A 113,824-nucleotide genomic window follows, 5' to 3' on the forward strand; every position below is an offset into this window, starting at 1 on the left:
CACCGCGCCTGCGCCCACCACCGCGCCTGCGCCCACCACCGCGCCTGCGCCCACCACCGCGCCTGCGCCCACCACCGCGCCTGCGCCCACCACCGCGCCTGCGCCCACCACCGCATCCATGGCCGCGCACCACCAGGCCCACAGCCGCACGCCCGCGCCATCGCGGTGCCCAGCCCGCGCGCCACCCGCGACATGGCCCGCGCGTCCCGCTACTCCGTCTCCTGCCGCGCCAGGCCCCCACCGCAGTCCATTGCACGCCGCGACCTTCTGCCCCGCCGAGCCCACCGCGCGTCGTACACACAGACCCCCTCGGCCCGTCCCTTGGCCCGCCCTGCGGCACGCGCATCGTGGCGCACAGCCCCAGCACCGCGCGTCGCGCTTTCGGAGCAGCACTGGCAATCGCGAGGTACGCCCCTTCAACCCGACCCCACCAGCGCACCTTGACCCCTCAAACGCTGCCAACGCAACCCGCAAGTCATCCACCACCTCGCACTCGCGCCCATCAGTCAGCCTTGCGAGCTTCCCCACCCGCCGGTTCAGGCGCCAGCCCACCCCGACCGGCCCCCGTGGCCCAACGCGCCGCACTCGCCGGCCTTCGGCACCACCGGCCCTCATCCGCAAAGAACCGAGGCTCGCGACCACCCACATCAGCGGCCCCCGACCGGATCCCACCCGCAAACCCGCGCCCATCCCCAAAAACCCATCCGACAGAGCCGTTCGCCACAGACTCACGTTCACCATTCCACCAGCCGAGCCGCCTACAGACCCGTGCCCATGACCCCATGGGCCGGGTCGCCGACCCGCAAATCCACGCCCATGACCCCACGGGCCGAGCCGCCCGCCCGCAGGCCCGCGCTCCCGCCACCGCTCCGCATCCACGGACTGGGCCACCCGCCTACAGACCAGCAGAGCCGAGCCCCATACCCCGCCCCAGCCCTGGATCCACAACTACAACTGCACTATCAACAACCGCGTTTTCCACAACTCGGCCCAGGCCTGCCCCATCATCCCCAGAACCCCGTTCGGTCCCACCCCCACCACCCCTCATCCGCGAAAGTCGGTGCCCAGACCCACACCAGGCCGACGACGGAGGTGGCACATGGCCGCGAAACACGACCAAGACCTCGGCAAACAAGGCGAACAGGTAGCGGTGACCTACCTGGAGGCGAAAGGGATGAAGATAATCGACCGCAACTGGCGCTGCCGCCACGGCGAGATCGACATCATCGCCGAGGACGGCCCCACCCTGGTCGTCATCGAGGTCAAAACCCGATCGGGCAGATCCCACGGCACAGCCCTGGAGTCCGTGAGCTCGGTCAAGCTGGCCAGGCTGAGGATGCTCGCGGCCAAGTGGCTGGCCGCGCAGCCGCGCACGTTCGGCGCCGTACGGGTGGACGTGATCGCCCTCGAACGCTTCGCCGGCGACTTCGCCCTGAACCACGTACGGGGGGCGATCTAGATGGCCGTGGCCCGCACGCGCAGCGTTGCCGTGATCGGCGTCGCAGGCCGCACCGTCGAGGTCGAGGCCGATGTGGGAAACGGCCTGGCCGGCATCCACCTCATCGGCCTCCCCGATACGGCGCTCAGCGAGGCCCGAGACCGGGTCAGGTCCGCGATGGTCAACAGTAGTTACCCCTGGCCCGACGCCCGCATCATCGTCAGCCTCTTCCCGGCCAGCCTCCCCAAACGCGGCTCCCAGTTCGACCTAGCGGATGTCAACATGTGGCATGCTTAACGCTATGCAACGTGACGCGATCATCTATGTCCGCATCTCGCGGGACCGTGTTGGCGCAGGTCTCGGCGTCGAACGACAGCGAGCCGACTGCGAAGCGCTCGCTGAAAGACTCGGATGGAACGTTGTGGCTGTCTATGACGACAACGACATGTCCGCGTACTCCGGCAAGCCTCGACCCGCATACAGGCGCATGCTCGACGACTTACGGGCAGGCGTGGCGACCGGCGTACTGGCCTGGCACACAGACCGACTCCACCGCAGTCCGGCCGAACTTGAGGAGTACATCCAAGTTGTCGAGCGATGCGGGGTGGACACTCAGACGGTCACGGCAGGCCAGATCGACCTCTCGACGCCGGCAGGCCGGATGAACGCACGGAACTTCGGGAACTTCGCACGATACGAGGTCGAGCACATGGCCGAGAGGCAGCAGGCGAAGAAGCGGCACAAGGCCGCCGCGGGGCAGTGGCTTGGTGGACGGCGGCCGTTCGGATATGAAGCTGACGGCGTCACCGCGCGACCAACGGAGGCGGCCGAGCTCGCCGCCAAGGCTGACGAGCTATTGGCGGGCGTGAGCATCAATGCCGTTGTGCGGGACTGGAACGCCCGTGGAGTGACGACCACAGCGGGTGGCCAGTGGACCGGCAACGCCGTGCGTCGCGTCTTTCTACGGCCACGCAATGCCGGGCTGATGGAGCATCGGGGCGAGATCGTAGGCAAGGCGGAGTGGCCCGCGGTCATCGAGGAGACGAAGTGGCGTGCTCTCGTGGCTCTGCTCAACGACCCATCGCGCCGAACCACGCCGGGGCCGCAACGTCGCTGGCTGGGGTCCGGCCTGTACGAGTGTGGGGTGTGCGGGGACTCTGGGGAGCATTCGACGGTCCTCGCCGCAACGGGAGGTCTGGGCACGAGCGAGGGGCGCAAGACAGTGCCGAGCTACCGCTGCTCGAAGAGCCGAGGCCATGTCGCCCGTAATCCCAAGCACCTCGACCGGTACGTGTCCATGGTCGCCGTCGAGTGGCTGTCGAGGCCGGACGCTGTCGAGGCGCTGGAAGGGCCCCGAGATGACCAGGCGGCCCGTGCCCGCATCCTGGAGCGCGAGACGCTGCGCCTCCGCGACGACGAGGCGGCCGAAATGTACGCCCGCGGCGAGATGACCAGGGCGCAGCTCATCAAGGCCAACCAGACAACCGCGCAGCGCCGCGCCGAGTTGGACCAGGCGGACGCTGCCGCCGCGCGCTCCACAGCCCTGGCGCCGTTCCGGAAGGGCGCACCAGCGCAAGCCGTGTGGGATGGACTCGACCTCGACCGCCAGCGCGCGGTTATCTCAGAGATCATGCGGGTGGTCATCCTGCCGAGCAAGCTTGGCCGGCCGGACGGGTGGACGCCCGAGTACGGCAAGGAATGGGGCTACTTCGACCCCGAGTTCATCCGGATTGAGTGGAAGGTCCCTGTCTAGCTTCTACGACGCCCGTCCGTGACTTCCGGGAGCAACCCGAGGTCACGGGCCTTTCTGATGTAGTTGCCTGCCATGCGAGGGCTGACGTCGAATGCGCGTTGGACAGCCTGTGTCGGGTTCTTGTCGGCGTGGGCCTCGTAGATGGTCGCTACCTCCTCAAGGAAGGCGGGGGTGATCTTCCTGGCACCCTTGCCCTTGCGCCTATCGGCGATCACGCGCTCAGTGTCGATCACGGCCTGCTCGCCAACCTCTTTTACCGCCGTCACCTGGCCGTCGCCCTCAAAGATGACGCGGGTGGCGAACAGGGCGAAGACGCGTTCCACCATCTCCGCGATGCTGATCGCGCGCATGTCGAGCTGCTTGACCTCTCGGCCCTCATCCACGCTTGCGATGGTGATCTCTCGGCACTGCGGGATGCCGTCGATGACCTCCATGCGTGCAGTGAAACATGGCTGCCCATCCACGCCAGGGAGCACCACATCTATGCGCTGTGGCACAAGACGGTCCCCGATTCGGACCGTGGGCGTTCTCGAGCTCGACTCGGCGTAGCCGCCGCCCTTGAAGTTCATGCGAGTCCGCAGCACCTCTCCAAACTAGCAGTTTCGACGGTCGGCATAATTGCCGATCTGACTCTGCACCAAACTATGCAACGTGCGATACGCTCGCCATGCACGCAATTCCCGCGTTGTGACAGGAGGGGCGTATGTCGCACGACTTGCTCTCCAAGGAAGTGGCCGAGCGGTTCCGTGTGGATCCATCCACCATCAGGCGGTGGGTCCACTCTGGGCGGATCAGGGGCCACCGCTACGGCCGTGACTGGCGGATCCCGCTCTCCGAGGTCGAGCGCCTCGAGGCTGAGGCGCGAGGGGAAGCCGCCTGATGTTCGACATGCACGCGTACGTCAAGGCGGTGGTGGATCAGGCGCCGCCGCCGAGCCATGAGCAACTTGCCCGTCTGCGGCTGATTCTCGTCGGCTCTCAGATCAGCGAGGAGGGCGCCGATGTCGCCGCCTGAAAACACGAAAGCCGCCCGGCCAGGGGCGGCTCTCGGAAGTGACCAGCAGGCCACTCAAGACACTCACACCGTACAGGCTGGTGCCGACAAGCGGAACTACTTCCCGCGGCAGCTCCCCATTGTGCGGTCGGCCACCGCGTTCCCTCCCGCGTGGGGCACCGTAACCACGCTCATCGTGCTCGACCAGCCGTGTGAGTGTGGTGACTGGCACAATCACAAGATCAAAGGGGCTACGCCCGCCCTTCTAAACCGCAAGGCCAGGTGCGGCAACAGGTACGAACTCGCCCTGCACCCGCCGCGTGTCCGCCGCGTTCGGAGGGCGGCGTGAACATGAAGCTTGCCGCCGCCCTGGCCATCATCGGACAGGGCGGGCGGGTCCTGATCTGCGAGCCGGGCGGTAAGGCGCCGGTGACTCGGTTCCTGCCGAACGGGGTCCTCAACGCCACGAACAACCCTGAGTTGGCCGCGCGGTGGTGGAGGCACGAGCCGAACGGGAACGTCGCGATGGCCACCGGTTACCCCGGGCCTGACGTCCTCGACGTCGACGTGAAGCCGGACGGCACCGGGTGGCCGGCGTTCAGCCGGTGCAAGGCCGCGGGCCTGCTGCCTGAGCCGTACGCCATCAACGGCACGCCCTCAGGCGGGATCCACGCCCTGTACGTCGGCACCGACCAGGCGTGTGGGTCGCTGCGCAAGCACCACCTCGACTTCAAGGCGGCAGGCGGGTACATCCTGATCCCGCCGAGCGTCGTCAACGGCAGGCCGTACACGCTTATCTCCGAGCGTCCCCACGCATGGCACCAACTCAAATGGACGTCAGTGGTGACGTTCCTCAACCCTCCCACTCACAGCGCGCCGAGCAGGCCCATCATCCTCCCCACCACGGGAACGGGCATCGACCACCTCGCCGCGTGGCTGGCAGGCAAGACCAAGCCGGGCAGGAATCAGGCCCTGTACTGGGCAGCGAACCGGGCAGTCGAGAACGGCGCCAGCGAGGCAGAGCTCCACGAGCTGTACCGGTCGATGCGGTTCGGCAACGGATTCGACGAACGGCAAGCTGCCCGCACGGTGGCCGACGCGTTCCGTAACAGCACCAGGAGGAGCGCGTGAGTCACCTGCGAGCCGTCGACAATGGCACTCCCGCCGACGACCTCGACGGAGCGGTGATCCTTGATCAGGTCGAAGGGTTCATCCGGCCGTACCTGGCGCTGCCCTCCGTTCACGCTCGCGTTGCGATCGTGCTGTGGACCGCGCACACCTACGCGGCGAAGGAGTTCTACGTCACCCCGCGCCTGATCCTCGACTCAGCGGAGGCCGGGAGCGGCAAGACGCGCGTGCTCGAACTGATGGCGCTGCTCGTCTACAAGCCCGAACTGCTGCTCTCGCCTACGACGGCCGCCATCTTCCGCATGCTGGCGGATGAAGAGGAGCCGATCACGCTCCTGTTCGACGAGACGGACGCCATCTTCAACGCCAAGACCATGGGCAACTACGAGGACCTGCGAGCCCTGCTGAATGCCGGGTACAAGCGCGGTGCGACCATCCCGCGGTGCGTCGGCGACGCGTCCAAGATGCGGGTCAACCGGTTCAAGGTGTTTGCCCCCGTCGTGCTGGCCGGGATCGCGGGCGGCATGCCGAAGACCATCACCACGCGGGCCGTCACGATCCACATGCGCAAGCGCGCCAGGAGCGAGAAGGTCGCCCAGTACCGGGAGCGAGACGCAGAGATCGCGGCGAAGCCGATCGTTCTCGACCTGGCCGCGTGGGTGACCTCAATCCGGAAGGAACTCGGCGAGGCCAGGCCCGTGATGCCCGAAGGGGTCGAGGATCGGCCGGCAGAGGTGTGGGAGGCACTGCTGGCCGTGGCCGACGCGGCGGGCGGGGAGTGGCCGGCCAGAGCACGAGCGGCCTGTACACACTTCGTTCTCGACGCTGCCGAAGCCCCCTTGTCGTTGGGCGAACGCCTGCTCGGCGACATTCGCGACGACGTGTTCACTGTGTGGGACAGCGAGGGCATGCCGGTGAAGATGCGAACCGGTGTAGCCACAGCGCAGATCCTCGCTCGGCTCACGGCGTTGGAGGAGAGCCCATGGGCAGACCTCTACGGCAAGCCGTTGGAGGCGGCCAGGCTCGCCAAGGAGATGAAGCGGTACCAGGTGTTCCCCAGCACCTTCCGCGACGAGTTCGGGAAGGTCGTCAAGGGCTACGAAACCGGTCCCGCCAAGAGCCGTACCGGGGAGCAGAGTCTCGGGTTGCTCGACGCGTGGGAACGTCACCTCCCGATTCAGGCCGACAGAAGCGGTAAAACCGGTAACAGCGGTAACTCCCCTGGTCAGAGCGTTACCCCTCCAAACCCTGTTACCCCTACTGCGGTAACAGAGGAAAACGCGGTAACGCGGTTGACCTGCGAAGTTACCGACGTTACCGCTGTTACCCCGAATACCACCGGAAGCGGTGCAGGCGTTCACGAGGGTCAACTCCAGGTGCCAGGCACGCCGCCGCCCGACCCTGCCCCCGAGCCCGTGCCGAGCAGGCCGCGGACCGCCCGGAAGCCCGCCAAGCGGAAGCTGCCCAAGCAGCGGTGCGAGCACTGCAAGACGTCGTACACCCCGCTCAAACTGCCGTCCAAGTACTGCCGTCCCGCGTGCAGACAGGGCGCCCTCATGAAGCGCAAGAAGGAGAGCTAGGCCATGCCATACCTGGTGATCGCCCGACGCTCACAAGGCCGATGGCGTGTCGAGCCCTGCCCCGGATGCCGGCGAGCCCACAACCACGCCAGCACCGGCCAGCAGACCGCGCGATGCGGCACCACGTACATCGTGGTCGGCCCTAGCGAGCCCACCAGCGTCCGCAAGCTCCCAACCGTGGGCGTGGTGCCCACAGACGGTGGAGACGACGCGGCATGAGCAAGCCGCAGCAGGGCGAGCAGATCCACGCTCGTACGCTCGCCCTGCTCGTCAACGTCGACCAGCTCCGCCGCCTGCGTTGGCGCTACGCCCACGATCCCGAGGTGTCCGCCGACCTCTGGAGAGTCACGGAAGCCCTGCTCAACTGGCATGCAGGTGGGACTGATTCCACCGAAATGGCCCCATCGGTCCCGCCTGTCTCACCATCGGAACTGACGGTCGCACAAGCCGCGGCCATCGCCGGCGTCAAGCCCAACGCCATCTATCGCGCCATCGGCGAAAACCGGATCCACGCGACAGAGCGACACGGGCGGTACTTCATCGAACGGGCGGAAGCCGCCCGGTATGCCAGTAGGAGGGCATGGGGTGGCAGGAACCAAGCGCACCGAGGATGAGAACCCGGTGCTCATGGCAGAGCAGGCGCTAGCCGACGCCCAGAAAACCGCAGCCGACGCTCAACGGCGCCTCGACGACCTCAAGCAGACGCTGATCGACCACGGCCACCAGGCCGTCACTGCGGAGCAGCTCGGCGCGGCCACACACGAGCTCGAACATGCGAAGCTCGGCGTGACGTCCGCCGAACTCGCTCTCAAGGGCGCCCATCGCGCGGCGCGGCTCCGCATGCTCGAAGCGCTCGCCGAAGAGATCACACACGACGCCGGTCAACATCCTGAGGTCACCGCCGCGTTCAACAAGATGACCGAGGGCGCAGCAGAACTCCTCGCCATCGCCGAACGCCGCTACGTCCACCTACACCGGTGGATAGGCGCCCTACAGGCCGCGGGTGTGCCCAGGCTCGACAAGTACGACAAGGCCCGCCAACTCCCGGACGGGACCATCACCACGCCGTACAACCACGTCACCGAGGAACACGCCTACCTCGGATGGGAGATCAAAGACGGCCCCTGGAACCAGAACGCCGTCACCGTGGCAGACCGGCGCATCGTCGACCACGGGCACGGGCTACTCCTCGCCGCCGCGGTGAAGCGAGCGTGCCAGCAGGCCGGCGTCAATCCGAAGTTCTTCGAGGACCAACTCGACGTCACACTCGGCGCCAACTTCGACCCGCTCGTCACCAACCCCGAACAGTGGATCGCCGCCCACTACTGAGGAGACCGGCCATGGAAGAGCCCGAGTACGACCCCCAACAGGACCCCATCCGCAAGACCATGGCGAACTACAACCGCCGCAAGAGGTGGATCCAAGAGGCGTCGGGAAACCTCACACCAGCGCAGTTGGACCGCTCGCTGCGCAACCAGGTCGCCAGCAACGACAGCGAATGACCGCTCGGTTTGGCCGCCGAGAGGAGGCAGACACGGGAGCGGCTTTCCTCCTTTCACCTCCCGCGTCGTGGCAGCCAGGCGGGCCGACTCTCCGCGATTGGGGAGTCGGCCCGCCATACCGTGCGACACAAACACGAACACCCGAGCAAGACCACCCAGGGGGCCACCCCCCTCGACCAACCCGCGGGAGCCCGGTCCGGCAATGCCTGGCTGGCCATGCGTGCCCGATCTTGCGTTTTTCGGCCGGTGAAAGGGATGTCAGATGACCAAGAAATCGACCGTTCCCGCTGGTCTGGGACCTTCGGGGGCAGAGTTGTGGGAGGACGTCACCGCGCTTGGGCCGCTTCCTCCGCATAAGCTCCGCATCCTGCTGGACGCGTGCCGTGAGGCGGACCTGGTGGACGAGTTGGAGGCGGCTCGGGTTGGCCGGCCGTTGGAGGTGAAGGGTTCGATGGGTCAGCCGGTGGCCGCCCCGCTGGTGTCGGAGCTGCCGAAGCACCGGGCGTTGCTGGCGTCCCTGCTGGGCAAGCTCGGCCTGCCGGATGAGGTGGCGGACGAGCGGCCGAAGTCGTCGAGGCGCTCTGAGTCGGCCAGGGCCGCGGCGCGTGCCCGCTGGGGCTCTGCTGGGGTGTCGGCGTGATCGCGCTTCCTGTGTCGTCTGACGGGCTTCCTGAGGGCAAGCCGGACGCGTACGGCGTCCGGTCTGTCGGCTATGACGTGCTCGACTGGGGTTCGGAGATGCTCGCCCAACCGGATGGGGATCGCGCCGGCGAGCCGTGGCAGTGGACGGACTCGCAGGCGCGGTTGATTCTCTGGTGGTACGCCGTCGACCATGCGGGGGCGTGGCTGTTCCGCCGCGGCCAGGTGGTGTTGCCGAAGGGCGCCGGCAAGTCGCCGATGGCCGCCGCGGTGTCGTGTGTGGAGTTGGCCGGGCCGGTGGTGTTCGACGGGTTCGACTCGGCGGGCGAGGCTGTTGGCAGGCCGCATCCGTCGCCGCATGTGCAGTTGGCGGCGGTGTCGCAGGATCAGGCGTACAACACAATGTCGCTGGCGCTGTCGATGCTCGGCAGCGGGCGTGCTGCGGATGAGGTCGAGGCGCTCGACTTGGGGTTGACGCGGGTCCGTACCCGGGCGGGGAAGCTTGAGCCGGTGACTGCGTCTGCGCCGTCGAGGGAGGGGCAGCGGTTGACGGCCGCGATCCTCGACGAGCCGCACTTGTGGACGCGCGCCAACCATGGCACCCGCTTGGCGGCGACGTTGCGCCGCAATCTGGGCAAGACGGGCGGACGGTCGTTGGAGACGACGAACTGTTGGCGCCCTGGCGAGGAGTCGGTGGCGGAGGAGACGGCCGCGTACGCCGATCTGATCGCTTCTGGTGGCGCAGTGGACGGCGGGTTGATGCGCTTCCACCCGAAGGCGGTCGTTTCGGATCTGGCGGACGAGCAGCTGCTGCGTGCCGGCCTGGCAGCCCTGTACGCGGACAGCCCGTGGATCAACATAGATCGGATCGTGGCGGAGGTGTACGACGTGAACACGCACCCGTCCGACGCCCGCCGCTTCTACTTGAATGAGGTTGCCGTGGCCGAGGACTCCCTGATCGCCGCGCACGAGTGGGATGCCTGTGAAAGCTCGGAGCGGTTGCAGCGAGGGGACACGATCACGCTCGGGTTCGACGGCGGCAAGAGCGACGACGCCACGGCTCTGGTGGCGATGCGGGTGGAGGATCGGCTGTTGCAGACGATCGGCATCTGGGAGCGTCCTGAGCCGCCGCACGATCAGGGCTGGGTGGTGGACCGGGACGCGGTCAACGACGCGGTTCGGCTGGCGTTCGACGCCTACAACGTGGTGGCGTTCTTCGCTGATGTCGAGCTGTGGCAGTCCTACATCGACACGTGGTCTGTCGACTTCCGGGAGCGGCTGCTGGTGTCGGCTTCGGCTGATTCGCCGGTCGGGTGGGACATGCGCGGCAGGCATCAGGCGTCGACGCTGGCGAACGAGCGGCTGGTTGCGGCGGTTCGTGACGGGCTGGTCAAGCACACGGGGGAGGTGCGGTTGCGTGCTCACGCGTTGAACGCGCGCCGCCGGCCGAACCGGTACGGCGTGTCGTTCGGGAAGGAAGCGCGCGGCTCCAAGCGGAAGGTGGACGGGTGGGCGGCGTCGGTCCTGGCTGATCTGGCGCGGCATGAGGTGGTCGAGTCGGGCAAGCTCGACGAGCCGAAGAAGAAGCGGTCAGGCCGCGTGTACGGGTTCAACTGACCAGGTTTCGAGAGTTTCGCGAGGCTCTACGCGCGCAGGCGCGCGAGGCGGACGGGCGAGCGACAATGGGTGTGGATGCTCTAATGCAGGTCAGCCCACCATCGGTTCGGATGCATGGTGGGCTGACCTGTGTAGTCCTGGCGCCCACACAGGGGGTGCCTCGATTTCGGCTATTCGACGCGCAAAGCCGTCCAGTGCGACGGGGTTCCTTCGTGCATTGCGTCGCTGCAGGTGCAATTGCCGCAACCGGGGATCATTTCGGCGTTCCTCCTCGCCTAGGGGATTGGGCCTTGTACCCACAGTGACATGCTCATACGCTGGCGTGCATGGTTGAGTTCCGTATCCCCGCGGCTGACCTGCATCTCGGCGATGAAGTCGAAATGTATGAGAAGGACCCGATAAATCCGTACTTCCGGAATCCGGGCAGCCCAGGTATTTACTGGCAGGTCGCTGAATTGTTCGATAAGGGTCTGCAGGAGTACCTCGACGAGAAGGACCTGCCGATCCGGCATGAAACGATCGGCGCCGTTCTGGTGCGGAAGCTCACCCAGGAGGACCTGGGGCTGCATGACACGGCGTGGCAGGCGATGCTGATCAAGATGGGTCTGTCTCTCGACGCCAAGCACATCACGCTGACGGTCCGTTCGAGCTTCATCAAGCATCACGTCGTCAGGGTGCGCCGGCCGGACTCGACCCCGGAGGCGGACCGGCTCCGCCAGCAGTTGGCCGCCGGGGAATAGCCCCCGTGGCACCTCGCGTAGGGGCTGGGGTGCCACGCGTGAGGGTGTTACAGGTCAGAGAGGGTGCCACGCACCGTGGCACCCTGCGTGGCCCCCGGGCGTGGCACCCCGTGGCAGCTTGATCAACAAGCGATCGTCGAGCAGCCCACGCGCAGCCGTGCGCGCGTCACGCCTCCGGCCGGTTCGGCATCAGGTAGCGCTGCGCCTCCTCGTCGTAACCGCCGAGCACGCCCGCCTGTACGAGCTTCTTCAGCGTCTTCTGCACCCACGCCCGGGACATGTCCGTGCTCTCCCACAGCGGCTTGAGGTCCCCTGAGGAGAACGACCGCGCCCCACCGTCCCACAGCTCCTGTAGCCGCTTCATGAGGGCCGCTCCGCGCTCCTCCGCCGTCATCGACTGGGCAGGCGGAGCGAACGTCAGCGGAGGCTCGCCCTCGTCCAAGTCGGGGATCTCGTCGTCGAGGTCGCCCGTCAACTCAGGGTCCGGGTCGTCAGTCTCCAGGTACTCGCTGCTCACGTTCCGCACCTCTTCATCTTCGTCGTCCTCCTCCAAATCGGCCGGAAGCGTGGCCACAGCCTGAGCGCCACCAGCAAGCCGGGACATCGCCGCGGTGGTCGGGTCCACCTGCTTGGCCGCCGCCGGCCACTGGGCAGCGTGGGCGCGCATAGCTGCGTTGGCGCGTTCGTCATCGAACTCGCCCTGGTCGTCGAGGCCCCACGCGTATGTGCGGAGCGGCATCGCGAACCGGCCTTCGCCGAGCGTGGGCGCGTCGAGGTAGGCCATGCCGGGCTGGCCGTTGGTCCACAGCTCGGGGCGGCATTCGGCATCCTGCTGCCGCTCTGACAGGCCGAATGAGGCGTCGGCCGCGTTCTCCACGCCGAAGCACATCTTCCCAAGCTGCCCTCTAACCAACGTGGGCATCTGCGTGTAGTCGCTGCGCTGCAAGCTCATGACGATCGTGCCGCCTGCCGAGCGGATCGCCTTGACCATGGACAGGAACGCCTCCTGTTCCTTGTCGGTGAGGCAGTCGAAGATGTCCGGGAACTCCTCCAGCCAGATCAGCCAGTACGTCAGCCCGCATCCGCGCTTCCACTTCTGCAGGCCCTTGTCGGCGAGGTAGTCCGTGCGCTCCTTCACCTTGGACTGCAGCTCGGCGAGCATCGCCTTGACGCCGGCCTTGGTCGTCTCGAAGCGGTGCAGCGACTCCTCCAGCGGGCCGAGCGTCTGCCGCCCCTTGGTGATGTCCGCGGCGAACACCGCGACGTCGTAGCGGGTGACGACCTCCGCGAGGAAGTTCCATGCGCCGCCGATCGACTTGCCGGCGCCGGTCTGCCCCATCATCTGCAGGTGGTGGCCGATGATCACATATTCGATCTCGTCGAGGTCCTGCCAGAGCCCGGGACGGATCGGGTCGGCGATCGACAGGCCAGGCCGGGACGGGCCAGGCCAGATGATCGGGTGCTTCATCACCCGGGCGTCACTGACGACCACCTTGGCCTTAGACGCGTCGTCGGGGTCGACGCTGGCCGTAATCGAGCCGGGCGGCAGGCCGATCCCGGACTCGACGTAGGCGACCTTCTTCTGCAGGTCTTCAGCGATGTGCCGCCCCTCCTGGAGCTGCACCTCGCCCTCGACCTTGTGCGCGGTGGCCTTGATGGTCTTCGCCTCGACCTCGTGCATGCCGGCCTTCTCGGCGCCACGGCCGAACAGGAACGCCAGCGGATCGGCGATAGCGCCGGGAGCGTCCCACCCCTTGACCCTGATCACGGTGCGGATGTTCCACGACAGCGCCATGGTGATCCCGCCGACGACGCCGAGCCGCCACAGGATCGGATGCCCCGGACCGGAGATGATCACGGCCACCGTCCACATGCCAGCGAGGAACGTGGACAACGTAGTGTGCGTCTTCCCCCACGGGCCCCGGGCGTGACTCTGGCCGTACGTGACGCCGGTCAAGACCAGGACGCAGATCGTGGTGAAGCTCGACCATCCAGCGATCGTGTCCGGGCTGTACAGGATGAAGTGCAGCGCCGCGGCGAGCCCGAACCCGAACACGCCGACCAGCCAAGGGGTGCCCAGAGCGACAAGCTTGGACACCTCCTTGGCTGCGACCTTGGAAAGGGAGGATTCGGTGTCGATGGACACGAGGTCCTTGCTGCGTGCGGTCATCAGTCGTCCTCCCAGTTGAAGGTGGACTTGCGCTTCTCGGGGTTGGCCTTCGGGAGCACGTCCACGAACTCTTTGCGGAACTGGGCGTGGAACTTCACGAGCTCGACGCCGGCGCCCTTCTGTAGCTCGGCGGCCCGCTTGAGCCGCTTCACCACACGGCGTGCCCGCCGCCGCACATCCGGGGCGCCGACCAGCGCCAGCAGCGGGTGGCCCTTGAACGAGCGGATCAGCACCTCGTACAGCTCGTCGGACCCGAGATTGAACTCTTCGCCCAGGTCGCGGCACAGGTCCCGACCCGTGCGGGCGTACTGCGTGATCGCCTTGGGGCCTTCCCACGGGATCGCCGACAGTTCGGGGATGCGGCTCCGGCCGGGGAAGCTGCTCATCGGCCCTGCTCCCACGTCTCGCGGATGACCTCGACAACCTGGCGGGTGAAGCGCGACAGGCGAGGCACGCCGATGTACGCGGTCACGAGCGCGTCGAGGGCGCCGAGCAGCAGTACCAGGACGTGCCCGAGGATGGCCAGCACGAGCACCAGGCCGACCGCGGCCCGGTACGCCAGCAGGCGCGCCAGCATCAGCAGGGCGCGCCGGTCGAGAGATTCGGTCATGATGTGGGGACCTCCACTGGTTGGGGGACCGGCGCCGGGTACGGGCTGCCAGGCATGCACCCGGCGCCGGGGTCTATGGGGGCTAGTTGTTGGCGAGCCCGGATGTCTCCACCAGGCCACCGAGGTACGCCTGCAGACGCCGGGCACGGTCTGTGCCGACGCTCATCCGGTCCTTGATCGTGCGCACGGTCGGGGGCTCGCCCTGCGCCACTTCGGCGAGGAAGGTAGCCACCGCGACCGGCCGGTAAGGCGCGTCGACGTCGGGCTCAGGTACAAGATCGGGCTGTACCTCGACCTTCGCCCCGTCGTCGTCGACGAGGAGTCGTTCCAGGTCCTCGTCAGTGAGGCGAGGCTCCTCTACCTGCACAGGTACAAGCGGCTCTTGTACCTGTGCAGGAATCGGAGTGGATTCCACTGCCGTTTCCCCAATTGGGGAAACCGTTAGATTCGAACGGTTTTCCTCGACCGTTACAGATGTAACGGCTGATCTCCGGATCAGCCCCATGAGCAGCTCGTACGAGAGCACCAGGCTTACGGCCGGCCACGCGGCCACGATCGAGCCGATCACGCCGTTCTCCCAGCCATGCATGACGTTCGCCGCCAGCGTTGCCAGGATGCCGAGAGCGAGCGTGAAGTACGCCAGCTTCGGCCTGCGAGCGCCGCGGCGGGCAGCGTCGAGCAGCACCATGGACGACGCGTAGACCAGGCCGTCGACCGTGAGCGGCACCAGCCAAGCCACCCAGCCCGTCTCTCCGTGAGCGACGATCACCTCGTACGCGTGCCTGTACGAAACGACCGCCGCCACCGCGGCGAGAATGACGACGACGATTGTCGTACTCCAGCGGATCACTCCGTCACCCCCAGGTCTGCCGCGGCCTGCCGGAACGCGGACATCAGGTCGTCGATCTCGCCTATCTCGATCGCCTCCGCGAAGCGGACCATGTCGAGGATCGCGGCCGGGGAGACGTCCAAGACGCCCTTGCTCTTGCCGCCCTCCCGGTAGCGGAGCCGCACGAACACCCGGTCAGGCGTGGCCCCGGTCTGCTCGACCAGGTGCCGCTGCATCTCGACACCGGCCACCGTCTGCCACCCGCTGCGGTGCTCCGACGGCGGCACGCCGAGCTGGTCGTGCTTGACGACGCACCAGTCCCAACGGCAGCCGTGATCCCGGATCAGCGTCATAGCGTCGTACAGGGCGTTCCCGAACATGAGGGCGCCCCGGTAGTCGAGGTCCCGGAGCGTGCCGCCGAGAACGCCGGCGTCGGCGGGGGACAGCCTGACCTCGTAGTGGCCGATGTCCATGTCCGGGTGACGCTCCATCAGGGCGTTGTCCTCGACGAGCACCTGCACGTAGTCGCGGTCACCAACGCGGATGATGTTGACCTCGATGTCCGTGCGCGCCGCGGGACCGTTGATGGAGTCGATGTCAGTGCGGCAGTAGCTGCCGTCTCTGGTGTGCAGGGACGTGCACCACGGGGCGCACGTCGGCAGCTTCGGGAACTGGCTCACTGCCCGCCCTCCCGGCCCTCGTAGGCGTGTACCAGCTCGAACAGGGCCGACATCGCCCTGCCCATGGCCCTGCCCCGCTCGCTCTCGTCGGCGGGCGGACGGTAACCGTGCTCTTCGAGGACGCGCGTCACGTCGTACAGGAGCCCGACCGTGAACCGTGCCTCGCCCGCGCTCACGCCGCACCTCCCCGGGTACGGCGGAAGTCGTCGAGGCGCACGACCGGCGCCAGCGTGGCCGGCGCCTGGTCGACGCCGAGCACGGACTGGATGAGGTCGTCCAACGCCATGGACACCTGGGCCTGGGCGGTCGTGCTGTCCTTCAGCCCCTGCATGAGCGCCTGCAGCGTCTCGACCGGAACGGCGACGGTGCGGCGGCTCACTGGGTCACCGGGCCGCGGCGGCAGGACAGGCAGGTGGGGTCGTCGCAGCGTCCCGCGTCGTCGAACGGCAGCACGGCCGGCTGCCACACGTCGGCGCTGCGGTCCGCGATCACCTTGTCGACCGCCGCGACGAGCTGGTCCTTCTCGCTGTCGGTGAACAGGCCCTCGTTCGAGCCGGCCATCGTCATCGTTGCCAGCGTGGGCAGGTCGAGGTCACGAGCGATCTGGATCGCCGCCATGTACCCGAACCTGAAGATGAGCCGCGACCGGTCCTGCTCGGGGTCGACGCCCTGGCGCCGCTGCAGGATGTCCTGCACGGCCAGCCTGAGCGCGTCGTGCTCGCTGTCGGTGAGGTCCTTGTCGCGCCAGTCGCCCTCAGCGGCGATGATCCGCCCGAGCGTCATGCCGACCTTGACCGCGTCGCCCAGGCTCAGGCCGGTGATCTGGTCGACGCCGAGCGTGTCCCGCATGGCCTGTAGGGCCGTGGCCGTGTCCGTGGTGGGCGTGGAAAGATTGTCCACGGGTCTCCTCCTGTTACAGCAGGTTGAGATCAAGGGCCTGTTCGGTGTTCCACCACCGGGCAGGCCCGTTTGGTTGGTCTAGCTAAGCCACATCTTGCCCTTCGCCCTTGCCATCGCCGTGGCCATTCTGAGCGCCGCGGGCGTGATCCCGGTCGACCGCATCGTGGAGCCGTTCTTCCTGGGCGAGCTGGGTCTCGACGGCCGTATCAGACCCGTACGCGGCGTGCTGCCCTCCATCCTCGGCGCGGCCAAACACGGCGACGTCACAGTCGTCGTCCCCTCCGCGAACTCAGCCGAGGCCGCCCTGGTGCCCAACGTCAAGGTGATCCCGGTGTCACACCTCCGCCAGCTCGTGGAGTGGCTGCGCAGGGGAGACGACGAGCCTGAGCCCCAGATCGAGGAACGCGCCGAGCCGCCCAAGCTCACCGATCACCCAGCGGTGGACTTGGCGGACGTCGTTGGCCAGCCGGTCGCCCGCCGAGCTCTGGAGGTGTGCGCGGCAGGTGGCCACAATCTCTGGATGCTCGGCCCGCCGGGCACCGGCAAGACCATGCTGGCCGAGCGTCTCCCCACCCTCCTGCCGGACTTGGAGCTCGACCATGCCCTGGAGGTCACGGCCATCCACTCCGTCGCGGGCGCTCTGCCGCCGAACGCTCCCATGATGAGCAAACCCCCGTTCGTCAGCCCTCACCACACGGCGACGTCCGCCGCGATCATCGGCGGCGGCAGCGCGATCGTACGCCCAGGGGCTGTCTCCCTCGCTCACAGAGGCGTCCTCTTCCTGGACGAGGCCCCGGAGTTCCCCCGCCACGTGCTCGACGCCCTCCGGCAACCTCTGGAGTCCGGCCGCGTGACGGTGTCGAGATCCGCGGGCTCGGTCACGTTCCCTGCCAGGTTCATGCTCATCCTGGCCGCCAACCCCTGCCCATGCGCCCAAGCGGAGGACCAAGGGGAGACCTGCAAATGCACCCCCACGATCAGGCGCCGTTACCTGGGCAGACTCTCCGGCCCACTCCTCGACCGCATAGACATGAAGGTCACCGTGGTCCGCTCGTCCAGACGCGAACTCCTGGCCGATCGCCAATTCGTCGAAACGAGCAAAACAGTGGCCGAACGCGTCCTCATAGCCCGCGAACGCGCAGCCAAACGCCTGGTCGGCACTCCCTGGCGCACGAACGCCGAGATCCCCTCATCCCTGCTCCACTCCGACTACCGCCCGTCCAACGATGCCATGAAACCCACGACGTCCTGCCTCGACTCCGGCACCCTCACCGCCCGCGGCCTGGACCGCGTCGTACGCGTCGCATGGACCCTCGCCGACCTGGCCAACAAGGACACCCCAGAGCAGGACGAAACAAACGCCGCCCTCAGCTTCTGGCTGGGCGTGAAGTCCTAACCGCCCACGAGAGAAGAAACCCCTACCTCCACCTCGCGCCCATCACCTGCCCCATTCTCACCACGGACGTACTTCCACCACCTGCCCATTGCCACCATGGGCCCGCGTCCATCGCCTGCCTCTTGCCTCCACGAGCGCACTTCCACCACGTCCCCCATCGCCCTCGTGGGCCCGCACCCCCATTGCCGCCGTCAGGCCGCTTCCACCGCCTGGCCCTTGCCCCCATGGGCCCGCTTCCACCACGTCCCCCATCGCCAAAAGCCCGCCCTCGCCCGGCAGCTCATGGGGCTGCTTCCACCACCAGCCTCATTGCCGCCGTCGGTCCCCATCCCCACCAGCGACCTCACTTCCACCACCTGCCCGACTCCCCGCCGCATCCACAGCGCACCCACCCACTCCCTGCCGAGCTCCGATCCACCCTCTGACCGCGCCCCTACCTGTCCCCCAGCGCAACCTCGTCCTGCGTCGCAACCGGGTCCCACACCGCACCGACTCCACACTGCCCAGCTCCGAACCACATCCGGGTCCGCACCGCGACCAGATCCTGATCCCGCTCGGCTCTGCACCACCACCCCAAACCCCGCATCCCCCAGGAGCCCTCATGCCCAGCTCAACCCCGGAAGCTGACACGCCCCTCACGTCACCGCAAGCCTTCACCTCCGATCTACCGCAGGCAGATGATCCACCAATCCCGCCTCCGGACAACACGTCCCCTGTACCTACAGAAACGGCCTCTACCAGCACACGCGCCAGAGCCGCCACGACCACCCGGACCGCCGGTACCGTCGCCGGCACTAGCACCTGCGCAAGCCTCGAAATGGCCAGAGAATCGGGCACCGCCGCTGATGCCCCCACGAGCCTCCCCACCTCCGGTGAAACCGGTGGCACCGTCACCGACATGGGCAATGACACCGCCACGGTCGCCTCCATGAGGAGTGCCAGCGCGAGCACAGCCCTGGACATCCCCACCGGCATGGGCGAGGACGCCGCCATCGCCACCGGCATCACTCCCGTCGATCAGCCGCTGCAAACACCCGAGCCCACCAACCATGTCCCAACGACCAGCAACACACAGCACGAGCCCCCAACCCGGCCCGAGAGCGAAGCCAAGAATCAACCCGTGATCAGCCCTCGGACTGAGCCCAAGACCCAGACCACGGCCACAACCTCGGCAACGCCCTCACTCTCACCTCCTCCCTCAGACACGCCCGCGACCTCGCCCTCAATCGCCCCGACAACCTCAACCCCGACTCCCGCCTCAACCCAGACCCCCACCTCGACCTCGACCTCGAGTTCGACCTCGACCCCCAGCTCAACCTCGACCTCGGCCCCCGCCTCGACCTCCACATCCATCACGTCCACCACCACGTCGGCCTCGATCTCGACCTCAACCGGGAGCGAAACTGAGGCCAGAGCCGCGCTCATGAGAGCCGCTGACGTCGGCGACCCCATCATGGGCCGTCTAGTGATGCAGTACGGGGCCTCATCGGCAGTGGAAGCGATCCGCGCTCGCACTCTGCCACCAGAGTTCGTAGCCCAGGAAACCAAGCGAGCTCAGGAAGCCCAACAAGATCGTCCCTCCGGCCTGACCGCTCGTCTCAACGCCTGGTACGCCCGCCTGGCGGCAGCCAACCCAGCAGCAGACCTCGAAACCGGAGAAAGGTCCGGAGCCCGACTGATCACTCCTGGCAGTCCGGAGTGGCCCACCCAACTGGACCAGCTAGGCCCCGGCCGCCCTCTCGGCCTGTGGCTCCATGGCAAGGCAGACCTGCGCTTCTCCTGCCTCAAATCTGTGGCGGTAGTAGGAGCACGAGCCGCCACGTCGTACGGCACTCACATCGCAGCCGAGTTCGGCGTCGGTCTCGGCGAGTCAGGCTGGACTGTCGTGTCAGGCGGGGCCCACGGCGTGGACGGCGCGGCCCACCGAGGAGCCCTGGCCGCCGACGCACCCACGGTGGTCGTCCTGGCCTGCGGCGTGGACATCTGCTACCCGGCGAGCCATAACGCCCTGTTCGCCGCCGTTAGAGATCGAGGCGTCGTGATCAGCGAATGCCCGCCTGGCGTCCACCCCACCCGAGCCCGCTTCCTCATCAGAAACCGCCTGATAGCTGCCTTGTCGAGAGGAACGGTAGTGGTGGAGGCCGCCCTACGCAGCGGAGCCCTCAACACAGCCACGCACGCCCTCTCCCTCAACAGACACCTGGCGGCGGTCCCTGGCCCGGTCACTTCCGGCATGTCGGCCGGCTGCCACAAACTCCTCCGTGACCGCAAAGCCGTCTGCGTAACTTCACCAGAGGAGATGATCGACCTTGTCGGCGTCATAGGCGAGGACCTGGCCTCTCAGCCCCGAGTTCCCGCAGTCCCCAGAGACAGGCTCAACGAACCCACTCGAAAGGTCCTCGACGCGATCCCCAATCGAGGTGGCGCAGGCCCTGCGTCCATTGCAGTCGCCGCAGGGCTGAGCCTGGATGCCACGTTGAGCGCCTTGGGCGGCCTAGCCGCCGCAGGCTACATCGAACGAACCACGAACGGCTGGCGCCTCCGCAAACAGACCGCTTCCTACCCCAAAGCCTCCGATTCCGCCGCCCTTGAACCCCCAGCCACCCCCGAACCCGATCCGTTCGACGACCCCCCGTTCCCCGACGACTTCCCCGAGCCAGAGCAGCACGGTTGGCATTAAGGCACGAACAATCCACATCTGAAGATGATCCGGGCCGAGAGGGTGGGGCCTCGCGCGTCACCCGCCCCGCCGCCTCGGGTCGAAGCAATGCAACGGCCGCCATGACCGAGAAGCCGCGGCCCGATCGGTGCAGAGCCCTCAGCCTGGGAGAAGGACCCGCCATACCGGCCAGCCACGCGCCAACAGCCTGCCGCGACGTTCGGAAAGAACACTCGATGCGACAGCCTTTAGGATCTGGGCGCCGGTCCATCCAAGCGTCGACGATAGTTAGCCAGGATTGGGTGCCGGTGGTCGTGTCCTGGACCGGTGTCTGCCCGGGCAGGACTGCTGGGCCGATGCGGCGAGTATCCATTCGGGACACGCCTCAGGCGACAGCCGCTGAGGCTTGGATGCAGGGCGAACATACCCCTACGGCCAGGCGTTGGTTGAGCGGTGAGCGTATGGGCGCCGCAGATCCCACCGCTTCTGGAACCGCTCTCAACCTCAGCACCACCCCGCCAGCCGTCCCTCGCGAACTCAACCACCACCCACCTTCAGGTTGTGCGTTCCTGCGGCCCGGGGGAGGAGACGCACGAACGTCCGAGAATCGGTGAGCACAACAGATGCCGAGGGTGGGTTCCTCAACGGGTGGGCGAACGGCGGACGCTTCAACTGATGAATGTCAGCGGAACGACGAAGATGTCGGAGAAATCAGGACGCGAGATGGTTTTGTCTCTGCAGGTCAGAGCATTGATCGCGGACCGTAACAAAGTCGGAGTCACCGATTCCAGATCCCCTTCGCGAATCACCGCCCGGGCGGCAGACTGATGTCTGCGGCCATCGCTATGCTCTCCTTCGGTCTCGACTTAGGCCCTCAAAGGATCAGGCGATGGCCGTCACCATTTCCAGCCCCTCCCTCTTGAAGTTCGCTTCCCATTGGTGAGCGGCCCGTCCAAGCTCGCCCCGGTCGGTCGTTGGCCACTGCCCCCGTCCTTAAGCTGAGGTAGTACCGCAAGTGGAGGCGGCACGTCTGTCGCCACGGTCCGCATCGGCGCGTCCAAAGCCAGAAGGCATGGCCAGGCGAACATGGTTTCTCTTCATAGCGCGGAGCTGGATCAGCGGGTGAGTCCTGCTTGACGTTCACGGGCGACCCGGCACAGCGCACGGCGGTTTCGCATGATCGTCGCTACGGGGTCAATATTCACACGTCGTCGGATGGGACGTAACCGTCGACAGCAGCCGGGGGACACGGTTGGCGCGGGCCAGGTCGACCAGCGTTTCCCCCGATCTTCTTTGGTCGCGGGCCCGAGGCGACGTGAGGTCCGGTCATGAGCAATCCGCCAGCGAACCTGCCGTGGGCTGAACTGAGGCAGGGCGAACCGGCCCCCGGTTGATCCCAGTCAGGCGAACCTGGCGCGGATAGTCCTGAGACGAGGTGAGCTCAGGACACGCCAGCTTGGGAGTGTGAGGCCCCCAGCGCGTCGTGAACCCGAGACGGGCGACTTCAGGTGTGACGGATCCCCAGATGGGTGGACCGCGGATGGCGCAAGCGTGCTGTGAGCCGAGGCGGGGGATCAGTGGGTGGCGGGCCTGGTGCGGGGTGGACTGGCGTACAGCGAACCTCGGGCCAGGTAGTCCAGCGTGCTAAACCCTGGGGGATGATCCAGGGCGTGGTGGACCAGCCATAGCGGCCCAGGGTGTGGGGAGCCAAGAGCCGGAGGGTCAGCGTGTTGGACCCCGGCTGGGTGGACCAGGAGGTTTGAGCTCGGGTGGGGGGACCAGGGGGTGTGAGCCCGGGGCGAGTGGACCAGTGTGTGAGCCCGGGGTGAGTGATGCGAGAGTGACGGACCGGCGATGGTAACGCCGGGAGGGCATCCCTTCTGAGGATCAAGGATGATCTCAGAACAAGTGCCGGCCAGCGGAGGAAGCGCAAGGTGGGCGGATCAGGGCGTGGCGATCCGGCGCAGGGATGAAGCGGTGTGCGGTGTGCGGTGGGCTCCAGGCGGCTGCGCCAAAGTGTGGCGCATCGGGATGGGCTGACCTGGGGTGACGCCGAGTGGGGGAGTGGTGCTTGGCCGTCAGTGGGCAGGGATGTCGGCTGTGGGAGTGGTGCTTGGCCGTTAGCGGGCAGGGATGTCAGGTGTGGGAGTGGTGCTTGGCCGTTAGCGGGCAGGGATGTCAGGTGTGGGAGCGGTGCTCGGACGTCAGTGGGCAGGGGTGTCGGGTGCGGGAGGTCCAGTCAGCGCGTTGTCCGTGGCCGTGCAACACGGACTTGGCCGTTGACACGCGTGTTGAACGACGTCGGCGCGACTGGGTTCCGGGGTTGTCAGGGGCTTCGGGGGTGGCCTTCGTCGTCGGCAGGCCATGTGCTCTGTGGAGGTGTGCGTGCAGGGGTCTCGGCATATCTGGAAGTGATGTGGCGGGGTCCGCAGCCGTGGCGGATGGGCGTGTCGGTTGGTGAGATCGACGCTTGGTTCGTGCTTGAGAGCTGCGGTGATGTTCTTACTCCGGTGGCTTTGGGTTGTTCCTGGGATGTCGTTGGGTTTGAGTGGGCAGCGAAGTAATCCTGCGTGCGTGGAACGTAGTGAGTGGGAGGGTTCTGGAGATGGGGGTTCTGGGATGAGCAGGGGTGCTGGCCGTGAAGAAGTGGTGGCGGAGTTCGGGCGGCATCTGCGGTTTGAGCGGGATCTTTCGCAGCACACGGTGAGGGCCTATCTGACTGATGTGAACTCCTTGCTCGATCATGTGGATGGGGGGCTGGAAGGACTCGATATCGGGGTGCTTCGGGAGTGGCTGGCGGAGCAGCATCGGGAGGGGAAGGCTCGCGCCACGCTGGCGCGGCGGACCGCTTGCGTTCGTACCTTTACCGCCTACTGCTACCGCCGTGGCTGGCTTGCCAGTGATCCGGGGTTGTTGCTCGGTAGTGCGAAGGCGGCTCGGCCGTTGCCTGCTGTTCTCGATCAGGAGCAGGCGCAGGCCGTCCTGGAGGTGCCCACGGCTGGGGAGCCCAAGGAACTTCGAGATCAGGCCCTTCTCGAGTTGTTGTATGCCACCGGTGTGCGAGTGAGTGAGTTGTGTGCGCTCGATGTCGATGACGTGGATCGGGACCGGCATGTCATCCGGGTTCTGGGCAAAGGGCGTAAGGAACGATCTGTGCCGTTTGGGCTGCCTGCGCTGCGGGCGGTGGACAGGTGGTGCATTCATGGGCGGCCGTTGTGGGTTAGGGCGCGGTCAGGGCCTGCGCTCTTTCTTGGGGTACGGGGCGGCCGCATCGATGCGGGGACCGTTCGGCGGGTCGTACATGAGCGGCTGGCTCAGGTGGACGGGGCTCCGGACATGGGACCGCATGGATTGCGGCACAGTGCGGCGACCCACTTGCTTGAGGGCGGTGCGGATCTGCGGAGTGTCCAGGAGTTGCTCGGGCATGCGTCTCTGAACACCACGCAGATCTATACGCATGTCTCGATCGAGCGGCTGAGGGCGGCTTATCGGCAGGCGCATCCGAGGGCCTGATGGGGATGTCGGAGATCGAGGACTCGAGTGCGTCGATGTTGTTCGGTCGACGGTGGTGACAGGGCTGTGTGTACGCCGGTGACTGGGTGCGTCGCTGGGTGAGCTTCTAGTTTCTGTCGGTCGCGGTTTTGCGGTGGCGGCCGGGCTTCGCGTTGGTGGTCGTGGTGCCGTTGGTCGGTGGGTCCTTCGCACCACGATGCCGGGTGTTGGTGTTCTCGGGCGGCTGCTCGTCTTCTGTGGTTGCCCGGTGTTGGCCTCTTCTTCGGAGGCGACGGGGCGTTGTTCGGGCACGTCTGTGGCTGCTGCGCAGGGCTGTGATCAGGAGGCCCATCCCGAGCAGTGCGCCGAGGCCGAGGCCGATGGCGGAGGTCGTGGTGGTGGAGGCCGAGCGGGGCAGGAAGTCGAACGTTGCGGTGGGGGGAGTGGGGTGGAGCTTCCGGCGTGAGGTGGCGGGAGTGATGGATTCCGCGGCTGCCATGGGATGGCGCTGGCTTGGGGCGCCGTCGTCACGGGTTGGCGATGAGGTGTCGTGGGTGGCGTCGGGAGTCAGGCTGTGGACGGCATGCGTGATCGAGGTAGGCGTTACTGGGGCGATGGTGAGGGCCTTTGGCCCTGCTGGTGGTGGTGCCGGGATGGGGGTGGTCGGTGATCTTCGCCTTCGTGGCTGGGTGATGAGCGGTTTGGTGATCCCGGTGCCTGGTGGTCGAAATGGGCGCTTGTTGGCATTCCGCGAAGAGTGCTCATCCGCTGGAGTGAGCGGGGTCCCGTCTTCGAGCCAGAACGGGAGGAGGCGGATGGGGGCCTGGCCCAGGAGCAGGAGGGGGTTGAGGTAATGCGTGCCGCGTCGGAGGCCCCAGTGCAGGCAAGACTCCTGGCAGTGACCTGGAGAGGCTTCTATGAGGCCGAGCAAGGATCCGGGAGTGACGGGTTGGCCTCGCCGTACGGATGCTTCGACGGGGAGGTACGTCGTGCGGAAGCCGCCCTCGTGCTCGATGGTGACCACACCTTTTCCCGCTACGGGGCCGGCGAAGCGGACAGTGCCGGGGCCGGCCGCCAGGACCGGAGTGGATGCGGGAGCGGCCAGGTCGATGCCGCGGTGTCCCGCGAGCCAGGGTTCGGGGGGTGGGGTGAAGTGGCGCAGTATGCGGGGATGTCCGTTCAGTGGCCAGCGCCAGGTGGGCGGAGATGCTCTTGCCGGGGAAGCAGGGAGAAGAAGGATCGCGGCTGTGAAGAGCAGTGTTATCAGGGCGCTTCGGGCTGTCGTGAAGGCCTGGCGAGTGCGGGGTGGTCCGGTTTCTTGTGGGGGTGTGAGGGGCCGGCGAGTGCGGGGTGGTGCGACTGCTCGGGGTGGATCGAGGAGGTGACGAGCTGGAGATGAGGTGGTGCGTTGGACCGACCTGGGGGAGTGATGGGCGAGCGGTGGTGGGGCGCTCTGTCCTGTCTCGTGGGAGTGGGGCGTTCGGTGGGGGTGGGGTGCTTGTTCGAGGTTGCCCAGGGTGGAGATGTCGAAGGAACGGCGGGTGTCGGGCTCGGTGGAGGGAGTGGGGCATCCCTCGGGCGTTGACGGTGTGACGGTGACTGTTGGCGCTGGTGGGCGAGTTGCCGGGGTGAGAGGGCGAGAGTTCATGGGCGCGAGTTTGGCTGAACGCGCCGTGGCGGTGAGGAGCCGAACGGGATTCTGGGGGTGGGGCGGGTCAGGAGCTGGTGGGCTGTGGATAACTGGCTGGACGGTGGCTTGGGCCGGGATGAAGAGCTGCGATGATGAGGCCAGCGTTGTTGGTCTCGTGCAGGTCAGCGGTGACGGACAGGTGCGGGGCGGCCTTGGCCGGGCGCTTGGGTGGGGGGACATCCGCAGCGTCTCGTAGAAGAACGCCGGTCTGGCGGTGCAGGATCAGGGTGCAGGAGATCTGCTCGGTTATCTGCTGCTTGCGTAGCCTGAGCAGGCTGTCCCGGACGGGTGTGGCGTGGTTTGGGGCTTGGGCGGCCGGCCGGCAGTTGTCCAGGGGGCTGCGGCGTAGGGCTGGCGCTTGGGTGGCCAGGAGCTGTTGTTCGGAATGGCAGCGGTGTGGACACTTGGGCGGTAAGGCGCCGCTCGTGAGTGCCGCCGGCTTGATGGTTGCGGTGCATCACCTTTGAGGACGTCGCTGGGGCTTGTTGGCTGGGATCGCATGGGGCTTCGGCTGAGGGACTGAGTGGGTTAGCGAGGGGAGTGGCGCTTGGAAGTGATCAAGGAATCTACGGTTTGAGACGGGGGCGGGTCGCTGCTGGGGCTTGCCGGGGGCGCGAGGTGTGGGCGCAGAGGGGATGTCCAGATCCAGACGGCGCTCAGTGCTATGCCTGCTGCGCAAATGAGGATGACCGGGCGTAGGCCTACGAATTCGGCGAGGATGCCTCCTGTCACACCACCGAGGGCCAGGACGCCCTGTACTGCGAAAGTCATGGTGGCGTTCACGCGGCCGCGGAGCTCTGGGGCGGTTTCGCGCAGGGCGATGGCGCCCATGCAGGTGGCGAAGGCTACGACGATGCCGCCTGTGACTGTTCCGGTCACTGCGAGCAGCGAGAGTTTCCACCACAGCGGGCCGGTCAGCAGGCCTACCGCGAGGATCTCGAGGGGGAAGAAGAGCACCGAGATGAGCAGGATGCGGTTCTCGCCGTAGCGCTTGGACAGGCGGGCGGTGACCCAGGCGCCCAGCAGGCCGCCGATGCCACTCAGGGCGATGAGGGCGCCTATCAGGGGCTTGGGGATGTTGAGCGTGTTCACCATGTAGAGCATGTAGATGGCCGTGTACGCCATGGCGAAGAAGTTGATCGTGACGCCTGCGCCCAGGAGAGCGCGGAGTACGGGATGGGTGACGCTGGTCCGCAGGCCTTCGACGACATCGTTCCACATGCCTCGGGAAGTCGCCGGCTCGTTCTTCTCCGGGGTGCGGATGGCGCGGAGCAAGAGGGCTGAGGTCAAGAATGACAGTGCTTCCGCCAGTACGGCCAGTGGGGCCGTAAGGAGTTGAACCAGGAGGCCGGCCAGGCTGGGGCCGCTGACTGAGGCCACCGAGTAGGAGGCGTGGAAGCCGGCCATCGCTTCGGTTCGCTGGGATGGCGCGACGACTGCCGCCACGTAGGGGAAGTTCGCTGCCTTGAAGAGCACTCCGGCTGTGCCGATCACCAGGGCCACGGTGATCAGCCATGTGACGTTGAGGAGGCCGAGGAGCCAGGCCACCGGGACTGTGGCGGCGGCTGCGCACGATACGAGTTCGCAGGCGATCATGAGCGGTCGATGTCGGGTGAGCCGGTCCGCGATGGCGCCTGACTGGAGACCGAACACGAGGGCGGGCACCGAGGCGGCCGCCGTCAGCAGCCCCATCTGGGAAGGGGAGGCTGTCAGCAGGGTTACCGCGGTCAGGGGGATGGCCAGCTTGGACACCTCCGAGCCGGTGACCGAGATCGTTCGGGCGGCCCAGAGGAGGCGGTAGTCGCGCTGTCTTCTGAGTGGGGTGGGGGCGTCTGATGGGCTGCGGTCATGGGGCGTGTGATGGTCCGAGCCGGAGCCGGAGCCGGAGCCGGAGCCGGGCCCGGGATCGGGATCGGGACCGGGACCGGGACCGGAGCTGGAGTCGTCGGCGGTGCCGTCCTGGGGTGCGTGATCGTGGGTGGGGGTTTGGTGTTGGGGGACGCGGTCGGTGCTGGGGGTGAGGGCGTGATCGGGTGCGCGGTTCTTGTGGGTGAGGTTGCGGTCAGGCATTCGATCCTCGGTCATGGTGCTGCGGGTCTTGGTGGTGGCTGGTTGATGGGGTTGGGCTGAGCGGGGTCGGCTGGAGCGCCGGGACTCCGGGTCGGGGATGTTGATCGGGGCCGCCGTCGTGCGTGGGCTGGGTCTTACGGTCGAGAGCGAGGCGGCTTGGTGGGTCCTGCGGGTGGGAGCGGGGTGGTCTGGGGTGGTTGGTGGGTGTTTTGGCTGGTGGGGGCGGAATTGAGTTATGAAGGGAATGCTTCACAACTATGAAGGTATCCCTTCATAGTTGTGAAAGCAATGCTTCAGATCTCGGGGTGGGTAATCTTGGCGACATGAGTGACGGGCTCAGTGATCCCAGGGCGATGCGGGCGCTGGCCCACCCGGCGCGCCTGATGATCCTTAATCGGCTGGGTCTCGAGGGCAGCGCCACCGCCACTGAAGTGGCGGAGATCGCGGGGATCACGCCCAGTGCCGCGAGCTATCACCTGCGCATGCTGGCCAAGTACGGGTTCGTGGAGGACGCGCCGCCGCGAGGTGATGGCAGGGAACGCCTGTGGAAGAGCGTGAACAAGCCGATCCGTGTCGGAGTCCAGCCGGGCGATCAGCCGGACGTGCGGGATGCCAAGGTGACGTTGATGCTGGCCTTTCGCCGGGAGGCGAACGAAGAGGCGGATCGCGCGCTGGCCGCCACAGAGAGGGAGTCTGACGAGTGGCGTGATGTCACCCGGTTCAGTCGGATGCGGATCAGGGTCGACCCCGAGGAGATGGCCCGGCTCAACGAGTCGATCGAGAAGCTGGTCGAGCCGTACCTCATCCTCAGTCGCGATGAGAAGGCCGCGCCGAGCGGGGCCAGGGTCTCCGAAGTGCAGGTGAACCTCTTCCCGGTCGCGCAGAGGCCGACGCCCGGGCTGCCGACCGAGGATCACGATGCGGCAGGGTGACGTGGAACTGTGGCCCGGTGTCTTCGGGGGTGAGTGGAGGGTCTGGTTGGGGTGGCCCGGTGTCTTCGGGGGTGGGCGGAGGGTCTGGTTGGGGTGGCCCGGTGTCTTCGGGGGTGGGCGGAGGGTCTGGTTGGGGTGGCCCGGTGTGCGTGGCCGTGTTCTGGTCTGTGGCCGTGGTGGCGGCCTTCTGAGTGTGAACTGCCGTGGGGAGGGCGTCCCGGAAGCTCTTGCCGTGCCCGGTCGCGACGGCGGCGCCGTATTCGCGCCATCGGGGGCGGTCGGCGACGGGATCGGTTGCTGATGGTTGAGGCGTGCCGAGTTGTGCCGGCTGTTGAAGCTGATGGGTGGCGTGTGTCAGGTGTTCATGATTGGGGGCGGTGGGGAGGGTGTGTTTAGTGCGGGATTGCCTGGATGGTCATGGTGGCGGGGGTTTCATGGCACCGGGCTGGACGTCTGATTGACGGCTGACGGTCAGGCTGGGCTGGCGTGGGAGGTAGACTTTTCGGTGGCCTGTGACCACAGGCCGACTTCGCATGCCCCACTGCGGACCGCGCCATCGGTCCGGGCCATGTGCCCGGCTGGCGGGGTTTCGGGGCATCAGGGCGGCAGACGACGCGCTGCTGCGGCACAACCGAGAACCGCGCCCTTCCGCAGGGCGCCAAGACCTGGAGGACCAGCACATGGCCCCCGTCGTCACCATGCGACAGCTGCTTGAGAGCGGCGTTCACTTCGGTCACCAGACCCGGCGCTGGAACCCGAAGATGAAGCGATTCATCTTCACCGAGCGCAACGGCATCTACATCATCGACCTGCAGAAGTCGCTCTCGTACATCGACCGTGCCTACGACTTCGTCAAGGAGACCGTGGCTCACGGCGGCACCATCCTGTTCATCGGCACCAAGAAGCAGGCTCAGGAGGCCATCTCCGAGCAGGCTGCCCGGGTCGGGATGCCGTACGTCAACCAGCGCTGGCTGGGTGGCATGCTCACCAACTTCTCCACCGTGCACAAGAGGCTCCAGCGGCTGAAGGAGCTCGAGGAGCTCGACTTCGACAACGTCGCTGGCTCGGGGCTCACCAAGAAGGAGCTCCTCATGCGCCGTCGCGAGAAGGACAAGCTCGAGCGCACGCTCGGCGGTATCCGTGACATGGGCCGTGTGCCCAGCGCGGTGTGGGTCGTCGACACCAAGAAGGAGCACATCGCGATCAGCGAGGCCAAGAAGCTTGGCATCCCTGTGGTCGCGATCCTCGACACCAACTGCGACCCCGACGAGGTCGACTACCCGATCCCGGGCAACGACGACGCCATTCGCGCCGTCGGCCTGCTGACCAGGGTCGTCGCCGACGGCGTCGCGGCCGGTCTGATGGCTCGCTCCGGTGCAGCCCGTGGTGACGAGAAGCCGGCCGCCGCCGAGCCGCTGGCCGAGTGGGAGCGTGAGCTCATCGAGCAGGGCACGGGCGAGGCTGGGGTCGAGGCGCAGGCTGAGGCCGAGGCGCCCGCCCCCGCGGCTGAGGCGTCCGCCCCTGAGGCCGAGGCCGCTCCTGTGGCTGAGGCCGCTCCTGTGGCTGAGGCCGCTCCTGAGGCTGAGGCCGCTCCTGAGGCTGAGGCCGCCGCCGAGGGCGACGCCGAGCCGCAGGCCTGACGTCAGCGCTCAGGTACCCGGGGTTCCCCAGGTACGGGCCCGTTCCGGCCGGGTGGGTGAAGAGTCCACCAGGTAGGGTGCGCGCCTCGCTCCGGTGAACGGCAGGACGAGGGATGTTCCTGGTCCTGCCGCGATCGGGCGAGGACGGGCCACCGACAAGTGAAGTGAACGGTTAAGCGAGGGGCCGCGGCCTCGCCAGGTGAGTGATCGCCAGGCGGGGACGTTGCCCAGCCAGGTAAGGGCTGAGAGCTGGGTTCGGATCGCCGGGCCAGGTTGAGGTCACGAGCCGGGCAGGCTGAGGCCACGGGCCAGGACCGAGGCACCGGTCAAGCTGAGGGCCGGGGACTGAGGGCGAGACCTGAGGGCCGCGGATCGAGGGCGAGGTCGGCGGGTGAGGCTGAGGGCGCGACATGGGCCCGAAGCTGAGGCCGTAAGCCGACGCCAGGGTCGCAGCCCCAGGCTGAGGCCGTAGATCGAAGTTCTGGGGCGTAGCTCAAGGGCTTGGGTCGTGGGCCGAGGTTTGGGTCGCGGTCTGGGGCCTGGTTGAGGTTTGGGCCGCGGGTCGGGGCTGAGGCTGTAGGTCGAGGGCTTGGGTTGTGAGCCGAGGTCTGCGGGCGAGGTCCAGGGCTGAGGTTGCGAGCCGAGCCCGGGGTTGGGCTCAGGCTTTCGGCCCGAGGCTGAGACAGGGCTCAGGTTTCGGCCCGAGGTCGAGGCGCTCAGGTTTCGATCTGAGGCTCAGGTTGCGGTCTGAGGCTGGGGCTGGGCTGAGGCTCAGGTTTCGGTTTGAGGCTGAGGTGGTGAGCTGAGGTCGGGGTTGCGATCCAGGGTTGGGTCGTAGGCCGGGCCGGTGGTGAGCCGGCCGTTCCGGGAGACCGGGGCGGGTGACCAGAGCCGAGGCTGAGGCCGGGTGGCACAGCGGGCCTGGGTGGTCAGCCGGGCCGGGGAGGGTGACTTTGCCCGAACCGGGCGCGGTTGGGTCGGCCGGGTGGCGTTGGTGCCGGCCGGTGATGGTCCAGGATGGTAAGCCAGGGCGAGGCTGGGCAGTATGCCAGGCGAGCCGGGCCCCGAACGCAAGACAGAGGCTGACGCAAGACAAAGGCTTTCGTACGGCAAGCGCCCGCCGTACGAACCAAGGGTGAGCAGGCGTGCCGTTGCTCACCTGATCCACGACGACGACGAAATCCCACAAGGAATAAGAGCAATGGCTTCCGTGAACATGGCCGATGTCAAGCGGCTTCGCGAAATCACCGCTGCCGGCATGATGGACTGCAAGAAGGCGCTCGAGGAGTCCGAGGGCGACTTCGACCGCGCGATCGAGCTCCTGCGCCTCAAGGGCGCCAAGGACGTCGGCAAGCGCGAGGCTCGTACCGCCTCCAACGGCCTGGTCGCGCTCGAGCAGGCCGGCGACTCCGCCGCCGCGCTGCTCGAGCTCAACTGCGAGACCGACTTCGTGGCCAAGGGCGAGCGCTTCCAGGAGCTGGCCTCCCAGGTCGTGGCGCACATCCTCGAGACCAAGCCCGCCGACGTGGCGTCGCTGCTCGAGTCGTCCTTCGACGGCAAGACCGTCAAGGAGCACCTCGACACCGCCAACGCCGCGCTCGGTGAGAAGATCGAGATCCGCCGCTTCGAGGTGCTCGAGGGTGGCTACATCGGCGCTTACATGCACAAGACCGACCCGGCGTTGCCGCCGACCGTAGGCGTGCTGGTCCAGCTCGACAAGCCGAACGCCGAGGTCGCCAAGGACATCGCGCAGCACGCCGCCGCGATGGCCCCGCAGTACCTCAAGCCCGCCTCCGTCCCCGCCGACGTGGTCGACAAGGAGCGCAAGCTCTTCGAGGAGATGACCCGCGAGGAGGGCAAGCCCGAGGCTGCCATCGGCAAGATCGTCGAGGGCCGCGTGAACGGCTGGTACAAGGACTTCACGCTCCTCCAGCAGGCCTTCGTCAAGGACAACAAGAAGAGCGTGGGCAAGTACGCCGAGGAGAACGGCGTCGAGATCCAGGCCTTTGTCCGCTTCAAGGTCGGTCAGGCTTAGGCTTAGGCAAGCCATCGGCCAGGCGGGCTCACCAGTCAAGGCGAGCCCGCCGGCCAAGGCAAGTGTCAAGCCGACAGCCCAGACTGACCCACCGAACGAAGGAGGCCGCCGCCGTGCAGGACCACCGGGAGCCAGCCCACGAATCCACACGGACGGCGGCTTCCTCATCTCAAAATCCGCACAGCCCGCTCAGATGGAAGCGGGTGATGCTGAAGCTGTCAGGAGAGGCGTTCGCCGGTAGCGAGCCGCTGGGCATCGATCCGGTGATCGTCGATCATCTGGCCGATTCGATCGCCGAGGCCGTCAAGGAAGGCGTGCAGGTCGCGGTCGTGGTCGGCGGCGGCAACATGTTCCGCGGCGCCACCCTGTCACAAGGAGGCATCGACCGCGCCAGAGCCGACTACATGGGCATGCTCGGCACGGTCATCAACTGCCTGGCCCTGCAGGACTTCCTCGAGCGGCGGGGCGTCGAGACGCGCGTCCAGACCGCCATCACCATGCAGCAGGTGGCCGAGCCGTTCCTGCCGCGTCGCGCGATCAGGCACCTCGAGAAGGGGCGCGTGGTCATCTTCGGCGCGGGGCTCGGCTCGCCGTACTTCTCCACCGACACCGCGGCGTCCCAGCGGGCCCTGGAGATCGGCGCGGAGGCGCTGCTCAAGGGAACGCAGGTGGACGGGATCTACGACTCCGATCCACGCAAAAATCCGGATGCGGTCAGGTTCGACCACCTTGACTACGGCGAGGTGCTGCTGCGCGACCTCGCGGTCATGGACGCCACCGCGATCAGCCTGTGCAAGGACAACGACCTGCCGATCGTGGTCTTCGACCTCATGGGCGAGGGCAACATCCTGCGAGCGGTACGCGGTGAGAAAATCGGCACGCTGGTGAGTCCCGCAGGCAAATGAGGGAGCGAGCCCGACACCGCCAGCTAGAAGACAGGGAGCCGCTGTGATCGACGAAACCCTCCTCGAAGCCGAGGAAAAAATGGACAAGGCCGTCTCGGTCGCGAAGGAGGACTTCGCGACGATCCGTACGGGCCGCGTCACCCCCTCGATGTTCAACAAGATCAACGCCGAGTACTACGGCACGCCGACGCCGATCCAGCAGCTGGCGTCGTTCCATGTGCCGGAGGCGCGCATGGTTCTCATCCAGCCTTTCGACAAGAGCTCGATGGGCGCCATCGAGAAGGCCATCCGCGACTCCGACCTCGGCGTCAACCCCACCGACGACGGCCAGGTGATCCGCGTGACGTTCCCGGAGCTCTCCGAGGAGCGGCGCAAGGAGTACATCAAGGTCGCCAGGAACAAGGGCGAGCACGCCAAGGTGTCGGTGCGCAACATCCGCCGCTCCGCCAAGGAAGTCCTGGACAAGATGATCAAGGATGGCGAGGCGGGGGAGGACGAGGTCAGGCGGGCCGAGAAGGAGCTCGACGACCTCACCCAGAAGCACGTCGCGAAGATCGACGAGCTGCTCAAGCACAAGGAAGCCGAGCTGCTCGAAGTCTGAGCGGCGCGCCGCACGGCGGATCGCGCTCAGCGGTTCACACCGACGGCGGCCTGCGTCCAGCGGTCCGTGCCTGTGACGGGCCGTTCGGCGGGCCGCCGCAGGCGGCGGGTCTTGAACGGCCTGCGCCTGTGACGGGCCGTTCGGCGGGCCGCCGCAGGTAGCGGGTCTTGAACGGCCCTCGCCCCGAGTGGCGAGGGCCGTGGCTCTTGGAGAAACTCTGTGGAAGAACGTACGGCCGGCAGCAGCTCGAGCGGCGACAGCCGTACCGGAAGGAACCTGCCGGCCGCGATAGCGGTCGGCGTGGTGCTGGGCGCGCTGGTCATCGGCTCGCTCTACACGATCAAGGAGCTGTTCCTCCCGGTGGTCGTGGGGGCCGTGGGCGTCGGCGTGCTGGAGCTGACCAAGGCCTTCGCCACCCGCGACATCAAGGTGCCCGCCGTGCCGGTGCTCGCGGGCCTGGTGGCGATGCACGCGGGCGCGTACTGGGGCGGGCCGACGTGGCTGCTGGCCACGTTCGCGGTGTTCGCGCTGGTGCTGCTGGTCTGGCGCATGTTCAGCGCGGGGACCGACGGTTACGTACGGGACGCGTCGGCCTCGATGTTCACGCTGTTCTATCCCGCGATGCTCGCGGCGTTCGTGCCCATCCTGCTGCGGCTCCCCGACGGCGACCACCGGGTGCTGATCTTCATCGCGGTGACCGTGGCCAGCGACATCGGCGGCTACTTCGCGGGCGTGCTGTTCGGCCGGCACAAGCTGACGGTGATCAGCCCGAAGAAGACCTGGGAGGGGCTCGCCGGGTCGGTGATCGCGTGCACGGTCGTCGGGGCGTGGCTGGTGGTCTGGCTGATGCACGGCGCCATCTGGCAGGGCGCGCTGATCGGCGCGCTGGCGGCGCTGCTGGCCACCGTGGGCGACCTGATCGAGTCGATGATCAAGCGGGATCTCGGCATCAAGGACCTGGGCACGATCCTGCCCGGCCACGGCGGCCTGATGGACCGGCTCGACTCGCTGGTGACGACGCTGGTGCCGGTCTGGCTGCTGATGACGCTGTTCTTCTAGTCACTGCTGCTGCGCCTCCATCGTCTCGACGGTGACCGGCGAGAGCCAGAGCCACCGTACGGCCTCACCCCCGAACGCGAATCCCGACATGTCTGGCATGTGGGGTGCGTTGGCCAGCATCAGGACACCCGAATACCGCGGTCCCAACGGGAACGTCGAAGCCTCGTGATACCACTTCGCCGTGTGCCCGTGGCCGAGCCACGTGACAGAGTGCCACGGATACTGCGACAGCCACACCAGGAGCAGCGCCGCGTCGCGCGGGTCCTCGCGGGTGGCCACGGCCAGCTCGATCCTGGCGTACGCGCCCGGTTTGTCGATCCACTGCTCGACCGTGGGCATGCGCTGGCAGCTCATCCCCACCGTGGACAGCACGGTGTAGGCGCGGCTCTCGTGCGGTGGCCGTTCGGTGATCCCGACCGTCGGCAGCCGCTCGCCGCTGGCGTCCCAGTAGCGTCCCGCGGGGCCGAGCGCCCGGTCCAGGTGGCCCATCACGAACTGCTGGAACGACGGCCACGACCCCTCGCTGTGCCGCCAGCCCCAGTAGGACCTGGCATTGGAGATCCGGGGCCGCAACCCTTCGAGCGCCTCCGACAGGGCCCACGCGAACGGCGACTCGCCCACCGCGTCGCGGGCGTAGCCGGGCATGCCCCTGCTCATGTCGGCCCAGCCGGGGATGACCGCCAGCAGTTCCTCGTCCTCGTACAGGGCGACGCCGTCGCCCTCCTCGAACCACAGCGCGGTCAGCTGCCCGAGCGGCCTGCGGCCGTCCGGATGGACGGTGTTGGCCCTGGGCATCAGCGGCGGCAGGCCGGCGTTGAGCCGGGCCAGGTCGACCAGGGCCGGGGCGGGGCGATGGTTGGCCAGCCAGACGGCGCCGTACACCGCGCCGTCCGGCGAGCACAGGTAAGCTACCGAGGAGTCCTCGTCACGCTCGACCACGAGCGTCCGGCTGCCGTACGGGTTACCGACGGCGAGAACGACCTCGGCGCCACCCTCGCCAGATGCCGACCGAAAAATGGCCATACGAGATGACTGTAGATCCGGGGTATCCATGACGCGAGGAATGCCACCTCCGATCCGAACGTTCATTACCCTGATTGACAGCCACTCAAAGCAAAGGCAGGAACGTGTCCCAGCCCCCAGGCCAGCTCACCTTCGTCGCGCCCCGGCGGGCCAAGCCCGCACGGCACCTGGCGGACCTGTCGATGGCCGACCGGCGGGCCGCGGTCACCGAGCTGGGGGAGAAGGCGTTCCGTGCCGACCAGCTCTCGCGCCACTACTTCGAGCGCCTCACCACCGACGTCGGCGCGATGACCGACCTGCCGGCGGCCTCCCGCGAGAAGCTCGCCGCGCTCCTGCCGGACCTGCTGACCTCGGTCAAGGAGCTGACCACCGACGGGGGCACCACGCGTAAGACGCTGTGGCGGCTGTTCGACGGGGCGCTGGTCGAGTCGGTGCTCATGCGCTATCCCGACCGGGTCACGATGTGCGTGTCCTCGCAGGCCGGCTGCGGCATGAACTGCCCCTTCTGCGCCACCGGCCAGGCCGGTCTCACCCGCAACATGTCCACCGCCGAGATCGTCGAGCAGGTCGTCGCCGGTGCCCGTGCGCTGGCGGCCGGCCAGGTGCCCGGCGGGCCCGGCCGGGTGAACAACGTCGTGTTCATGGGCATGGGCGAGCCGCTGGCCAACTACAAGCAGGTCATCGGGGCGGTGCGGCGGCTGGTGGAGCCCGCGCCGCACGGGCTGGGCATCTCGGCCCGGGGCGTCACCGTCTCCACCGTCGGGCTGGTGCCCGCCATCGGCAAGCTCGCCGACGAGGGGCTGCCCGTCACGCTGGCGCTGTCGCTGCACGCGCCCGACGACGAGCTGCGCGACACGCTGGTGCCGATCAACACGCGGTGGAAGGTGGCCGAGGTCCTCGACGCGGCGTGGGCGTACGCGGCGAAGACGAAGCGGCGGGTCTCGATCGAGTACGCGCTGATCAAGGACATCAACGACCACGAGTGGCGGGCAGACCTGCTGGGCAAGCTGGTCCGGGGCAAGCTGGTGCACGTCAACCTGATCCCGCTCAACCCGACGCCCGGGTCGAAGTGGACGGCTTCCCGGCCCGAGGACGAGCGGGCGTTCGTGCGGCGGCTGGAGTTCCACGGCGTGCCGGTGACGGTACGCGACACGCGCGGCCGCGAGATCGACGGCGCCTGCGGCCAGCTCGCGGCGGCCGAATAACCTGCCGCAGCGCGCCTTCCAGGGAAACCGGTCAGTGAGGGGCGATCGAGCGGGTGACGAAGCCCTCGATCAGGTCGGTGATCATGGCGGCGCCCCGGCCGTTCAGGTGGACGGTGTCCGTGGTGAGCTGGAGGCCGCGGCTCCTGGAGATGGCGTCCAGGCTGCGGCCGAGCATGAAGTGCTGCATCGCGGCCGTCTGCGCCAGCCGGCCCTCCGCCTGGTAGTGAGTGCCGGGAGCCCGGCCCCGCTCCTCCAGGTACGCGGTCATCCGCTCGTTGAGCGGCAGGTACGCGACGCCCTCGGCCGCCGCGACCCGCCGGACGATCTCGCTGTACTCGGCGGCCCGCAGCACCGGCACCGAGCCGAGGTCCTCGCCGATGACGGGCAGGGAGAGCAGCGCCACGCGGGCCATCGTCTCGTCCTGGAGGCGCCGGGCGATGGTGGTCAGGTTGGCGGCGTAGCCCTCCGCGGTGGGGTCCGCGGAGAGCTTCCAGCGTTTGCGCAGCGTCTTGGCGAGTTTCCCGCTGAGCGTGGAGTTCGCGTCGTTCGTGCCGATCAGTACGGTCACCACGTCGGGGTCCTGGCTGACGACGTCGCCGAGCCGCTTGACCGTCTCCGACGACGGCTCGTAATTGACTCCGGCGTTGATCACGGTCGCCTCGGGCAGTCGCGAGCGCAGCATGGCCACGTAGTCGGCGCTCACCTGCGCGCGGGTGATGCTGTCACCCAGACAGATCATTTTCATCGTGTCTCCTCTAGGGTGAGTGAGTGTTCACTAACCTACCCTACGGCGGAGCCACACGTACGCCCCGAGGCCGATCAGACACCAGACCAGGGAGATGGCGGCGAGTTCGGGGAACTGGTCGAGGAGGTGACCCGAGTTCGCCGCCTTCATCCAGGCGATGAGCGGGACGCCGAGCCAGTGCACGGGCGAGATGCTGAGCAGCAGCATCGCCAGGAACCCGAGCAGCAGCACCATGATCGAGACGGCGGGGGAGCGGATGACCGCGCGGCTGGTGAGAGCGCCGAGCGCGGTGCCGGTCAGCGCGGCCAGGCCGTACAGGGCGAGACCGGCGGCCAGCACGCCGGGCGAGGGCGCCTGGCTCACGCCGAGCAGGAGCGCCGCGCCCATGCTGAGCGCCGCGAACGCCACACACGTCCCGAACGCCGCCGCCAGCCCCGCCGCCACCTCCCTGCCCCAGCCGCCCGCCTGGACCGCGGACAGCTCGCGTTGCTGGTCGGGCTCGGTGTCGAGGAGGCTCCTGGCCGCCCAGGCCAGGATGGGGATGATCAGTACGGCGCCGTCCGTGAAGACCGAGGCCTCCGCGCCGCGCGGCGCCCGGCTGCCGTGGAGGATCGCCAGCATGGCCAGGGCCAGGAGGAGCGCCTGGAACACGCGGTGCGAACGGACGTAGGCGGCCAGCCGGAACGCGGCCAGGGCGATCATCCGGACTCCTCGATCTCGCGGGCCTGGTAACCCTCGCCGCGCATCCTGGCGAGGAAGTCGTGGAGTTCGGGCGCGGGCACCGTGACGGCCACGACCGCCTCCCCGTCATCCAGAGGTCCGGGGGCCGTCGTGCCCTCCTTGAGACGGCCGTCCACCAGCGACCAATGGCGCATCGCGGGCAGGGATCGCAGGCCGCCCTGGTGGTCGCTGACGATGACGATGCCGCCGCGCCCCGCCACCTCGCCGGCGATCGAAGGCAGCGTCTCGCGGGTGTCCGCGTCGAGACCGGCGAACGGCTCGTCCAGGATCAGCAGCCCCGGCTCGGACATCAGCGCCTGGACCAGCCCGACCTTGTGCGCGCTGCCCTTGGACAGCTCGCCCAGGGCGACGGTGAGGAGGTGGCCCATGTTCAGGCGCTCGGCCCACGGCTCCCAGCGGGCGCCCCCGCGTACCCGGGACATGTGGCGCAGATAGGCCGTCACGGTGAACGGCTGGGCGGTGGGGAAGCGGTCGGGGGCGAAGCCGACCACCGCGGGACGGCCGGCGACCGAGCCGGTCGTGGGCCGGGTGAGGCCCGCCAGGAGGCGGAGCAGCGTCGACTTGCCTGCTCCGTTCACGCCGGTCAGCTCGATCACGTCGCCGGGGGCGAGCTGGGCGTCGGCGTCTTCGATGACGAAAGAATCACGTCTTCGGTAGCGGAAAGAGACCTTGGACAGACGCATGGTCCTGTAACGCTATATGTCGGGTCGCTTCGTCATGATAAAGAGCCTCACAATGGAGGCACCCCAGCACGTTCTCAAGAGGAGTGGGCTTGAATCGCTTTCCACGCGTCATGGGTATGCGTTCAGGCTATGACCCCGCCGAAGTCGACGCCCTGATCGGGCGGATCGAGTCGACCCTGGGCAGGGGCATGCACACTTTGGAGCCCGTCACCGCGGACGACGTGCGGCGGGCCACCTTCCGCGCCAAGCGAGGCGGCTATGTCGAGACCGCGGTCGACTTCGCCCTGGAGGCGTTCGTGGTGGCGCTGGAGACCCAGGCCATGCGGCCGGTACGGCTGGCCCTGGCCGAGCCGACCGGCGAGATGCTGCGCGAGGAGTGGTTCGAGACCCAGGCGACCCGCGTCGAACGGGTGGCCTTCCGCCCGGCTCGCATGGGCACCGGCTACAACGAGGACGAGATCGACGCCTTCCTGGACCGCATCGTGGCCACCCTGCGCGGGACGACCGACTTCCCGGTGACGGCCAAGGAGGTGCGGGAGGCGAGGTTCTCGACGGTGCTGTTCCGGTCCGGCTACCTCATCGCGGACGTTGACTCCTTCCTGGCCGGCATCGCGGACGTGCTGGAACAGCGCCGCTAGGCGTTCTCGACCACGGAGAGCAGCCCGCCGAGGTCGGGCAGGTGCCGCTGGATGATCTTCTCGTCGGCGGGTGCCTCGCCCTGGCGGTTGATCCACACGCGCGGGATGCCGAGACGGTGCGCGGGGACCATGTCGTGGAAGTAGCTCTGCGCCACATGAACCCATCTGTCCGGCTCGTACGAGCGCCTGAACGTCTCGAAGTGCGCGTCGGCCGGCTTGTACGCGCCCACGTCCTCCGACGTCAGCACCGCGTCGAACGGCACGGGCAGCCGCCGCCGCGTCTCGGCGATGAGGTCGCGGTCGCAGTTGGTGAGCAGCGCCAGTCGCCAGCCCGCGCCGCGCAGCTTCGACAGCTCGGCGCCCACCTCGGGGAACACCGGCCAGTACGCGAGCGTCGTGGCCAGCACCGAGGCGTCGTCCTCGTTGAGCTCCACCTTCTCGTCGGCGCAGGCCCTGCGGAGCGCCTTGGCCAGCACGTGGCGGTAGCGGAGCGTCGGGGACTCGGCCTGCACGGCGTGCTCGTGCCGGTTGTACGCCTCCAGCAGCCGCGCGCCCTGGCCCGGCGCGATCAGCTCGGCGCTGGTGCGGATGCCGTGCCGCCAGTCGACAAGTGTTCCGAAGCAGTCGAACGTTACCCATCGCATAACTCTCATAATGAGGGCCATGTCGATATCCGTGCGTCCCATTCAGCCGCAAGATCTCGCGAACGTGACCCGGGTGCTGACCGAGAGCTGGGGTGGCTCGACCGTGGTGGCCCTGGGCCGCGGGGAACTGGTCGACGCCGCCGCCCAGCCGGGCTTCATCGCCGAGATCGCCGGCGAGCCGGCCGGGATCATCACCTATGCCCGGCGGGGTGACTCCGTGGAGATCATCACGATCGACGCCGTGATCCCGGGCAAGGGAGTGGGGGTGGCGCTGCTGGACGCGGTACGCGCCGTCGCGGCCGAGAGCGGCGCGGCCCGGCTCTGGCTGATCACGACCAACGACAACACGCACGCTCTGCGGTTCTACCAGCGGTACGGCTTCGACCTGATCGCCCTGCACCGCAACGGCGTGGACCGCGCGCGGGAGCTCAAGCCGGGCATCCCCGCCGAGGCCGACGGCATCCCGATCCGGCACGAGCTGGAGCTGGAGTTCCTCCTTTGACACCCTGAGGCGCTGTTGCGGGCCGGGCGCTTCACATGGTCGCGGGGGCCGCCGGAGGAGCCGGTGGCGGAGCGAGAGTGACCGGGCCGGCCTCGGCCCGGGGTCTCCGCAGCAGGGCCACGATCACCGCGGTCACCGGGGCGGCCAGGAACGCGCCGATGACGCCCCAGATCAGGCTGCCCACCGCGATCGCCACCAGGATGACCGCGCCGGGCAGTTCGAGAGCCTTGCCGTAGATCTGCGGCGCCAGCACGTGCCCCTCGATCTGCTGCACCGCCACGGTCACCCCGACCACGATCAGCGCCACCAGCCAGCCCTTGGCCACGAGCGCCACCACCGCGGCCAGCAGCCCCGCCACGAACGCCCCCACCACCGGCAGGAACGCCCCCACGAACGTCAGCACCGCCAGCGGCAGCGCGATGGGCACTTTCAGGATCCACAGCGCCATGCCGATGAAGAACCCGTCCACCGCGCCCACGATCGCGACCCCGCGGATGTAGCGGCCGATCACGGAGAAGATCAGGTGGCCGGTCTCGGTGACGCGCTGCCTGGCGGGAGCGGGCGTGAGGCCCACGCACCAGCGGAAGAGCCGGTCGCCGCCGTGCACGAAGTACACCGACAGGACGAACGCCACCGCCGCCCCCACCACGATCTCGCCCGCCGTCCTGACCCCGGCCAGCGCGCCCGTGGTGATCTGGCGGCCCTGGGCGGACAGGTACTCCTTGGCCTGCTCGGCGAGCTCACGCGGGTCGATCCCGAACCTGGAGGTCAGGTCGTACAGGTTGTCGAGCACCTTGCCGACGCTGACCCGCAACTGCGAGACGCTCTCGACGGTGGGCGGCACCAGCAGCGCGATCAGCCCACCGGCCAGCACGAGCCCGCCGACGAAGACGATCGCGGTGGCCAGGGCGCGGTTCAGCCCGCGCGACCTGAGCCAGCGGGTCGGGGGCAGCAGCAGCGCCGTGATGAACAGGCCGACGACGATCGAGATGGCCACGGTGCCGACGTGGTTGAGGCAGAAGCCGGCCACCGCGATCAGCGCGATCCAACCGAGCAGCCGCCACGGCCCCATCCCATGCCCCCTATCGTGCCTGGTCAGAGGCCTTCCCCTGGGCGGTGGCGGGCAACCCTGGTCAGGCGGGCGGCGTCAGGTGGAGGCGCTGGGAGCGCTTGTTCTCCTCGTACGTCTCCCGCGCCGCGCCGACCGTGCTGCCGACCTCCGCGACCGGCACGTCCCACCACGCCTCCGAGGAGGGGGCGTCGTCCACCATCGGGTCGGTGCGTACGTAGATCACCGTGGTCCCGGTCACCGAACGGGCCTCCTCCAGCGCCTTGCGCAGGTCGGCGACCGACTCCGGGCGCAGCACCGTGGCACCGAGGCTGGCAGCGTTGGCGGCCAGGTCGACGGGCAGCGGCCCGCCGTCGCGATGCCGGTACGACGTGCCGAGCCGCTCCGCGCCCACGCTCTCCGACAGGCGGCCGATGGAGGCGAAGCCGGAGTTGTCCACCAGGACGACCACCAGCTTGATCCCCTCGGAGATCGCGGTGATCAGCTCCTGGGCCATCATCAGGTACGAGCCATCGCCCACCAGGACGAACACCTCGCGCTCCGGCACCGCCATCTTGACGCCCAGGCCGCCGGCGATCTCGTAGCCCATGCAGGAGTAGCCGTACTCGACGTGGTAGTTGCCGGGCCCGCTCGGCCGCCAGAGCTTGTGCAGGTCGCCGGGCATCGAGCCGGCCGCGCACACCACCACGCCGTCCTCGGCCGCCGCCGCGTTGACCGCGCCGATCACCGCGGACTGCGGCAGCGGCGAGCCCTCCAGCGAGTACGCCCGGTCCACCGCCGCGTCCCACTCCCCGGTCAGCCCGGCGGCCCGGGAGCGGTAGTCGTCGGGCGTGCCCCTCCAGCCCGCGAACGCCTCGACCAGGTCCGCCAGCCCTTCCCTGGCGTCGGCGACCAGTTGCAGGCCCGACAGCTTGGCGGCGTCGAAGGCGGTGATGTTGAGGTTCAGGAAACGGGCGTCGGGGGCGAAGATCGTCCGGGAGGCGGTGGTGAAGTCGCTGTAGCGGGTGCCCACGCCGATGATCAGGTCGGCCTCGCGGGCCAGCGTGTTGGCCGCCGTGGTGCCGGTGGAGCCGATCGCGCCCATGGCGAGCGGGTGCCCGTAGGGGAGCGCGCCCTTGCCGGCCTGCGTCTCGGCCACGGGGATGCCGTAGGTCTCGGCGAAGATCCGCAGCTGCTCCGTGGCCTCGCTGTAGATCGTCCCGCCGCCCGCGACGATCAGCGGTCGCGCGGCCGACCTGACCAGCTGGGCCGCGCGGTACACGGCGGCCGATTCCGGGCGCGGCCTGGGGACGTGCCAGACGCGGCGCGCGAACAGCTCGTCCGGCCAGTCGTGGGCCTCCGCCTGCACGTCCTGGGGCAGCGCCAGCGTGACCGCGCCGGTCTCGGCCGGGTCGGTGAGCACGCGCATGGCGGCCAGCAGCGCCGACGGGAGCTGCTCCGGGCGGTTGATCCGGTCCCAGTAGCGGGAGACCGGCTTGAAGCAGTCGTTGACCGAGATGTCGTAGGAGCGCTGGTCCTCCAGCTCCTGCAGCACCGGGCCCGCCACGCGGGTGGAGAAGATGTCGCCGGGCAGCAGCAGCACGGGCAGCCGGTTGATCGTCGCGCCCGCCGCGCCCGTGATCATGTTGGTCGCGCCGGGGCCGATGGAGGTGGTGCAGGCCAGGGTGGCCAGGCGGTTGCTGGCCCGGGCGTAGGCGGCGGCCGTGTGGACCATGGCCTGCTCGTTGCGGCTCAGGTGGTAGGGGAGGTCCTCGGTGGAGGTGGCCAGCGCCTGACCGAGCCCGGCGACGTTGCCGTGTCCGAAGATGCCCGAGCAGCCGCCGAAGAACCTGCGCTCCACGCCGTCGCGCTCGCTCCACTGCCGGGCCAGGAAACGGACGACGGCCTGGCCGACGGTCAACCGCATCATGAGGTCCTCCCGAACGGCGGTCTTGGGTCTGCGGGCTGGGTTTCCCAGGAGGAGCGGATCCAGGCGTGGCGGGGATCGTCGCAGGTCATGCGCGGTCCTTCCGTACCAGTGCTGCGGCGTTGTCCACCGCGGTCGCGACGTCGTCGTCCGGCGGGTAGAGCAGGGCGCGGCCCACGACGAGGCCGCGGACCCCGGGCAGGCTCAGGGCGCGGTCCCAGTCGGCGTAGGCGGCATCGATGTCCGGCGGGTCGCCCCCGAGCAGCAGCGCGGGCAGCGTGGTGGCGGCCATCACGCGCTCCATCTCCGCCACCGCCGGGATCTTGAGCCAGGTGTAGGCGGAGGTGGTGCCGAGCGCCTGGGCGACGCTGATCGCGCGGATCACGGCCTCGGGCGACAGGTCGTTGCGGAGCACCCCTGACTCGGAGCGCCGCGCCCAGAACGGCTCCACCATGGCCGGCAGGCGGTGGCGGGCCAGGTCGGTGACGGCCCGGGCGCAGGACTCCAGGGTGGACACCGTGGCGGGGTCGGCGGGGTCGATGCGGAGGAGCATCTTGCCGCCGTCCAGGCGCATCGCGTCGATCGTGGCCGCGTCGAAGCCGGTGAAGCGGTCGTCCACCTCGAAGACCGAGCCCAGCAGGCCGCCCCGGTTCATGGAGCCGAAGGCCAGCTTGCCCTCCAGGGCGCCGAGCAGCAGCAGGTCCTCCATGACGTCGGGGGAGGCCAGGATGCCGTCCACGCCGGGTCGGGAGAGCGCCACCTGGAGGCGGTCGAGCAGGTCGGCGCGGCTGGCCATGGCCAGCGGCCGCTCGCGCACGGCCAGGGCGCCACGGGCCGCGTGGTCGGCGGCGATGATCATCAGCCGCTCGCCCGCGCCGGGCAGGCCGCGCCGCTGCCGCCGGGCCGCGGCCTCGGCGATCTCCTCGGGACGGGTGGCCCGGATCTGGGTGAGCCGCTCGTAGCCGGAAGTCCTGGGCAGGGTGAGGTCGCTCAAGAGCTTGCTCCGTTCAGCAGGGGCAGGGCGAGGGCGCTCAAGAGCCCGCTCCGTTCAGCAGATCTTCCACCTCGGCGGTGGACGGCATGGCGTCGGCGCAGGCCAGCCGGGCGGCCACGAACGCGCCCGCCGCGTTGGCGAAGCGCACCGTCCGCTCCAGCGGCCAGCCGCGCAGCAGCCCGAGGCAGACCGCCCCGCCGAACGCGTCGCCCGCTCCGATGCCGTTGACCACCTTCACCTCCACCGGCTCTGCCACCACGCTCTCCTCAGAGGTACGCGCGAGAACCCCTTCAGGGCCCATTTTCACGATCGCGACCTTCATCCCCGCGTCCAGGAGCGCCTGCGCGGCGGCCTCCGGGTCGCGCACGCCGACCGCGTTCTCGACCTCGTCCAGGTTGCCGACCGCGACGTTCGCGTACGGGAGCGTGCGTCGCACGGCCTCCTGGGCCGCCTCCCGCGACGTCCAGAGCGACGGCCGCCAGTCGAGGTCGAACACGGTCCAGCCCGACGGGCGCGCCGACAGGGCGGCGGCGTGGGCGGCGGCGCTCGGCTCCTGGCTCAGCCCGGTCAGCGAGAACCAGAACAGGCTCGTCTCCGCGATGGCGGCCAGGTCGAGATGGGAAGGGGAGATCCGCAGGTCGGGTGGATGCTCGCCACGGTAGAAGTAGATGGGGAAGTGGTCGGGCGGGAAGATCTCGCAGAACGTCACGGGGGTGGGCGGGCCCTCGATGGTGCGTACGAAGGCGTCGTCCACGCCGAACCCGCGGATCGCCCCGCGGACGAACTCGCCGAAGGGGTCGGCCCCCACCCCGGTGATCACGGCGGAGCGCAGCCCGTGACGTGCCGCGGCGACGGCGACGTTGGTCGGGCTGCCGCCGAGGAACTTGCCGAAGGACTCGACGTCGGCCAGGCCGACGCCGGTCTGCAGCGGGTAGACGTCGACGCCGGAGCGCCCGAACGTGATCAGGTCGTACAAAGCACCTCCAGGACGGAGCTTACCTTCGACACCATGGCATATTGTCATGACATTCGGATGTCCGCTATGTAACCTAATGTCCCTCGACTCAAACCCTCGCGACTCACATCGCGTCATGTCGGACGGTTAGCTCCCGCCCTGGTGAGCAAAAACACAGCATGAGGGCCTCTTCCTGAATTTTGGCCAAGCCTTTACGTCATATGGATGTCATGACATATTGGCCCATGGTGTCACCTCCTTACGGACATGCCGGAGGGTTTGCATGGCATTACGGAAACGCTCGATGAGTGTGGTCGCGGTCATCACCGCGGCCGGGCTGGGGCTCGCCGCCTGTGGCCAGTCGTCCGGAGGCGGGGGCGGTGACGCCATTGAGCTGACGATCGCCCAGAACGCCATCGCCGGCGGCAAGAACGCGGCCGCAGCCAACTTCATCATGAACTGGGTGATCCCCAAGTTCGAGGCGGCGCAGAAGGCGAAGGGCAAGAACGTCAAGGTCAAGTTCGTCCCCAGCGGGGTCGACGACGAGCAGTACAAGACCAAGCTCTCTCTCGACCTCAAGTCGGGCAAGGGCGCCGACGTGATCGACATCGACGGCATCTGGGCCGGCGAGTTCGCCGAGGCCGGCTACATCAAGCCGCTGGCGGACCTGGTCGGCGCGGACGCCGACAACTGGGACGGCTGGGCGCAGATCCCGCAGGCCGTGCAGGGCCTGGCCACGTTCAACGGCAAGAAGTACGCGCTGCCCGTCGGCACCGACGGCCGGGTGCTCTACTTCAACAAGACGCTCTTCCAGAAGGCCGGGCTGCCGGCCGACTGGCAGCCGAAGAGCTGGCAGGAGATCCTCGACGCCGGCACGAAGCTGAAGTCCTCCGGCGTGCCCGTGCCGATCCAGATCAACGCCGGCACCGCGATGGGCGAGGCCACCTCCATGCAGGGCGTGCTGCCGCTGCTCGCGGGCGCGGGCGGCGAGGTGCAGAAGGACGGCAAGTGGACGGGCGCCGCGCAGCCGCTGAAGGACGCGCTCGGCCTTTACCAGAAGATCTATGGCGGCGGCCTGGGCGACCCCAAGCTCCAGCAGGAGGCCAAGGGCCGCGACAAGTCGTTCCAGCAGTTCGCCGCGGGCAAGATCGGCATCCTGATGGAGGGCGACTACTTCTGGCGCGGCGTCGTCAACCCCGCGACCGGCGTGGCCAAGATGGCCGACCGCGACCAGGTCGTCGGGTACGCCATGATCCCCGCGATGGAGCCCGGCAAGGGCATCCGGGGCCAGGACTTCGTCAGCATGTCGGGCGGCGCGCTGCGTGCGGTGAACCCCAACAGCAAGCACCCGAAGGAGGCCTTCGAGCTGGCGGCCTTCACGCTCTCGCCGGAGGGGCTGAAGGAGGAGACCAAGGACGGCAACGTCCGCATCACCCCCCGCACCGACGTCAACAAGGAGATCCTCGCCGGTGAGCCGCTGCTGACCTACATCTCGGAGAAGGTGCTGCCGCTGACCGCCTACCGGCCGCCGGTGGCCGTCTACCCGCAGGTGTCGGTGGCGCTGCAGGAGGCATCGGCCGCGGTGGTGGGCGGCACGGCGCCCGACCAGGCGGCGGCCGACTACCAGAAGAAGCTCGAAGGAATCGTCGGTGGCCCTGGCAACATCGCCTCCTGAGGCCACGAAGGAGGGCACAGGGGCCGCCGCGCCGAGCCGCTACAGCTCGGACGCGGCGGGCCTGGGCAGGCTGCGGGCAGGGGTCTTCGTGGCCCCCGCCCTGCTGCTCGTCGCCGCCTTCCTCGTCTTCCCCGCGCTCTGGGTGCTCTATCTCGCCCTCACGAACTACCGCCTGACCGGTGCCGCCGCCGCGGAGCCGCAGTTCGTGGGGCTCGCCAACCTCATCGACGCGGCCGCCAACCCCGAGTTCTGGAGCTCTACCTGGCTGACCGTCGAGTTCGTGCTGGGCTCGGCGGTGATCGGGCAGGTCGGGCTCGGCTTCAGCATCGCCTGGCTGCTGCGCGACCGGCGCGGTCCGCTGAAGCGGCTGGTCGAGGGCCTGGTCATCCTGGCCTGGATCCTGCCCGGCGCGATCGTGTCGTTCCTGTGGGTGGCGCTGCTCGACCGCGACGGCGGCACGCTCAACGCGCTGCTCGGCATCGAGGGCTTCGCCTGGCTGCTCGACCACCCCATGCTCTCGATCATCGTGTTCAACACGTGGCGCGGCACCGCGTTCTCGATGATGCTGTACGGCGCCGCGCTCGGGAACGTGCCGCCCTCGCACCTGGAGAGCGCCCGCCTGGCCGGGGCCTCCGGCTGGCAGCAGCTCAGAGACGTGGTGTTCCCGCACATCAGAGGGCACGTCCTGACGAACCTGCTGCTGATCAGCCTGTGGACGTTCAACGACTTCACCCCGTTCCTGCTGACCGCGGGCGGCCCCGACGGCAAGTCCGAGGTGCTGGCCGTGCACGTGTACAAGGTCGCGCTGCAGAGCGGCGAGCTGGGTTACGGCGCCGCGGTCTCCGCGATCATTCTGCTGATCAACCTGGTCGTGGCCGTGTTCTACCTGCGGCTGCTCCGGAGTAGGAAATGACGCGTTTCGTGCTGGGCCGGATCGGCTTCTACACGCTGATCGCGGTGCTGCTCGCCTTCTTCACGATCCCGCTGCTGTGGCTGGTGACGGCGCCCTTCACCTCCGACCCGACCTACGAGGTCAAGGTCCCCGACTTCACCCTCGACAACTTCAGGGCGGTGGCCGAGCATCCGTACGCGCTGCCGTCCCTCTACAACTCCCTGGTGCTGTCGGTCGGCACGGCCGTGCTGGTGGTGATCCTGGCGGCGCTGGCCGCGTACGCGCTGAGCCGGGTGCGGCTACCCGGCCGGGACGCGCTGCTGTACGCGTTGCTGCTGCTGTCGTCGATCATCACGGGGACGGCGGCCATGGTGCCGCTGTTCCAGCTCGCGGTGGAGCTCAACCTCATCGACTCGCAGCTCGGGCTGATCCTCATCCTGACCGGCGGGCTGCTGCCGGCGGCGATCTTCATGCTCAAGGACTTCATGGACTCCACGCCGAAGTCGTACGAGGAGTCGGCCCGGGTCTTCGGGGCCACGCCGCTGCAGATCGTGCGGCACGTGGTCGTGCCCCTGGTGCGGCCCGGCCTGGCGACGGTCGGGGTGTGGGCGGTGGCCAACGTGTGGGGGAACTTCCTCATGCCGTACCTGCTGCTGAGCGACGTCGAGAAGCAGCCGGCGGCGGTGATCACGTACACCCTCTACACCGAGGGCGGCCAGGCCAACCTCAGCATGTTGTCCACGTTCGGCCTGCTGTACTCGATCCCCGTGGTGCTCATGTACCTGTTCGTCAGCAAGAAGTACGGCTTCCGCTTCCACGGAGGGATCAAGCGCTAATGGCCGGAATCGAACTACGCGGGCTGACCAAGGTCTATCCCGGCGGGGTCAAGGCGCTCGACTCGCTCGATCTGGTCATCCCCGACGGCGAGTTCTTCGCCCTGCTCGGCCCCTCCGGCTGCGGCAAGACCACGCTGCTGCGCACGATCGCCGGGCTGGAGAGCGCCACCGGCGGGGCCGTGGTCATCGGCGACCGGGACGTGACCGGCGTGCAGCCCGGCGGCCGGGACGTCGCCATGGTCTTCCAGGACTACGCGCTCTTCCCGCACATGGACGTCACGGACAACATCGCCTACCCGCTGCGGATCAAGAAGGTCGCCAAGGGCGCCCGCCGCGACAAGGCCGTCGAGGTGGGGGCGCGGCTCGGGCTCGAACAGCTCATGGACCGGCGGCCGGGCCAGCTCTCGGGCGGGCAGCAGCAGCGGGTCGCGCTGGCCAGGGTGATGGCCACGCAGGCGCAGGCGTTCCTGTTCGACGAGCCGCTGTCCAACCTGGACGCCCGGCTGCGGCTGGAGGCGCGTACGTTCCTGAAGAAACTCCAGCGCGAGCTGGGCGTCACCACCGTATTCGTCACCCACGACCAGGCGGAGGCGCTGGCCATGGCCGACCGGATGGCCGTCATGGAAGCCGGGCACATCCGGCAGATCGGCACGCCGGCCGAGGTCTTCCAGCGGCCCGCGAACACGTTCGTGGCCGGATTCATCGGCTCGACACCCATGAACCTGCTGGACGGCGTCGTACAAGGTGACACGCTGGACGTGGCAGGGTGCAAGGTGGCGGTCCCGGCCTCGGCCGAGGGTCGGCTGTCCGACGGGGAGAAGATCGTGTACGGCGTGCGACCCGAATACCTGGCCTACTCGCGCGAGCCCGCGGAGGGCGCGCTGGGCGGGAAGGTGGCCATCGTGGAGAACCTCGGCGCGTCCCACCTGGTGACCCTCGACGTCAACGACGTGACCGTGCAGGCCGTCGTGCCCGAGGGCAGCGAGCCCGAGATAGGCGACGACGGCTACGCGGTGCCCCGGCGCGACCGCGCCCTCGTCTACCGGGACGGAGAGCTCGTGTGAGGGGTCACTGGAGCCTGGACGACCGGCTGGAGCGGATCCTGCGCGAGGTGCCCTTCGAGGTGCCCGCGGGGGCCGCCGCCGTGACCGTGCGGCTGGCGTACGACCGGTCGCAGGGCGTGATCGACCTCGGGTGCGGCTCGCCCGGCGGCTTCCGCGGCTGGTCGGGCGGCGCGCGTGACGAGTACACGATCACCGCGGACTGGGCGACGCCCGGCTACCTGCCCGGCGAGCCGGAGGCGGGCACGTGGCACGTGTGGCTGCGCCTGCACCGCATCCCGCCGCAGGGCCTCGACTACACGCTGGAGATCACCACCTCCGACGTCATCCCCGCCGAGCCGGTGGCCGCGGAGCCGCCGCACGGGGAGCGCCCGCCCCGGCGGGACATCCCCGCCGTCGACGGCCTGCGCTGGTTCGCCGGGGACTTCCACGCCCACACCCTGCATAGCGACGGCAGCCTGACCGTCGCCGAGCTGGCCGAGCTGGCCCACGGGCGCGGGCTGGACTTCCTGGCCGTCACCGACCACAACACCGTCAGCCACCACCCCTGGCTGGACAAGATCGACCGCGAGATCACGCTCATCCCCGGGCAGGAGGTCACCACCGACCGGGGCCACGCGAACGTGTTCGGCGAGGTCGGCTGGGTGGACTTCCGGCAGCCGGCCGACTCGTGGGTCGAGCACGCCGAGCGCGCGGGCGGGCTGATCTCGATCAACCACCCGCTCGGCGGCGACTGCGCCTGGCTGCTGCCCATCGCCCGGCGGCCCCGGATCGCCGAGGTGTGGAGCTCCGGCTGGTGGGACCGCCGCTGGGGAGCGCCGCTGGCCTGGGCGGACGCCTGGCGCGACGACGTGATCGCGATCGGCGGCAGCGACTTCCACCGTCCCGGCTCCGACGGCCTGCCCGGCGCGCCGACGACGTGGGTGCTGGCCGAGGACACGAGCACGGTGCTGGACGGCCTGCGCGCCGGGCGCGCCGCCGTCTCCACCGGGCCCGACGGGCCGCTGCTGGTCAGGCTCGGCGACGAACTGCTCGCGCTGGACGCCGACGGTCTGGTCCTGGTGCGCCCCGACGGCGGGCGGCAGGTCGTACGCGGTGAGCGCGTATTGCTGGCGGCCATGGACGGGCCGCACCGGTTGGAAACCTATGAGAATGAGGTGATCGCGCTGTGCGAGTGAAAGTCGCGAACGCGCCAGTGAGTTTCGGTGTCTTCGAGCTGGCCACCGAGGCGCCGCCGTTGAGCGCCGACGAGATGGTCCGCGCGCTGTCGGAGGCCGGGTACGAGGGCATCGACACCGGGCCGATGGGCTACCTGGGCACCGGGTCCGAGCTCGCCGACCGGCTGGCCGGGAACGGGCTGCTCCTCGCGGGCGGCTGGGTCGACCTGCCCTACAGCGACGCGGGGGCCTACGAGGCCGCACGGCCCACGCTGGAGGCCGCGCTCGACGTGTTCGCCGCCGCGCCGCCGGCGCCCGAGGGGTTCGAGCCACGGCCCACGCTGGCCTGCTCGGGGTCGCCTGAGCGGTTCGCGCGCCCCGGTGGGAGCGTTCCAGGATTGCCCGCCTCCGAATGGGCGGGGTACGCGGCCCGCGTGCAGGAGGCGACCGACCGGTGCCGCGAGCGCGGGTTCGAGCCCGCGTTCCACCACCACCTCGGCACCTACGTCGAGACCCCCGACGACGTCGAGCGGCTGCTGGAGCTGACCGACACGCGGCTCTGCCTCGACACCGGCCACCTGCTGCTGGCCGGGGGCGACCCGGTGACGGCGCTTCGCGACTGGTCGGACCGGGTTGAGCACGTGCACATCAAGGACGGCGACACGAAGATCCTCGCCCAGGCCCTGGCCGACGGCGTGGACCTGCGTGAGCTCATGGGGCGCGGCGGGTTCGCCCCGCTGGGTGACGGCGAGCTGGACCTGCCCGCCGTGGTGCGCGTCCTCGGCGAGATCGACTACGCGGGCTGGGTGATCATCGAGCAGGACACCCTGCCCGGCCGCCGCACCGTCGCCCAGAACATCGCCGACCAGGCGGCCAACCGCCGCAGGCTGGAGGATCTCGGACTGTGAAGATCGCGCTGGTGGGATGCGGCGCCGTCACTCAGGCGGTGTACGTGCCGCTGCTGTCGAGGCGGCGCGACCTGTTCGAGGTGGTCGCGGTCTGTGACCTGTCGCGAACGCTCGCCGACGCCGTGGGCGAGCGGCTGGGCGCCACCGGGCGCTTCACGTCGGTGGCGGAGCTGCTCTCGGCCGGGGGCTTCGAGGCCGTGCTCGTCCTGGCCTCGGGCTCGCACGGGGAGACGGTCGGCCGGGCGCTGGCCGGCGGGTACGCCGTGCTGTGCGAGAAGCCGCTCGCGCTCACCAGGGCCGAGGTGGCCGCCCTGCCCGAGGGGCAGCTGATGGTGGGCTACATGAAGCAGTACGACCCGGCCGTGCGCCGGGCCGAGGAGCTGCTGGCCGAGCTGGGCGGCCCGGAGGCGATCAGGTCGGTCGAGGTGACCGTGCTGCATCCGAGCGGGGAGTCGCAGCTGGCGTTCGCGAACCTGACGCAGGCGCGGGACGTGGACCCGGGGCTGCTCGGCTCGCTGCGCGCCGCCGAGCGCGACCTGGTCTCGCGGGCGCTGGGGGAGTCGGCGCCGGAGCAGGTGCGGGCGCTGTACGGGGTGGCCCTGGGCTCGATATGCCACGATTTGTCGCTCTTGAGGCGCTTTACAGGGTCGCCTGACGAAATTTCGTACGTTGAGACGTGGGGACCCGCGCCCGGGTCCATCGAGATCACCGGGCCCCTGCCCGCCCGGGGGCGGTTCTCGATCCGCTGGCACTACCTGGAGGACTACCCGGCCTACCGCGAGACCGTGGCCATCCACCACGACAAGGGCTCGCTGGAGCTGGTCTTCCCCTCGCCCTACCTGATGAACGCGCCCACCACGCTCACCGTGGTCTCCGGCGCCGAGAGCCGCACGGTGTACCGCGACGTGACCGAGGCGTTCGAGGTGCAGCTGGCCGCCTTTCATGCTTTCGTGAACGATGGCAAGCCGCCCCTCACCGACGTGGGCGGCGGGCTGGAGGACATCGTGACCGCCCAGCGGATCGCCGCTCGTTACGCCGTACAGCACGATCTGCCTGTCGGAGGGGAAGCGCATGAGGGCTGAGATCGTCGTCGTCCCGCACACGCACTGGGACCGGGAGTGGTACGAGCCGTTCCAGCGCTTCCGGCTGCGGCTGGTCGCGCTGCTGGACGAGGTGCTCGACACGATGGAGCGCGAGCCCGCCTACCACTTCACCCTCGACGGGCAGCTGGCCTGCGTGGACGACTACCTTGAGGTGCGCCCCGAGAACCGCGACCGCATCGCCGCGCTCGTCGAGTCGGGGCGGCTGGCGGTGGGGCCGTGGCAGATCCTGCTCGACGAGTTCCTGTGCTCGGGCGAGAACATCATCCGCAATCTCGAACTGGGCATGAGCCGGGCCGACAAGCTCGGCGGGGCGATGCCGGTGGGCTACCTGCCCGACATGTTCGGGCACACGGCGCAGATGCCGCAGATCCTGCGCAAGGCCGGGCTGCTGCACGCCTGCGTCTACCGCGGGGTGCCGTCCTCGGTGACCACCGACGCCTTCGCCTGGGTGGCGCCGGACGGGACGGCGCTGCGTACCCAGTACCTGCCCGCGGGCGGCTACGGGAACGGGGCGCACCTGTTCTCGGACTCCACAGGGCTGGCCGAGCGGGCGGCGGGATTCGTCAAGACCATGCGGGAGTGGCACGGGCCCGAGGGGGCGCTGCTGGCCATGTACGGCACGGACCACTCGGCGCCGGTGCGCGGGCTGCCGGAGATGGTGGCGGCGATCGGCGCCCGGATGGACACCCTGTCCGGCTATATCGGGAAATACTCCGGTGAGGTGGACGGGCTGCCGCGCGTCGCCGGCGAGCTGCGCTCCCACGCCCGCGCCAACATCCTGCCCGGCGTCATCTCGGTCCGGGCCCACGTCAAGCAGGCCATGGGCCGCGCCGAGCGGATGGTCGAGCGCTACGCCGAGCCGCTGGCCGCGCTGTGGGGCGGCGAGTGGCCGGGCCGCTTCCTCGACATGGCCTGGTGGCGGCTGGTGGACGCCGGCGGGCACGACTCGGTGACCGGCTGCGGCGTCGACGACACCGCCCAGCAGGTGGCCGCGCGCATCGCGGAGGCCGAGCACCTCGGCCAGGCCGTGCGCGACATGGTGACCGCCCGGCTGGCCGGTTCGGTGCCCTCCGACGGCGTGCTCGTCGTCAACCCGACGCCCGCCGCGCGCAGGGGCGTCGTGGTCGTGGACGTGGCCGGCGTCGACCCGCTGACCGGCCCCTCGGGCGCGCCGGTGCCCACGCAGCCGCTGGAGTACGCGCCCACGCTGCTCCTGGACGAGGAGATGGACGCCGCCACGGCGCTGACCTTCGTCCACGGCACCGAGCTCTACGGGCAGCACATCACGGCATGGTCGGTGGAGGACGGGACGCTGACGTTCACGGTGGCGCGGGAGACGTCGGCCGTGTTCGACCTGGACGACCTGCGCGCGGCCACCGCCGGCGTGCGGCGGGTGCGCATACTCGCCGAGCCCAGGCGCACGGTCGCCGCCCTGGTGGAGGTCCCGCCGCTGGGCCACACGAGCATCCGGCCGGCGCCCTACAGGCCGTCCGCGGGGGAGGACCGGCCGGCTCTGACGCCGGTGCGCGGCGGCGCGGAGGTGCTGGACAACGGCCTGCTGCGGGTCACGATCGCCGGCGACGGCACGCTGACGCTGGTGGGCGCGGACGGCACGACGGTCACGGGAGCCGGCCGCATCGTGGACGGCGGCGACGTCGGCGACACCTACAACCACGCGCCCCCGGCCGACGACCTGATGGTGTCCGAGCCGTCGTCCGTCGAGACGGAGCTGATCTGCTCGGGTCCGCTGGTGGCGGCGGTGGACGTGCGGCGTGCCTACCGGTGGCCGGCGTCAGGGGACGGGATCGACGGCACGCCCGAGCTGCCCGCCCCCGCGCGGTCCGCCAGGACCGAGGAGATCGTCGTCACGACCCGCGTCGAGCTGCGGGCCGGCGAGCCGTACGTGCGCCTGCGCGTCGAGTTCGACAACCGGTGCGCGGACCATCGGGTCCGGCTGCACGTGCCGCTGCCCGCCCCGGCGACGGAGTCGCACGCCGAGGGCCAGTTCGCGGTCGTCACCCGCGGGCTGACCTCGGAGGGCGGCTGCGGCGAGACCCCGCTGCCCACCTTCCCCGCCTCCTCGTGGGTGGCCGCCGGAGGCGTGGCGGCGCTGCTGGAGCACGTGACGGAGTACGAGGTGGCGGACGGCGAGCTGGCCCTGACGCTCCTGCGCTCGGTCGCCTACCTCTCCCGCAACCGCAACGCCCTGCGCCCCGAACCGGCCGGCCCCCAGCTCCCGACCCCCGCCGCCCAGTCGCGCGGGATCCGCTCGGTGAGCCTGGCGCTGATGCCGTACGGGGAGTCCTGGCAGGAGGTCGTGCCGCAGGCCGAGACCTTCCGCCACGACCTGCTCGTGGTGCCGGGCCAGGGCGGGCGCGCCCTGCCGCTGCCCGCTCCCGCGTCCGGGCTGTCGGTGACGGGGGACGGCGTGGTGATGACCTCGCTGCGGATGCGTGACGACCGGCGGGAGCTCAGGGTCGTGGCCCTCACCCCGGCCGCCACGGAGGCCGTGATCGAGGGCGCCTTCACCCAGGCCTGCCACGCCGACCTGCGCGGCCGTCCCGGTGATCGGCTCCCGGTCGCGGACGGCGTGCTCCGCCTGGCGCTGAAGCCATGGGAGATCGCGACGGTCCAGCTGTCCGGCTAACCGCCGAGCCGCCTCAGCGCCTGCTCGCGCGCCTCCCTGGCGAGGTCCTCCTCCGCCCGGGGCAGGCCGAGCGACAGCGCCCGGTCCAGGTCCGCCAGCGCGCCGCGGAAGTCGCGGAGCGCGATCCGGACCTGGCCCCGGCCGTAGAGTGCCCGGGCGGCGTTGCGGTCGAGGTCGAGCGCGTCGTTGTAGGCGGCTTCCGCGTCCGCGGGCGAGCCCGCCCGCCAGATCGCGTAGGCCAGGAGCGTGCGGGCGGCGACGTCTCCCGGCATCCTGGCCACCGCCTGCCGGCCCAGGTCGACCGCCTCGTCCGGGCTGCCCATCGACAGGCAGACCTCGGCGAGCGCCGTCAGCACCCGTACGGTGGCCAGGGCGTCCTGCTGGCTCTCGAACTGCGAGCGTGCCGCGGTGAGCGTCTCCCTGGCGGCCTCCAGGTCGCCCTCGACCCTGGCGACCTCCGCCCTGAACGCCAGCAGGTTCGCGAACTGCCGCTCGTCGCCCTCCTCAAGGGAGCGGTCGGCCGCCACTTCGGCGAAGCGGCGGGCCGAGATGAAGTTGCCCTCGCCGAGCGCGGCCTCGGCGGCGGCGCGGAAGTCGGCGGGCGAGCGCCCCTGGGGCAGGCCGCCGACCGGCTCGACGCGCTGCTCGCGGTTGGCGGTACGGACGGCTTCGACCAGCCGTTCCTGGCCGAGCTGGTACCACAGGCTCCTGGCGCGCTGCTCCTCCGTGAGGATGTGCCGGGCCACCAGGGCGTCCACCACGGCGTTGGGCATGTCGGCCGTCTGGGCCAGGCCGCGGTAGGCGGTGCCGCGGGTGCCGCGCTCGGTGACGAAGGTCGACTCGATCCAGACGCGGAGCTCCGGCTCGGGCACGCCGGTCTCCACGCTCACGTCGCGGACCGCGCGGTCGAAGTAGGCGGCGAGGATCCCGGCGAGGTCGCCGAGCTGGGCGAGCAGCCCCTCGGTGATCGTGTCGTCGGAGTCTCCGAGGCCCGACCAGAGCGCCGCGCACGCGATCTGCAGCTCGAAGGGCGACACCCGCTCGCTGACGATCTCGACGCTCTCGCCCAGCCGGTCGGTGTAGGTCGTCTTGCGCAGCCGCTCGACCAGCTGCTGCGCCACGCCGGGCGCGTAGTGGCGGCCGCCGGCCGAGGCCGGTCCCGTCACCGCGGCCACCGCGGAGGCCCGCTCCAGACCTTCCAGGCGCACGTAGGCGAACGGCTGGGGGCTCAGCAGCCCCTCGTAGCCGCTCAGCGTGGCGAGCTGGTCGTCGCGCACCACGAGCAGCAGGTTGAGCGGCAGGTCCCGCAGGGCCTGGGCCAGCTCGCCGATGAGGCGGTCCCGCTCGGTCAGCCGGGCGGGGAAGGCCGTGAACAGCTCCTCCAGGTGGTCGATCGCGGCCAGCACCCGGTGCGGGGAGGCGCCGGCGACGATGTTCTCCAGGGCCGAGCTGAGCGACTGTTCGGGGTCGGGGGTCTGGCGGGCGGGGGTCCAGCTGCTGATCAGGGTGAAGCGGTAGCCGCCGGGGCCGGACGCGTGCGCCAGCGGCCAGGTGGGCTGGTGGATCAGCCGTCCGACGGGGAGCACCAGCGTGCGCGGCTCGTCCTGGAGCAGCGGGAGGACCCCGGCGTGCAGCAGGGACGTCTTGCCGACGGCGGCGGGGCCGTGCAGCACCACCACGCGCTCGGACAGCCAGGCGTCCCGCAGGTGGCGGGCCTCCTCCGACCTGCCGTGGAACAGGGCCGACTCGGTGCGGCGGAAGGGGCGCGGGCCGACGTACGGCTCGGTGGGATTGCTGGTCATGGCGTCCCCCGGAGTCCGGCGGCCAGCTTGTCGTTGAGCGAGCGCGGGGTCTCCCACAGGATGCGGATGCTCTGGGCCTGGAAGTAGCGCTCAAGGTATTGGCGCTCGTCGGCGGAGTGGTCGTCCGGGTTGAGCTGGATGCTCACGTGCTCCCTGCGCATCGTGCCGGGCAGGCCGTGCAGCAGGGTCCTGAACATGACGTGGAACGTCCAGTCGCGCAGGCCGTACCCGATGAACAGCAGCGCCTTCGTCCGCAGCGCGGTGCGGACCGGGAAGGGCAGCAGCGTCATCGGATGGCCGCCGCGGAGGGGAGCGGACGACGCGTTGGTGTGCCTGCCGTCCTGGGCCAGCCTGACCAGGAAGTCGAGGTAGTCGTCCTCGATGAGCACGATCGAGTGCGGCTCCTGGTGATGGCCGTGCAGGTGGAACACGAGTGGCCGCTCCACGCATGGGGCGAAGGCTGGTTCACGAAAGGGGCTCCCGGTCCAGTCGTCGGAAGACATCGCATACCACGGACATAAGTCCCAAATGGGCTGTTTTCTCGCCTGCTGTAGCGCCAGGAACATGAAGTCGTCGTAGTTCGTGGTGATGTACAGGGGGAGAGGGTAGCGGGCCAGCACGGCGTGCACCGGGAATTGATCTGTCCCGTCGGGCGGGGTGGCGTTGGCGAACTCCGCCTTCAGGAATTCGCGTTTCGTCCGGGTTGCGTCGCGATAGACCATCGTCGTCGCGTATTGCATCACGCGTGCCAGGTTGTCGGAATCCGCGTACGGGTAGTTGATCTTGCCGGCCCATTTCGCCGCGAGCTGGCCACCGAGCGGGAGCCGCTCCGCGCTGGCTCCCGCGCCGAGAAAGGGGATGCAGTCACCATTGTTGAGATCCCCGATCAGCAGATCCCAGGCGGCCTCGTTGTCGCGGTCGATGCCACCGGCGTGCACGCGTCACCGCCTTCCGGGTCGGGGCGGCGAGGTGCGGAACCCTTCAGAGGTTCCATGAAAGGGCCGCCGCAGTCAATAGCCGTGAATGGCCGCTTGGTGGCGCTGGATCATCTACGACATAAGACAATATATAGCGTTAATCCCGACAAAGGGCGCTTTATGTGGCAGGGTAAACCGCCATTAAGGGCTGTCCGCTTCAAGGAGGAAGCGGCTCTTTCCATGGCGTGCGGACGGGACATGCGGCGGGCAGATATCGCATTAGGATCGGTGGCGACAGCCGAATAGCGACCAGGCGGTGATCGTGATGGAGGACGTCGCGCGGCCAGAGCGCCGCCCCACCCTCTGGGGGCGGGAGATCCCGTTCCGCAACCGCTGCTTCACCGGTCGCGAGCGTGAGCTCGCCGAGCTCCACGGCCGGCTGGCGCAGCACTCGACCGCGCTGGTCGGCCAGCCGCCTCAGCCGGTCTACGGCATGGGCGGCATCGGCAAGACCGAGATCGCCGCCGAGTACGCGCACCGCCACGCAGAGGAGTACGACCTCGTGTGGTGGATCAGGGCCGAGCAGGAGGAGACCATCGTCAACTCGCTGATCGGGCTGGGTCGCAAGATGTCCCTGGACGGCTTCCGCCCCGACGATCGCGACTACTCCGCCAAGCTGGTCCTGTCCGCCCTGACAGGTCGCGAGCTCTACGACCGCTGGCTGCTGATCTACGACAACGTCGAGAGCGCCAACGCGGTCCAGCACTACCTGCCCAGCGGCGGCGGCCACGTCATCATCACCACGCGCGACCGGCACTGGCGGCGGGCGATGGGGCTCGACGGGATCGAGGTGGGGGAGTTCCTTCCTGAGGAAACGGTCAAGTTCTTCCACAGGCGGGTGACCGCCCTGGCCGAGTCGGGTAGGTCCGGCTCCGTGGAAGCCGAGGCCGATGCGAAGGACCTGGCCAATGAGCTGGGAAACCTCCCGTTGGCCGCCGAGCACGCCGCCGCGTACCTGAACGAGACCGGCACCAGCATCTCCGAATACCTCCAGCTGTTCCGCGACAACGCGCACGCGCTGCTGGCCAGCTCGGTCGACATCAAATACCCGCAGACCGTGGCCACGACGTGGAGCGTGTCGCGCAGCAGGATCTCGCCGGAGGCCGACGCGCTGTTCAAGCTGCTGGCCAGCCTCTCCGCCGAGCCGATCGCCGAGGAGCTGCTGGTGCAGCCCGCCGTGGCCTCGAAGCTGCCGGAGCCGCTCGACCGGGTGCTGAGCGGCGTGACCGAGTTCCGCAGGGCGGCCAGGGAGCTGGGCCGCTACTCCATGCTCAAGCTCGACGGCGTGCGCAACGTCGTGCAGCTGCACCGCGTCGTGCAGGCCGTGACGAGAGACCGCCTGGTGCGCGAGGACCCGGAGGCCGCGACCCGCTACCAGGAGGCCGCCCACCTGCTGCTGGCCGCCTCCGATCCCGGGGCGGTCGACCGCGAGGACAGCGAGCAGATCTACCAGCGGTCCCTGCAGCACCTGGTGCCGTCGCGGGCGGTCGAGTCCGGCGACCGCCTGGTGCGCAAGCTGATCATCAACCAGGTCGAGCAGCTCTCCCGCCGTGGCGGCCACCAGGAGAGCCTGCGGATCGGCCGGCCGACGCTGGAGCTGTGGCGGCAGAGGTTCGGCCCGGACGACAGGCAGACCCTGGCCCTGGCGGTCCAGGTCGGCAACGCGCTGCGCACCGCCGGCCAGTGGGAGGAGAGCCTGCGGCTGCACGCCGACACCCTCCAGCGGCTGCGCGACAACTTCGGTGAGATGGACGCCGTCTACCTGAGCTGCGCCCGCGTGCACGGCGTCGGGCTGCGGCTGCTCGGCCGCTACGCCGACGCGCTGGAGAACGACCTGACGCTGCTGCCGCTCTTCGAGCGGCAGCTGCGGCCGGACCACCCGGACACGCTGCGGATCCGCGGCCACGTGGCCGTGAGCCTGCGCTGCCTGGGCCGGTTCGCGGAGGCCCTGCGCTACGACGACGAGACGCTGGCCGAGCGGCAGCGGATCTTCGGCCCGGTCGAGCACGCGACGCTGAGCTCGCAGTTCGGCCGCTCCCGCGACCTGCGCGGGCTGGGCCGCTACGAGGAGTCCCTCGACCTGATCAGGAAGATCAGCAACGTCCTCGACCACCGCAACCAGCCGTGGAACCAGTTCCGGCTGCTGGTCGCCATCGACTTCGGCGTGGCACTCAACCGGGCCGGCCTCTACGAGGACGCCTTCGTCCAGGGGGTGAAGGCCTGGGAGCGGCACAAGTCGATCCTCGGCAAGGAGCACCGCCAGACGCTGCAGTCGGCCACCAACCTCATCAACGACTACCGGCTCACCGAAGACCTGGCCGGCGCCCAGCGGGTGGGCGAGGAGACGGTGCTGAGCCTGGAGAAGGTGGCCGGGCCCGACCACCCCAACACGCTGGCGGCCGGCAACAACCTGGCCCTCGTGCTGCGCGTCAGGAACAATCCGGGCGGCGCCCGCGCGCTGAGCGAGCGGGTGGCCGAGGGGATGAAGGCACTGCTGGGCGACACCCACCCCAACACCCTGATCGCCGTGCACAACCTGGCCAGCGACCTGGCCGCCCTCGGCGAGGTGGGGCAGGCCCGGAGGCTGGGCGAGACGGTGCTGGAGCGCAACCTGAAGACGCGCGGCCCCGACCACCCCAACACCCTGGCCGCCATGGCCAACCTGTCCCTCGACCGCAACGCCGACGGAGACAAGGACGGCGCCCAGAGCCTGCGGGAGAAGATGCTCGACGGCTACCGGCGCTCGATCATGCCCGACCACCCGCACGCCCGGCTGGCCGCCCAGTACGGCCGGGTCAACCTGGGCATCGAGCCCATGAACGACTAGATCGAAAACCCGGGATTGGCGCGCAGCCAGCGTGCTCGGTGCTCGGCCCGGAGCTCGGCTGCCCGCCGCTCGGCCGCGGCGGGCACCGGTTCGGTCAGCCACTCGCCGAGCCGGTCCAGCAGCCCGTTCACCAGCACCTCGCCCGGCCCGGTCAGGCTCCCCGAGCCGGTCACGCTGGTCAGCGCCTCGAACGTGACGGCCCGGCGGTACGCGAACTCGGCCTCCGCCCGCTCGTCGGCCGGGCTCGCGCGGGGTTCTCCGACCGGGCCGGCGTGGCGTTCGGGGTCCGGGCTCTCGCGACGCTCGCCGGCTGAGCTCGCGTGGCGTTCGGCGCGCCAGAAGGCGGTGATCGCGAAATTCGCGAAGCAGCCCTGCAGCAGCGCGCCGAGCGGTCGCGGGTCGGAGCGCCAGGGCGCGTACCAGCGGCGTTCGTCGCCGGGGTCGGTCAGCTCGACCACGTCCTCGACGGCGCCGAGCACCAGGTGCCACACCTCGTGGACCAGGCTCTCCGCGAAGGCGACCGGGTCGGGCGGCGGCGACAGCGCTATCGCCCCGTACGCCCAGCCGGACGTCGCGCTGGCGGGCCGGACCCGCTCGCGGCCCTCCAGCGGCACCAGCGTGGTGAGGACCGCCGCGATCGTCTCGGCGGCGTGGTGGTGCCGCTCGCACAGCACCCGCCAGGCGTGGCCGAGCTCTCGCTGCCACCACACCGGGTCCGCCTCGCCCCGCCTGCCGAAGCCCGCCAGGTACGGGTCGACCGCGTCGAGCCTGACGGCCAGCTCCAGCCCGTTGACCCGCGCGTGCAGGGAAGGGATCGGGACGAGGCCGGACTCCGCGACCGTGCCCAGCCCTGGGACGGGGCCGGACTCCGCGACCGTGCCCAGGCCCGGGACGAACGCGCCGGGGCGCAGCGGCGGTCGCCGGCCGGCCCGCATCGCCGCGCCGGCGCTGAAGGAGACGAGATATCCCAGGTCCGGCTCCTCGCCGTCGCGCAGCCGCCGCAGGCAGTCGACCGCCCAGCAGCCCACCTGGGGGAGCACCAGCAGCTCCGCCATGAGGCGGGGATCGCTCTCCTGCAGCTCGGCCAGCGCGCGGAACGCGGCATCGGCGGGCGTCCCGCGCACCTGCCGCCGCACGGCCTCCACGAGCAGCTGATTCCTGCGTAGCTGGATCTCCCGGAGCCGGGTCAGCAGCTCGGAGGTGAGGTCGTCGCCGGCCAGGCGATGGCAGATCTCGTACGTCTCAGCGGTCGAACACTCGTTCAGCCATCGCACGGGACGGCACCGTTGTTGGAATCCTCCTGCCACAGCCGATCCCACGGCCCCCTTCGCCCGAGGATCTTGCTCACCAGCGTGTCGAGCGTGGCGTCGTCGAGTTCGGTCAGTTGGAGCAGCGTCATGTCAGTCAGCTCCGCAAGCCCGGTGCCAACCGCGTGAGCCGGTTCCCCCATAGAGAGTCCCTCCTAGGCTGCTGCCGAGATGATACGACGGCGCTTTGTCCGAATGAAATGCCGGTGAATACGGCGCGGTTTTCGGCCGGTGCCAAACTCGCTGTTTACGCCGCTTGTCAGGGCGTGCTTGTGGCCAGCCACAACAAACACCGGGTGACTTCGTTGGCTCTACAATTGCCGCAGGTCGGAGGCATGACGAACACTGGGCCGCATGAACCTTGGCCCTGTCGACTCCTCCCAGGTACCGCGCTTCGCGGGGCCTGCCACCTTCGCCCGCCTGCCCAGGCTCGATCAGGTCGAGCGGGCCGACGTGGCCGTGGTCGGCGTGCCGTTCGACGCCGGGGTGTCCTACCGGCCGGGCGCCAGGTTCGGGCCCGCCGCGGTCAGGGAGGCCTCCCGGCTGCTGCGGCCGTACCACCCGGGGCTGGACGTCTCCCCGTTCGAGCGGGTGCAGGTGGCCGACGCCGGTGACATCGCGGCGAACCCGTTCGACATCGGCGCGGCCATCGAGAGCATCGAGGGCGCGGCGGACTCGATCGACGCCAGGCTCGTCACGATCGGCGGCGACCACACGATCGCGCTGCCGCTGCTGCGGTCCGTGGCCAGGAAGCACGGCCCGGTGGCGCTGCTGCACTTCGACGCCCATCTCGACACCTGGGACACCTACTTCGGCGCCGAGTACACGCACGGCACCCCGTTCCGGCGGGCGGCGGAGGAGGGGCTGCTGGACACCGAGGCCCTCAGCCACGTCGGGATCAGGGGCCCGCTGTACGGCAAGAAGGACCTTGAGGACGACCGGCGGCTCGGGTTCGGCATCCTGACGGCGGCCGACGTGCTGCGGCGCGGCCTCGACGAGGTGATCGACGCCCTGCGGCAGCGCATCGGCGGCCGGCCCCTGTACGTGTCCGTCGACATCGACGTGCTGGACCCGGCCCACGCCCCGGGCACGGGGACGCCGGAGGCGGGCGGGCTCACCAGCCGGGAGCTGCTGGAGATCCTGCGCGGCCTGGCCGGGTGCGACCTGGTCGGGGCCGACGTCGTCGAGGTGGCCCCGGCGTACGACCATGCGGAGATCACCTCGATCGCCGCCTCCCACGTGGCCTACGACCTCGTCAGCCTGCTGGCGTTGCAGGAGAAACCATGAGCCTCACCGAGATCGAGACCTACGGGGTCGAGCGCATCCCCGACGCGGACCGCAACGCGCGCCCGATCGACCTGTTCCGGCTGGCGTTCGGGGGTGCGAACACGTTCGCCACCTGCGTGCTCGGCGCCTTTCCCATCCTGTTCGGCCTGTCGTTCTGGCAGGGGCTGGCCGCGACCGCGCTCGGGCTCGTGGTCGGCGCGCTGATCCTGGCGCCGCTGTCGCTGTTCGGGCCGCTCAACGGCACCAACAACGCCGTCTCCTCCTCCGCCCATCTGGGCGTGCACGGCCGCGTGGTGGGCTCGTTCCTGTCGCTGCTGACCGCGATCGCGTTCTTCTCGATCTCGGTGTGGTCGTCGGGCGACGCGCTGGTCGGCGGCGCCCACCTGCTGGCCGGGCTGCCCGACTCCGACCTGTCGTACGGCGTCGCGTACGCGCTCTTCGCCGTCCTCGTGCTGATCGTCTGCGTGTACGGCTTCCGCTTCATGCTGTTCGTCAACAAGATCGCGGTCGCGGCGGCGTCGCTGCTGTTCGTCCTGGGGGCGTTCGCCTTCGCCGGGGATTTCGACCCGTCCTATCCGGGCACGCTCCCGGCCGGCGACCCGCTGTTCTGGCCGTCGTTCATCGGCGCGGCGCTGATCGTGCTGTCGAACCCCGTGTCGTTCGGCGCCTTCCTGGGCGACTGGTCCAGGTACATCCCGGCCGCGACGCCGAAGTCCCGGGTGATGGCCGCGGCCTTCCTGGCGCAGCTCGCCACCATCCTGCCGTTCTTCTTCGGCCTGGCCACCGCCTCGATCGTCGCGACCAAGGCCGCCGCCTACATGGACCCGGCCGCCCCCAACTACGTCGGCGGGCTGCTGGCCGTCTCGCCCGGCTGGTACTTCGTACCCGTCTGCCTGATCGCCCTGATCGGCGGCATGTCCACCGGCACGACCTCCCTCTACGGCACCGGGCTCGACTTCTCCAGCGTCTTCACCCGCTTCTCCCGGGTGCAGGCGACGGTGTTCATCGGCACGCTGTCGATCGTGTTCATCTTCGTCGGCCGCTTCGCCGCGAACCTCACCCAGAGCATCTCCACGTTCGCCACCCTGATCATCACCTGCACGGCGCCGTGGATGGTGATCATGATGCTCGGCTACGTGACCCGCAGGGGCTGGTACGACCCCGAGGCGCTCCAGGTCTTCAACCGGCGCCAGCGCGGCGGCCGCTACTGGTTCACCCACGGCTGGAACTGGCGCGGGCTGTCCGCCTGGCTCATCTCGGCGGGCCTCGCGCTGCTGTTCGTGAACCTGCCGGGCCAGTTCGTCGGCCCGCTGGGCGACCTGGCCGGGGGAGTGGACATCTCGCTGCCCGTGGGGCTGGCCGTCGCCGGCGTGCTCTACCTGGTGCTGCTGACGGCGTTCCCGGAGCCACGAGCGGTGTACGGGCCCGCGGGGCCGCGTATTGTGCGTACGGCGGACACGCCGATCCTGCCCATCGTGGAGACGGCGGGCTAGCGAGTGCCCCAGGAGTAGGTCTGCTTACGCAGTTTCAGGTACACGAACGACTCCGTGGCCCGCACGGCGGGGATCGCGCGGATTTTGCTGAGAATTTCCAGAAGGTGCCCGTCGCCCTCGCAGACCACCTCGACGATCACGTCGAAGGAGCCCGCCGTGAGCACCACGTAGTCGATCTCGTCGATGGCCGCCAGTTCGTCGGCCACCGCCTCCAGGTCGCCCTCGCAGTTGATGCCGATCATGGCCTGCCGCGGGAATCCGAGCGTCAGCGGGTCGGTGACCGCGACGATCTGCATGACGCCCGCGTCCTGCAGCCGCTGGACGCGCTGACGCACGGCGGCCTCCGACAGGCCCACCGCTTTCCCGATCGCCGCGTACGGCATGCGCCCGTCGGTCTGGAGCTGCTCGATGATCTGCTTGGACAGATCGTCGAGCACCACCGGCCCGGCATTGGCGTTCGTGCGGCGTACGCGGGGCGGCGTCGTCATCGACGGAATCCTCCTACTGGTCCGGCGTTACGGGTGCGTTCCCGCTGAGTTGCCGTCCTGGTGCGACATGTTGTCAGTTCCTGGCGGCCTGTCAAGCGAATTCGTAGCAATTTGGTATCTTCACCACGAAATCCCTTGTCGAGATGCATCCACTCTGTAAGAGTCGCGGCATCTCAGCCACCCACTTGGAGGGCGCATGATCCGTCTGCAGAACTTCATCAATGGTGAGTTCGTGGACGCCAAGAGCGGCAAGTTCTCCGACATCATCGACCCGTGCACGGGCGAGGCCTACCTGCAGGCCCCCGTCTCCGGAGCCGAGGACGTCGATGCCGCCTTCACCGCCGCGGCCGCCGCGTTCGAGTCGTGGGGCAGGACCACGCCGGGTGAGCGGGCCAACCTCCTGCTCAAGGTCGCCGACGCGATCGACGCGCGGGCCGATGAGATCAACGAGGCCGAGTGCCTCAACACCGGCAAGCCGCGGGCCCGGATGGCCGAGGACGAGACCCCGGTCGCCGCCGACCACTTCCGCTTCTTCGCGGGCGCGGCGCGCACCCTGGAGGGTCCCACGGCCGGCGAGTTCCTCGCCGAGCACACCAGCGTCATCCGGCACGAGCCGATCGGCGTGATCGGCCAGGTCACGCCGTGGAACTACCCGATGATGATGGCGGTCTGGAAGATCGCCCCGGCCCTGGCGGCCGGCAACACGATCGTGCTCAAGCCGTCCGACACCACCCCGGCCTCCACGCTCAAGCTGGCCGAGATCCTCGGTGACGTGCTGCCCGCGGGCGTCTTCAACGTCGTCACCGGCGACCGCGAGACCGGCGCCCTCGTGGTCAGCCACCCCACCGCCTCCATGGTCGCCATCACCGGCTCGGTCGGCGCGGGCATGTCGGTCGCCAAGAGCGCCGCCGACGACCTCAAGCGCGTGCACCTGGAGCTGGGCGGCAAGGCCCCGGTCGTGGTGTTCGAGGACGTCAAGGACCTGAGCAGGGCCGCCGCCGACATCGCCACCGCCGGCCTCTACAACGCCGGCCAGGACTGCACCGCGGCCTGCCGGGTGCTGGTGCACGAGAGCGTGCACGACGAGTTCGTGGCCGCGCTCACCGAGGCCGCCGCCGGCACCGTGACCGGCGACCTGGACAACGAGGACGCCCTCTACGGGCCGCTCAACAACGAGAACCAGCTCGCCAGGGTGCAGGCCTTCATCGACCGGGTGCCGGCGCACGCCAAGGTCCTCACCGGCGGTCACCGGGTCGGGGAGAAGGGCTACTTCTTCGCGCCGACGATCGTCGACGGTCTCAGGCAGGACGACGAGATGGTGCAGAACGAGGTCTTCGGCCCCGTGATCACCGTCCAGACGTTCACCGACGAGGCCGACGCGCTGGCCAAGGCCAACGACGTGAAGTACGGCCTGAGCGGCTCGGTCTGGACCGCCGACCACGGCCGCGCGATGCGCATGTCCAACCGGCTCGACTTCGGGGTGGTCTGGGTCAACACGCACATCCCGTTCGTCTCGGAGATGCCGCACGGCGGCTTCAAGCACTCCGGGTACGGCAAGGACCTGTCGGTGTTCGGCCTGCACGACTACACCAGGGTCAAGCACGTCATGCACTACATCGGCGAATAGGACAACTGCTGGGATGACTGAGCTGAATGCGATAGAGCTTGAGGACGTCGTCAAGGAGTACCTCTCGCATGGCGAGGTCGTCCAGGCGGTCAAGGGTGTCACGCTGGGCATCGCCGAGGGGGAGTTCTTCTCCCTCCTCGGCCCGTCCGGGTGCGGCAAGACCACGACCATGAGGATGATCGCCGGGTTCGAGCCGCCCTCGAAGGGGCTGGTGCGGCTGCACGGCAAGGACGTCACCGACGTCCCGCCCAACAAGCGCGACGTCAACATGGTCTTCCAGTCCTACGCGCTGTTCCCGCACATGAGTGTCTGGGACAACGTGGCGTTCGGGCTGAAGCAGCGCAAGACGCCGCAGGAGGAGATCAGACGGCGGGTCGGCGAGATGCTGGAGATCGTCGACCTGACCGGCAGGGAGAAGCGCCGGCCGCGCGAGATGTCCGGCGGCCAGCAGCAGCGCGTGGCGCTGGCCCGCGCGCTGGTCAACCGGCCGCGGGCGCTCCTGCTCGACGAGCCGCTCGGCGCGCTCGACCTCAAGTTGCGCCAGGCCATGCAGATCGAGCTCAAGCGCATCCAGCGCGAGGTCGGCATCACGTTCGTGTACGTGACCCACGACCAGAACGAGGCGCTGACCATGAGCGACCGGATCGCCGTCATGAACGACGGCCTGGTCGAGCAGCTCGCCGGGCCGCGGGAGATCTACGAGCGGCCCGCGACCGCGTTCGTGGCCGGCTTCATCGGCACCTCCAACCTGCTCACGGGCACCGCGAACGGCGGCGTGCTGGAGATCGGCGGCGGCCGGGTGCTGGTGCCCGGGCGCGACGGCGAGGTCACGGTGACCGTGCGGCCCGAGAAGATCACCATCGACACGGAGGAGCCCGGCGAGGGCCTGAGCGCCGTGCGCGGCACCGTCGCCGAGGTGGTCTACCTGGGCACCTACAACAGCTACGCGGTGAGTCTCGCTGACGGGGCCGGCGCGACCGAGCGTAGCGAGGGCGCCAATCAAACGCTGCACGCCGGTGATGATCGTTCCGCCGCTCGCGGCGGAACGATCATCACCGTGTTCCAGCAGAACGCGGTTGACGCGACGGCCACGGCGGAGCGGGGGGACTCCGTGTGGCTGTCGTGGCAGGCGCAGCACTCATATGTGATTGGAAGTTGATAGCACCTCATGAACCACCCCATGCCCCGCTCCCGTCGTGATTGGTCGTGTGTAACACGCAGGCAAGCACTGCGCATCGCCGGGTTCTCCGCCGCCGGGCTCGCGCTGGCCGCGTGCGGCGTTCAAGGTCAGAAGGCCGCGCCTCCCAAGGCCGACGCGGTCAAGGACTACTGGGCCAAGCAGACCAAGCACGGCAAGGTCGTCTTCGCCAACTGGCCCGAGTACATGCCGGAGGACCAGGCCCCGCTGAAGAAGTTCCAGCAGGCCACCGGCATCTCGTACGAGTACAAAGAGGTCATCCAGGAGAACGCCGAGTTCTTCGGCAAGGCCGACCCCGTGCTGCGGGCGGGGCAGTCGCTGGGCTACGACATCGTCGTCATGACCAACGGCGTCCAGCTCCAGCACATGATCGAGCTGGGCTACGTGACGCCGCTCGACCACTCCCAGCTGCCGAACTTCGAGGCCAACGCCGGTCAGAAGTACAAGGAACGGGCCTACGACCCCGGCAACAAGTACACGGTGCCGTACACGTCCGGGGTGACCGGGATCGCGTACAACACCAAGTACGTCAACGAGGACATCACCAGCATCGAGTCGCTGTTCGACCCCAAGTACAAGGGCCGGGTCGGCATGATGGCCGACGCGCAGGAGATCGCGAACTTCGGCATGTTCGCGCTGGGCATCGCCCCCGAGAAGTCGACCGAGGCGGACTGGAAGAAGGCCGGGGAGAAGCTCAAGGCGCAGCGCGACGCCGGAATTGTCCGGAAATATTACGATCAAAGCTACATCGACGCTGTGTCCAAGGGCGACGTCTGGCTCAGCATGGCCTGGTCGGGCGACGTCTTCCAGCGCCAGCTCGCCGGCGAGCCCGTCAAGTTCGTGGTGCCCGAGGAGGGCGGCACGATCTGGACCGACAACATGCTCATCCCCAAGAACGCGGCCAACCCGGTGGACGCGCTCATGCTCATGGACTACCTCTACCAGCCGGCCGTGGCCGCCGAGCTGGACGAGTTCATCCAGTACGTCACGCCGGTCCCGGCCGTGCAGGACCTGCTGCGGGAGAAGGCCAAGACGGCCAAGGGCAAGGACAAGAAGTCCCTCGAGGACATGATCAACAGCTCGCTCATGTTCCCCACCGAGGCCGACTACGCCAAGCTGCACAACTACACCCAGCTGACCACCCAGCTGGAGCAGGTCTTCAACCCGATCTTCCAGTCCATCACCCAGGCATAGCGCATGAGGCGGCTCACCCCCTACCTGCTGGCGCTGCCGAGCTGGATGTGGCTGGCGATCTTCCTGGTCGTGCCCATGGCCGCGATGGCCTCGGTCTCCCTGCAGACCGGCAACGCCATCGACGGTTTCGCCATGACGTTCAGCTTCTCCAACTACAGCGACGCGCTCGGCAGGTACAGCACCCAGCTGCTGCGCTCGCTGCTCTACGGCGGCCTCGCCACCCTGGCCATGCTGGTGATCGGCTACCCGGTGGCGTACTGGATCGCGTTCAAGGGCGGCACGCGCAAGTCCGTGTACCTGTTCCTGCTGTTGCTGCCGTTCTTCGTGTCGTTCGTGCTGCGTACGATCTCGTGGAACTTCCTGCTGTCGGACAACGGCATCCTGTTCGGCACGCTGAAGGGCTGGGGGCTGCTGCCCGAGGACTTCCACGTGCTGGCCACGACGGTCGCCGTGGTGGGCGGGCTGACGTACAACTTCCTGCCGTTCATGATCCTGCCGATCTACGTGTCGCTGGAGCGGGTGGACCCGCGGGTGATCGAGGCGGCCCAGGACCTGTACGCGACGCGGGCGGCGGCCTTCCGGCGGGTGGTGCTGCCGCTGTCGCTGCCGGGGGTGTTCGCGGGGGTGCTGATGACGTTCGTGCCGGCCACGGCCGACCCGATCAACGCCCAGATCCTCGGCGGCACGTCCAACACGATGATCGGCAACATCATCCAGACCGAGTATCTGACGAACCTCGACTACCCGACCGCCTCCGCCCTGTCGTTCACGCTGATGGCGGTGCTGCTGGTGGGCATCTTCGTCTACGCCCGGGCGCTCGGGACGGAGAACGTGCTGGAGGCGGCGGCCCGATGAGAGGGACCAGGCTCGGCGACCGACTTCTCCACATCTACACCTGGATCATCATCCTCTGGCTGTCCTCGCCGATCGCCGTGATGATCCTCTTCGGCTTCAACGACAAGAAGAGCAAGTCGAACACCTCCTGGCAGGGCTTCACGTTCCGCTGGTACGCCGAGCTGTTCGACATCTCCGACCTGACCGTGGCGCTGAGCAACTCGCTGGTGATCGCCGCGGTCAGCACCGTCATCACGGTCGTGATCGGCACCATGCTGGGGCTGGCGCTCGGGCGGCACCGCTTCCGCGGCAAGGGGGTCACGAACTTCCTCGTCTTCGCCGCCATCTCCACGCCGGAGCTGGTCATGGGCGCGTCGCTGCTGTCGCTGTTCGTCTCGGGGAACGTGCCGCGCGACGCGAACACGATCATCGTCTCCCACGTGCTGTTCTCGCTGTCCTTCGTGGTGGTGACGGTACGCGCACGGATCGTCACGCTGGACCCGTCGCTGGAGGAGGCGGCCAGGGACCTCGGGGCCACGGCCTGGGGGACGTTCCGGCAGGTCACGCTGCCGTCGATCATGCCCGGCGTGCTGGCGGGCGCCATGTTGTCGTTCGCGCTGTCCATCGACGACTACGTGGTCACCAGCTTCGTCAACGGCTCGACCGTCACCTTCCCGCTGTGGATCGTCGGTGCGGTCAAGACCGGTATCCCACCCCAGGTCAACGTCATGGGTACGCTGATCTTCGGCGTCGGGGTGCTGATCGCGATCGGAAACGCGGTGGCGGCGCGGCGCCGTACCTAATAAACCTCCACGAACTTCGTAGGGAAGTGGGATTTGTGGATCCGCTGAAGGCGCTTGCTGACGCGGAGCGCAAGCCGTACTGGCTGGACAGCCCGGCCAGACCCGAGCCGCGACCGCGGCTCGACCAGACAACGAGCGCCGACCTGGTCGTCGTCGGCGGAGGATTCTCGGGGCTGTGGACGGCCCTGATGGCCAAGGAACGCGATCCGTCCCTGGACGTCGTTCTCCTCGAAGGACGCAGGATCGGCTGGGCGGCCACCGGCCGCAACGGCGGGTTCTGCATGTCGACCCTCACCCACGGCCTGGCCAACGGGATGGAGCGGTGGCCGGACGAGATCGGCCGCCTGGAGCGCATGGGTGTGGCCAACCTCGACGAGATCGGGCAGACCCTGGAGCGCCACGGCATCGACTGCTCCTTCGAGCGCACCGGGGAGCTGCACGTGGCCACCGAGCCGTGGCAGCTCGACGGGCTGCGCGAGCACCTGGAGCTTATCTCCGAGCTGGGGCTCGACTACGTGCCGCTCGACCAGGAGCAGGTGCGCGCCGAGGTGAACTCGCCCACCTACCTGGGCGGGCTCTGGGAGCGCAGCGGGTGCGCCATGCTCGACCCGGCGCGGCTGGCCTGGGGCCTGCGGGAGGCGTGCCTGCGGCTGGGGGTGCGCGTCCACGAACGCACCCCGGTCCGCTCGCTGCGCGACGACGGCACGACGATCACGCTGCGCACGCCGTACGGCGCGGTCGAGGCGCGCCACGTGGCGCTGGGGACCGGCGTGTTCCCGCCGCTGCTGCGGCGGCTCAAGCACTTCGTGGTCCCCGTGTACGACTACGCGCTGATGACCGAGCCCCTGACCGACGTCCAGCTCGCCGAGGTGGGCTGGCGCAACCGGCAGGGGGTGGGCGACTCGGGCAACCAGTTCCACTACTACCGGCTGACCGACGACAACCGGATCCTGTGGGGCGGCTACGACGCCGTCTACTACAACGGGGGTCTGGTCAAACCCGAGTACGAGCAGCGCGACGAGACGTTCGTCAAGCTCGCCGAGCACTTCTACGACACGTTCCCGCAGCTCGACGGGGTGCGGTTCACCCATCGATGGGGTGGGGTGATCGACACCTGCAGCCGGTTCAGCGCCTTCTACGGGCAGGCGCACGGCGGGCGGCTGGCCTACGCCACCGGCTACACCGGGATGGGCGTGGGCGCCACCCGCTTCGGCGCCAACGTCATGCTCGACCTGCTGTCGGGCGAGAGCACCGAGCGGACCGAGCTGCGGATGGTCAAGGAGAAGCCGATGCCGTTCCCGCCGGAGCCGGTGCGGTCGGGGGTCATCCAGCTCACCCGCTGGTCGATCGCGCAGGCCGACCAGCACCAGGGCAAGCGCAACCTCTGGCTGCGCGCGCTCGACCGGATGGGGCTGGGGTTCGACTCGTGATCCTGACCACGCGCGTCGAGTTCGTGGTGGACGGCCTCACGCTCGCCGGGGACCTGCGGGTCCCCGGCGGCGTGGGGCCGCGCCCCGGGCTGGTGTTCACGGGCCCGTTCACCGGGGTGCGCTCCCAGGTCACGGGCCTGTACGCGGAGCGGCTGGCCGAGCGGGGGTACGTGACGCTGGCCTTCGACCACCGGAACTGGGGGGAGTCCGACGGGCTCCCGCGCAGGGAGGAGGATCCGCAGGGCAAGCTGCGCGATCTGCGGGCGGCCGTGTCGTTCCTGCGGTCGCGGGCCGAGGTGGACCCTGATCGGATCGGGGCGGTGGGGGTGTGCTTGGGGGGCGGCTACGCGCTCAAGTTCGCCGCCTTCGACCCCCGTGTCCGGATATTTGTCGGTATAGCGGGCGCGTACAACAACCCGTACACCATGCGTTCCGGCATGGACTACCAGTCCGCACTGGCGGGCCTCACGGACACCCTCGAACGCCGGGACCAGGGCGGCGCCGTGGAGTACATCCCGGCCGTCTCCGCCCTGCCCCCGGGGGAGAGCGAGGCCGCCATGCCGGGCGACGAGCCGTACGCGTACTACGGCACCTCCCGAGGCGCCTCGCCGCACTGGTCCAACTCGGTGACCAGGGCGAGCGTGCGGGAGCTGGTCACCATGGACAACATGATGGGCGCGGACTTCCTGTCACCCAAGCCGGCGCTGATCGTGCACGGGGTCATCGACCGATTCTGCTCACCGGAGGGGGCCGAGGAGGCCTTCCGGCGCCTCGACCAGCCGAAGCGGCTGGTCTGGGTGGACGCCAAGCAGCACATCGACCTGTACGACCGCGAACCGTACGTCACCCAGGCCATCGACGCCACCACCACCTTCCTCGCCGACCACCTCTGACCGGATCGGCAAGGTCGTGTGAAGACTTGACCAGAAAGGCACCGGACACGCTGGCCTGATCCACAGGGCATGACATCCTCGCTTGCGCCCCCCGACGATCTCTCGGAGGGGTGGCGCGTGCGTACGAGGTGGATGGTTGCCTGGTCGATGCTGCTGCTGACGGCGGGATGCGGCACCGAGCAGGCAGCCGTCATCCCCGCAGCGGCGAAGCCCCCGGCGAAGGTGGGCCGCTGCATCCTGAAGATCCCGTCCCCGCGCGCCGGAGCCGAGGCCCGCGCCCAGCTCGTACGCGACCTCGCCGCGTACATCGCCACACGCCCGGGCCGCATCGTCTACGGCGCCCTGGACCTGGCCACCGGGATCCATTTCGGGCAGGGAGCGCACGAGCACGACCTCATCACCGCCAGCGGCTCAAAGGTGGACATCCTGACCGCGCTCCTGCACCAGCGCACCGGCGAACTGGACGAGGATGAACGCGACCTCGCCACCCTCATGATCACGGAGAGCGACAACCACGCGGCGGACGCCCTGTGGTCCCGCGTCGGCGCCGGCTCCGCGATGAGTGCCTTCTACGCCGGCGTGGGCCTGACGGAGACCACGCCGGGACCCTCCATCTACTGGGGCGGCACCCTCACCAGCCCCACCGACCGCATCCGCCTCCTGAAACTGCTGGTCAGGGGCGGCAAGGACCGCAAAGGCGACCTGACCGCAGCCGACCGCCGGTTCGTGCTGGGCCTGATGTCCCGCGTCCAGAAGGACCAGTCATGGGGCGTCAGCGCCGCCGCCCGCCCCGGCGACCGGGTAGCCCTGAAGAACGGCTGGACCCCACGCCCGTTCATCTCCGGCACGTGGGCCATGACGAGCTACGGTCGCATCGAGGGGCCAGGCCGCGACCTGCTGCTGTCGGTGCAGACGGACCACCAGCCGGGGCCGGAGACGGGCACCGAGACCATCGAAGGCGTGGCCCGCCGAATCGGCAACCGCCTCGACTCCCTCGCCCCGAACATCACCCGCCCCTGCACCGGCAACCCCACCGCCTGACCATCCGCGCGATACCGCCGACACGGCGGGTCGTGGTGTGGTGTGCGGACGGCGACAGGAGCGATCCCAACCGCCGTGCCCGTCTACCGGGCTCGGCCTGACAGTAGTGCCGCCCAGATCGCGCGAGCTTCAACAATTGAGCACTGGTGGGTCTCATGCACCACATCTCCGATTTCGGCCTGCAGGGTGCGGCGGATGAGGGTCTGACCGCCGCCCTCGCGCAGTTCGTAGAACACGGCCCTGCATGTGCAGGTCCACGCCACGACGCGGACGCGATCCGAGGCACCAGATGGTTCCAGCCACGTGAGCCGGACGTGACCACGTTGGGCCATGGGTACGTGCGGACTCAGGCAGCCTTCGCCGACCGTCATGACGCACCAACAGCCACGATGCTCGGCGCTTCACGGAGTTCGGCGTAGCGATCAGCGATCCTGCGTGCGGCCCGCTCCGGCTCGAACGCGGAATGATGTGCGTACAGCCAGCGGCCAGTCTGGGAGCGGCGCCCCGTCCACCACCGGTACCAGAGGCCGTCAGTCCACACCACGAGCCCGGTCCACACCGACACCAGCGCGAGGCCGCGCCCTTCGTGGACGTCTGCGGAGATCCCCATGCGCGCCAGGGCCGCACGGAGTTCGTTGGCGGTTTCCAGCGCAGACAGAGGTCGTACGGGGTCGAGACTGGCCGGTTGACGCGGCTCGGGGCAGCAGGCGCACCGGCTCCACGCGTTTCTCTCTTCGTGCCGCATGCGACGTTCCCTCCTGTTGGGGGACGTGGCCTCAGGTCATGCCACGCAGGAGGAACCGTAGGCGCAGGTCAACAGAGGAACCCGCACGGTGGTGAAGGTCAAGAAGCCGCACAAAAGTGCGGGTCAGACGATGCCCGCCCGGCGAGCCAGCCCACGAAGCTGCGGGGTGCTGGCACGGTGCTCCCGCTTGAGCAGTTGCGTCAGCAGTTCGCGGGGACGGCCGCCGTAGCGAACGAGTTCGGGCGAGAGCCGTTCGGCTTCGACGAGCATGTTGACCGACGCGGCGTCCTTGCGCTGCAAGGCGTAGGCACGGGCGAGGTCCAGGTGCACTTGGGCGCGACGTCCTACCAGGCCGTGAGAGAGCTGTGCCAGGTTGAGGGTTTCGCCCCTGCCGATCGCCTGCTTGGCGTCGCCGAACTCGACGGTCGCCGAGATCTCGTGAATGGTCACGTTGGTTGTGCCGAAGGCGGTCCAGAAGTCGTTGCGGTCTTCACCGAGGGTGTCTGCGATCTGCCGTGCCTGCGCAAGGAAGGTGCGTACCGCGGCCTGGTCGTACGCGGCAGCGGCAGCGGTGACGGCGACCAGGTAGAGCGCACCGACGATGGGCAGGCTACGCGGAGCGGGGCGTCTGGTGGCGCGTTGCAACGCGTCGGCCGCCTGGAGAACCAGGTGCAGCGCGCGTTCCGTCTCACGGAGCCGTACGAGGACGTAGCCGAGGCGGTAGGCGCTCACGGCGGCGAGAAGGGGCCTGTCCGCTTCTTGCGCGGTGGCCAGCGAACGGTCGGCGGCCACCCAGGCGAGTTCCGCTTCTCCCACGCGGCGCAGGGTCGTTGTCGCGGAGTGATAGGTCAGCGAGCGGAGGGTCTGGTACGCCCGGCGCTGGGCGGCGGGGGCGTGTCGGCTGCCCAGTTCGGTGGCCACGATCAGGCGGGGCAACCGCCTGCCCACCTCGTCGTAGCGCGTGGCCTGGTAGAGCCGGTTCACCCGGCGGATCTCGTGCCGCAGCCACACGACGCTCTCCGGGGAGCCCTGGGTGTGCTGAGGGTTTATGAGGGAGGAGAGGCCGTCGTAGCCCATCATCGCCTGCCGGATGGCCGATGCTGCCTGGTAGCGCGTCATCGCGTTCGTCTTCTTCACGGTGAGTTCGTCCACGGGCAGGCCGAGGATGTCAGCGAGGGCGTTGAGCACGGTGTGGTTGTCCACGGCGCGCTGCCCGCGCTCCACCTGGCTCAGCCAGCTCTCGGAACGGCCGACCAGACCGGACAGGACCGCCTGGGACAGTCCACGGCGACGGCGTGCCCGAGCGATCCGCTGCCCGATCTCCCTGCGGGCGTCCATGCCATCACCCCTGTGTCTGTCGCTCCCCGACCACGGCGTGCAGCTCCTGCATGATGCGTTCCCAGGATGGCATGCGGGACTGCGGCGGGGCGGTGGGATCGAACAGGACCCGCACGCCCATCTCCCGGAGGGTTTCGAGACTCCGCTGGAACGCGGGGTGCCGGGCGAGCGCGTCCTTCAGCAGCGGCACGGCCACGATCGGGACGCCGAACCCCATCACCTCGCACAGCAGTCCGACTGCGAAGGTGTCGGCGATGCCGTTCGCCCACTTGTTGATCGTGTTGAACGTCGCAGGAGCGACGATCACGGCGTCGGCGGGAGGGAGGCCCTTGGGATCCTGCGGCATGCGGTATGTGCTGCGGACCAGGTCACCGGTCAGACGCTCCAGCTCTGCGACGTTGACAAAGCGTTCGCCCATCGGCGTAGTGACCACGTGTACCCGCCAACCAGCCGCCTGAGCCATGGCGACCAGGTGATGGAGATCAGCGGCGGCGGGTGCGGCACAGGCGATCACGTAGAGGACACCGCGTGTGCCCTCGTGGGGTTCCATGCTCGTGATCCTAATGATCCGCTCTCGGTGACCAACCTGTGAATTCGTCCAGGGCATGCGAGCCAACCAGCGGGGATGACGTCGCTCGACTTCGGCCGAGCCCGGCTGTACTTCTCCGGGCCGAGGAAGGGCGCATGGGGACTGATCCGTATCCCGGGTGATCGGAAGGAGTGTCTTCGGCGCTGTTGAGGATGTCTCCGCCTCTGCGATGCAGAAGATGCGCCGATGTCCGCTGGGCGTGTGTTCGCCGTTGTCGTCGACGCTCGCGGCAGGCGGGCTCGGCGCGTATGGTTCGCCTGGCCCAGCACTGGCCGGCGCCGGGTCGGCGAGAAGTGGGACGGTGGAGTTCGGCGCCACGTGAACAGTGCTCAGCACGGCGTTTCGGTACTCGGCCGGCGACCGGGGGCCTGTGTTCGATGGAACGGCGCCTTGGGCTTTACCGCATGTTTGCTGGAGTGTTCGGGGAACTGCCAGAGTGACCAGGTGCCTCGACTTGTTCCTGAATTGATCTGCTCCGACCTCCAGGCCAGTTTGGCCTTCTATCACCTGCTGGGCTTCAAGATTCGCTACGAGCGTCCGCAGGAGCGATTTGCTTACCTGGAACGTGACGGAGCGGACCTGATGTTGGAGCAGCCGTTGAGCCGGGACCGGCTCTACCCGCGTGCGGACCTGGACTACCCCTACGGGCGTGGGATCAACCTCACTGTCGAAGTGGATGACGTAGACCAGATTCACAGCACACTGCTTGCTGCGGGCTACGAGATGTGGCTGCCGTTGGAAGAGCGCTGGTACGAGCGCAGCGTCGACGCCGTGGGTGTGCGCCAGTTCGCGGTGCAGGACCCGGACGGTTACCTTTTGCGCATCTCTCAGCACCTGGGGACCCGCTCTCGATAGCCACCACGTCATGTCGCGGCTTTGGCGCGGTCGCGTCCTCGCGGTGGTAGGTAGCCGGCCGCCGGTCCGGCCGCCTGGCCGGATCCGGTGGTGGGGCGGATACCGAGCGGGTCGAATTCGTGTTGATCGTTTTTTGTCAAAGCATCGACAGCCCAACGTGGAAGCGTGCGGTAATCGGGGTCGCGTCCGAGGGGTGCGGGGACCGGCAGAGCCCCGCCGGGGGTGTGGGGGCTTGCCCCCACAGGGCGCTGCCCGAGCCTCGTAGCGCGACTCACTGCGAGGACCGGGCAGTTGGGGGTCGAAGGGGGCTTCGCCCCCATGGAGGCGCTGCCCGAGCCGGCGCACGGCGCGCAGCGCTCCCACCGTGAGGACCATGCTGTGTCCCCGGGTCGAGGCCCACCACTCGTTGAATATCGGGCAACTGGCCGATCCTGATCACAGATCTGCCGATTCCCCATAAGATGCGGATATAGGTGAGGAAGGGGTAGCGTGACCGAGCGTGAGCGGCCTCCGGGGAAGATCGATCCGACCGTCCCCACCGTCGCCCGAATGTACGACTATTTCCTGGGCGGGAAGGACAACTTCCCCGCCGACCGTGAGGCCGCCGAGAAGATCCTCGAGCTGAGCAGCCAGGGCGGCGCGAACGTTCGGGAGGTCGCCCGGGCGAACCGGGGCTTCCTGGTCCGCGCCGTGGAGGCGGTGGCCAGGGCCGGCGTGCGGCAGTTCCTCGACATCGGCACCGGCCTGCCGACCCAGGACAACGTGCACCAGGTCGCGCATCGGATCATCCCCGACGCCAAGGTCGTCTACTCGGACAACGACCCGATCGTGCTGGTCCACGCCCGGGCGCTCCTGGCCGACAACCCCGACACGGTGATCATCGACGGTGACGCGCACGACCCCAAGGGGCTCCTGGCCGCCGCCGCCCACCACCTCGACTTCAGCCGGCCTGTGGCGATCCTGGCCGTCGCGTTGTTCCACTTCTTCGGCGACGACGACGAGGTGGCCGGCATCGTCCGGGCCCTGCGTGAGCCGCTGGTGCCGGGGAGCCACTTGATCGTCTCGCACGCGTACGTGGAGAAGGGCCAGAGCACCCTCGACCGGAGGATCGGGACCGAGGACGTCTACCGGCGTACGACCTCCGGCGCGCTGCACTGGCGGGACCACGACATGGTGCGCACGTTCTTCGATGGGCTGGAGCTGCTCGAACCCGGGCTCGTGCCGGTGCAGAACTGGCGCAACGACGACCCGTTCATCGCCCCTGGCCTGGAGAAGGGCGGCATCCTGGGCGGCGTCGGCCGCGTTCCTCAGTCTTGGAGCCGTTGAGGGGCGAAGGGCTGCCCGAGCCCCCATCGCGCGTAGCGCCCCGGGTCAGGCGTGGGTCAGGGTCTCTTCCGGGATGACCTTCGGTACGCCGCGTAGGCCGATCAGGGCCAGTAGGGCCACTATGACCAGGAGGGCCGAGGTGACCAGCGCGGTCAGGTGCAGGCCCTCGATGAAGGCCGTCTGTGCTGCTCGCATGAGCTGACTCGCCTGCTCCGGTGGCAGGGTCGTGGCTGTGCTTACCGCGCCTGCGATCGATTCCCGGGCGGATCCGACGGTGGAGAGGCCGGTGGGGAGTTGGAGGTTGGTTCGGTAGGCGGTGTTCAGGACTGTGCCGAGGATGGCGATGCCCAGCGCGCCGCCCAGTTCGAAGGCCGTCTCCGAGACGGCGGCGGCCGCTCCCGCGCGCTCCCTGGGGGCTGTGGCGAGGACGTTGTCGTTGTTGACGGTGAAGGTGAAGCCGATTCCGAGTCCACCGATGATCATGATGGGGAGCAGTACGAGGTAGTCGAGGGAGGGGCCGAGCGTGCTGTAGTAGAGGAACGCGCCGGCGTTCAGGGCCAGGCCCAGGGCGACCACGCCGTTCCTGCCGAGGCGGTGGATCAGCTTGGCGGCCAGGATGCCGCCCACGGCGCCGCTCAGGCCGCCCGGCAGCTGCGCGAGCCCCGCCTGGAGCGGTGACCAGCCCAGTACGAGCTGCAGGTACCAGCCGAACAGCAGCATCATGGCCGACATCGTGAAGATCGCCAGCAGGTTCGTGACGATGGACGCGCTGAACGCCCGCCGCGCGAAGAGCCGAACGTCGATCAGCGGCTCGGGCAGCCGCATCTGCCGCCACACGAACAGGCCCAGCAGCACGGCTCCGCCCGCGCCCGCCGCCAGCACGTCGGCGTGCTCCAGGCCCTTGTGCGCCGCCTCCTTGACCGCGTAGACGGCCGTCACCACGCCGGCGAACGAGAGGGCGACGCTGACCAGGTCGAGCCGGCCGGCATGCGGGTTGCTGGACTCCGGCAGCACCAGGATCCCGCCGACCAGCACCAGCACCATGATCGGTACGTTGATCAGGAAGACCGAGCCCCACCAGAAGTGATCGAGCAGGAGCCCGCCCACGACCGGGCCGATGGCGAACCCGGCGGCGCTCATCCCGCTCCAGATGCCGATGGCCGCGGTGCGCTCGCCCGGGTCGGTGAACACGTTCCGGACGATCGACAGGGTGGACGGCATGATCGTCGCTCCGGCCACGCCGAGCAGGGCCCTGGCCGCGATCAGCAGCTCGGCGTTGGGCGCGTACGCCGTCACCACCGAGGCGGCGCCGAACGCGGCCGCGCCGATCAGCAGCAGGCGCTTGCGGCCGATGCGGTCGCCGAGGTTGCCCATGGTGACGAGGAGGCCGGCCAGGGCGAAGCCGTACATGTCGCCGATCCAGAGCAGCTGGGTGGAGTTCGCGCCGAGGTCGGTCACCAGCCTGGGCAGGGCCAGGTGCAGGACTGTGAGGTCGAGCGAGAGGAGGAGGGTGGCCAGGCAGGCGATGGCCAGGCAGGACCATTTGTTCTTCATGCCGTCCACTGTCGGGAACGCGGCTGACGGCCTGCCTACCGCTCGCTGACCGTCCCGCCAGCAGGCCCGGCTGACCGCGCGTTCACCTCGTCGAGGGTGGCGGCGATGCGGGCGCGGGTGTCCTCCGTGCTGTACCAGTCGGCCGGGACCTCGTCCCGCGCCTGGACGAGCAGCGTACGGGCCTCGTCCAGGTCCCCCTGGAACAGCGCGACCTGCCCCAGCCCGAGATGCGCCCACGCCATCGTCTCCGTCGAGCCGTTGCGGCGCGACATCTCGGCCGCGCGCAGGTAGTCGGCCCGCGCGCCCGCCGCGTCGGCCAGACGGAGGCGGGCGTCGCCCCGGCGGCACAGGGCCTCGGCGACCTCCGTCTCCGCGCCCAGCTCCATGGCCACCGCCAGCGCCTCGTCGGCCAGGGCGCACGCGGTCGTGAAGTCGCCCTGCGCCTGGTACAGGGAGCCGAGGCCGGACAGTGTCATCACCATGCCCCATCGCTCCCCGATGGCCTTGAACGAGGCCAGGCTCCGCTCGAAGAGGTCCGCCGCCTCGTCGATCCGGCCGGCCGACTGCAGCAGGAACCCGACACCGCTGTACGACAGCGCCTCCTGCCACGGCTGGAGCTCCTCGGCGCGGTCGGCGAGCACGGTGTAGACCTCGTCGTACTCGCCGGGCGGCCCCGTGTAGGCCGAGAGCAGCATCATCAGGAACTCCAGCCGCGTCGGCAGGTTGTACGGCGGCAGCAGCTGCCGCGCCTCCGCGAGCCGCGCCCGCAGCTCCTCGTCGATGCCGCCTGTCCACGCGCTGATGAGCACGCACATGACGTACTCCTCCTCCATGCCCGGCGGATGCTGGTAGCCGAGCGCGGCCGCGAGGTCGGCGGCGAGGTGGGAGCTGGTGACGCGGTTGCCGCGCATCCACCAGTAGCAGGCGCAATGGGCCAGCAGCCGCAGCCCCAGCTCCAGCCGCCCGGACGCGGTCGCCCAGCGGATCGCGGCGTCGAGCTCGTCGCTCTCCCCGTCGAGCCGGACCAGCCATTCCAACTGCTCGTCGGTGCGCAGCCGCCGGTCGGCGGTCAGGGCCAGGTCGAGGTAGTGGCGGGCGTGCGCCTCGGAGATCGACTCGGCCTCGTCCGACTCCGCCAGCCGCTCCGCGCAGAACGCCCTGATCGTCTCCAGCATCCGGAAGCGGCCGTCCACGAACTCCACCAGCGACTTCTCCGCCAGCGAGAAGAGCACGTCCTCCGGCAGCCCGCACACCTGCTCGGCCGCCTCCGGCCGGGCGCCGCCCACGAACACGCTCAGCCGCCTGGCCAGCCGCTGCTCGCTGTCGTCCAGCAGGTCCCAGCTCCACGCGACGACCGCGCGCAGGGTCTGGTGCCGGGGCAGCGCCGTACGGCTGCCCCTGGTCAGCAGCCCGAACCGGTCGTCGAGCCGCGCCGCCACGTCGGACACCGTCAGGGTGCGCAGCCGGGCCGCGGCCAGCTCGATGGCCAGCGGCAGCCCGTCGAGCGCCCGGCAGATGCGTACGACCGCCGCGGCGTTGCCCGCGTCGACGGCGAAGCCCGGCCGGACGGCGGCGGCGCGGTCGGCGAACAGCCGGACCGCCGGATAGTCCAGGAGGTTGCCGGCCTCGGGCGGCGGCAGCCGCAGCGGCGCCACGGGCAGGATCGACTCGCCGGTGATGCCGAGCGCCTCCCGCCCGGTCACCAGCACGCGCAGCTCGGGGCAGGAGGCCAGCAGCAGGTCGGCCAGCTCGGCGGTGGCCGCGACGACGTGTTCGCAGTTGTCGAGGACCAGGAGCAGCCGGCGGTCGGCCAGCGCGGTGACGAGCCTGGTGGCCGGGTCCACGGTGAGCCGGTCGGGGGTGGGCGGGGCGGCGCGGATGTCCAGGGCGGACAGGACGGCCCCGGGCACGGCGGCGGCCTCGGTGACCGGCGCGAGCCCCACGAAGCACACGTCGACGGGCTCCCGTTCGGCCGCCTCGGTCGCCAGCCGCGTCTTGCCCGCGCCGCCGGGGCCGATCAGCGTGACGAGCCGGTCGGTCCGCAGCCTGGCGGCCACCTGCTCGATCTCCTCGACCCTGCCGACGAAGCTGGTGAGCTGGGCGCGCAGGCCCTGCCGCTGCCGGGCCACGGAGGGGACGGGTGCGCCGAGCGAGGGGTCGGCCCTGAGCACGGCCAGGTGGGCGGCGGCCAGCTCGGCTCCCGGCTCGATGCCCAGCTCCTCGTCCAGGAGCTTCCTGGCCTCGTCGTAGACGGTCAGCGCCTCCGCCTGCCGGCCGCCGCCGTAGAGGGCGCGCATGAGCTGGGCGCGCAGCCGCTCGCGCAGCGGGTGGGCGGCGGCGAGCTGGCTCAGCTCGGGGACCAGCTCGCGATGCCGGCCCAGGTCGAGGTCGGCCTGCACGCGGTCTTCGACGGCGGCCAGCCGGAGTTCGGCCAGGGCCGCTGCGGCGGCCTCGGCGTGCGGGGCGTCGGCGAGCGGCGCGCCCCGCCACAGCTCCAGCCCCTCGCGCAGGAGCGTGGCCGCCCGGCCGGGGTCGCCGCCGGCGAGGGCCTGCCTGCCCTGCCGCGCCAGCAGCTCGAACCTCCGCGCGTCCACGTCCTGGGGGTCGGTCACCAGCCGGTATCCCGCCGGATGGAACTCCACCAGATCCCTGCCCAGCGCCCGGCGCAGCCTGGACACCTGCGACTGCAGCGCGTTGGCCACGCCCTCGGGCGGCCTCGGGCCGTACATGCCGTCCACGAGTTGCTCGCCCCCGACGATGCGGCCGGCGTGCAGGGCGAGCAGCGTCAGCAGCGCGCGCACCCGGGGACCGCCGAGCGCGACCGGCTCGCCGTCCTCGCCCAGCACGGTGGTGGGCCCGAGGATCTGGAAGCGCATGCGTCGATTATCGCGGCTGCGGCAGCAGCGCGCTGATCTCCGCGTAGGTCGGCACGTGAGGGGCCTGCCTGCCCTGGGCGGCGAACACCGCCGCGACCGCTCCCCGCAGCGCGGCCCGGTACAGCAGCGATCCGGTGCTCACCCTGGCCACGCCGGCCTCGGCGAGCTGGGCGAGGGTGGGACCGTCCGGCTGGTGGAGGACGTTGAGGGGGAGCGGCGTGCTCGCGGCCACCTCGGCGATCTCCCGTAGATCGCTCATACCGGGCACGAAGATCCCGTCGGCGTGGCCGTAGGCGGCCACCCGTTCCCGCGTGTCGCCGGTCTTCAGCCAGTACGTGTCCGTACGCGCGTTGACGAACACGCCGTGGCCCTTGGCCGCCTCGATGATCCGCTGGTGCAGCTCGATCGGGCGCAGCGTGCCGTCGGGGCGGCCGTCCTCCAGGTTGACCCCCGCGACCCCGAGCGCGGCCAGGCCCGCGACCAGGTCGGACACCTCGGCGGGGTCGTCGCTGAACCCGCCCTCGATGTCCACGGTGACCATGACGCCCAGGTCCTTGATCGATTCGGCCAGCTCGATGGTCTCCGCCCGGGTCGCGCCGGCCGCGTCCGGTCTGCCGTACGCGGCGGCCACGCCGAGGCTGGTCGTGCCGATCGCCGGGAAGCCCTCCCTGGCCAGGAGGGCGGCGGAGCCGTAGTCCCAGGCGTTCGGGAGCAGGAGGGGGTCGCCGGGGCGGTGCAGGTCGTGGAAGTTCATGAGCGGCTCTCGTCGAGAAGGGCGTCGAGCACGCCCGCGGCCAGCGCGAGCGCGTGGGCGGGCCCGGGGCAGGGGCGCACGCCGTGACCGAAGGTCAGATGGGGAGTACGGCCGCGCGAGAGGTCGAACCGGTCGGGATCGGCGAACACGTCAGGGTCGCGGTTGGCCGACACGAGGTCGATGGTCACCTCGTCGCCGGTCCGCGGGTCGAGCCTGCGGCTGGCCTTGAGCGGCGGGTCCTGCCTGAGCGTCTCGTGCAGCAGCGCCTCGGGGTCGGCGCCGGGCTCGGCGTGCCCGAGGGCGTTCTCGATGAGTGCCTCTGTGGCGGCGTGTCCCTGCAGCAGCAGGGTGATCTCGGGGATGGTGGCGTGTTCGAGCAGTTCGGCGACGGCGGCGTCGGCCCGCGGGCTCTCCTCGCCGGACAGGTAGCCGGACGCGGCGGCGGCCACGGCGCTCGTGTCCTTCACGCCCAGCGCGGCGCCGAGCACGGCCGTGGGGACGCCCCGCCACTGGCCGCCCCGCTCCAGCGTCATGGCTCTGGCCGCCGGTCTCAGTTCGGCGGGGTCAACGGCGGCCAACCGCTCCTCCAGCAGGCGGCGCCGCCCGGCGTGCGTCTCCCCGGTGCTGAACCGGGACACCTGGGCGCGGAGCCAGGCCAGCGTGCCCTCCTCGGCGTCCTGTCGTACGGGAGGCGGCACGTACCTCGGGTCGGCGAGCACCGCCTGGGCGGCCGCGTGGCGTGTGATGAGCATGGTTCCACGCTAGAACGGGGTGATTTCGTCGCGGATCGAAGGATGGTGGCATCAGGCCGCCAGGCGGTCGGACTGCTCGGGGCGTTCCGGCTCGGCCGGGACGGTCCGGGCGGGCACGGCGGAGCACTTCGCGACCGACGCCAGCGCCATGGCGATGAGCAGGGCCATCTCGGCCAGCACCACGCCCCGCTCCAGCGGGCCGTAGTAGCCGGCGCCGCCGATCAGCGGCGAGGTGATGGTGGCCGGGTGGGCCGCCAGGTAGAAGGCCAGCACGGCGGCGGCGGTCACGCTCAGCGCCCGGACCGCGTTCCACCGGGGCGCCGCCGCCCGGCCCCTGGCCAGGGTCCAGCCGGCGACGGGCAGCGAGGTGAACACGACGGCCGCCGACCACCGGTGGATCTCGCCGGTCAGCGAGCCGATCTGGGAGTTGCCGGGGTCCGTCGGGAAGATCGCGCTCATCATCAGCCCCGCCGCCCCCGCCACCAGCAGCACCCTGGTCGCCGCGGTGCGCACCGGGTCGCTCGCCGCGAGCCCGTACGCGAGGCACAGGCACGCCCCCGCCAGTGCCAGCATCCCCACGAGTACGGGCACGAGCCCGCCGGAAACCAACGCGTAGTCGCTGAGCAGCGGCTGTGTCGGCAGGGCGACCTGCGCGTACGCCAGCGCGCACGCGGACACCACGGTGCCGGAGACAGCGCCCCAGGCGCTCTGGATTGGGGTCATCGGGCCACCTCATCGTAGATCTGCTCGAACCGGGCCAGCGATGACCGGTCGTCGTGGGTGAGCGCCAGCTCCCTGCTGGCCTTGCCGAGCCTGACCCGCAGGTCGTCGTCGGTGAGAATGTTCGTCAGGTGCCTGGCCAGGGAGATCACGTCGCCCGGCTGGAACAGGTATCCGTTCTCGTTCACCAGGTGCGGCAGCGCCATCGCGTCGGCGGCCACCACGGGCAGCCCCATGGCCATGGCCTCCAGCGTGGCGATGCTCTGCAGTTCGGCGACGCCCGGCATGGCGAACACGTCGGCGGCGGCGAACGTCTGGGGCATGAGCTCGTCGGGCACGAAGCCGAGGAAGGAGACCCGCTCGCCGACGCCGATGCGGGCGGCCAGCCGCTCCAGGTCGGCCCGCTGGTTGCCCCGGCCGACGAACACCGCCTGGGCGTCGGTCTGGTTCAGCACGAGGGGCAGCGCGCGGACGATCTCGTCCAGGCGCTTCTCCTCGTCCAGGCGGCCGACGAACAGGACGGTGGGCCTGTCGGGCAGGTCGAACAGCTTGCGCGCCCATGCCTTGGGCTCGGCGCGCGGGTGGAACCTGGTCAGGTCGATCCCGCAGGAGACCGGCTCCACCTCGCGGGCGAAGCCCTGGTCGGCCAGCAGCTTGGCGGCCAGCGGGGTCGGGGTGGTGATGCGGTCGGCGCGGTTGAAGATCCGGTTGAAGTCGCGCCACGCGATCCGGCCGGCCTTGATCCGGAGCCGCTCGGGGATGTGGCAGAACTGGAACAGGTTGTCGGGCATGAAGTGGTTGGTGGCCACGATGGGCACGCCCGCGCGCCGGGCGGCGGCGAAGGCGGCCCGGCCGACCACGAAGTGGCCCTGGGCGTGCAGCACGTCGGGACGGATGTCGGCGAAGAGCCGGTCGAGCCTGGACGGCACCGTGAACCGCATCGTGGGGTGGACCAGCAGCGGCGCGGAGCGCAGGCGGTGCACGATCACGTCGTCCACGACGTCGGCGGTGGGCGGGCCCACGTCCGACTGGCAGACCACGTGCACCTCGTTGCCGCGTGCGGCCAGGCCGGTGGCCAGGCGGTGGGTGAAGTAGGCGGCGCCGTTCACATCGGGCGGGTAGGTGTCGGTCGAGATCAGGATCCGGCGAGGCCGCTCGGGGGCGGGGGCGGGGGTGGAGGCGGTCTCGGCGATCTTGGGGAGAGAACGCAGGGGCATGGCCATGGAAGTGACTCCGGTTTCACGAAGAGGTGGGGGAATGAGTCGGGGGAGTGTTGCGGGACTCCAGCGGGCTGGTGCGGGCCAGCGCGACGGTCCCGGCGGCGGTCAGGAGCGCCGCCGCGATCGGCACGATGCCGGTCGGCAGCGGCTCGTCGAGCAGCAGCGCGCCGAACGCCACCGCGGTCAGCGGGTCGGCGATCTGGAGGGAGGCGAACGAGACGCCGAAGTGCCCGACCGCGTAGGCGCGCTGGAGCATGACCAGCGCCAGCAGCAGGGGCACCGGCAGCGCCAGCACGTACCACCAGTTCCAGGTGCCGTCCAGCAGCACGCGCATGAGCGTGGCCGTGGCGCCGTACAGCACGCCCGAGCTGGTCGCGAGCAGGGCGGCCCGGCCCGCCGGCGAGGCCGCCTTCGAGGCGGCCCACAGCAGGACCGCCGCGACTCCGGCCACGCCGAGCAGCGTGAGCACCCCGTCCGGGCCGAGGTAGGTGGGACCTTGGGCATTGGGGACCAGCAGCACGATCCCGATCAGCCCGGCCGCCACCACGCCCGCGGCCGCCAGCTCCTTGGGGGAGGGCTTGCGGCCGTGCAGCGCGGCGGCGATGGGCAGGGCGAACAGCAGGCTGGCCACGCCCATCGGCTGCACGATGGTCAGTGGCCCGAGCCCGAGTGCGACGATGTGCAGGCCGCCCCCCGTCAGAATGGACGCGCCGCCGAGCAGCCAGCGCGGGTTGCGCAGCAGGGTCAGCAGTCCTGGCTTGGCCGACCCGACTGCTTCGAACTGCTGCAGAGCGGCTCCGAGCGCGAAGAACAGCGAACCGACCAGGGCGATCGCCGCGGCCAGCACAGTCATGCGCACTCCTTTCAGACGGATAGTTGCCAGACAGGGTCAAACGGACGTGTCCGCGGGAAGACGTTCTGGGGAAGCCTGGATGGCGCGTCGCTTCCTGGCCCATCTCACGAGCTCGACGAGCCCCGTGATGGACAGCGCGATGCCCAGGCCGAGGAACAGGCCCTTGATCGGGTCGTTCTCGAAGGCCATGCCGCCGAAGAAGCCGATCAGCCCCGAGTACACCGCCCACGAGCTCGCCGCTATCGCGTCGAAGAACGTGAACGAGCTCAGCGGATGCCGTACGGCGCCCATGGTCAGCGTGGTCGCCGTGCGCCCGCCGGGGATGTACCTGGCCACGACGAGGACGAGCCCGCCCCGCTCGGCCAGCGCGTCGCGCGCCCAGACGAACGCCTTCTTCTCCCGCAGCCTGCCGGCGGACTTGTTGCCGATCAGGTAGGAGATGTGGTCACCGGCGAAGGCGCCCAGCGCCGCCACCACGATGACCAGGGCCAGGTTCGTCTCGCCGGAGGCGGCGAACACCGCGGCGGTGATCACCGAGGTCTCGGCCGGCACGATCGGGAAGAACCCGTCGAGCAGCGCGAGCCCGAACAGCGCCGCGTATAACCAAGGTGACGACATCACCTGCTGGACCAGGTCGAGAATGGCATGCGACATGAGCGTTACTCCGATCGTCAGGGCACCCACACAGCGTGTCCGTGCGGGACGGCCCGGGACATCGGGGATGCCCCGGGTCGAACGCGGACCCATCCCTTATGCGGATCAGGGCCGGTACCCCATGAAGGTAGAAACTCCGCAGGTCACGGCACATCGGACGATCGGCACGCATCACCCCCTACTTTCGTCGGGGGCTCGGTTCCGACCTCCGGGTGACACCATCGATCAAACCGGTTTCCGCAGGAGGAAACAGGAGTGGAGGTAGGCGCTTTCGGGGTGGGGCTAGCTCTACCGCGGGAGTGGGAGCCGCCCTACCCTGACTTTCGTCAGGGTCAGCGGCTGACTTCCGGGGGGACCCGCGGGTTCGGGAGGCGGCTACCGTCGGTGCGGTGAGAAGTCTTCGCCGGGAGAGCCGCCGCCAGGTGGTCTACGACCTGCTGCTCTGGGCCGTGCTCGGCATCTTCGTGGCGGCCATGGGCCCCGACCCGTTCGTGGATCCGGCCGCCTTCGCGATGGTGAGCCTGCCCAGGATCGGGCTGGCCACGGTCGCGGTGCTGGTGGGCCGCCGCCAGCCGCTGGCCGCGCTGGTGCTGCTGTTGCCGCTGGGGCCGTGGCAGTTCAGCGAGGGGTTCGCGACCGTGGACCTGAGCTGGCTGCTGCCCCGGCGCAACGTGAAGATCCTGCCGCTGCTGGCCACCTCGCCGTTCATCATGTGGTACGCCTACCTGACCGGGCGGCGCCTGGCCGCGCTCTGGCCCGCGCCGGCCGCGTTCTGCCTGATCTCGGCCGTCGGCGTGGGCGTGGTGCTGGCCAAGGGCGGCGATCTGGCCCTGTGGGTGTCCATGGTGACCGCGCTGCTCGGCACGTACGTGGTGCCGTACCTGCTGGGGCTGCTCAGGCGGAGGCTGCTGCAGGGGCGCACGCAGGCGAGGCTGTCGGCCGAGGCGCAGGCGAGGCTGCGCGAGCGGGCCAGGATCGCGCGGCAGATGCACGACTCCCTCGGCCACGACCTGGCCCTGATCGCGGTGCGGGCGGCCGGGCTGGAGGTGGCCCCAGGGCTGGCCGAGACGCAGGTCAGGGCGGCGGGAGAGCTGCGGCTGGCGGCGGCCGACGCCACGGACCGGCTGCGCCAGATCATCGGGCTGCTGCGCGAGGACTCCGACGAGGCGCCGCTGTCACCCGTGAACGAGGACGTGACCGAGGTGGTGCGGCGGGCCAGGGACTCCGGCATGCCGATCACCCTGGACCTGGCGCCGGGGCCGGTGCCCGCCCTGGCGCATGCGGTGGTGCAGGAGGGGCTCACGAACGCCGCCAAGCACGCCCCCGGGGCCCCCGTCGCGGTGCGGGTCTCGCCGGAGCGCGTCACCGTGCGCAGCGGCCGGCCGCGCGCCCGGCCCCTCGCGCTGCGCGGCGGGCTGGGGCTGGCGGGCCTGCGCGAGCGCGTACGGCTCGCCGGGGGCACCTTGACCGCCGGGCCGGTCGGCGACGGCTTCGAGCTGGACGTGAGCATCCCCCGAGCGGAGGACGAGGATCCCCCGCGGTTCGGGAGGGGGCGGAGCTGACCGAACGGTCAGGTGTGGGCGACGTGCAGCCGGCGGAGCACCCGCTTGAAGGCGAAGATGGAGAACGCGATCGCCAGCCCGCTGATCACGGCCACCCCTGACGTCCTCAGCACCATGAACCCGCCGAGCGACCCGGCCACGTACTCGTGGATGGCCAGGGCGATGCTGAGCGTCGAGTTCATGAGCAGGACGAACGCCCACAGCAGCGTGATCCTGGCGAAGAACCTGCGGACCCGCTCGTGCTTGAGCACCGCCGAGGGCAGGTGGATGTAGTCGAGCGTGAGCTTCTGCACGAGCGGCTTGTTGAGCCGGACGGAGGCGAGGAACGCGATGCTGATGCAGATCGTGCCCATCTCCGGCTGGATGAAGAACCACATCCACGTGCCCGTCCAGAACGCCACGAGGGCCCGGACCGTGATCGCGAACGCGGCCAGGAACATGGTCGCGGGCACCTTGACCCGCCTGATCAGCCGCCATGCCACCCCGATGTAGACCCAGGCGACGGTGGCGATGAGTGCCCCCTTGAATCCGAGGACCATCATGGCCAGGTAGAACACCGCCAGCGGCGCCACGACGCCTTCGAGCAGCCTGGGGGCCGCCTGCCGGGCGAGTGCGGTGAGGCGTGGAAGGTGGACCGGGGGATGGTTCAAGGCTGCTCCGCAGATTGGCCGACGATCAGCGTCTACCCGGGGTTCGGGGGACCAGGCTTTCCAGATGGACCGCTCGCCGTAACCAGTACGGCATCACCCGCGTTCCGGGAAGCACGCCGGTGGCTTACCGTACCCGAGGAGAGGTGATGCGACTGCCTCTTTTGACGCGTTCCATCTGTTTCCACGAAAACAGCGGGGTCTTACGGCAGGCTTTCAACCGAGTGACGAGGTGGCGAGCTTCGCGCCGAATCCGAGGAACAGAGCGCCGACCCCGGAGGTCAGACCGGCGCTGAGCTTCCTGCGCCGGCTGAACTGGTTGGCCAGGAAGGTTCCGCCGAAGATCAGCGCCGTCAGGTAGAGGAAGCTGAACACCTGGATGACCGCGCCCAGGATGAGGAACGACAGCGCGGGAGTCGCGTAGCCCGGGTCGACGAACTGGACGAAGAACGAGACGAAGAAGAGGATGGCCTTCGGGTTCAGCAGGCTGATCACCAGGGCCTTGCGGAACGGGCGCGGCTGGCGCTCCATCTTGGCCTGCGGCTTCTCCTCCTCGGTCGCCTTCCTCGATCGCCAGGCGCCCCTGATCATCTGGAAGCCGATCCACGCCAGGTAGCCGGCGCCGGCGTACTTGACGATCGTGAAGAGCAGCGGGTTGGAGCGGAGCAGGGACGCGGCGCCGGCGGCGGTCAGGAACATCAGCACGGTGTCGCCGATGAAGACGCCGGCCGCGGCCCGGTAGCCCTGGCGGACGCCGTTCTGGGCGGCGTAGCTGAGGACGTACAGGGAGTTCGGGCCGGGCAGCAGGATGATCAGCAAGGCGCCGATGACATAGGCCCAGAAATCAGTGATGCCGAAGAACATGCGTCGTACTCCAGGGGGAGAGCTAACCGCACATCACGATATCTCGCCCGATGCGTACCAGATCCCGCCGTGTACCTGCCTGTAGCCGAGCGCCCGGTACGTCGCGTCCACCAGCGCCTGGCCGCGCGCGTTGATCCCGAGTCCGATGCCCTGCTTGTTCATCGAGTAGCCGAACGCCAGGCGGGCCGGCGGGTCGCAGAACCCGACCGATCCGCCCATGCCCACGTGGCCGAACGCGGTCGTCGACAGCAGCGCGCCCTCGCTGTCGGCGGGCGGCAGGTGCCGGTTGTCGGCCGCCTTCACGAAGCCGAGCGAGAACCGCGACGGCACCGCCAGCACCGCGTCGGTGCCCGCCGAGACGGTGATCGACATGTGGGCCAGGTGCTCCCCGTTGATCAGCTCGCCGCCGCCCAGCGACAGCGGCCGGTACATCCCGGCCAGGCCGCGGGCGTTCGTGATCGCTCCGATGGCCCCGAGCTCGGCCGCGTGCGCCGCCCGGCTGTCCGACTCGCCGGGCGTCATGTAGCCGCCCTCGTTCGACAGCAGCAGCGCGGGCATCGAGGCCGGGTCCGTGAACGCCTTGACGTAGAAGGAGGGCGGCGCCTCGGGCGGATCGGCGGGGATCGTCGGGGCGACCCTGTCCTCGTACTCCTCCGGGAGCCCCAGCCAGAACTCCAGCCCCAGCGGCTCGGCGACCTCCTCGCGGAAGAACGTCCCGAGCGAGCGCCCGCTCACCCGCCGTACGACCTCGCCGACCAGGTAGCCGAACGTCAGCGCATGGTATCCGTGCCGGCTGCCCGGCTCCCAGAACGGCTCCTCGCCCGCGAGCCTGTCGGCCATCAGCTTCCAGTCGTAGAACGCGCCGGGCGGCAGCTTCTCGCGCAGCACGGGCAGCCCGGCCTGGTGGGCGAGCAGGTGCCGGACGAGCGTGCCGCCCTTGCCGTTGGCGCCGTACTCGGGCCAGTAGCGGGTGACCGGGGCGTCGAGGTCGAGCTCGCCGCGTGCGGCCAGGATGTGGGCGCAGAGCGCGGTCGCGCCCTTGGTGCACGACCAGACGTGCCCGATGGTGCCGCTCTGCCACGGCACGCCGGGCGCGGCCTCGCCGCCCCACAGGTCGACGACCACCTCGCCGTCGACGATCACGCACACCGACGCGCCCACCTCGCCGCGGCGGGCGAGGTTGCCCTCGAACTCCTCCGCGACCTGGGAGAACCGGGAATCGCAAGTGCCCTGCACGCTCATTTCCCGAATCCATCACGAAAGGCAGGCCCTGTAAACCTTTGAGCTTTACCCCTCAATACCTATTCGTTTACCATGGAATACAGGCGGGCCCGCTGATGCGCTGGGGCTGGCGGTGCTGTTGTCCGGTGGGTTCGCCGTTCGAGATGGGCGCGGTTCGCGTGGCTAGGGGTGGCCGCGCGGACCGCGCCCTTGACCGTTCACGTCAATTTGGGTCTTGTCCTCGGGTGGAGGTCCGATCTACGCTCCTCGTACTCGTTAGTAAGGTTTCCTAATGAACGAGTGAGGAGCTCACCCCCATGCATCGATCCGTGCGGCTCGCCGCCATCGCCGCGATTGTCGCCGCCTCCTTGCAAGCAGCCCCGGCCCAGGCCGCGACCACGTACGAGGCCGAGAACGCCACCGTCTCCCAGGGCGTGGTCGAGTCGAACCACGCCGGCTACAGCGGCACCGGATTCGTCAACTACGACAACACCACCGGTTCGTACGTCGAGTTCGCCGTCGACGCTGCCACCGCCGGCCCCGCCACCCTCACCCTGCGGTACGCCAACGGCACCACCACGAATCGTCCGATGACCATCGCCGTGAACGGCACCGCGACCGCCAAGGACTTCCCCGGCACCGGCGCCTGGACCACCTGGCAGGAGGCCACGGTCACCACCACGCTCAACGCCGGGACCAACACCGTCCGCGCCACCGCCACCACCGCCAACGGCGGCCCGAACCTCGACCGACTGGTCCTCGGCACGTCCTCCGGCACCGGCACGCCCGTCCAGGCCAACGGGCAGCTCCAGGTGTGCGGGGTCAGGCTCTGCAACGAGGCCGGCAAGCAGATCCAGCTGCGCGGCATGAGCAGCCACGGCCTGCAGTGGTACTCCCAGTGCCTCAACACCGCCTCCCTGGACGCGCTGGCCAACGACTGGAAGGCCGACGTCCTGCGCATCTCCATGTACATCCAGGAGGACGGGTACGAGACCAACCCCCGGCTGTTCACCGACCGGGTGCACAACCTGATCGAGCAGGCCACGGCCCGCGGCATGTACGCCATCGTCGACTGGCACATGCTCGACCCGGGTGACCCCAACTACAACCTGGCGCGGGCCAAGACGTTCTTCACCGAGATCGCCCAGCGGCACAACGGCAAGAACAACCTGCTCTACGAGATCGCCAACGAGCCCAACGGCGTCTCCTGGTCCACCATCCGGAGCTACGCCAACCAGCTCATCCCCGTGATCAGGCAGTACGACCCGGAGACCCCGATCCTGGTCGGCACCCGCGCCTGGTCGTCCCTGGGCGTCTCCGACGGGGCGACCGAGTCGGAGATCGTCAGCAACCCGGTCAGCGCCACCAACATCATGTACACGTTCCACTTCTACGCGGCCTCTCACGGGACCGAGTACCTCAACACCCTGTCCAGGGCCGCCGACCGGATCCCGATCTTCGTCACGGAGTTCGGCACCCAGACGGCCTCCGGGGACGGGTCGAACAACTTCACGCGGTCGCAGCAGTACCTCGATCTTCTGGCGCAGAAGAAGATCAGCTGGGTGAACTGGAACTTCTCGGACGACTTCCGCTCGGGGGCCGTCTTCACCGAGGGCACCTGCCCGAACGGCACCTTCACCGGCACCTCCCGCCTCAAGCCCGCCGGCGTCTGGATCCGCGACCGCATCCGCACCGCCGACGACTTCTGACCCGCCCCCTTTCCCGATCCAGCCAGGGTCCTCCTCGGACCCTGGCTGTCCCTTTCCACCCCCAACCCGCCTGGCAGGCGGGGCGCGGGTGGTGGGGGCAGGGCAGGATGTGACTTGTGCGGATATGCATTCTGGGGCCGCTGGAGGTCGAGGGCGACGGGGGGCCGATCGCGGTCGGCGGGTTCCGGCTGCGGGCGCTCCTGGCCGTGCTGGCGCTCGAAGCCGGCCGTACCGTCACGGCCGAGCGGCTGATCGACGCCCTCTGGCCGGACGACCCGCCCGCCAACGCGGCCAACGCCCTCCAGACGCTGGTCAGGCGGCTGCGGGTGGCGCTGCGGCCGTACGAGGTGGTGGAGAGCAGGCCGGGCGGGTACGCGCTGGCCGTGGCCCCCGACGACGTGGACGCCCTGCGGTTCAGGCGGACGGCCGGGAACGGGAACGGGCTGGAGCTCTGGCGGGGGCCGGCGCTGGCCGATCTCACCGCCGTGCCGCTCCTGGCGAACGCGGCCGCCGCCCTGGAGCAGGACCGGCTCTCCGCCGTCGAGGCCCGCGCCGAGGCCGGGCTGGCGGCGGGCGCGCCGGTCGATCTGACGTCGGAGGTCGCCGCGCACCCGCTGCGCGAGCGGCTGGGCGCGCTGGCCATGCGGGCGCTCGCCGCCGAAGGGCGGCAGGCCGAGGCGCTGGAGCTGTTCGAGCGCACCCGCCGCCTGCTCGCCGACGAGCTCGGCGTCGATCCCGGGCCCGAGCTGCGTGCCGCCCATCTGGCCGTCCTGTCGCAAGAGATCCCGGCACGTCCCCCGGCCCCACCGGTCCAGGTCCGGCCCCAGGCCCAGGGCAGGCAGCGGGGCAACGTACGGACCCCGCGGACCAGCTTCATCGGCCGTGAGGCCGAGCTGGCCCAGCTGGGCACCCTGCTGGGCCGGGCCAGGATCGTCACGCTCGTCGGCCCGGGCGGCGCGGGCAAGACCAGGCTGGCCACGGAGGTGGCGCTCCGGTCGGCCGAGGCGGTCTGGATGGTCGAGCTGGCCCCGGTCAGCGACCCGGCCGACGTCCCGGGCGCCGTGCTCGACGCGCTCGGCCTGCGTGACGACCGCCCGCCCCACCGCGTGCCCACCGAGGGGAACGATCCGGCGGAGCAGGTGGCCGAGGCCCTCTCGGGCCGCCCCGCGCTGCTCGTCCTGGACAACTGCGAGCACCTCGTCGACGCCGCCGCCGAGCTGGCCGAGCGGCTGCTGACCGAGTGCCAGGACCTGAGGGTGCTGGCCACCAGCAGGGAGCCGCTCAACCTGGCGGGCGAGCACCTCGCCCCCATCCCGCCGCTGGAGCCGCCGCCCGTCGGTGCGAGCGCCGAGCAGGCGGGGACGTACCCGTCGGTCCGGCTGCTGCTGGACCGGGCCGGTGCCGCGCGGCCGGGGTTCGCCGTCGACGGCGGGAACGTGGCCTCCGTGGTGGCGCTCTGCCGCAGGCTGGACGGCATGCCGCTGGCCATCGAGCTGGCCGCGGCCCGGCTGCGCACCATGACGCCGAGGCAGCTCGCCGACCGCATCGACGACCGGTTCAAGCTGCTGACCGGCGGCAGCAGGACCGCGCTGCCGCGCCAGCAGACGCTCAGAGCGGTGGTGGAGTGGAGCTGGGAGCTCCTGGGCGAGCAGGAGCGGGTGCTGGCCAGGAGGCTGGCCGTGTTCGCGGGCGGGGCGACGCTGGAGAGCGTCGAGGCGGTCTGCGGGGGAGCGGCGGACGTGCTGGGCGCGCTGGCCGACAAGTCGCTGGTCCAGGTCTCGGCCGAGGGCCGCTACTCGATGCTGGAGACCATCCGCGCCTACGCGCTCGAACGGCTGGCCGAGGCGGGCGAGGTCGGCGCATACCGGCGGCGGCACGCGGCGTACCTGCTGGACCTGGCCGAACGGGCGGTGCCCCGGCTGCGGACGGCCGCGCAGATCGCCTGGATCGAGCGGCTGTCCCCCGAGCGCGACGACTTCGCCGCGGCGCTGCGGTACGTCATCGACGAGCGGGACGTGGAGTCGGCGCTGCGGCTGTGCGCGGCACTGAACTGGTACTGGTGGATGACCGGCTACCGGAAGGAGAGCGCGACCTGGGCCACGCAGGTGATGGAGCTGGCGGGAGAAGAGCCGCCTCCCGGGCTGGCCGAGGCGTACGCGGCGTGCATGTTCGCGTACGGGGTGGACAAGTTCGGCACGATCGTCAACGACCGGCCCGCCATGCTGGCGCTCTCGGAGCTGATGGACCGGCTGATCGCGCGGGCCGAGCGGGAGGGGCCGCTGCATCCGATGATCAGGCTCAGCAGGGCCGTCATGGCCGCCGCCTCGGGACGCGACGACCGCGCCGCCGAGCTGATCGAGGAGTACATCGCGAGCGACGATCTCTGGCTGTCCAGCTCCGCGCTCATGGTCGGCGGCCGGATGCGCAGCGAGGAGCGGCTGGAGCGGTCGGTGGCCGGGTTCAGGCAGCTCGGGGACCGGTGGGGGCTGACCGAGGCGCTGCTGGGCCTGGCCGAGGCGCGGGCCGCCAGGGGCGCGCCGGCGGACGACCTGATCGCCGAGACCTGGTCGCTGACCAGCCGCTGGGTCGGGTCGGACGAGGCGATCTCGACGCTGCTCAGGCTGGCGGAGCTGCGGTTGCGCACCGGCGACCTGGACGGCGCGCGCGAGGATCTGGCCAGGGCCAGGGCGAGCATGGACGGGGAGACGACGGCGTTCACCCGGCTGATGCTCGGCCTGGCCGAGGCCGCGTACGTCTGTCATCTCGGCGACCTGGACCGGGGCCTGGAGATCTACCGCGGCCTGTTCGCCGTGCTCGCCGAGGCCCCGCCGATGGTGCAGCTGGCCGCCTCGCTCAGGACCGCGTACGGCCGGGCGCTGGTGCGCGGCGGCGATCTGGAGGCCGGGCTCGAACAGCACCGCCTGGCCCTGGAGGTGCTCGGCGAGACCAGCCCGGACCGGCCGCTGCTGTCGCAGGTGCTGGCCGGGTTCGCGCTGGCCGCGCAGGCCGCGGGCGACCAGGAGCGGGCGGCCGTGCTGTTCGGGGCGTCGTCGGCGGTCGAGCCGCACGACATCTCGCCCGACGCCGTGGAGGGGGCGCGCATGGCCAGGGCCGCGCTCGGTGACGGGCACTACGACGAGCGCTTCGCCAAGGGCGCGGCCATGTCCCGGCAGGAGGTCTACGGGATGGTCGGCAGCACGACGTAGGAGGGGCCGTGCAGCGTGGTGGTGCCCTTGTCCATGTTCCGCCCGAATCGGGGGAAGTTGGAGCCCGCCACGTCGATCCTGATCCGGTGGCCGGGCAGGAAGGCGTTCGAGATCGCGCCGAGCTGTACCGTCACCTCGCGGACCTCGCCGGGCACCAGGTCCGTCAGCCTGGCGATGCCGTCGGTCAGCAGCTCGGCCCGCCCGTCGGGGTGGACGTCGATCAGCTTGGCCGTCACGTCGGCGCTCGCGGCGGTCGAGGAGACCCGCGCGACCAGCTCGACCGGGCCGCTCACCTCCACCCGCTCGGCGAGCGGCGCCGTCCGGTGGCGCAGGACGTCGCCGCGCCCGTCGAGCGGCCGCTGGTCGAGCGGGCCGAACGCCTCGAACGTCATGACCGCGCCGCCGACCGTCGGCACCGGGTCGCCGGGGTCGCTGACGAACTCCGCCGCCCCGCCGGCCCCGGGCGTCGTGCCGAGCCCGCCGTCGAAGCCCAGGTGGTACGGCACGCGCCTGGCCCGCCGGATGGGCCAGTCGTCCTCCTCGCGCCACGCGTCGTCGCCCATCACGAAGATCTTCACCTTGGCCCGGTCGCGCGGCGGCGCCCCGCGCAGCCAGTGGCCGAACCAGTCGAGGTGCGCCCCGGTCCAGTCGACCGCCTCCTGACCGGCCTGGTCGCCGTAGTCGCGCCCGCAGATGTCCCGCTCGTGCGTGAAGTGCGTCCATGGCCCCACGATCAGCCGGGACTCGCCGCGCAGCCGCTCGTAGTGCTCGATGGAGCCGTCCCGGAAGTAGTCGTACCAGCCGGTGCTGACCAGCGCGGGCACCTCGACGTCGGCGTGCCGGACGATCCCGTCCCGCCAGAGCGGGTCGAGAGGGTCGGGGGTGTCCATCCACGCGGAGTAGAAGGGCACCAGGTCCGCCAGCAGCGGCTGGTCGCTGAGCGGCAGCCGCTCCGACAGCTCGCGCAGGCGCTCGTCGAGCCCGTGGGGCAGGCCGATGGCCGCCAGGTACCTGGCCTTGTCCTCCTCCGTGGCCGTGCCGAGCGCGATCCTGCGGTCCAGCTCGTCCACAGCCAGGACCATCGCGCTGACGGTGAGGATGATGTTGAGGTTGGGGACGCCGCCCGGCTGGTAGACGCACTCGTACAGGCCGGCGGGGGAGACGTGCGGCGCGATGGCCTTCAGGCCCTCGGGGCGCTCCTGGGCCGCGAGGAGCTGGGTGATGGCCAGGTACGAATCCCCATACATCCCGACATTTCCGTCGGACCAGGGGGCGGTCGCCGCCCACCGGACCGCGTCGTAGCCGTCGGCCGCCTCGCCCCTGATGAACCGGAACTCGCCCTGCGAGGCGCCGGTGCCGCGGACGTCCTGGAGGGCGACCGCGTACCCGGCCGCCACCAGGCGGGGCACGTCGAGGTGGAACCCGGGGCCCGGTGCGCCCCGGCCGTACGGGGTGCGCGACAGCAGCACGGGGAAGCGCCCGCCCTCGGCCGGCCGCCACAGCGTCGCCACCAGCTCGGCGCCGTCACGGGTGGTCATGGTCTCGGTGGTCTCGATCATCGGACTCTCCTGTTGTAACTACGAAGGGCGAGGGGGGCGAAGAGGGCGAGCAGGGCGGCGGTCCAGCCGAGCGTGATCCACACGTCGGAGGCGTGCAGGCCGCCGGTCAGCAGCCCGCGCAGGGCGCCGGCCAGGTGGGAGACGGGGTTGACGCCCATCCACCAGCTCAGCCAGCCGGGCATGTCGGTGGCGGGGACGAAGGCGCTGCTGCCGAACGTGAGCGGCAGCAGGACGGCCGTCGCCATCCCCTGCATGGACGTGACGGACTTGGCCACCAGCCCGATCCAGGCCGAGCCCCAGCTCAGCGCCATGGCCAGCAGCAGCACCAGCCCGAGCCCGGCCAGCGCGCTCAGCGGGCCGGTCGTGACGCGGAAGCCGACGGCGTACCCGACGACCAGCGACATCGCGATGGTGATCACCAGCGTGAGCAGGTCCGCCAGGATGCGGCCCGCCAGCGGCGCGGACCTGGCGATCGGCATGGTCCTGAACCGGTCGAACACGCCGTTGCCGATGTCGGTGGCCAGGTTCATGCCGGTGGTGATCGTCGACATCAGCGCCACCTGGACGAGCACGCCGGGCAGCATGTACGCCACCGCGCCCGCCCGGTCGCCGCCGGCCGCCCCGCCGAACAGGTACACGAAGATGACGATCATGAAAACGGGCTGGAACAGCAGGCCGAAGAGCTGGCCGGGATGGTTCTTCAGGGGGATCAGGCTGCGCCAGGCCAGCGTGAGCCCCTGGGAAAGCGCGGTGGTCATCGGGGGTCTCCGGTCAGGGTGAGGAAGACGTCGTCGAGGGAGGGCAGGCGCAGGGCGTGCTCGGCGAGCACGATGCCCGCGCCGTCCAGGTCCCGTAGCAGGGCGGGCGGGACGGCCAGGTCGTGCACCGGAATGCTGACCACGCCGTCGGCGGCCTTCGCGCCGAGGATGGTCTCGGCCTTCTCCAGATCGGCGGCGCGCAGCGGCCGCACGTCGAGCCGGTGCCCGCCCGCCAGCGCCTTGAGCTCCGCGGGCGTGCCGGACGCCGCGACCCGGCCCCGGTCGATGAGCAGCAGGTCGTCGGCGAGCTGGTCGGCCTCCTCCAGGTACTGCGTGGTCAGCAGCACGGTCACGCCGTCGGCGGTCAGCTCCCTGACCATGTCCCACAGCTCGCCGCGGGCATGGGGGTCCAGGCCGGTGGTCGGCTCGTCGAGGAACAGGATCCGCGGGCGGCTCACCAGGCTGACGGCCAGGTCGAGGCGGCGGCGCATGCCGCCCGAGTAGCCGCTCGCCGTGCGGTCGGCCGCCTCCTCCAGGCCGAAGCGGGCCAGCAGTTCCTTGGCCCTGGCCCTGGCCGCCGGCCGCGACAGGCCGAGCAGGCGGCCCATCAGCAGCAGGTTCTGGGTGCCGGTCAGCTTCTCGTCCACCGAGGCGTACTGGCCGGTCAGGCCGATCAGCTCGCGGACCTTTTTCGCCTGGCGGGTGACGTCGTAACCGCCGACCAGGGCGCGGCCCGCGTCGGGGGCGGCCAGGGTGGCCAGGACGCGCACCGCCGTGGTCTTGCCCGCGCCGTTCGGGCCCAGGACGCCGAGCACGGAGCCGGTCCTCGCCGCCAGGTCGACGCCGTCGAGCGCGCTCTTGTCGCCGTATCTCTTGACGAGCCCTTCGGCTTCGATCGCGTACTTCATGCCTCCAACGGTGTCCGGGCCCGCTGGCATCCACCTGGCATCGACCTGTCAGGGGGATGGTGCCTGTCCGTAACTTTGGGCCTTTCCTCCGGGAGGCAACGTCTTCAATCTCGGGTCAGGCGCCGGACACCATCCGATCCCGAGCGCCCGAGGAGGACGAGGTGCGACACCGATTAGTCATCCTGCTGGCAGCCCTCAGCCTGATCAGCCTGACCGGCATGACAGGGGCGGGCGCCACCGCGGAGCCCCCGGCCAACAAGCAGTACCGCGTGCAGGGCCCGGCGGACGCGCGCCAGCGCAGCGCCGTCGCGGCCACCGGAGCGGCCATCGAGGAGGTGGCCACGGACTCGGTCCTGGTCACGGCCACGGAAGCCGAGGTCTCCGCCATCAAGCGGCTCGGCTACCGGGTGGCGGAGGTGCCGCGCCCGACATCCCCGTCCGGCGTCGAGGCGCTTGACTTCCCGCCGGCGGACTCGGGCTACCACAACTTCGCGGAGATGACCGCCGACATCAACGCCCTGGTGGCGGCGCATCCGAACATCGTCAGCCAGACCACGTACGGCACCTCGTACGAGGGCAGGGCGCTGCGCCTGATCAAGATCAGCGACAACGTGGGCACGGACGAGAGCGAGCCCGAGGTGCTCTTCACCGCGCACCAGCACGCCCGCGAGCACCTGACGGTCGAGATGGCGCTGTACATCATGCACCTGCTGGCCGACAACTACGGCACCGACGCCCGGATCACCAACCTGGTGAACACCAGGGAGATCTGGATCATGCCGGACCTCAACCCGGACGGCGGCGAGTACGACGTCGCCACCGGCTCCTACCGCTCCTGGCGCAAGAACCGGCAGCCGAACTCCGGCTCGTCGGCCGTCGGCACCGACATGAACCGCAACTGGGCCTACAACTGGGGCTGCTGCGGCGGCTCGTCGGGCTCGACGTCCAGCGAGACCTACCGGGGCGCGAGCGCCGAGTCGGCGCCCGAGGTCAGGGCGGCGGCCAACTGGGTGCGCAGCCGGGTCGTCGGCGGCGTGCAGCAGATCAAGTCGCACATCGACTGGCACACCTACAGCGAGCTGATCCTGTGGCCCTACGGCTACACCTTCAACGACACCGCGCCCGGCCTGACCCAGGACGACCGGGACGCGCACGCCACGCTCGGGCAGAACATGGCCTCCACCAACAACTACACGCCCGAGCAGGCCAGCGACCTCTACATCACGGACGGGACCATCGACGACTGGATGTGGGGCGTCTACAAGATCTTCAGCTTCACGTTCGAGATGTACCCGACCGGCTCGAACCCCGGCTTCTACCCGCCGGACGAGCAGATCGTCCCCCAGACCACCCGCAACAGGGAGGCCGTGCTCCGCTTCCTCGAATACTCGGACTGCGTCTACCGGATCATCGGCAAGGAGGCCCAGTACTGCGGCACCGGCAACCCGCCGATAACCGTCTACTCCGACACGTTCGAGACGGCCACCGGCTGGACGGTCAACCCGTCGAGCACCGACACCGCCACCACCGGCCAGTGGGAGCGCGGCGACCCCGAGGCCACCACCTCCAGCGGCGCCAAGCAGCTCGGCACCACGGTGAGCGGCACGAACGACCTGGTCACGGGCCGCCTGGCGGGCACCGCCGCCGGTGACTTCGACCTCGACGGCGGCATCTCCTCGATCCAGTCGCCGCCGATCACGCTCCCGGCCACGGGAGCGCTGAACCTGTCGTTCTCGTGGTACCTGGCGCACGGCTCGAACGCCTCCAGCGCCGACTACTTCCGGGTCCGGGTGGTCGGCAGCACGACGACCACGGTGTTGAACCAGGCGGGCGCCGCCAGCAACCGCAACGGCGCCTGGGCCACCGCGACGGCCAGTCTGAACGCGTTCGCGGGCCAGACGGTCCGCATCCTCATCGACGCCGCCGACGCCTCGGGCGCCTCCCTGGTGGAGGCCGGCGTGGACGACGTCAAGATCACCCAACAGCCGTAGACCGCTCCGCCACTCCGCCGCACAGGATCCCGATCCTGTGCGGCGGAGTCATGTTTGGGTCTTGTAAGGACGGGCTGTCAAGGCTACGATCGCGACAACTCTTAGGAAACTTTCCTAAAAGTAAGCCTCCATCGCCGGACTGCGCATACACCCCCCAAGGGCCCGTGCCCACCTCCACGGGCCCGTGCCGTACGGCTTGCGCTCTCACCCCCCGGTGCAAGCCGTACGGCACGTCACCCCTGAAGGAAGAACTCGTGAGACCTCGCGCGATCCTCCTGGTGCTCTCCACCCTCGCCCTCACCCTGTACGCCCTCCCGGCCCAGGCCGCCCTTCTCGCTCCCGGGGCCACCGCGACCTTCGTCAAGGTCTCCGACTGGGGCTCCGGATTCGAGGGCAAGGTCACCGTCACCAACGGCACCACCACGGCCATGAACGGCTGGAACGTCCAGTTCGACGTCCCGGCCGGCTACTCGATCCCGTCCGCGTGGGACGCGGTCATGTCCCGCAGCGGGCAGCACTACACGTTCACCAACCCGAGCTGGGCAGCCACGCTCGCGCCCGGGGCCAGCGCGAGCTTCGGCTTCAACGGCAGCCCCGGCAACTTCCCCGGTATCACCGGCTGCACGCTGAACGGGGCCTCGTGCGGCGGCTCGACGGCCGGGGCCCCGGGCCGGCCGGGCGCCGCCTCGGCCACCGCGACCGCCAGTGCCATCTCGCTCACGTGGGGGGCGTCCTCGGGCACGGTGACCGGCTACCGCGTCTACGAGGGCAGCGCTGTCAAGGCCACGGTCACGGGCACCTCGGCCACGATCGGCGGGCTCGGCGCCTGCGAGACCCACACCTACGCGGTCAAGGCGTACAACTCCGTCGGGGAGTCGGACGCCGGCGACCCGGTCACCGCCACCACCACCGGCTGCACCGGGGGCGGCGGGACCCTGCCCAAGCACTTCCTCACCGGCTACTGGCACAACTTCGCCAACGCCGCGGCCGAGCTCAAGCTGTCGGCCGTCCCCAACGAGTACGACCTGATCGCCATCGCGTTCGGCGAGGCCACCGCCACTGCGGGCGAGGTCGTCTTCGCGGTCGACCCCGGGCTGGCCTCCGCCGTCGGCGGCTACACCGACGCCCAGTTCAAGGCCGACGTGCAGGCCCTGCACCAGCGGGGCAAGAAGGTCATCCTGTCCGTGGGCGGCGAGGCCGGGCGCGTGCAGGTCGCGAGCGCCGCCGCCGCGACGAAGTTCGCCGACACGGTGTACGCGCTGATGCAGTCCTACGGCTTCGACGGCGTGGACATCGACCTGGAGAACGGCCTCAACGCCACCTACATGGCCCAGGCGCTGCGGGCGCTGCGCGCGAAGGCCGGCTCCGGGCTGATCATCACGATGGCCCCGCAGACCATCGACATGCAGTCGACCGGGGCGGAGTACTTCAAGCTCGCCCTGAGCATCAAGGACATCCTCACGGTCGTCCACACGCAGTACTACAACTCCGGGTCCATGCTCGGCTGCGACCAGGCGCAGGCGTACGGGCAGGGCTCGGTGAACTTCATGACCGCCCTCGCCTGCATCCAGCTCGAGAACGGCCTGCGCCCCGACCAGGTGGCGCTGGGCCTGCCGGCCGGGCCGGGCGCGGCGGGCGGCGGCGTCGTCGCGCCCTCCCTCGTCAACCAGGCGCTCGACTGCCTGGCCAAACGCACCAGTTGCGGGACCTTCGTGCCGCCGCGCGCCTACCCGGACATCAGGGGCGCGATGACCTGGTCCATCAACTGGGACGCGAGCAACAACTGGTCCTTCTCCAAGACCGTCAAGCCCCATCTCCAGGGAATGCCATGAAATTTCGCAGCAAACTCATCGCATTACTCGCCGGGATCGCCCTCGCGCTGACCGGCGCCGGATTCACCGCCACGCCCGCCGCGTTCGGGGCCGTCCAGCAGCTGGCCGCCGCCTGGGCCCCGTGGACCTCGTACGCCATCGGCGCGGTCGTCACCTACAACGGCGTCGACTACGTGTGCATCCAGGCCCACACCTCGCAGCCCGGCTGGGAGCCGCCCAACGTGCCGGCCCTGTGGAAGGTCGGCTCGGGCGGCGGCAACCCCGGCGCGCCCGGACAGCCCGGCTCGATCAGCACGTCCGTGACGAACTCCAGCATCTCGCTGAGCTGGGGCGCCTCGTCCGGCACCGTGACCGGCTACCGCGTGTACGAGGGCTCGACCCAGCGCGCCCAGGTCACCGGCACGAGCGCGACCGTCTCCGGGCTCGGCACGTGCACGACGCACACCTACACGGTGAAGGCGTACAACTCGGCAGGCGAGTCGGCCGGCCGTGACGCGACCGCCACCACCACCGGCTGCACCGGCGGCGGCGGGACCAAGATGCCCGGCGCCCCCTACCTCTACATGGGCTGGGGCGACCCGCCCAACCCCGGCACCGTGATGGACGCGACCGGCGTCAAGTCGTTCACGATGGCGTTCATCCTGTCCGGCGGCGGCTGCAGCCCGGCATGGGACGGCAACCGCCCGCTGACCGGCGGCGCCGACCAGCAGGCCATCAACACGATCAAGTCGAAGGGCGGCAGCGTCCAGATCTCCTTCGGCGGCTGGCAGGGCAACAAGCTCGGCCCCAACTGCTCGACGCCGCAGGCGTTCGCGGGCGCGGTGCAGCAGGTCATCAACGCCGTCGGCCCCGCCGTCGTGGACTTCGACATCGAGAACACCGACGAGTTCGAGAACTACACCGTCCAGGACCGCATCCTGAACGGCCTCAAGATCGTCAAGCAGAACAACCCGAACGTCAAGGTCGTCGTCACCTTCGGCACCTCCAGGACCGGCCCCACCGCGCCCGGCGTGCGGCTCATCAACCAGTCCAAGGCGCTCGGCGTGCCGATCGACAACTACACGATCATGCCGTTCGACTTCGGCGGCTCGAACATGTACCAGGACACGGTCAACGCCTCCGAGGGCCTGAAGAACGCGTTGAAGAGCGCGTTCGGGTGGACCGACGCCCAGGCGTACGCGCACATGGGCATCTCGGGCATGAACGGCCTGTCCGACCAGCAGGAGACGACCTCCCCGTCCACGTGGACGCAGATCCGCGACTGGGCCAACTCGCACGGCCTGACCAGGCTCGCCTACTGGGCCGTCAACCGTGACCGCCCCTGCCCGGGCGGCGGCGTGGTCTCCAACTGCAGCGGCATCTCCCAGGCGAACTGGGAGTTCACCCGAATCACCGCCGGATTCTGACCCGCTGAGCGGCCCGCCCCCCGCGCCGGGGCGGGCCGCATGGAGGCATCGCATGAATCTCCGAGGACCGCTCGCGCTCGCCCTGGCGCTCGTCGCGTTGCACGCCACCCCGGCGGCGGCCGCCAACGTCCTGGCCAACCCCGGCTTCGAGTCCGGCCTGAGCGGCTGGACGTGCGGCGCCGCGTCCGGCGCGCAGGCCGTGTCGTCGCCCGTGCACGGCGGCGCCCGCGCGCTCCAGGCCACCCCGCAGGGCAGCGACTACGCCCGCTGCCAGCAGACCGTCACCGTGCGGCCGAACACCGCCTACCAGCTCTCGGCCTGGGTCCAGGGCAACTACGTCTTCCTCGGCGCCACCGGCACCGGCGGCACCGACCCCCAGACGTGGGGCGCGCCGGGCGCGGCGTGGAGCCAGCTCAAGACCTCCTTCACGACCGGCGCCTCGACCACGTCCGTGACGGTGTACGTCAACGGCTGGTACGGCCAGGGCGCCTATCTGGCCGACGACGTGGTGCTCGACGGCCCCGGCGGCACCCCGGACACCCAGGCCCCGACGGTGCCCGGGAGCGTGTCCGTCGGCGGCGCCACGAGCTCCAGCCTCACCGTGAGCTGGCCGGCGGCCACGGACAACGTCGGAGTGGCCCGCTACGAGGTCTCCCGCGACGGCGGCGCACCGGTCGCCGTCACCGGGACGAGCCACCAGGCGACCGGGCTCGCCGCGGCCACCACGTACCGCTTCAAGGTCCGCGCCTGCGACGCCGCGGGCAACTGCTCGGCCTACACCCCCGAGTCGAGCGGGACCACGACGAGCGGCGGCGGGGGCGGCGGCGGTCTGCCGAAGCGGGTGATGGTGGGCTACCTGCACGCCTCATTCGCCAACGGATCCGGATATATCAGGATGAGTGATGTTCCGAACGAGTGGGACATCATCAACCTCGCCTTCGGCGAGCCCACCTCGGTCACCTCGGGCGACATCAGGTTCCGCCAGTGTCCCGCGGCCGAGTGCCCCAACGTCGAGTCCGAGGCCGACTTCGTCGCCGCCATCAGGGCCAGGCAGGCGCAGGGCAAGAAGGTGCTGATCTCGATCGGCGGCCAGAACGGCCAGGTCCAGCTCACGACCGCGGCGGCACGCGACAAGTTCGTGGAGTCGGTGTCCGCGATCATCGACCGGTACGGCCTCGACGGCCTGGACGTCGACTTCGAGGGCCACTCGCTCTACCTCAACCCCGGCGACACGAACCTCGCCGCCCCGACCACCCCGGTCGTCGTCAACCTGATCTCGGCGCTGAAGACGCTCAAGAGCTGCTACGGCGCCAGATTCGTGCTGACCATGGCGCCGGAGACGTTCTTCGTCCAGCTCGGCTACCAGTTCTACGGTCCGGGCCCGAACGGCACGGCCGACAGCAGGAGCGCCTCGTACCTGCCCGTCATCCACGCCCTGCGCGACGACCTGACCCTGCTCCACGTGCAGGACTACAACTCGGGCCCGATCATGGGCCTCGACGGCCAGTACCACACGATGGGCGGGCACGACTTCCACGTGGCCATGACGGACATGCTGCTGGCCGGCTTCCCGATCATGGGCAACGCGGGCAACGTGTTCCCGCCGCTGCGCCAGGACCAGGTGGCCATCGGGCTGCCCGCCTCCCCGAACGCGGGCAACGGGTTCACCACGGTGGCGGAGGTGCAGAAGGCGTTCGACTGCCTCGCCAAAGGGACCAACTGCGGCACCTACCGGCCGCGTGGCGTCTACCCGAACCTGCGCGGCCTGATGACCTGGTCGATCAACTGGGACAAGTACAACGGCTTCGAGTTCTCCCGGAGCCACCGGGCGTACCTGAACGGTCTCACGTGACGAGCTGCGTGGGCTTGAGCGGGATGCCGAGGCCGGGCGGCCGGTAGGTGGGCAGCGCCTCGCCGTACTCGTGCATCCAGGCGTGGTCCACCAGCAGCCGCATCCGCCCGCCGCCGGGCGGGCCGCTCTCCTGCATCGGAGCGGCCCGCGCGGCCAGGCGCGCGACCGCCTCCGCGATCAGCGCGGTGTCGGGCGGCGACAGGTCGCAGTGGTCGTCCGGCCCGATGAGCAGGTCCACGTCGGGCGGCAGCGGGTAGATCGGCCGCGGCAGGGCCAGCACGCGCGGCGGCGGCGCCATCGGCCAGCCGTCGCGCACCGCCTCCAGCAGCACCGAGCGCGCGGTCCGGCGCGCGAACAGCCCGTCGGACAGCGCCCAGCTCAGCGCGCCCACGTCCGCGCGGTCCTCGCCGCAGGCGTGCAGGCACAGGTACGGCACCAGCGGGATCCCGGCCCCGCTCGCCTGCGCCCACCCGGTGCCGCAACCGGTCAGCACCAGCAGCGCCAGCATCGCCCGGTAGGCGGTGTCGGCGTGCGGCGTGTCGAGCCGCCCCGGCACGAGCAGGCAGCGCCCGCCGGTCTTCTCCGCCGTCACACCGAGCTCCCGCGCGATCTTCAACGCACGCGACGCCGCCACCCCCGTGCACGCCTCCTGCCAGGCCGGCGTGTACGGCTCGTCCGGGTCCGCGTACCCGGACGGCCACACGCCGGGCAAGCCCGGCCGGACCACCCCGTACACGGCCAGCAGCAGGTCGAACACCGTCGTCACCAGTTCGTCGCCGTCCCGCAGCACCGGCACGCCCCGCCGCAGCACGCCCGGCCCGTCGTCGAAGCGCGGCAGCAGCACCTCCACCGCCTCGCCGCCGTACACGCTCAGCCGGTCACACCCGCGACCCAGCATCCCGCCCGGCACGTAGCCGTCCTCGCGCTCCCGCAGCCGCACCAGCAACGGCAGGTCCGTGCGCTCCATGGCGTGCTCGGCGAACGGCGTCCGGTCCAGGAAGAACTCCTTGAGCAGCACGTGCCCCATGGCCATCGCGAGCGCCCCGTCCGTGCCGGGGCGCACGACCAGCGTCTCGTCGGACAACCGCGTCGGATGCGTGCCGATCGCCACCACCTTCTGCCCCTTGTACCGGCCGGCGATCACCCAGGGCGTGTCCGGCGTGCGTACCAGCCGGTTGTTCTCCCCCCACAGCAGCACGTACGCCGCCCGCGCCCAGTCGTCGGCCCCCGGGCCCGGGAACCGCGGCCCCAGAACCTGCTCCGGGGCGCACGGATGCTCGGTCAGCACCGCGCCGCCGAGATCTGCGACGAGCCCCGCCAGCGGCGAGGTGGACAGCGCCGCCACCCGGTCGGCCCCGTGACACGCGGCGGTGTGCACCATCGCCGCCGCCGTCAGCTCGGCCGCCGTGGCGTCGTCGAGCGGCACCCGCCGCTCTCCTCTGAACGGCCGATATTGCTGAGAATTCCCTGTGAGTTTCGCCCAGGCGGCAACCGGGTCACGGACCCCGTCCCGCACTTCGAAATAGAGCCTGACCAGTGCCTGGTTGACCTGCGATCCCCCCATGGAAAAAGTTCAACACAGAGGGTGATGCTCTATCGCCATACGTATCGGCATGTCGGGGATAAGAATTGGAAGCCCTGGTGGCAGCACTGCCGGTGTTGCGGCAGGCTAGAGGCCGCCATGGATTACGCAGTTCTCACGGGGATAGTCCTCGCCGCCGGTATCGTGCTCGCTCTCGTCGCCCAATGGCGGGATTGGCGACCACCGCTCGTCGTCGCCATCGTCGTCGGCGTGGCCGTGCGCCTGCTGATCATGTACACGTCGGCCATCGATTCGTGGCAACCCGTCGACTTCATGGAGAGCTTCAAGCCCGCGGGCGAGGCCGTGCTGCGCGGCCAGGACCCGGTGCTGGCCAGCGAGGGCGGCTGGCACTTCCTGCCGACCATCCCCTACGTGTACGGGATCCTGCTGTGGCTCGGCATCCCGTGGGAGTACGCCGGGCGCCTGGTCACCGTGGTCGCCGACATCGCGCTGATCCCGCTGGTGGCCAAGCTGGCCGGCGGCCCCAAGGCGTCGCTGCGGGCACTCCAGTACGCGCTCAACCCTCTCGCCCTGATGATCGCCGCCATCCATGGCCAGGTCGAGCCGGTCGCGCTCGTGTTCGGCGTGGCGGCGTTCGTGGTCGCCCGCGGCCCCGGCGCGATGGAGCGTCCCGGCATCGCGACGGACGTGGTCGCCCGGGTGCGCGCCGGCGTGGCCGCGTACGGCGTGCGCTCCTCGATCCCGCGCGTGATCGGCCGGGGCGGCATGCTGCACCGCGCCCTGCTGCCGGGCCCCGACGACCGGATCGACCTCAAGCGGGGCGCGCTGGCCGGGGTGCTGATGGGCCTGGCGCTGTGCGCGAAGAGCTGGCCGATCTGGCTGATCCCCGGCATGCTGCTGCTCCTGCCCAACCTGCGCTCCCGGGTCGCCGCGCTGTTCACCACCGGCGTCGTGCCGCTGTTCTTCCTGGTCACGCTGCCGGTCTTCGCGGGCACGTCCCTCAACCAGATCCCCGCGGTCATCAACACCATCCGCGACATCCGGCCCATCGTCGGCGAGTGGGGCTGGACCCCCTGGTTCACCGGCGGCGACTGGGCGCTGCGGCCCGAGCTGGCCTCGTTCGGCACGAACCTGATCTACCTGTGCGTCATCGCCGCCGTGCTCTACTGGCGGCGCGCCGACCCGGTCGACATGACCACGGCCATCCTGCTCGTCTTCATGGTCGTGACGCCCCGGCTCGGTGCCCAGTACCTGCTGTGGTTCATGCCGTTCCTGGTCGCCAGGCCCACCAGGTTCGCCTGGCCGGCCATCGTGGGCGTGTCGATCTGGTCCGGATACGGCTACCTCTACATGACGCAGTTCGACGTCAACAGCTGGTGGTACCTGCACCAGGACTGGTCGCGCGCGTCGATCGTGCTGCTGCCCATCCTGGCGCTGGCCATGCCCTGGGGCCGCCGCGTCGCGGCCACGGCCCCAGGACTGGCTCCCCTGGCCGGCCCTTCGGACCGGGCCAGGGTCAAGTCACCCGCATAGGCGCTCCCACAGGATGATCCACTGGTCGGGGTGGACGTGGGCCACGACGGTGTCGCGGGCCACGCCCGCCGCCTCCAGAGCGGCGTCCACCCCCTGGTGACGGGTTCTCAGCGAGGCGCGCACCGAGCCGCCGACGCCGCCGAAGCCCAGCTCGACCAGCTCCTGGTAGGAGCGGCGCCCATGAACGAGCCCGGGCGCGAGCGGCACGGGCCTGCGCTGGACGCGCAGGATCGCCGAGTCGACGGACGGGACGGGCCGGAAGCTGTCCCTGCCGATCGTGTCGCCGAGCCGCCAGTGGAACCACGGCCACGACTCCACCGTGACCAGGCTCCAGCGGCCGTAGTCGCCCGAGCGCTTGCGGGCGTACTCCCGCTGGGTGAGCAGCGTCGCCGAGGTCAGCTCCGGTGCCCGCAGGCACCAGTCCACGATCTTCGACGTGATCGAGTACGGGATGTTGCCCACGACCGCGAACGGCTCGCGGGGCGCCCGCGCGGCCGTGAAGTCGCCCCTGACCACACTGATCCTGGGATCGCTGCGCGTACGGGCGGCCAGCCGCCCGGCGAGCATCGGGTCGATCTCGTAGCCGACGACCCGCGCGCCCGCATCGGCGAGGGCGAAGGTGAGCACACCCTCCCCGGCGCCGGGCTCCAGCACGAGCCCTTCGGGCGCGGCGGCCTTGACCATCAGATCGAGGGCATGCCTGTCGGTCAGGAAATTCTGCGAGAGCGTACGCCTCGACCGGTCTTTGGGCGTGCGACCGCCGCCGCCATTCCTGGCTTTACGCTGAGTATGCGAATAGTTTCCGTGCGCGAAATTCTGCGCCACAGCACTCGCCCTTTCGGGTCCTCGAGATTGACAGGTCTCGAAGGGCCCTGGGCTCGCGTGCGGACGCTACAGCCTCAGGTGATCGCGTCCGCTAGCGGGCCAGAGCCCGGCCGCGGCGGATGCGAATGAAAACCTGGCAGGTGAACATGCATGTCATGCCGGCCAGAGTAGGCAGTGGCCCGCCGTCCGGGCAACGGAATTAAATCGGGGGCGCCGTGCGCGCTTTGAGCCCGCTTTGAAGTGGCTCGGGTAGACCTTTAGTCATGGACCGACCGGCCAGGGTGCTCGTCGTGGACGACGAGCCGAACATCCGCGCCCTGCTCTCCCAGACGTTGCGGCTGGTGTCGTTCGAGGTCAGGACCGCGGAGACGGGTGCGGAGGCGGTGACGGCCGCCAGGGAGTTCGACCCCGACATCGTGGTGCTCGACGTGATGCTGGAGGACTTCGACGGGTTCGAGGTCGCCAGGCGGCTGGGCGAGCGCATCCCCGTGCTGTTCCTGACCGCCCGCGACCGGGTCGAGGACCGCGT

The 113,824-nt window shown here is 69.8% G+C and carries 100 protein-coding genes (1 of these 100 only partly in view); 55 read left to right on the forward strand and 45 right to left on the reverse strand.

Going from position 1 to position 113,824, the window contains the following annotated elements; genetic code table 11:
* The first annotated feature begins 1,099 nt into the window (after positions 1-1,099).
* Genes ACIBQ1_RS51610 through ACIBQ1_RS51620 form a run of 3 tightly spaced genes read left to right on the forward strand, consistent with a single transcriptional unit; the run spans position 1,100 to position 3,191 of the window.
* Entirely contained in the window at positions 1,100-1,459 is a 360-nt protein-coding gene (locus ACIBQ1_RS51610; RefSeq protein ID WP_397289582.1) for a YraN family protein, read from the forward strand.
* Positions 1,460-1,735, forward strand: a complete 276-nt coding sequence (locus tag ACIBQ1_RS51615; protein ID WP_397289584.1) for a magnesium chelatase domain-containing protein — start codon at positions 1,460-1,462, stop codon at positions 1,733-1,735. It abuts the gene before it with no gap.
* Positions 1,736-1,739: 4 nt separating this feature from the next.
* Positions 1,740-3,191: a recombinase family protein gene (locus tag ACIBQ1_RS51620; RefSeq protein ID WP_397289586.1), complete on the forward strand. Its 1,452-nt coding sequence runs from the start codon at positions 1,740-1,742 to the stop codon at positions 3,189-3,191.
* Here the strand turns inward: ACIBQ1_RS51620 and ACIBQ1_RS51625 are convergent.
* A complete protein-coding gene (locus tag ACIBQ1_RS51625) occupies positions 3,188-3,625 on the reverse strand; it encodes a hypothetical protein (RefSeq protein ID WP_397289588.1) in 438 nt (145 codons plus the stop codon). The two genes, ACIBQ1_RS51620 and ACIBQ1_RS51625, sit on opposite strands and share 4 nt — an antisense overlap.
* A gap of 269 nt (positions 3,626-3,894) precedes the next feature.
* Here ACIBQ1_RS51625 and ACIBQ1_RS51630 point away from each other — a divergent pair, with 269 nt between their 5' ends.
* From ACIBQ1_RS51630 to ACIBQ1_RS51675, 10 genes are all read left to right on the forward strand, one after another.
* Positions 3,895-4,071, forward strand: coding sequence for a helix-turn-helix domain-containing protein (locus ACIBQ1_RS51630; protein ID WP_397289590.1), 177 nt, complete (start codon positions 3,895-3,897; stop codon positions 4,069-4,071).
* Positions 4,071-4,205: a hypothetical protein gene (locus ACIBQ1_RS51635; protein WP_397289592.1), complete on the forward strand. Its 135-nt coding sequence runs from the start codon at positions 4,071-4,073 to the stop codon at positions 4,203-4,205. The genes ACIBQ1_RS51630 and ACIBQ1_RS51635 overlap by 1 nt, the downstream gene beginning before the upstream one ends.
* Positions 4,206-4,535: 330 nt before the next feature.
* Positions 4,536-5,315, forward strand: a complete 780-nt coding sequence (locus ACIBQ1_RS51640; RefSeq protein WP_397289784.1) for a bifunctional DNA primase/polymerase — start codon at positions 4,536-4,538, stop codon at positions 5,313-5,315.
* Complete coding sequence (locus ACIBQ1_RS51645; protein ID WP_397289594.1) at positions 5,312-6,892, forward strand: DUF3631 domain-containing protein; 1,581 nt, start codon at positions 5,312-5,314, stop codon at positions 6,890-6,892. Before ACIBQ1_RS51640 ends, ACIBQ1_RS51645 begins: the two co-directional genes overlap by 4 nt.
* Positions 6,893-7,107: 215 nt before the next feature.
* Positions 7,108-7,506, forward strand: coding sequence for a helix-turn-helix domain-containing protein (locus ACIBQ1_RS51650; protein WP_397289596.1), 399 nt, complete (start codon positions 7,108-7,110; stop codon positions 7,504-7,506).
* The gene (locus ACIBQ1_RS51655; protein WP_397289599.1) at positions 7,478-8,221 is read left to right on the forward strand and encodes a hypothetical protein; all 744 of its coding nucleotides are present in this window, start codon (positions 7,478-7,480) and stop codon (positions 8,219-8,221) included. The genes ACIBQ1_RS51650 and ACIBQ1_RS51655 overlap by 29 nt, the downstream gene beginning before the upstream one ends.
* A gap of 11 nt (positions 8,222-8,232) precedes the next feature.
* Complete coding sequence (locus ACIBQ1_RS51660; protein WP_397289601.1) at positions 8,233-8,394, forward strand: hypothetical protein; 162 nt, start codon at positions 8,233-8,235, stop codon at positions 8,392-8,394.
* 262 nt (positions 8,395-8,656) lie between these two features.
* A complete protein-coding gene (locus ACIBQ1_RS51665) occupies positions 8,657-9,034 on the forward strand; it encodes a hypothetical protein (RefSeq protein ID WP_397289603.1) in 378 nt (125 codons plus the stop codon).
* Positions 9,035-9,111: 77 nt separating this feature from the next.
* Complete coding sequence (locus ACIBQ1_RS51670; RefSeq protein ID WP_397289605.1) at positions 9,112-10,650, forward strand: terminase; 1,539 nt, start codon at positions 9,112-9,114, stop codon at positions 10,648-10,650.
* 326 nt (positions 10,651-10,976) lie between these two features.
* Positions 10,977-11,390 (forward strand): hypothetical protein, encoded by a 414-nt coding sequence (locus ACIBQ1_RS51675; RefSeq protein WP_397289607.1) that lies wholly within the window; start codon positions 10,977-10,979, stop codon positions 11,388-11,390.
* Between the two features lie 166 nt (positions 11,391-11,556).
* Here the strand turns inward: ACIBQ1_RS51675 and ACIBQ1_RS51680 are convergent, their stop codons facing one another.
* From ACIBQ1_RS51680 to ACIBQ1_RS51715, 8 genes are all read right to left on the reverse strand, one after another.
* Positions 11,557-13,560 carry a hypothetical protein gene (locus ACIBQ1_RS51680; protein WP_397289609.1) on the reverse strand — a complete coding sequence of 668 codons (2,004 nt, stop codon included), beginning with the start codon at positions 13,558-13,560 and terminating at the stop codon, positions 11,557-11,559.
* On the reverse strand, positions 13,560-13,946 hold the full coding sequence (locus tag ACIBQ1_RS51685; protein ID WP_397289611.1) for a hypothetical protein: 387 nt from the start codon (positions 13,944-13,946) through the stop codon (positions 13,560-13,562). Before ACIBQ1_RS51685 ends, ACIBQ1_RS51680 begins: the two co-directional genes overlap by 1 nt.
* Complete coding sequence (locus tag ACIBQ1_RS51690) at positions 13,943-14,170, reverse strand: hypothetical protein (RefSeq protein ID WP_397289613.1); 228 nt, start codon at positions 14,168-14,170, stop codon at positions 13,943-13,945. The genes ACIBQ1_RS51685 and ACIBQ1_RS51690 overlap by 4 nt, the downstream gene beginning before the upstream one ends.
* 82 nt (positions 14,171-14,252) lie before the next feature.
* The gene (locus tag ACIBQ1_RS51695; RefSeq protein WP_397289615.1) at positions 14,253-15,020 is read right to left on the reverse strand and encodes a DUF2637 domain-containing protein; all 768 of its coding nucleotides are present in this window, start codon (positions 15,018-15,020) and stop codon (positions 14,253-14,255) included.
* Positions 15,017-15,679, reverse strand: a complete 663-nt coding sequence (locus ACIBQ1_RS51700; RefSeq protein WP_397289617.1) for a hypothetical protein — start codon at positions 15,677-15,679, stop codon at positions 15,017-15,019. The genes ACIBQ1_RS51695 and ACIBQ1_RS51700 overlap by 4 nt, the downstream gene beginning before the upstream one ends.
* On the reverse strand, positions 15,676-15,855 hold the full coding sequence (locus tag ACIBQ1_RS51705; RefSeq protein WP_397289619.1) for a hypothetical protein: 180 nt from the start codon (positions 15,853-15,855) through the stop codon (positions 15,676-15,678). Before ACIBQ1_RS51705 ends, ACIBQ1_RS51700 begins: the two co-directional genes overlap by 4 nt.
* Positions 15,852-16,058: a hypothetical protein gene (locus ACIBQ1_RS51710; protein WP_397289621.1), complete on the reverse strand. Its 207-nt coding sequence runs from the start codon at positions 16,056-16,058 to the stop codon at positions 15,852-15,854. The genes ACIBQ1_RS51705 and ACIBQ1_RS51710 overlap by 4 nt, the downstream gene beginning before the upstream one ends.
* Positions 16,055-16,579: a hypothetical protein gene (locus ACIBQ1_RS51715; protein WP_397289623.1), complete on the reverse strand. Its 525-nt coding sequence runs from the start codon at positions 16,577-16,579 to the stop codon at positions 16,055-16,057. Before ACIBQ1_RS51715 ends, ACIBQ1_RS51710 begins: the two co-directional genes overlap by 4 nt.
* A 94-nt stretch (positions 16,580-16,673) precedes the next feature.
* Here ACIBQ1_RS51715 and ACIBQ1_RS51720 point away from each other — a divergent pair, with 94 nt between their 5' ends.
* Positions 16,674-17,975 (forward strand): YifB family Mg chelatase-like AAA ATPase, encoded by a 1,302-nt coding sequence (locus tag ACIBQ1_RS51720; protein ID WP_397289625.1) that lies wholly within the window; start codon positions 16,674-16,676, stop codon positions 17,973-17,975.
* Between the two features lie 1,113 nt (positions 17,976-19,088).
* Here the strand turns inward: ACIBQ1_RS51720 and ACIBQ1_RS51725 are convergent.
* Positions 19,089-19,400 carry a hypothetical protein gene (locus ACIBQ1_RS51725; protein WP_397289627.1) on the reverse strand — a complete coding sequence of 104 codons (312 nt, stop codon included), beginning with the start codon at positions 19,398-19,400 and terminating at the stop codon, positions 19,089-19,091.
* A gap of 43 nt (positions 19,401-19,443) precedes the next feature.
* Between ACIBQ1_RS51725 and dprA the strand changes: the two genes are divergently transcribed.
* Both dprA and ACIBQ1_RS51735 read left to right on the forward strand, forming a co-directional pair.
* Complete coding sequence (gene dprA, locus ACIBQ1_RS51730; RefSeq protein ID WP_397289786.1) at positions 19,444-20,655, forward strand: DNA-processing protein DprA; 1,212 nt, start codon at positions 19,444-19,446, stop codon at positions 20,653-20,655.
* Positions 20,656-23,283: 2,628 nt separating this feature from the next.
* Positions 23,284-24,147 (forward strand): tyrosine recombinase XerC, encoded by an 864-nt coding sequence (locus tag ACIBQ1_RS51735; RefSeq protein ID WP_397289628.1) that lies wholly within the window; start codon positions 23,284-23,286, stop codon positions 24,145-24,147.
* A gap of 106 nt (positions 24,148-24,253) precedes the next feature.
* Here the strand turns inward: ACIBQ1_RS51735 and ACIBQ1_RS51740 are convergent, their stop codons facing one another.
* Both ACIBQ1_RS51740 and ACIBQ1_RS51745 read right to left on the reverse strand, forming a co-directional pair.
* Complete coding sequence (locus tag ACIBQ1_RS51740) at positions 24,254-25,996, reverse strand: peptidoglycan DD-metalloendopeptidase family protein (RefSeq protein ID WP_397289630.1); 1,743 nt, start codon at positions 25,994-25,996, stop codon at positions 24,254-24,256.
* A 348-nt stretch (positions 25,997-26,344) separates the two neighbouring features.
* Positions 26,345-27,901, reverse strand: a complete 1,557-nt coding sequence (locus tag ACIBQ1_RS51745; RefSeq protein WP_397289632.1) for an MFS transporter — start codon at positions 27,899-27,901, stop codon at positions 26,345-26,347.
* A 308-nt stretch (positions 27,902-28,209) separates the two neighbouring features.
* On the opposite strand from ACIBQ1_RS51745, the gene ACIBQ1_RS51750 reads away from it, so the two are divergent.
* From ACIBQ1_RS51750 to ACIBQ1_RS51775, 6 genes are all read left to right on the forward strand, one after another.
* Entirely contained in the window at positions 28,210-28,818 is a 609-nt protein-coding gene (locus ACIBQ1_RS51750) for an ArsR/SmtB family transcription factor (protein ID WP_397289634.1), read from the forward strand.
* A gap of 680 nt (positions 28,819-29,498) precedes the next feature.
* Positions 29,499-30,458, forward strand: a complete 960-nt coding sequence (gene rpsB, locus ACIBQ1_RS51755; RefSeq protein WP_397289636.1) for a 30S ribosomal protein S2 — start codon at positions 29,499-29,501, stop codon at positions 30,456-30,458.
* Positions 30,459-31,659: 1,201 nt separating this feature from the next.
* Positions 31,660-32,493 (forward strand): translation elongation factor Ts, encoded by an 834-nt coding sequence (gene tsf, locus ACIBQ1_RS51760; protein WP_397289638.1) that lies wholly within the window; start codon positions 31,660-31,662, stop codon positions 32,491-32,493.
* 206 nt (positions 32,494-32,699) lie between these two features.
* Positions 32,700-33,398, forward strand: coding sequence for a UMP kinase (gene pyrH / locus ACIBQ1_RS51765; protein ID WP_219912434.1), 699 nt, complete (start codon positions 32,700-32,702; stop codon positions 33,396-33,398).
* 43 nt (positions 33,399-33,441) lie between these two features.
* The gene (gene frr / locus ACIBQ1_RS51770) at positions 33,442-33,999 is read left to right on the forward strand and encodes a ribosome recycling factor (protein WP_192790776.1); all 558 of its coding nucleotides are present in this window, start codon (positions 33,442-33,444) and stop codon (positions 33,997-33,999) included.
* A gap of 219 nt (positions 34,000-34,218) precedes the next feature.
* Complete coding sequence (locus tag ACIBQ1_RS51775) at positions 34,219-35,058, forward strand: phosphatidate cytidylyltransferase (RefSeq protein WP_397289641.1); 840 nt, start codon at positions 34,219-34,221, stop codon at positions 35,056-35,058.
* On the opposite strand, the gene ACIBQ1_RS51780 is transcribed toward ACIBQ1_RS51775, so the two are convergent.
* A complete protein-coding gene (locus ACIBQ1_RS51780) occupies positions 35,059-36,081 on the reverse strand; it encodes a suppressor of fused domain protein (protein ID WP_397289643.1) in 1,023 nt (340 codons plus the stop codon).
* Between the two features lie 104 nt (positions 36,082-36,185).
* Between ACIBQ1_RS51780 and rlmN the strand changes: the two genes are divergently transcribed.
* Positions 36,186-37,286 carry a 23S rRNA (adenine(2503)-C(2))-methyltransferase RlmN gene (gene rlmN, locus ACIBQ1_RS51785; protein WP_397289645.1) on the forward strand — a complete coding sequence of 367 codons (1,101 nt, stop codon included), beginning with the start codon at positions 36,186-36,188 and terminating at the stop codon, positions 37,284-37,286.
* Positions 37,287-37,317: 31 nt separating this feature from the next.
* On the opposite strand, the gene ACIBQ1_RS51790 is transcribed toward rlmN, so the two are convergent.
* From ACIBQ1_RS51790 to ACIBQ1_RS51800, 3 genes are read right to left on the reverse strand one after another with little or no spacing between them, the layout of a single operon-like run.
* Positions 37,318-38,031 carry an SGNH/GDSL hydrolase family protein gene (locus tag ACIBQ1_RS51790; RefSeq protein WP_397289647.1) on the reverse strand — a complete coding sequence of 238 codons (714 nt, stop codon included), beginning with the start codon at positions 38,029-38,031 and terminating at the stop codon, positions 37,318-37,320.
* Between the two features lie 30 nt (positions 38,032-38,061).
* On the reverse strand, positions 38,062-38,733 hold the full coding sequence (locus ACIBQ1_RS51795) for a hypothetical protein (protein WP_397289649.1): 672 nt from the start codon (positions 38,731-38,733) through the stop codon (positions 38,062-38,064).
* A complete protein-coding gene (locus ACIBQ1_RS51800; RefSeq protein WP_397289651.1) occupies positions 38,730-39,455 on the reverse strand; it encodes an ATP-binding cassette domain-containing protein in 726 nt (241 codons plus the stop codon). Before ACIBQ1_RS51800 ends, ACIBQ1_RS51795 begins: the two co-directional genes overlap by 4 nt.
* An 83-nt stretch (positions 39,456-39,538) precedes the next feature.
* Here ACIBQ1_RS51800 and ACIBQ1_RS51805 point away from each other — a divergent pair, with 83 nt between their 5' ends.
* Positions 39,539-40,093: a DivIVA domain-containing protein gene (locus ACIBQ1_RS51805; RefSeq protein ID WP_397289653.1), complete on the forward strand. Its 555-nt coding sequence runs from the start codon at positions 39,539-39,541 to the stop codon at positions 40,091-40,093.
* Here the strand turns inward: ACIBQ1_RS51805 and ACIBQ1_RS51810 are convergent.
* The gene (locus ACIBQ1_RS51810; RefSeq protein WP_397289655.1) at positions 40,090-40,737 is read right to left on the reverse strand and encodes an HAD-IA family hydrolase; all 648 of its coding nucleotides are present in this window, start codon (positions 40,735-40,737) and stop codon (positions 40,090-40,092) included. The two genes, ACIBQ1_RS51805 and ACIBQ1_RS51810, sit on opposite strands and share 4 nt — an antisense overlap.
* Before the next feature lie 19 nt (positions 40,738-40,756).
* Here ACIBQ1_RS51810 and ACIBQ1_RS51815 point away from each other — a divergent pair, with 19 nt between their 5' ends.
* Positions 40,757-41,239 carry a GNAT family N-acetyltransferase gene (locus tag ACIBQ1_RS51815; RefSeq protein WP_397289656.1) on the forward strand — a complete coding sequence of 161 codons (483 nt, stop codon included), beginning with the start codon at positions 40,757-40,759 and terminating at the stop codon, positions 41,237-41,239.
* Positions 41,240-41,270: 31 nt separating this feature from the next.
* Here ACIBQ1_RS51815 and ACIBQ1_RS51820 read toward each other — a convergent pair whose 3' ends face one another.
* The 4 genes from ACIBQ1_RS51820 to iolC form a co-directional block, all read right to left on the reverse strand.
* Positions 41,271-42,311, reverse strand: a complete 1,041-nt coding sequence (locus ACIBQ1_RS51820; RefSeq protein ID WP_397289659.1) for an AI-2E family transporter — start codon at positions 42,309-42,311, stop codon at positions 41,271-41,273.
* A gap of 61 nt (positions 42,312-42,372) precedes the next feature.
* Positions 42,373-44,214, reverse strand: a complete 1,842-nt coding sequence (iolD, locus tag ACIBQ1_RS51825; RefSeq protein WP_397289788.1) for a 3D-(3,5/4)-trihydroxycyclohexane-1,2-dione acylhydrolase (decyclizing) — start codon at positions 44,212-44,214, stop codon at positions 42,373-42,375.
* Between the two features lie 88 nt (positions 44,215-44,302).
* A complete protein-coding gene (locus ACIBQ1_RS51830) occupies positions 44,303-45,208 on the reverse strand; it encodes a deoxyribose-phosphate aldolase (protein ID WP_397289661.1) in 906 nt (301 codons plus the stop codon).
* A gap of 37 nt (positions 45,209-45,245) precedes the next feature.
* A complete protein-coding gene (iolC, locus tag ACIBQ1_RS51835; protein ID WP_397289663.1) occupies positions 45,246-46,184 on the reverse strand; it encodes a 5-dehydro-2-deoxygluconokinase in 939 nt (312 codons plus the stop codon).
* A 262-nt stretch (positions 46,185-46,446) separates the two neighbouring features.
* Here iolC and ACIBQ1_RS51840 point away from each other — a divergent pair, with 262 nt between their 5' ends.
* The 8 genes from ACIBQ1_RS51840 to ACIBQ1_RS51875 are packed head-to-tail and all read left to right on the forward strand — an operon-like array spanning position 46,447 to position 56,442.
* The gene (locus ACIBQ1_RS51840; protein WP_397289665.1) at positions 46,447-47,838 is read left to right on the forward strand and encodes an extracellular solute-binding protein; all 1,392 of its coding nucleotides are present in this window, start codon (positions 46,447-46,449) and stop codon (positions 47,836-47,838) included.
* Positions 47,813-48,751: a carbohydrate ABC transporter permease gene (locus ACIBQ1_RS51845; RefSeq protein ID WP_397289667.1), complete on the forward strand. Its 939-nt coding sequence runs from the start codon at positions 47,813-47,815 to the stop codon at positions 48,749-48,751. The genes ACIBQ1_RS51840 and ACIBQ1_RS51845 overlap by 26 nt, the downstream gene beginning before the upstream one ends.
* Complete coding sequence (locus ACIBQ1_RS51850) at positions 48,748-49,566, forward strand: carbohydrate ABC transporter permease (protein ID WP_355379209.1); 819 nt, start codon at positions 48,748-48,750, stop codon at positions 49,564-49,566. The genes ACIBQ1_RS51845 and ACIBQ1_RS51850 overlap by 4 nt, the downstream gene beginning before the upstream one ends.
* Positions 49,566-50,630, forward strand: a complete 1,065-nt coding sequence (locus tag ACIBQ1_RS51855) for an ABC transporter ATP-binding protein (protein WP_397289669.1) — start codon at positions 49,566-49,568, stop codon at positions 50,628-50,630. Before ACIBQ1_RS51850 ends, ACIBQ1_RS51855 begins: the two co-directional genes overlap by 1 nt.
* Complete coding sequence (locus tag ACIBQ1_RS51860) at positions 50,627-51,805, forward strand: CehA/McbA family metallohydrolase (RefSeq protein WP_397289671.1); 1,179 nt, start codon at positions 50,627-50,629, stop codon at positions 51,803-51,805. Before ACIBQ1_RS51855 ends, ACIBQ1_RS51860 begins: the two co-directional genes overlap by 4 nt.
* Positions 51,796-52,692, forward strand: a complete 897-nt coding sequence (locus ACIBQ1_RS51865; protein WP_397289673.1) for a TIM barrel protein — start codon at positions 51,796-51,798, stop codon at positions 52,690-52,692. Before ACIBQ1_RS51860 ends, ACIBQ1_RS51865 begins: the two co-directional genes overlap by 10 nt.
* A complete protein-coding gene (locus ACIBQ1_RS51870) occupies positions 52,689-53,774 on the forward strand; it encodes a Gfo/Idh/MocA family protein (RefSeq protein WP_397289675.1) in 1,086 nt (361 codons plus the stop codon). Before ACIBQ1_RS51865 ends, ACIBQ1_RS51870 begins: the two co-directional genes overlap by 4 nt.
* On the forward strand, positions 53,764-56,442 hold the full coding sequence (locus ACIBQ1_RS51875) for a glycoside hydrolase family 38 C-terminal domain-containing protein (protein ID WP_397289677.1): 2,679 nt from the start codon (positions 53,764-53,766) through the stop codon (positions 56,440-56,442). Before ACIBQ1_RS51870 ends, ACIBQ1_RS51875 begins: the two co-directional genes overlap by 11 nt.
* On the opposite strand, the gene ACIBQ1_RS51880 is transcribed toward ACIBQ1_RS51875, so the two are convergent.
* Positions 56,439-58,244 (reverse strand): tetratricopeptide repeat protein, encoded by a 1,806-nt coding sequence (locus tag ACIBQ1_RS51880; RefSeq protein ID WP_397289679.1) that lies wholly within the window; start codon positions 58,242-58,244, stop codon positions 56,439-56,441. The two genes, ACIBQ1_RS51875 and ACIBQ1_RS51880, sit on opposite strands and share 4 nt — an antisense overlap.
* The gene (locus tag ACIBQ1_RS51885) at positions 58,241-59,182 is read right to left on the reverse strand and encodes an SIR2 family NAD-dependent protein deacylase (RefSeq protein WP_397289681.1); all 942 of its coding nucleotides are present in this window, start codon (positions 59,180-59,182) and stop codon (positions 58,241-58,243) included. Before ACIBQ1_RS51885 ends, ACIBQ1_RS51880 begins: the two co-directional genes overlap by 4 nt.
* A 304-nt stretch (positions 59,183-59,486) precedes the next feature.
* Here ACIBQ1_RS51885 and fxsT point away from each other — a divergent pair, with 304 nt between their 5' ends.
* Complete coding sequence (gene fxsT, locus ACIBQ1_RS51890) at positions 59,487-62,048, forward strand: FxSxx-COOH system tetratricopeptide repeat protein (RefSeq protein ID WP_397289790.1); 2,562 nt, start codon at positions 59,487-59,489, stop codon at positions 62,046-62,048.
* On the opposite strand, the gene ACIBQ1_RS51895 is transcribed toward fxsT, so the two are convergent.
* Both ACIBQ1_RS51895 and ACIBQ1_RS51900 read right to left on the reverse strand, forming a co-directional pair.
* Positions 62,045-63,322, reverse strand: coding sequence for an aKG-HExxH-type peptide beta-hydroxylase (locus tag ACIBQ1_RS51895; RefSeq protein ID WP_397289682.1), 1,278 nt, complete (start codon positions 63,320-63,322; stop codon positions 62,045-62,047). The two genes, fxsT and ACIBQ1_RS51895, sit on opposite strands and share 4 nt — an antisense overlap.
* Positions 63,310-63,447, reverse strand: coding sequence for a hypothetical protein (locus ACIBQ1_RS51900; protein WP_397289684.1), 138 nt, complete (start codon positions 63,445-63,447; stop codon positions 63,310-63,312). Before ACIBQ1_RS51900 ends, ACIBQ1_RS51895 begins: the two co-directional genes overlap by 13 nt.
* A 262-nt stretch (positions 63,448-63,709) precedes the next feature.
* Here ACIBQ1_RS51900 and speB point away from each other — a divergent pair, with 262 nt between their 5' ends.
* On the forward strand, positions 63,710-64,642 hold the full coding sequence (gene speB, locus ACIBQ1_RS51905; RefSeq protein WP_397289686.1) for an agmatinase: 933 nt from the start codon (positions 63,710-63,712) through the stop codon (positions 64,640-64,642).
* Positions 64,639-66,135, forward strand: coding sequence for a purine-cytosine permease family protein (locus ACIBQ1_RS51910; protein WP_397289688.1), 1,497 nt, complete (start codon positions 64,639-64,641; stop codon positions 66,133-66,135). Before speB ends, ACIBQ1_RS51910 begins: the two co-directional genes overlap by 4 nt.
* Here the strand turns inward: ACIBQ1_RS51910 and ACIBQ1_RS51915 are convergent.
* Positions 66,132-66,623 (reverse strand): Lrp/AsnC family transcriptional regulator, encoded by a 492-nt coding sequence (locus ACIBQ1_RS51915; protein WP_397289690.1) that lies wholly within the window; start codon positions 66,621-66,623, stop codon positions 66,132-66,134. The two genes, ACIBQ1_RS51910 and ACIBQ1_RS51915, sit on opposite strands and share 4 nt — an antisense overlap.
* 196 nt (positions 66,624-66,819) lie before the next feature.
* Between ACIBQ1_RS51915 and ACIBQ1_RS51920 the strand changes: the two genes are divergently transcribed.
* The 8 genes from ACIBQ1_RS51920 (at position 66,820) to ACIBQ1_RS51955 (ending at position 75,643) form a co-directional block, all read left to right on the forward strand.
* Complete coding sequence (locus tag ACIBQ1_RS51920) at positions 66,820-68,250, forward strand: gamma-aminobutyraldehyde dehydrogenase (protein WP_397289692.1); 1,431 nt, start codon at positions 66,820-66,822, stop codon at positions 68,248-68,250.
* Positions 68,251-68,263: 13 nt separating this feature from the next.
* On the forward strand, positions 68,264-69,409 hold the full coding sequence (locus ACIBQ1_RS51925) for an ABC transporter ATP-binding protein (protein ID WP_397289693.1): 1,146 nt from the start codon (positions 68,264-68,266) through the stop codon (positions 69,407-69,409).
* 21 nt (positions 69,410-69,430) lie between these two features.
* Positions 69,431-70,642, forward strand: a complete 1,212-nt coding sequence (locus ACIBQ1_RS51930; RefSeq protein WP_397289695.1) for a spermidine/putrescine ABC transporter substrate-binding protein — start codon at positions 69,431-69,433, stop codon at positions 70,640-70,642.
* 3 nt (positions 70,643-70,645) lie between these two features.
* A complete protein-coding gene (locus ACIBQ1_RS51935; protein ID WP_397289697.1) occupies positions 70,646-71,497 on the forward strand; it encodes an ABC transporter permease in 852 nt (283 codons plus the stop codon).
* Positions 71,494-72,279 carry an ABC transporter permease gene (locus ACIBQ1_RS51940; protein ID WP_397289699.1) on the forward strand — a complete coding sequence of 262 codons (786 nt, stop codon included), beginning with the start codon at positions 71,494-71,496 and terminating at the stop codon, positions 72,277-72,279. The genes ACIBQ1_RS51935 and ACIBQ1_RS51940 overlap by 4 nt, the downstream gene beginning before the upstream one ends.
* A 35-nt stretch (positions 72,280-72,314) precedes the next feature.
* Positions 72,315-73,709, forward strand: coding sequence for an NAD(P)/FAD-dependent oxidoreductase (locus tag ACIBQ1_RS51945; protein WP_397289701.1), 1,395 nt, complete (start codon positions 72,315-72,317; stop codon positions 73,707-73,709).
* Complete coding sequence (locus tag ACIBQ1_RS51950; protein WP_397289703.1) at positions 73,706-74,602, forward strand: alpha/beta hydrolase; 897 nt, start codon at positions 73,706-73,708, stop codon at positions 74,600-74,602. The genes ACIBQ1_RS51945 and ACIBQ1_RS51950 overlap by 4 nt, the downstream gene beginning before the upstream one ends.
* Before the next feature lie 117 nt (positions 74,603-74,719).
* Positions 74,720-75,643 carry a serine hydrolase gene (locus ACIBQ1_RS51955; RefSeq protein WP_397289705.1) on the forward strand — a complete coding sequence of 308 codons (924 nt, stop codon included), beginning with the start codon at positions 74,720-74,722 and terminating at the stop codon, positions 75,641-75,643.
* A gap of 367 nt (positions 75,644-76,010) precedes the next feature.
* Here ACIBQ1_RS51955 and ACIBQ1_RS51960 read toward each other — a convergent pair whose 3' ends face one another.
* The 3 genes from ACIBQ1_RS51960 to ACIBQ1_RS51970 form a co-directional block, all read right to left on the reverse strand.
* Positions 76,011-76,388 (reverse strand): hypothetical protein, encoded by a 378-nt coding sequence (locus ACIBQ1_RS51960; protein WP_397289707.1) that lies wholly within the window; start codon positions 76,386-76,388, stop codon positions 76,011-76,013.
* A gap of 123 nt (positions 76,389-76,511) precedes the next feature.
* The gene (locus tag ACIBQ1_RS51965; RefSeq protein ID WP_397289709.1) at positions 76,512-77,726 is read right to left on the reverse strand and encodes a helix-turn-helix domain-containing protein; all 1,215 of its coding nucleotides are present in this window, start codon (positions 77,724-77,726) and stop codon (positions 76,512-76,514) included.
* A gap of 4 nt (positions 77,727-77,730) precedes the next feature.
* The gene (locus ACIBQ1_RS51970; protein ID WP_397289711.1) at positions 77,731-78,276 is read right to left on the reverse strand and encodes a flavoprotein; all 546 of its coding nucleotides are present in this window, start codon (positions 78,274-78,276) and stop codon (positions 77,731-77,733) included.
* A gap of 483 nt (positions 78,277-78,759) precedes the next feature.
* Between ACIBQ1_RS51970 and ACIBQ1_RS51975 the strand changes: the two genes are divergently transcribed.
* Together ACIBQ1_RS51975 and ACIBQ1_RS51980 are read left to right on the forward strand one after the other, a co-directional pair.
* The gene (locus ACIBQ1_RS51975) at positions 78,760-79,170 is read left to right on the forward strand and encodes a bleomycin resistance protein (protein WP_397289713.1); all 411 of its coding nucleotides are present in this window, start codon (positions 78,760-78,762) and stop codon (positions 79,168-79,170) included.
* Positions 79,171-79,659: 489 nt separating this feature from the next.
* The gene (locus ACIBQ1_RS51980; RefSeq protein WP_397289715.1) at positions 79,660-80,496 is read left to right on the forward strand and encodes an SAM-dependent methyltransferase; all 837 of its coding nucleotides are present in this window, start codon (positions 79,660-79,662) and stop codon (positions 80,494-80,496) included.
* 45 nt (positions 80,497-80,541) lie between these two features.
* Here ACIBQ1_RS51980 and ACIBQ1_RS51985 read toward each other — a convergent pair whose 3' ends face one another.
* The 8 genes from ACIBQ1_RS51985 to ACIBQ1_RS52020 are packed head-to-tail and all read right to left on the reverse strand — an operon-like array spanning position 80,542 to position 89,879.
* Positions 80,542-82,050 (reverse strand): DHA2 family efflux MFS transporter permease subunit, encoded by a 1,509-nt coding sequence (locus ACIBQ1_RS51985; RefSeq protein WP_397289717.1) that lies wholly within the window; start codon positions 82,048-82,050, stop codon positions 80,542-80,544.
* Positions 82,051-82,085: 35 nt separating this feature from the next.
* Positions 82,086-84,926 carry a BTAD domain-containing putative transcriptional regulator gene (locus tag ACIBQ1_RS51990; protein ID WP_397289719.1) on the reverse strand — a complete coding sequence of 947 codons (2,841 nt, stop codon included), beginning with the start codon at positions 84,924-84,926 and terminating at the stop codon, positions 82,086-82,088.
* Positions 84,927-84,933: 7 nt separating this feature from the next.
* A complete protein-coding gene (locus tag ACIBQ1_RS51995) occupies positions 84,934-85,680 on the reverse strand; it encodes an isocitrate lyase/phosphoenolpyruvate mutase family protein (RefSeq protein ID WP_397289721.1) in 747 nt (248 codons plus the stop codon).
* Positions 85,677-86,432 (reverse strand): cytochrome P450, encoded by a 756-nt coding sequence (locus tag ACIBQ1_RS52000; RefSeq protein ID WP_397289723.1) that lies wholly within the window; start codon positions 86,430-86,432, stop codon positions 85,677-85,679. Before ACIBQ1_RS52000 ends, ACIBQ1_RS51995 begins: the two co-directional genes overlap by 4 nt.
* Positions 86,433-86,483: 51 nt before the next feature.
* Positions 86,484-87,155, reverse strand: a complete 672-nt coding sequence (locus tag ACIBQ1_RS52005) for a DUF998 domain-containing protein (protein ID WP_397289725.1) — start codon at positions 87,153-87,155, stop codon at positions 86,484-86,486.
* The gene (locus ACIBQ1_RS52010) at positions 87,152-88,375 is read right to left on the reverse strand and encodes a glycosyltransferase (protein ID WP_397289727.1); all 1,224 of its coding nucleotides are present in this window, start codon (positions 88,373-88,375) and stop codon (positions 87,152-87,154) included. The genes ACIBQ1_RS52005 and ACIBQ1_RS52010 overlap by 4 nt, the downstream gene beginning before the upstream one ends.
* Before the next feature lie 16 nt (positions 88,376-88,391).
* On the reverse strand, positions 88,392-89,225 hold the full coding sequence (locus ACIBQ1_RS52015; protein WP_397289729.1) for a DMT family transporter: 834 nt from the start codon (positions 89,223-89,225) through the stop codon (positions 88,392-88,394).
* Between the two features lie 36 nt (positions 89,226-89,261).
* Positions 89,262-89,879: a DedA family protein gene (locus tag ACIBQ1_RS52020; RefSeq protein ID WP_397289731.1), complete on the reverse strand. Its 618-nt coding sequence runs from the start codon at positions 89,877-89,879 to the stop codon at positions 89,262-89,264.
* A 389-nt stretch (positions 89,880-90,268) separates the two neighbouring features.
* On the opposite strand from ACIBQ1_RS52020, the gene ACIBQ1_RS52025 reads away from it, so the two are divergent.
* Positions 90,269-91,441: a sensor histidine kinase gene (locus tag ACIBQ1_RS52025; protein ID WP_397289734.1), complete on the forward strand. Its 1,173-nt coding sequence runs from the start codon at positions 90,269-90,271 to the stop codon at positions 91,439-91,441.
* A gap of 8 nt (positions 91,442-91,449) precedes the next feature.
* On the opposite strand, the gene ACIBQ1_RS52030 is transcribed toward ACIBQ1_RS52025, so the two are convergent.
* The 3 genes from ACIBQ1_RS52030 to ACIBQ1_RS52040 form a co-directional block, all read right to left on the reverse strand.
* Positions 91,450-92,091 (reverse strand): VC0807 family protein, encoded by a 642-nt coding sequence (locus ACIBQ1_RS52030; protein WP_397289736.1) that lies wholly within the window; start codon positions 92,089-92,091, stop codon positions 91,450-91,452.
* A gap of 213 nt (positions 92,092-92,304) precedes the next feature.
* Positions 92,305-92,952, reverse strand: coding sequence for a leucine efflux protein LeuE (gene leuE / locus ACIBQ1_RS52035; protein WP_397289739.1), 648 nt, complete (start codon positions 92,950-92,952; stop codon positions 92,305-92,307).
* A 33-nt stretch (positions 92,953-92,985) separates the two neighbouring features.
* Positions 92,986-94,194 (reverse strand): serine hydrolase domain-containing protein, encoded by a 1,209-nt coding sequence (locus ACIBQ1_RS52040; protein ID WP_397289741.1) that lies wholly within the window; start codon positions 94,192-94,194, stop codon positions 92,986-92,988.
* A gap of 296 nt (positions 94,195-94,490) precedes the next feature.
* Between ACIBQ1_RS52040 and ACIBQ1_RS52045 the strand changes: the two genes are divergently transcribed.
* Both ACIBQ1_RS52045 and ACIBQ1_RS52050 read left to right on the forward strand, forming a co-directional pair.
* Positions 94,491-95,882: a cellulase family glycosylhydrolase gene (locus tag ACIBQ1_RS52045; RefSeq protein WP_397289743.1), complete on the forward strand. Its 1,392-nt coding sequence runs from the start codon at positions 94,491-94,493 to the stop codon at positions 95,880-95,882.
* 116 nt (positions 95,883-95,998) lie between these two features.
* A complete protein-coding gene (locus tag ACIBQ1_RS52050) occupies positions 95,999-99,088 on the forward strand; it encodes a BTAD domain-containing putative transcriptional regulator (RefSeq protein WP_397289745.1) in 3,090 nt (1,029 codons plus the stop codon).
* Here ACIBQ1_RS52050 and ACIBQ1_RS52055 read toward each other — a convergent pair.
* From ACIBQ1_RS52055 to ACIBQ1_RS52065, 3 genes are read right to left on the reverse strand one after another with little or no spacing between them, the layout of a single operon-like run.
* Positions 99,061-100,647: a CocE/NonD family hydrolase gene (locus tag ACIBQ1_RS52055; RefSeq protein WP_397289747.1), complete on the reverse strand. Its 1,587-nt coding sequence runs from the start codon at positions 100,645-100,647 to the stop codon at positions 99,061-99,063. The two genes, ACIBQ1_RS52050 and ACIBQ1_RS52055, sit on opposite strands and share 28 nt — an antisense overlap.
* Positions 100,644-101,405 carry an ABC transporter permease gene (locus ACIBQ1_RS52060; protein WP_397289749.1) on the reverse strand — a complete coding sequence of 254 codons (762 nt, stop codon included), beginning with the start codon at positions 101,403-101,405 and terminating at the stop codon, positions 100,644-100,646. Before ACIBQ1_RS52060 ends, ACIBQ1_RS52055 begins: the two co-directional genes overlap by 4 nt.
* Positions 101,402-102,313: an ATP-binding cassette domain-containing protein gene (locus ACIBQ1_RS52065; protein ID WP_397289751.1), complete on the reverse strand. Its 912-nt coding sequence runs from the start codon at positions 102,311-102,313 to the stop codon at positions 101,402-101,404. The genes ACIBQ1_RS52060 and ACIBQ1_RS52065 overlap by 4 nt, the downstream gene beginning before the upstream one ends.
* A 161-nt stretch (positions 102,314-102,474) precedes the next feature.
* Here ACIBQ1_RS52065 and ACIBQ1_RS52070 point away from each other — a divergent pair, with 161 nt between their 5' ends.
* The 4 genes from ACIBQ1_RS52070 to ACIBQ1_RS52085 all read left to right on the forward strand — a co-directional run bounded on the left by ACIBQ1_RS52070 (position 102,475) and on the right by ACIBQ1_RS52085 (position 109,394).
* Complete coding sequence (locus ACIBQ1_RS52070; RefSeq protein WP_397289753.1) at positions 102,475-104,304, forward strand: M14 family zinc carboxypeptidase; 1,830 nt, start codon at positions 102,475-102,477, stop codon at positions 104,302-104,304.
* A 254-nt stretch (positions 104,305-104,558) separates the two neighbouring features.
* Positions 104,559-106,136 carry a chitinase gene (locus ACIBQ1_RS52075; protein WP_397289756.1) on the forward strand — a complete coding sequence of 526 codons (1,578 nt, stop codon included), beginning with the start codon at positions 104,559-104,561 and terminating at the stop codon, positions 106,134-106,136.
* Complete coding sequence (locus ACIBQ1_RS52080; RefSeq protein WP_397289758.1) at positions 106,133-107,542, forward strand: carbohydrate-binding protein; 1,410 nt, start codon at positions 106,133-106,135, stop codon at positions 107,540-107,542. The genes ACIBQ1_RS52075 and ACIBQ1_RS52080 overlap by 4 nt, the downstream gene beginning before the upstream one ends.
* 52 nt (positions 107,543-107,594) lie before the next feature.
* A complete protein-coding gene (locus ACIBQ1_RS52085; protein WP_397289760.1) occupies positions 107,595-109,394 on the forward strand; it encodes a chitinase in 1,800 nt (599 codons plus the stop codon).
* Here ACIBQ1_RS52085 and ACIBQ1_RS52090 read toward each other — a convergent pair.
* Complete coding sequence (locus ACIBQ1_RS52090) at positions 109,387-110,820, reverse strand: molybdopterin-dependent oxidoreductase (protein ID WP_397289762.1); 1,434 nt, start codon at positions 110,818-110,820, stop codon at positions 109,387-109,389. The two genes, ACIBQ1_RS52085 and ACIBQ1_RS52090, sit on opposite strands and share 8 nt — an antisense overlap.
* A gap of 255 nt (positions 110,821-111,075) precedes the next feature.
* Here ACIBQ1_RS52090 and ACIBQ1_RS52095 point away from each other — a divergent pair, with 255 nt between their 5' ends.
* Positions 111,076-112,470 carry a hypothetical protein gene (locus tag ACIBQ1_RS52095; RefSeq protein WP_397289764.1) on the forward strand — a complete coding sequence of 465 codons (1,395 nt, stop codon included), beginning with the start codon at positions 111,076-111,078 and terminating at the stop codon, positions 112,468-112,470.
* On the opposite strand, the gene erm is transcribed toward ACIBQ1_RS52095, so the two are convergent.
* Positions 112,459-113,295, reverse strand: a complete 837-nt coding sequence (gene erm / locus ACIBQ1_RS52100) for an ErmE/ErmH/ErmO/ErmR family 23S rRNA (adenine(2058)-N(6))-methyltransferase (protein WP_397289766.1) — start codon at positions 113,293-113,295, stop codon at positions 112,459-112,461. The genes ACIBQ1_RS52095 and erm overlap by 12 nt on opposite strands.
* Before the next feature lie 263 nt (positions 113,296-113,558).
* Here erm and ACIBQ1_RS52105 point away from each other — a divergent pair, with 263 nt between their 5' ends.
* Positions 113,559-113,824, forward strand: partial view of a response regulator transcription factor gene (locus ACIBQ1_RS52105; RefSeq protein ID WP_397289768.1) — the 5' end (the start) only. It continues 412 nt past the right edge of the window; the window shows 266 of its 678 coding nt (coding positions 1-266); it begins with the start codon at positions 113,559-113,561; the stop codon falls past the right edge of the window.

It is taken from the genome of Nonomuraea sp. NPDC050153 (assembly GCF_044460125.1).
Classification (GTDB): Bacteria; Actinomycetota; Actinomycetes; order Streptosporangiales; family Streptosporangiaceae; genus Nonomuraea.

Coding starts and splice junctions, on each gene's coding strand:
- ACIBQ1_RS51610 (WP_397289582.1), top strand. CDS start 1,100: ATGGCCGCGAAACACGACCAAGACCTCGGCAAACAAGGCGAACAGGTA.
- ACIBQ1_RS51615 (WP_397289584.1), top strand. CDS start 1,460: ATGGCCGTGGCCCGCACGCGCAGCGTTGCCGTGATCGGCGTCGCAGGC.
- ACIBQ1_RS51620 (WP_397289586.1), top strand. CDS start 1,740: ATGCAACGTGACGCGATCATCTATGTCCGCATCTCGCGGGACCGTGTT.
- ACIBQ1_RS51625 (WP_397289588.1), bottom strand. CDS start 3,625: ATGGAGGTCATCGACGGCATCCCGCAGTGCCGAGAGATCACCATCGCA.
- ACIBQ1_RS51630 (WP_397289590.1), top strand. CDS start 3,895: ATGTCGCACGACTTGCTCTCCAAGGAAGTGGCCGAGCGGTTCCGTGTG.
- ACIBQ1_RS51635 (WP_397289592.1), top strand. CDS start 4,071: ATGTTCGACATGCACGCGTACGTCAAGGCGGTGGTGGATCAGGCGCCG.
- ACIBQ1_RS51640 (WP_397289784.1), top strand. CDS start 4,536: ATGAAGCTTGCCGCCGCCCTGGCCATCATCGGACAGGGCGGGCGGGTC.
- ACIBQ1_RS51650 (WP_397289596.1), top strand. CDS start 7,108: ATGAGCAAGCCGCAGCAGGGCGAGCAGATCCACGCTCGTACGCTCGCC.
- ACIBQ1_RS51660 (WP_397289601.1), top strand. CDS start 8,233: ATGGAAGAGCCCGAGTACGACCCCCAACAGGACCCCATCCGCAAGACC.
- ACIBQ1_RS51665 (WP_397289603.1), top strand. CDS start 8,657: ATGACCAAGAAATCGACCGTTCCCGCTGGTCTGGGACCTTCGGGGGCA.
- ACIBQ1_RS51675 (WP_397289607.1), top strand. CDS start 10,977: ATGGTTGAGTTCCGTATCCCCGCGGCTGACCTGCATCTCGGCGATGAA.
- ACIBQ1_RS51680 (WP_397289609.1), bottom strand. CDS start 13,560: ATGACCGCACGCAGCAAGGACCTCGTGTCCATCGACACCGAATCCTCC.
- ACIBQ1_RS51685 (WP_397289611.1), bottom strand. CDS start 13,946: ATGAGCAGCTTCCCCGGCCGGAGCCGCATCCCCGAACTGTCGGCGATC.
- ACIBQ1_RS51690 (WP_397289613.1), bottom strand. CDS start 14,170: ATGACCGAATCTCTCGACCGGCGCGCCCTGCTGATGCTGGCGCGCCTG.
- ACIBQ1_RS51725 (WP_397289627.1), bottom strand. CDS start 19,400: ATGAGCGCGGCTCTGGCCTCAGTTTCGCTCCCGGTTGAGGTCGAGATC.
- dprA (WP_397289786.1), top strand. CDS start 19,444: ATGCAGTACGGGGCCTCATCGGCAGTGGAAGCGATCCGCGCTCGCACT.
- ACIBQ1_RS51740 (WP_397289630.1), bottom strand. CDS start 25,996: ATGTCCCCCCACCCAAGCGCCCGGCCAAGGCCGCCCCGCACCTGTCCG.
- ACIBQ1_RS51745 (WP_397289632.1), bottom strand. CDS start 27,901: ATGACCGAGGATCGAATGCCTGACCGCAACCTCACCCACAAGAACCGC.
- ACIBQ1_RS51750 (WP_397289634.1), top strand. CDS start 28,210: ATGAGTGACGGGCTCAGTGATCCCAGGGCGATGCGGGCGCTGGCCCAC.
- rpsB (WP_397289636.1), top strand. CDS start 29,499: ATGGCCCCCGTCGTCACCATGCGACAGCTGCTTGAGAGCGGCGTTCAC.
- tsf (WP_397289638.1), top strand. CDS start 31,660: ATGGCTTCCGTGAACATGGCCGATGTCAAGCGGCTTCGCGAAATCACC.
- pyrH (WP_219912434.1), top strand. CDS start 32,700: ATGCTGAAGCTGTCAGGAGAGGCGTTCGCCGGTAGCGAGCCGCTGGGC.
- ACIBQ1_RS51780 (WP_397289643.1), bottom strand. CDS start 36,081: ATGGCCATTTTTCGGTCGGCATCTGGCGAGGGTGGCGCCGAGGTCGTT.
- ACIBQ1_RS51790 (WP_397289647.1), bottom strand. CDS start 38,031: ATGAAAATGATCTGTCTGGGTGACAGCATCACCCGCGCGCAGGTGAGC.
- ACIBQ1_RS51795 (WP_397289649.1), bottom strand. CDS start 38,733: ATGATCGCCCTGGCCGCGTTCCGGCTGGCCGCCTACGTCCGTTCGCAC.
- ACIBQ1_RS51800 (WP_397289651.1), bottom strand. CDS start 39,455: ATGCGTCTGTCCAAGGTCTCTTTCCGCTACCGAAGACGTGATTCTTTC.
- ACIBQ1_RS51810 (WP_397289655.1), bottom strand. CDS start 40,737: ATGCGATGGGTAACGTTCGACTGCTTCGGAACACTTGTCGACTGGCGG.
- ACIBQ1_RS51815 (WP_397289656.1), top strand. CDS start 40,757: ATGTCGATATCCGTGCGTCCCATTCAGCCGCAAGATCTCGCGAACGTG.
- ACIBQ1_RS51820 (WP_397289659.1), bottom strand. CDS start 42,311: ATGGGGCCGTGGCGGCTGCTCGGTTGGATCGCGCTGATCGCGGTGGCC.
- iolD (WP_397289788.1), bottom strand. CDS start 44,214: ATGCGGTTGACCGTCGGCCAGGCCGTCGTCCGTTTCCTGGCCCGGCAG.
- ACIBQ1_RS51840 (WP_397289665.1), top strand. CDS start 46,447: ATGGCATTACGGAAACGCTCGATGAGTGTGGTCGCGGTCATCACCGCG.
- ACIBQ1_RS51850 (WP_355379209.1), top strand. CDS start 48,748: ATGACGCGTTTCGTGCTGGGCCGGATCGGCTTCTACACGCTGATCGCG.
- ACIBQ1_RS51855 (WP_397289669.1), top strand. CDS start 49,566: ATGGCCGGAATCGAACTACGCGGGCTGACCAAGGTCTATCCCGGCGGG.
- ACIBQ1_RS51875 (WP_397289677.1), top strand. CDS start 53,764: ATGAGGGCTGAGATCGTCGTCGTCCCGCACACGCACTGGGACCGGGAG.
- ACIBQ1_RS51880 (WP_397289679.1), bottom strand. CDS start 58,244: ATGACCAGCAATCCCACCGAGCCGTACGTCGGCCCGCGCCCCTTCCGC.
- fxsT (WP_397289790.1), top strand. CDS start 59,487: ATGGAGGACGTCGCGCGGCCAGAGCGCCGCCCCACCCTCTGGGGGCGG.
- ACIBQ1_RS51900 (WP_397289684.1), bottom strand. CDS start 63,447: ATGACGCTGCTCCAACTGACCGAACTCGACGACGCCACGCTCGACACG.
- speB (WP_397289686.1), top strand. CDS start 63,710: ATGAACCTTGGCCCTGTCGACTCCTCCCAGGTACCGCGCTTCGCGGGG.
- ACIBQ1_RS51910 (WP_397289688.1), top strand. CDS start 64,639: ATGAGCCTCACCGAGATCGAGACCTACGGGGTCGAGCGCATCCCCGAC.
- ACIBQ1_RS51915 (WP_397289690.1), bottom strand. CDS start 66,623: ATGACGACGCCGCCCCGCGTACGCCGCACGAACGCCAATGCCGGGCCG.
- ACIBQ1_RS51920 (WP_397289692.1), top strand. CDS start 66,820: ATGATCCGTCTGCAGAACTTCATCAATGGTGAGTTCGTGGACGCCAAG.
- ACIBQ1_RS51925 (WP_397289693.1), top strand. CDS start 68,264: ATGACTGAGCTGAATGCGATAGAGCTTGAGGACGTCGTCAAGGAGTAC.
- ACIBQ1_RS51930 (WP_397289695.1), top strand. CDS start 69,431: ATGCCCCGCTCCCGTCGTGATTGGTCGTGTGTAACACGCAGGCAAGCA.
- ACIBQ1_RS51935 (WP_397289697.1), top strand. CDS start 70,646: ATGAGGCGGCTCACCCCCTACCTGCTGGCGCTGCCGAGCTGGATGTGG.
- ACIBQ1_RS51940 (WP_397289699.1), top strand. CDS start 71,494: ATGAGAGGGACCAGGCTCGGCGACCGACTTCTCCACATCTACACCTGG.
- ACIBQ1_RS51960 (WP_397289707.1), bottom strand. CDS start 76,388: ATGCGGCACGAAGAGAGAAACGCGTGGAGCCGGTGCGCCTGCTGCCCC.
- ACIBQ1_RS51965 (WP_397289709.1), bottom strand. CDS start 77,726: ATGGACGCCCGCAGGGAGATCGGGCAGCGGATCGCTCGGGCACGCCGT.
- ACIBQ1_RS51970 (WP_397289711.1), bottom strand. CDS start 78,276: ATGGAACCCCACGAGGGCACACGCGGTGTCCTCTACGTGATCGCCTGT.
- ACIBQ1_RS51985 (WP_397289717.1), bottom strand. CDS start 82,050: ATGAAGAACAAATGGTCCTGCCTGGCCATCGCCTGCCTGGCCACCCTC.
- ACIBQ1_RS51990 (WP_397289719.1), bottom strand. CDS start 84,926: ATGCGCTTCCAGATCCTCGGGCCCACCACCGTGCTGGGCGAGGACGGC.
- ACIBQ1_RS51995 (WP_397289721.1), bottom strand. CDS start 85,680: ATGAACTTCCACGACCTGCACCGCCCCGGCGACCCCCTCCTGCTCCCG.
- ACIBQ1_RS52000 (WP_397289723.1), bottom strand. CDS start 86,432: ATGCTCATCACACGCCACGCGGCCGCCCAGGCGGTGCTCGCCGACCCG.
- ACIBQ1_RS52005 (WP_397289725.1), bottom strand. CDS start 87,155: ATGACCCCAATCCAGAGCGCCTGGGGCGCTGTCTCCGGCACCGTGGTG.
- ACIBQ1_RS52010 (WP_397289727.1), bottom strand. CDS start 88,375: ATGGCCATGCCCCTGCGTTCTCTCCCCAAGATCGCCGAGACCGCCTCC.
- ACIBQ1_RS52015 (WP_397289729.1), bottom strand. CDS start 89,225: ATGACTGTGCTGGCCGCGGCGATCGCCCTGGTCGGTTCGCTGTTCTTC.
- ACIBQ1_RS52020 (WP_397289731.1), bottom strand. CDS start 89,879: ATGTCGCATGCCATTCTCGACCTGGTCCAGCAGGTGATGTCGTCACCT.
- leuE (WP_397289739.1), bottom strand. CDS start 92,952: ATGTTCTTCGGCATCACTGATTTCTGGGCCTATGTCATCGGCGCCTTG.
- ACIBQ1_RS52040 (WP_397289741.1), bottom strand. CDS start 94,194: ATGAGCGTGCAGGGCACTTGCGATTCCCGGTTCTCCCAGGTCGCGGAG.
- ACIBQ1_RS52045 (WP_397289743.1), top strand. CDS start 94,491: ATGCATCGATCCGTGCGGCTCGCCGCCATCGCCGCGATTGTCGCCGCC.
- ACIBQ1_RS52055 (WP_397289747.1), bottom strand. CDS start 100,647: ATGATCGAGACCACCGAGACCATGACCACCCGTGACGGCGCCGAGCTG.
- ACIBQ1_RS52060 (WP_397289749.1), bottom strand. CDS start 101,405: ATGACCACCGCGCTTTCCCAGGGGCTCACGCTGGCCTGGCGCAGCCTG.
- ACIBQ1_RS52065 (WP_397289751.1), bottom strand. CDS start 102,313: ATGAAGTACGCGATCGAAGCCGAAGGGCTCGTCAAGAGATACGGCGAC.
- ACIBQ1_RS52080 (WP_397289758.1), top strand. CDS start 106,133: ATGAAATTTCGCAGCAAACTCATCGCATTACTCGCCGGGATCGCCCTC.
- ACIBQ1_RS52085 (WP_397289760.1), top strand. CDS start 107,595: ATGAATCTCCGAGGACCGCTCGCGCTCGCCCTGGCGCTCGTCGCGTTG.
- ACIBQ1_RS52095 (WP_397289764.1), top strand. CDS start 111,076: ATGGATTACGCAGTTCTCACGGGGATAGTCCTCGCCGCCGGTATCGTG.